The 115,343-nt window shown below is 55.5% G+C and carries 101 protein-coding genes and 4 pseudogenes (2 of these 105 only partly in view); 61 read left to right on the top strand and 44 right to left on the bottom strand.

The annotated features are described in order from the left end of the window. Nucleotides 1-694 carry the 5' portion of an ABC transporter permease gene (locus NLK58_RS02705; protein WP_117620244.1) on the bottom strand. The gene continues 68 nt to the left of window position 1, outside the view, so only the first 694 of its 762 coding nucleotides appear in the window; the start codon lies at nt 692-694; the stop codon falls past the left edge of the window. A 25-nt stretch (nt 695-719) separates the two neighbouring features. Then, the gene (locus NLK58_RS02700) at nt 720-1,640 is read right to left on the bottom strand and encodes an ABC transporter ATP-binding protein (protein ID WP_117617150.1); all 921 of its coding nucleotides are present in this window, start codon (nt 1,638-1,640) and stop codon (nt 720-722) included. 131 nt (nt 1,641-1,771) lie between these two features. On the opposite strand from NLK58_RS02700, the gene NLK58_RS02695 reads away from it, so the two are divergent. Both NLK58_RS02695 and NLK58_RS02690 read left to right on the top strand, forming a co-directional pair. Then, complete coding sequence (locus NLK58_RS02695) at nt 1,772-2,239, top strand: hypothetical protein (protein ID WP_117620243.1); 468 nt, start codon at nt 1,772-1,774, stop codon at nt 2,237-2,239. A gap of 83 nt (nt 2,240-2,322) precedes the next feature. Beyond that, nucleotides 2,323-2,634, top strand: a complete 312-nt coding sequence (locus tag NLK58_RS02690; RefSeq protein ID WP_117617149.1) for a hypothetical protein — start codon at nt 2,323-2,325, stop codon at nt 2,632-2,634. Here NLK58_RS02690 and NLK58_RS02685 read toward each other — a convergent pair. The 4 genes from NLK58_RS02685 to NLK58_RS02670 all read right to left on the bottom strand — a co-directional run bounded on the left by NLK58_RS02685 (nt 2,627) and on the right by NLK58_RS02670 (nt 6,363). Further along, nucleotides 2,627-3,196 carry a hypothetical protein gene (locus NLK58_RS02685; RefSeq protein WP_117617148.1) on the bottom strand — a complete coding sequence of 190 codons (570 nt, stop codon included), beginning with the start codon at nt 3,194-3,196 and terminating at the stop codon, nt 2,627-2,629. The two genes, NLK58_RS02690 and NLK58_RS02685, sit on opposite strands and share 8 nt — an antisense overlap. Nucleotides 3,197-3,354: 158 nt before the next feature. Continuing rightward, the gene (locus tag NLK58_RS02680) at nt 3,355-4,821 is read right to left on the bottom strand and encodes an ABC transporter permease (RefSeq protein ID WP_117617147.1); all 1,467 of its coding nucleotides are present in this window, start codon (nt 4,819-4,821) and stop codon (nt 3,355-3,357) included. Nucleotides 4,822-4,837: 16 nt separating this feature from the next. Beyond that, the gene (locus NLK58_RS02675; RefSeq protein WP_117617146.1) at nt 4,838-5,488 is read right to left on the bottom strand and encodes a phosphonate ABC transporter ATP-binding protein; all 651 of its coding nucleotides are present in this window, start codon (nt 5,486-5,488) and stop codon (nt 4,838-4,840) included. Then, nucleotides 5,488-6,363, bottom strand: a complete 876-nt coding sequence (locus NLK58_RS02670) for a putative selenate ABC transporter substrate-binding protein (protein WP_205422255.1) — start codon at nt 6,361-6,363, stop codon at nt 5,488-5,490. Before NLK58_RS02670 ends, NLK58_RS02675 begins: the two co-directional genes overlap by 1 nt. Before the next feature lie 191 nt (nt 6,364-6,554). Here NLK58_RS02670 and senB point away from each other — a divergent pair, with 191 nt between their 5' ends. Beyond that, complete coding sequence (gene senB, locus NLK58_RS02665; protein WP_117617144.1) at nt 6,555-7,541, top strand: selenoneine biosynthesis selenosugar synthase SenB; 987 nt, start codon at nt 6,555-6,557, stop codon at nt 7,539-7,541. Here senB and selD read toward each other — a convergent pair. The 4 genes from selD to NLK58_RS02645 all read right to left on the bottom strand — a co-directional run bounded on the left by selD (nt 7,538) and on the right by NLK58_RS02645 (nt 12,583). After that, nucleotides 7,538-9,814, bottom strand: coding sequence for a selenide, water dikinase SelD (gene selD, locus NLK58_RS02660; RefSeq protein WP_117617143.1), 2,277 nt, complete (start codon nt 9,812-9,814; stop codon nt 7,538-7,540). The two genes, senB and selD, sit on opposite strands and share 4 nt — an antisense overlap. Next, a complete protein-coding gene (locus tag NLK58_RS02655) occupies nt 9,814-10,449 on the bottom strand; it encodes a helix-hairpin-helix domain-containing protein (protein ID WP_117617142.1) in 636 nt (211 codons plus the stop codon). The genes selD and NLK58_RS02655 overlap by 1 nt, the downstream gene beginning before the upstream one ends. A gap of 41 nt (nt 10,450-10,490) precedes the next feature. Further along, complete coding sequence (locus NLK58_RS02650) at nt 10,491-10,889, bottom strand: hypothetical protein (RefSeq protein ID WP_117620242.1); 399 nt, start codon at nt 10,887-10,889, stop codon at nt 10,491-10,493. A 173-nt stretch (nt 10,890-11,062) separates the two neighbouring features. Then, nucleotides 11,063-12,583: a bifunctional GNAT family N-acetyltransferase/carbon-nitrogen hydrolase family protein gene (locus NLK58_RS02645; protein WP_117617141.1), complete on the bottom strand. Its 1,521-nt coding sequence runs from the start codon at nt 12,581-12,583 to the stop codon at nt 11,063-11,065. Between the two features lie 191 nt (nt 12,584-12,774). Here NLK58_RS02645 and NLK58_RS02640 point away from each other — a divergent pair, with 191 nt between their 5' ends. Further along, complete coding sequence (locus NLK58_RS02640; RefSeq protein ID WP_341581990.1) at nt 12,775-14,661, top strand: methyl-accepting chemotaxis protein; 1,887 nt, start codon at nt 12,775-12,777, stop codon at nt 14,659-14,661. A gap of 32 nt (nt 14,662-14,693) precedes the next feature. Next, on the top strand, nt 14,694-15,248 hold the full coding sequence (locus tag NLK58_RS02635; protein ID WP_117617140.1) for a PaaI family thioesterase: 555 nt from the start codon (nt 14,694-14,696) through the stop codon (nt 15,246-15,248). 3 nt (nt 15,249-15,251) lie between these two features. On the opposite strand, the gene recQ is transcribed toward NLK58_RS02635, so the two are convergent. Further along, a complete protein-coding gene (gene recQ / locus NLK58_RS02630) occupies nt 15,252-17,120 on the bottom strand; it encodes a DNA helicase RecQ (protein ID WP_117617139.1) in 1,869 nt (622 codons plus the stop codon). A gap of 220 nt (nt 17,121-17,340) precedes the next feature. Between recQ and NLK58_RS02625 the strand changes: the two genes are divergently transcribed. Beyond that, nucleotides 17,341-18,537 carry a 1-acyl-sn-glycerol-3-phosphate acyltransferase gene (locus NLK58_RS02625; protein WP_117617138.1) on the top strand — a complete coding sequence of 399 codons (1,197 nt, stop codon included), beginning with the start codon at nt 17,341-17,343 and terminating at the stop codon, nt 18,535-18,537. Nucleotides 18,538-18,573: 36 nt separating this feature from the next. Beyond that, nucleotides 18,574-19,233, top strand: coding sequence for an alpha/beta hydrolase (locus NLK58_RS02620; RefSeq protein WP_117617137.1), 660 nt, complete (start codon nt 18,574-18,576; stop codon nt 19,231-19,233). An 18-nt stretch (nt 19,234-19,251) separates the two neighbouring features. On the opposite strand, the gene glgP (NLK58_RS02615) is transcribed toward NLK58_RS02620, so the two are convergent. Genes glgP (NLK58_RS02615) through glgB form a run of 3 tightly spaced genes read right to left on the bottom strand, consistent with a single transcriptional unit; the run spans nt 19,252 to nt 25,183 of the window. Next, nucleotides 19,252-21,804, bottom strand: coding sequence for an alpha-glucan family phosphorylase (gene glgP / locus NLK58_RS02615; protein ID WP_205422254.1), 2,553 nt, complete (start codon nt 21,802-21,804; stop codon nt 19,252-19,254). A gap of 32 nt (nt 21,805-21,836) precedes the next feature. Continuing rightward, on the bottom strand, nt 21,837-23,300 hold the full coding sequence (gene glgA / locus NLK58_RS02610) for a glycogen synthase GlgA (RefSeq protein WP_117617135.1): 1,464 nt from the start codon (nt 23,298-23,300) through the stop codon (nt 21,837-21,839). Next, the gene (gene glgB, locus NLK58_RS02605) at nt 23,297-25,183 is read right to left on the bottom strand and encodes a 1,4-alpha-glucan branching protein GlgB (RefSeq protein WP_117617134.1); all 1,887 of its coding nucleotides are present in this window, start codon (nt 25,181-25,183) and stop codon (nt 23,297-23,299) included. The genes glgA and glgB overlap by 4 nt, the downstream gene beginning before the upstream one ends. Nucleotides 25,184-25,374: 191 nt before the next feature. Between glgB and glgC the strand changes: the two genes are divergently transcribed. The 5 genes from glgC (at nt 25,375) to glgP (NLK58_RS02580) (ending at nt 32,510) form a co-directional block, all read left to right on the top strand. After that, the gene (glgC, locus tag NLK58_RS02600; protein ID WP_117617133.1) at nt 25,375-26,640 is read left to right on the top strand and encodes a glucose-1-phosphate adenylyltransferase; all 1,266 of its coding nucleotides are present in this window, start codon (nt 25,375-25,377) and stop codon (nt 26,638-26,640) included. Continuing rightward, entirely contained in the window at nt 26,630-28,357 is a 1,728-nt protein-coding gene (locus NLK58_RS02595; RefSeq protein ID WP_117617132.1) for a glycoside hydrolase family 57 protein, read from the top strand. The genes glgC and NLK58_RS02595 overlap by 11 nt, the downstream gene beginning before the upstream one ends. Then, nucleotides 28,354-29,847 (top strand): 4-alpha-glucanotransferase, encoded by a 1,494-nt coding sequence (gene malQ / locus NLK58_RS02590; RefSeq protein ID WP_117617131.1) that lies wholly within the window; start codon nt 28,354-28,356, stop codon nt 29,845-29,847. The genes NLK58_RS02595 and malQ overlap by 4 nt, the downstream gene beginning before the upstream one ends. 102 nt (nt 29,848-29,949) lie before the next feature. Then, the gene (locus tag NLK58_RS02585) at nt 29,950-30,309 is read left to right on the top strand and encodes a PilZ domain-containing protein (RefSeq protein ID WP_341581989.1); all 360 of its coding nucleotides are present in this window, start codon (nt 29,950-29,952) and stop codon (nt 30,307-30,309) included. A 110-nt stretch (nt 30,310-30,419) separates the two neighbouring features. Then, nucleotides 30,420-32,510, top strand: coding sequence for an alpha-glucan family phosphorylase (gene glgP / locus NLK58_RS02580; RefSeq protein ID WP_341581988.1), 2,091 nt, complete (start codon nt 30,420-30,422; stop codon nt 32,508-32,510). Nucleotides 32,511-32,586: 76 nt separating this feature from the next. Here glgP (NLK58_RS02580) and NLK58_RS02575 read toward each other — a convergent pair whose 3' ends face one another. The 3 genes from NLK58_RS02575 to NLK58_RS02565 are packed head-to-tail and all read right to left on the bottom strand — an operon-like array spanning nt 32,587 to nt 37,367. Next, complete coding sequence (locus NLK58_RS02575) at nt 32,587-35,616, bottom strand: Tn3 family transposase (protein ID WP_341581987.1); 3,030 nt, start codon at nt 35,614-35,616, stop codon at nt 32,587-32,589. A 7-nt stretch (nt 35,617-35,623) separates the two neighbouring features. Continuing rightward, nucleotides 35,624-36,883 (bottom strand): site-specific integrase, encoded by a 1,260-nt coding sequence (locus tag NLK58_RS02570; protein WP_036207245.1) that lies wholly within the window; start codon nt 36,881-36,883, stop codon nt 35,624-35,626. Further along, nucleotides 36,873-37,367 carry a hypothetical protein gene (locus NLK58_RS02565; protein ID WP_036207242.1) on the bottom strand — a complete coding sequence of 165 codons (495 nt, stop codon included), beginning with the start codon at nt 37,365-37,367 and terminating at the stop codon, nt 36,873-36,875. Before NLK58_RS02565 ends, NLK58_RS02570 begins: the two co-directional genes overlap by 11 nt. Nucleotides 37,368-37,572: 205 nt before the next feature. On the opposite strand from NLK58_RS02565, the gene NLK58_RS02560 reads away from it, so the two are divergent. The 19 genes from NLK58_RS02560 (at nt 37,573) to NLK58_RS02475 (ending at nt 59,625) form a co-directional block, all read left to right on the top strand. Next, a complete protein-coding gene (locus tag NLK58_RS02560) occupies nt 37,573-38,562 on the top strand; it encodes a DNA-binding protein (protein ID WP_300497777.1) in 990 nt (329 codons plus the stop codon). Between the two features lie 374 nt (nt 38,563-38,936). After that, a complete protein-coding gene (locus NLK58_RS02555; RefSeq protein WP_341581986.1) occupies nt 38,937-40,262 on the top strand; it encodes an IS1182 family transposase in 1,326 nt (441 codons plus the stop codon). Nucleotides 40,263-40,500: 238 nt separating this feature from the next. Beyond that, nucleotides 40,501-40,809 (top strand): hypothetical protein, encoded by a 309-nt coding sequence (locus tag NLK58_RS02550; RefSeq protein ID WP_341581985.1) that lies wholly within the window; start codon nt 40,501-40,503, stop codon nt 40,807-40,809. 64 nt (nt 40,810-40,873) lie between these two features. Further along, on the top strand, nt 40,874-44,335 hold the full coding sequence (locus tag NLK58_RS02545; protein WP_341581984.1) for a hypothetical protein: 3,462 nt from the start codon (nt 40,874-40,876) through the stop codon (nt 44,333-44,335). Nucleotides 44,336-44,355: 20 nt separating this feature from the next. Further along, the gene (locus tag NLK58_RS02540) at nt 44,356-45,255 is read left to right on the top strand and encodes an RHS repeat-associated core domain-containing protein (RefSeq protein ID WP_341581983.1); all 900 of its coding nucleotides are present in this window, start codon (nt 44,356-44,358) and stop codon (nt 45,253-45,255) included. Nucleotides 45,256-45,627: 372 nt separating this feature from the next. Continuing rightward, nucleotides 45,628-45,759, top strand: a complete 132-nt coding sequence (locus NLK58_RS02535) for a hypothetical protein (protein WP_341581982.1) — start codon at nt 45,628-45,630, stop codon at nt 45,757-45,759. Nucleotides 45,760-45,779: 20 nt separating this feature from the next. After that, nucleotides 45,780-46,682: an RHS repeat-associated core domain-containing protein gene (locus NLK58_RS02530; RefSeq protein WP_341581981.1), complete on the top strand. Its 903-nt coding sequence runs from the start codon at nt 45,780-45,782 to the stop codon at nt 46,680-46,682. A gap of 3 nt (nt 46,683-46,685) precedes the next feature. Continuing rightward, complete coding sequence (locus NLK58_RS02525; protein ID WP_341581980.1) at nt 46,686-47,042, top strand: immunity 8 family protein; 357 nt, start codon at nt 46,686-46,688, stop codon at nt 47,040-47,042. Nucleotides 47,043-47,183: 141 nt separating this feature from the next. Further along, nucleotides 47,184-47,312 carry a hypothetical protein gene (locus tag NLK58_RS02520; RefSeq protein WP_341581979.1) on the top strand — a complete coding sequence of 43 codons (129 nt, stop codon included), beginning with the start codon at nt 47,184-47,186 and terminating at the stop codon, nt 47,310-47,312. Between the two features lie 20 nt (nt 47,313-47,332). Next, nucleotides 47,333-48,208, top strand: a complete 876-nt coding sequence (locus NLK58_RS02515; protein ID WP_341581978.1) for an RHS repeat-associated core domain-containing protein — start codon at nt 47,333-47,335, stop codon at nt 48,206-48,208. Beyond that, the gene (locus NLK58_RS02510) at nt 48,205-48,669 is read left to right on the top strand and encodes a hypothetical protein (RefSeq protein WP_341581977.1); all 465 of its coding nucleotides are present in this window, start codon (nt 48,205-48,207) and stop codon (nt 48,667-48,669) included. The genes NLK58_RS02515 and NLK58_RS02510 overlap by 4 nt, the downstream gene beginning before the upstream one ends. Nucleotides 48,670-49,330: 661 nt before the next feature. Next, nucleotides 49,331-51,022, top strand: a complete 1,692-nt coding sequence (locus NLK58_RS02505) for a copper resistance system multicopper oxidase (RefSeq protein ID WP_341581976.1) — start codon at nt 49,331-49,333, stop codon at nt 51,020-51,022. Beyond that, complete coding sequence (locus tag NLK58_RS02500; RefSeq protein WP_341581975.1) at nt 51,019-51,888, top strand: copper resistance protein B; 870 nt, start codon at nt 51,019-51,021, stop codon at nt 51,886-51,888. Before NLK58_RS02505 ends, NLK58_RS02500 begins: the two co-directional genes overlap by 4 nt. Before the next feature lie 46 nt (nt 51,889-51,934). Continuing rightward, nucleotides 51,935-52,402 carry a DUF2231 domain-containing protein gene (locus NLK58_RS02495; RefSeq protein WP_341581974.1) on the top strand — a complete coding sequence of 156 codons (468 nt, stop codon included), beginning with the start codon at nt 51,935-51,937 and terminating at the stop codon, nt 52,400-52,402. Nucleotides 52,403-53,520: 1,118 nt separating this feature from the next. After that, nucleotides 53,521-55,062 (top strand): IS21 family transposase, encoded by a 1,542-nt coding sequence (istA, locus tag NLK58_RS02490; protein ID WP_092033748.1) that lies wholly within the window; start codon nt 53,521-53,523, stop codon nt 55,060-55,062. Nucleotides 55,063-55,071: 9 nt separating this feature from the next. Continuing rightward, the gene (istB, locus tag NLK58_RS02485) at nt 55,072-55,812 is read left to right on the top strand and encodes an IS21-like element helper ATPase IstB (RefSeq protein ID WP_053113077.1); all 741 of its coding nucleotides are present in this window, start codon (nt 55,072-55,074) and stop codon (nt 55,810-55,812) included. Between the two features lie 104 nt (nt 55,813-55,916). Then, the gene (locus NLK58_RS20570) at nt 55,917-56,084 is read left to right on the top strand and encodes a Tn3 family transposase (RefSeq protein WP_376788062.1); all 168 of its coding nucleotides are present in this window, start codon (nt 55,917-55,919) and stop codon (nt 56,082-56,084) included. A 13-nt stretch (nt 56,085-56,097) separates the two neighbouring features. Then, nucleotides 56,098-59,100, top strand: a complete 3,003-nt coding sequence (locus NLK58_RS02480) for a Tn3 family transposase (protein ID WP_341581973.1) — start codon at nt 56,098-56,100, stop codon at nt 59,098-59,100. Between the two features lie 96 nt (nt 59,101-59,196). Continuing rightward, nucleotides 59,197-59,625, top strand: a complete 429-nt coding sequence (locus NLK58_RS02475) for a hypothetical protein (protein ID WP_341581972.1) — start codon at nt 59,197-59,199, stop codon at nt 59,623-59,625. A 3-nt stretch (nt 59,626-59,628) separates the two neighbouring features. Here the strand turns inward: NLK58_RS02475 and NLK58_RS02470 are convergent, their stop codons facing one another. Then, on the bottom strand, nt 59,629-61,041 hold the full coding sequence (locus tag NLK58_RS02470; protein WP_205422311.1) for a TrkH family potassium uptake protein: 1,413 nt from the start codon (nt 61,039-61,041) through the stop codon (nt 59,629-59,631). Between the two features lie 252 nt (nt 61,042-61,293). Between NLK58_RS02470 and NLK58_RS02465 the strand changes: the two genes are divergently transcribed. Genes NLK58_RS02465 through NLK58_RS02455 form a run of 3 tightly spaced genes read left to right on the top strand, consistent with a single transcriptional unit; the run spans nt 61,294 to nt 63,043 of the window. Continuing rightward, the gene (locus tag NLK58_RS02465) at nt 61,294-61,836 is read left to right on the top strand and encodes a porin family protein (protein ID WP_117617128.1); all 543 of its coding nucleotides are present in this window, start codon (nt 61,294-61,296) and stop codon (nt 61,834-61,836) included. Between the two features lie 23 nt (nt 61,837-61,859). Next, on the top strand, nt 61,860-62,435 hold the full coding sequence (locus tag NLK58_RS02460; protein ID WP_117617127.1) for an ACP phosphodiesterase: 576 nt from the start codon (nt 61,860-61,862) through the stop codon (nt 62,433-62,435). Next, on the top strand, nt 62,432-63,043 hold the full coding sequence (locus NLK58_RS02455) for an ATP-dependent zinc protease (protein WP_117617126.1): 612 nt from the start codon (nt 62,432-62,434) through the stop codon (nt 63,041-63,043). The genes NLK58_RS02460 and NLK58_RS02455 overlap by 4 nt, the downstream gene beginning before the upstream one ends. Before the next feature lie 10 nt (nt 63,044-63,053). On the opposite strand, the gene NLK58_RS02450 is transcribed toward NLK58_RS02455, so the two are convergent. From NLK58_RS02450 to NLK58_RS02430, 5 genes are all read right to left on the bottom strand, one after another. After that, the gene (locus NLK58_RS02450) at nt 63,054-63,893 is read right to left on the bottom strand and encodes an ABC transporter substrate-binding protein (protein ID WP_117617125.1); all 840 of its coding nucleotides are present in this window, start codon (nt 63,891-63,893) and stop codon (nt 63,054-63,056) included. A gap of 214 nt (nt 63,894-64,107) precedes the next feature. After that, nucleotides 64,108-65,415, bottom strand: coding sequence for an acetyl-CoA carboxylase biotin carboxylase subunit family protein (locus NLK58_RS02445; RefSeq protein ID WP_117617124.1), 1,308 nt, complete (start codon nt 65,413-65,415; stop codon nt 64,108-64,110). A gap of 327 nt (nt 65,416-65,742) precedes the next feature. Beyond that, a complete protein-coding gene (locus NLK58_RS02440) occupies nt 65,743-66,558 on the bottom strand; it encodes an anti-sigma factor (protein WP_117617123.1) in 816 nt (271 codons plus the stop codon). Next, entirely contained in the window at nt 66,551-67,135 is a 585-nt protein-coding gene (locus NLK58_RS02435; protein WP_117617122.1) for an RNA polymerase sigma factor, read from the bottom strand. The genes NLK58_RS02440 and NLK58_RS02435 overlap by 8 nt, the downstream gene beginning before the upstream one ends. 74 nt (nt 67,136-67,209) lie before the next feature. Then, nucleotides 67,210-68,196, bottom strand: a complete 987-nt coding sequence (locus tag NLK58_RS02430; RefSeq protein WP_341581971.1) for a cytochrome D1 domain-containing protein — start codon at nt 68,194-68,196, stop codon at nt 67,210-67,212. A 293-nt stretch (nt 68,197-68,489) separates the two neighbouring features. Between NLK58_RS02430 and NLK58_RS02425 the strand changes: the two genes are divergently transcribed. From NLK58_RS02425 to NLK58_RS02400, 6 genes are all read left to right on the top strand, one after another. Then, a complete protein-coding gene (locus tag NLK58_RS02425; RefSeq protein ID WP_205422253.1) occupies nt 68,490-68,996 on the top strand; it encodes an antitoxin Xre/MbcA/ParS toxin-binding domain-containing protein in 507 nt (168 codons plus the stop codon). Continuing rightward, complete coding sequence (locus NLK58_RS02420) at nt 68,993-69,460, top strand: RES family NAD+ phosphorylase (RefSeq protein ID WP_341581970.1); 468 nt, start codon at nt 68,993-68,995, stop codon at nt 69,458-69,460. Before NLK58_RS02425 ends, NLK58_RS02420 begins: the two co-directional genes overlap by 4 nt. Before the next feature lie 280 nt (nt 69,461-69,740). After that, nucleotides 69,741-70,079, top strand: coding sequence for a GNAT family N-acetyltransferase (locus NLK58_RS02415; protein ID WP_341581969.1), 339 nt, complete (start codon nt 69,741-69,743; stop codon nt 70,077-70,079). A 312-nt stretch (nt 70,080-70,391) separates the two neighbouring features. After that, nucleotides 70,392-70,649 carry an AbrB/MazE/SpoVT family DNA-binding domain-containing protein gene (locus NLK58_RS02410; RefSeq protein WP_117617118.1) on the top strand — a complete coding sequence of 86 codons (258 nt, stop codon included), beginning with the start codon at nt 70,392-70,394 and terminating at the stop codon, nt 70,647-70,649. A 26-nt stretch (nt 70,650-70,675) separates the two neighbouring features. Then, complete coding sequence (locus NLK58_RS02405; RefSeq protein WP_341581968.1) at nt 70,676-71,029, top strand: type II toxin-antitoxin system PemK/MazF family toxin; 354 nt, start codon at nt 70,676-70,678, stop codon at nt 71,027-71,029. 224 nt (nt 71,030-71,253) lie between these two features. Continuing rightward, nucleotides 71,254-71,673: a hypothetical protein gene (locus NLK58_RS02400; RefSeq protein ID WP_117617116.1), complete on the top strand. Its 420-nt coding sequence runs from the start codon at nt 71,254-71,256 to the stop codon at nt 71,671-71,673. A gap of 761 nt (nt 71,674-72,434) precedes the next feature. Here NLK58_RS02400 and NLK58_RS02395 read toward each other — a convergent pair. The 4 genes and pseudogenes from NLK58_RS02395 to NLK58_RS02380 form a co-directional block, all read right to left on the bottom strand. Then, nucleotides 72,435-73,713, bottom strand: a pseudogene (locus NLK58_RS02395) (IS1380 family transposase). 328 nt (nt 73,714-74,041) lie between these two features. Continuing rightward, the gene (locus tag NLK58_RS02390; RefSeq protein ID WP_341581967.1) at nt 74,042-74,296 is read right to left on the bottom strand and encodes a hypothetical protein; all 255 of its coding nucleotides are present in this window, start codon (nt 74,294-74,296) and stop codon (nt 74,042-74,044) included. A gap of 16 nt (nt 74,297-74,312) precedes the next feature. After that, nucleotides 74,313-75,566 carry an IS256 family transposase gene (locus NLK58_RS02385; RefSeq protein WP_341581966.1) on the bottom strand — a complete coding sequence of 418 codons (1,254 nt, stop codon included), beginning with the start codon at nt 75,564-75,566 and terminating at the stop codon, nt 74,313-74,315. Between the two features lie 180 nt (nt 75,567-75,746). Next, nucleotides 75,747-75,956 (bottom strand): hypothetical protein, encoded by a 210-nt coding sequence (locus NLK58_RS02380; protein WP_341581965.1) that lies wholly within the window; start codon nt 75,954-75,956, stop codon nt 75,747-75,749. Between the two features lie 257 nt (nt 75,957-76,213). On the opposite strand from NLK58_RS02380, the pseudogene NLK58_RS02375 reads away from it, so the two are divergent. The 3 genes and pseudogenes from NLK58_RS02375 to NLK58_RS02365 all read left to right on the top strand — a co-directional run. Beyond that, nucleotides 76,214-77,161: pseudogene (locus tag NLK58_RS02375) on the top strand (transposase); the annotation flags it as partial. A 102-nt stretch (nt 77,162-77,263) separates the two neighbouring features. Next, a complete protein-coding gene (locus NLK58_RS02370; RefSeq protein WP_341581964.1) occupies nt 77,264-78,517 on the top strand; it encodes an IS256 family transposase in 1,254 nt (417 codons plus the stop codon). Between the two features lie 29 nt (nt 78,518-78,546). Beyond that, a pseudogene (locus tag NLK58_RS02365) lies at nt 78,547-78,798 on the top strand (IS4 family transposase); the annotation flags it as partial. A gap of 249 nt (nt 78,799-79,047) precedes the next feature. On the opposite strand, the pseudogene NLK58_RS02360 reads toward NLK58_RS02365, so the two are convergent. After that, nucleotides 79,048-80,184, bottom strand: a pseudogene (locus NLK58_RS02360) (IS3 family transposase). A gap of 555 nt (nt 80,185-80,739) precedes the next feature. Here NLK58_RS02360 and NLK58_RS02355 point away from each other — a divergent pair. From NLK58_RS02355 to NLK58_RS02330, 6 genes are all read left to right on the top strand, one after another. Next, on the top strand, nt 80,740-81,129 hold the full coding sequence (locus NLK58_RS02355) for a GtrA family protein (RefSeq protein WP_341581963.1): 390 nt from the start codon (nt 80,740-80,742) through the stop codon (nt 81,127-81,129). Continuing rightward, nucleotides 81,113-82,141, top strand: coding sequence for a glycosyltransferase family 2 protein (locus NLK58_RS02350; RefSeq protein WP_341581962.1), 1,029 nt, complete (start codon nt 81,113-81,115; stop codon nt 82,139-82,141). The genes NLK58_RS02355 and NLK58_RS02350 overlap by 17 nt, the downstream gene beginning before the upstream one ends. Then, on the top strand, nt 82,125-83,621 hold the full coding sequence (locus NLK58_RS02345) for a glycosyltransferase family 39 protein (RefSeq protein WP_341581961.1): 1,497 nt from the start codon (nt 82,125-82,127) through the stop codon (nt 83,619-83,621). Before NLK58_RS02350 ends, NLK58_RS02345 begins: the two co-directional genes overlap by 17 nt. A 7-nt stretch (nt 83,622-83,628) precedes the next feature. After that, nucleotides 83,629-84,312: a response regulator transcription factor gene (locus tag NLK58_RS02340; RefSeq protein ID WP_341581960.1), complete on the top strand. Its 684-nt coding sequence runs from the start codon at nt 83,629-83,631 to the stop codon at nt 84,310-84,312. Continuing rightward, the gene (locus tag NLK58_RS02335) at nt 84,302-85,627 is read left to right on the top strand and encodes a HAMP domain-containing sensor histidine kinase (RefSeq protein ID WP_341581959.1); all 1,326 of its coding nucleotides are present in this window, start codon (nt 84,302-84,304) and stop codon (nt 85,625-85,627) included. The genes NLK58_RS02340 and NLK58_RS02335 overlap by 11 nt, the downstream gene beginning before the upstream one ends. 138 nt (nt 85,628-85,765) lie before the next feature. Next, nucleotides 85,766-86,146 (top strand): DUF1232 domain-containing protein, encoded by a 381-nt coding sequence (locus NLK58_RS02330; protein WP_341581958.1) that lies wholly within the window; start codon nt 85,766-85,768, stop codon nt 86,144-86,146. Nucleotides 86,147-86,608: 462 nt separating this feature from the next. On the opposite strand, the gene NLK58_RS02325 is transcribed toward NLK58_RS02330, so the two are convergent. The 4 genes from NLK58_RS02325 to NLK58_RS02310 form a co-directional block, all read right to left on the bottom strand. Continuing rightward, the gene (locus NLK58_RS02325) at nt 86,609-87,652 is read right to left on the bottom strand and encodes an IS110 family transposase (RefSeq protein WP_341581957.1); all 1,044 of its coding nucleotides are present in this window, start codon (nt 87,650-87,652) and stop codon (nt 86,609-86,611) included. 102 nt (nt 87,653-87,754) lie between these two features. Continuing rightward, nucleotides 87,755-89,887, bottom strand: a complete 2,133-nt coding sequence (locus NLK58_RS02320) for a VTT domain-containing protein (protein WP_341581956.1) — start codon at nt 89,885-89,887, stop codon at nt 87,755-87,757. 132 nt (nt 89,888-90,019) lie between these two features. Further along, the gene (locus NLK58_RS02315; protein ID WP_341581955.1) at nt 90,020-90,820 is read right to left on the bottom strand and encodes a hypothetical protein; all 801 of its coding nucleotides are present in this window, start codon (nt 90,818-90,820) and stop codon (nt 90,020-90,022) included. 123 nt (nt 90,821-90,943) lie between these two features. Next, nucleotides 90,944-91,606, bottom strand: coding sequence for a PepSY domain-containing protein (locus tag NLK58_RS02310; RefSeq protein WP_341581954.1), 663 nt, complete (start codon nt 91,604-91,606; stop codon nt 90,944-90,946). Nucleotides 91,607-91,839: 233 nt separating this feature from the next. On the opposite strand from NLK58_RS02310, the gene NLK58_RS02305 reads away from it, so the two are divergent. The 4 genes from NLK58_RS02305 (at nt 91,840) to NLK58_RS02290 (ending at nt 95,219) form a co-directional block, all read left to right on the top strand. Then, complete coding sequence (locus tag NLK58_RS02305; RefSeq protein ID WP_341581953.1) at nt 91,840-92,037, top strand: hypothetical protein; 198 nt, start codon at nt 91,840-91,842, stop codon at nt 92,035-92,037. A gap of 34 nt (nt 92,038-92,071) precedes the next feature. After that, nucleotides 92,072-92,743 (top strand): response regulator transcription factor, encoded by a 672-nt coding sequence (locus tag NLK58_RS02300; protein ID WP_341581952.1) that lies wholly within the window; start codon nt 92,072-92,074, stop codon nt 92,741-92,743. Nucleotides 92,744-92,858: 115 nt separating this feature from the next. Beyond that, complete coding sequence (locus NLK58_RS02295; RefSeq protein ID WP_341581951.1) at nt 92,859-94,136, top strand: ATP-binding protein; 1,278 nt, start codon at nt 92,859-92,861, stop codon at nt 94,134-94,136. A gap of 168 nt (nt 94,137-94,304) precedes the next feature. Further along, entirely contained in the window at nt 94,305-95,219 is a 915-nt protein-coding gene (locus NLK58_RS02290; protein WP_341581950.1) for a cation diffusion facilitator family transporter, read from the top strand. 469 nt (nt 95,220-95,688) lie between these two features. Here NLK58_RS02290 and NLK58_RS02285 read toward each other — a convergent pair whose 3' ends face one another. Further along, on the bottom strand, nt 95,689-96,090 hold the full coding sequence (locus tag NLK58_RS02285) for a type II toxin-antitoxin system VapC family toxin (protein ID WP_341581949.1): 402 nt from the start codon (nt 96,088-96,090) through the stop codon (nt 95,689-95,691). Beyond that, the gene (locus NLK58_RS02280; protein WP_227539401.1) at nt 96,087-96,353 is read right to left on the bottom strand and encodes a type II toxin-antitoxin system Phd/YefM family antitoxin; all 267 of its coding nucleotides are present in this window, start codon (nt 96,351-96,353) and stop codon (nt 96,087-96,089) included. Before NLK58_RS02280 ends, NLK58_RS02285 begins: the two co-directional genes overlap by 4 nt. Before the next feature lie 565 nt (nt 96,354-96,918). On the opposite strand from NLK58_RS02280, the gene NLK58_RS02275 reads away from it, so the two are divergent. From NLK58_RS02275 to NLK58_RS02265, 3 genes are all read left to right on the top strand, one after another. Beyond that, nucleotides 96,919-97,848 carry an alpha/beta fold hydrolase gene (locus tag NLK58_RS02275; protein ID WP_162893659.1) on the top strand — a complete coding sequence of 310 codons (930 nt, stop codon included), beginning with the start codon at nt 96,919-96,921 and terminating at the stop codon, nt 97,846-97,848. A gap of 208 nt (nt 97,849-98,056) precedes the next feature. Continuing rightward, nucleotides 98,057-99,817, top strand: coding sequence for a DUF3141 domain-containing protein (locus NLK58_RS02270; protein ID WP_341581948.1), 1,761 nt, complete (start codon nt 98,057-98,059; stop codon nt 99,815-99,817). After that, entirely contained in the window at nt 99,814-101,001 is a 1,188-nt protein-coding gene (locus tag NLK58_RS02265) for an acetyl-CoA C-acetyltransferase (protein ID WP_341581947.1), read from the top strand. Before NLK58_RS02270 ends, NLK58_RS02265 begins: the two co-directional genes overlap by 4 nt. Before the next feature lie 320 nt (nt 101,002-101,321). On the opposite strand, the gene NLK58_RS02260 is transcribed toward NLK58_RS02265, so the two are convergent. From NLK58_RS02260 to NLK58_RS02240, 5 genes are all read right to left on the bottom strand, one after another. Next, nucleotides 101,322-101,732, bottom strand: a complete 411-nt coding sequence (locus tag NLK58_RS02260; RefSeq protein WP_117617061.1) for an ACT domain-containing protein — start codon at nt 101,730-101,732, stop codon at nt 101,322-101,324. 387 nt (nt 101,733-102,119) lie between these two features. Then, nucleotides 102,120-103,538: an FAD-binding oxidoreductase gene (locus NLK58_RS02255; protein ID WP_319922341.1), complete on the bottom strand. Its 1,419-nt coding sequence runs from the start codon at nt 103,536-103,538 to the stop codon at nt 102,120-102,122. Continuing rightward, nucleotides 103,502-104,896, bottom strand: coding sequence for an FAD-dependent oxidoreductase (locus NLK58_RS02250; protein ID WP_341581946.1), 1,395 nt, complete (start codon nt 104,894-104,896; stop codon nt 103,502-103,504). Before NLK58_RS02250 ends, NLK58_RS02255 begins: the two co-directional genes overlap by 37 nt. Before the next feature lie 10 nt (nt 104,897-104,906). Beyond that, the gene (locus NLK58_RS02245) at nt 104,907-106,349 is read right to left on the bottom strand and encodes an aldehyde dehydrogenase family protein (RefSeq protein ID WP_341581945.1); all 1,443 of its coding nucleotides are present in this window, start codon (nt 106,347-106,349) and stop codon (nt 104,907-104,909) included. A 27-nt stretch (nt 106,350-106,376) separates the two neighbouring features. Then, entirely contained in the window at nt 106,377-107,561 is a 1,185-nt protein-coding gene (locus tag NLK58_RS02240) for an aromatic ring-hydroxylating dioxygenase subunit alpha (RefSeq protein ID WP_117620239.1), read from the bottom strand. 270 nt (nt 107,562-107,831) lie between these two features. Between NLK58_RS02240 and NLK58_RS02235 the strand changes: the two genes are divergently transcribed. Together NLK58_RS02235 and NLK58_RS02230 are read left to right on the top strand one after the other, a co-directional pair. Further along, the gene (locus tag NLK58_RS02235; protein WP_264756459.1) at nt 107,832-108,026 is read left to right on the top strand and encodes a BCCT family transporter; all 195 of its coding nucleotides are present in this window, start codon (nt 107,832-107,834) and stop codon (nt 108,024-108,026) included. Then, nucleotides 108,008-108,646, top strand: a complete 639-nt coding sequence (locus NLK58_RS02230) for a BCCT family transporter (protein ID WP_264756458.1) — start codon at nt 108,008-108,010, stop codon at nt 108,644-108,646. Before NLK58_RS02235 ends, NLK58_RS02230 begins: the two co-directional genes overlap by 19 nt. Before the next feature lie 58 nt (nt 108,647-108,704). Here NLK58_RS02230 and NLK58_RS02225 read toward each other — a convergent pair whose 3' ends face one another. Beyond that, on the bottom strand, nt 108,705-109,631 hold the full coding sequence (locus tag NLK58_RS02225) for a LysR substrate-binding domain-containing protein (RefSeq protein ID WP_117617058.1): 927 nt from the start codon (nt 109,629-109,631) through the stop codon (nt 108,705-108,707). Between the two features lie 370 nt (nt 109,632-110,001). Here NLK58_RS02225 and NLK58_RS02220 point away from each other — a divergent pair, with 370 nt between their 5' ends. Further along, complete coding sequence (locus tag NLK58_RS02220) at nt 110,002-110,904, top strand: hypothetical protein (protein WP_117617057.1); 903 nt, start codon at nt 110,002-110,004, stop codon at nt 110,902-110,904. Between the two features lie 95 nt (nt 110,905-110,999). On the opposite strand, the gene NLK58_RS02215 is transcribed toward NLK58_RS02220, so the two are convergent. After that, nucleotides 111,000-111,428, bottom strand: coding sequence for a MarR family winged helix-turn-helix transcriptional regulator (locus NLK58_RS02215; RefSeq protein WP_117617056.1), 429 nt, complete (start codon nt 111,426-111,428; stop codon nt 111,000-111,002). A gap of 77 nt (nt 111,429-111,505) precedes the next feature. Between NLK58_RS02215 and NLK58_RS02210 the strand changes: the two genes are divergently transcribed. Next, nucleotides 111,506-112,318, top strand: a complete 813-nt coding sequence (locus tag NLK58_RS02210; RefSeq protein WP_117617055.1) for an amidohydrolase family protein — start codon at nt 111,506-111,508, stop codon at nt 112,316-112,318. Nucleotides 112,319-112,787: 469 nt separating this feature from the next. Further along, nucleotides 112,788-113,357 (top strand): NADPH-dependent FMN reductase, encoded by a 570-nt coding sequence (locus NLK58_RS02205; RefSeq protein WP_117617054.1) that lies wholly within the window; start codon nt 112,788-112,790, stop codon nt 113,355-113,357. Here the strand turns inward: NLK58_RS02205 and NLK58_RS02200 are convergent, their stop codons facing one another. The 3 genes from NLK58_RS02200 to lpoB all read right to left on the bottom strand — a co-directional run. Then, nucleotides 113,358-114,221 carry a DUF1989 domain-containing protein gene (locus NLK58_RS02200; protein ID WP_117617053.1) on the bottom strand — a complete coding sequence of 288 codons (864 nt, stop codon included), beginning with the start codon at nt 114,219-114,221 and terminating at the stop codon, nt 113,358-113,360. Between the two features lie 123 nt (nt 114,222-114,344). Then, entirely contained in the window at nt 114,345-115,076 is a 732-nt protein-coding gene (locus tag NLK58_RS02195; RefSeq protein ID WP_117617052.1) for an SDR family NAD(P)-dependent oxidoreductase, read from the bottom strand. 43 nt (nt 115,077-115,119) lie between these two features. Then, on the bottom strand, nt 115,120-115,343 hold the 3' end of the coding sequence (lpoB, locus tag NLK58_RS02190) for a penicillin-binding protein activator LpoB (protein WP_117617051.1). The gene runs 376 nt beyond the window's last position; only the last 224 of its 600 coding nucleotides appear in the window; its start codon lies off the right edge, out of view — the gene reads right to left on this strand; the stop codon is at nt 115,120-115,122.

The following is a 115,343-nucleotide window of genomic DNA, read 5'->3' as shown; positions in this document are numbered from 1 at the left end:
CGAGGGTCATGCCTACGCTGATGCCCACATGGACGTCGGACACGCCATAGAACGCCCAGCGGAAGCCACTGATCAGGTATACCACAGGATTGAACAGGCTGATGGTTTGCCAGGTTTCCGGCAGCATATCGATGGAGTAAAAGGTACCGCCAAGGAACACCAGCGGCGTTACGATCATCATGGGTACAATCTGCAGTTTCTCGAACCCGTCCGCCCAGATGCCGATGATGAATCCAAACAGGCTGAAGGTGATTGAGGTGAGCACCAGGAAGGAGACCATCCAGAAGGGGTGCAGCACGTCGTAATCCACAAAGAATTTCGCCGTTGCCAGAATAATCAGCCCCAGGATGACTGACTTGGTGGCCGCAGCACCCACGTAGCCAAGCACCACTTCCACGTAGGACACCGGCGCCGAGAGCACCTCATAGATGGTGCCGGAGAACTTGGGCATGTAGATGCCGAAGGAGGCGTTGGAAATGCTCTGCATCAGCAGGGACAGCATCACCAGGCCGGGAATGATATAGGCACCGTAGGCGATGTTGTTGATGTCGCCCATGCGTGAGCCAATGGCCGAGCCGAAAACGACAAAGTACAGGGAGGTGGAGATCACCGGTGAAAGCACGCTCTGCATCACCGTGCGCTTCATGCGGGCCATTTCAAAATTGTAGATTGCGCGGATACCGTAAAGGTTCATGCCTTTCTCCAATGGGTCGGCGGGCTTATTCATGCACCAGGCCGACAAAAATCTCTTCGAGGGAACTTTCCCGGGTTTGCAGATCCCGGTACTCGATACCAAGGTCGCCGAGTGTGCGAAGCAGCCGGGCCACGCCGGCTTGTTCCTGCTGGGAATCGAAGGTGTAAACCAGCTCGTAACCGTCGTCCGACAGTTCCACGGGCTCCAGCATGAGTTCGCCGGGCATCTTGTCCAGCTTCTGCTGCAGTTGGAGCCGGAGTTCCTTTTTGCCCAGTTTGGTCATCAGCTGGGCTTTGTCTTCCACCAGGATGATCTCACCACCCCGGATCACACCGATGCGGTCCGCCATTTCCTCGGCCTCTTCGATGTAATGGGTGGTGAGGATGATGGTGACGCCGTTTTCCCGGAGCTTGCGGACCATTTCCCACATGTCCCGGCGCAATTCCACGTCAACGCCGGCGGTGGGCTCATCCAGGAACAGGATCTGCGGCTCGTGGGACAGGGCCTTGGCAATCATCACCCGGCGCTTCATGCCGCCCGAGAGGGACATGATCCGATTGTTGCGTTTGTCCCACAGGGACAGGTCTTTCAGCACCTTCTCGATGTGTGCCGGCTTCGGTGGCTTGCCGAACAGGCCACGGCTGAAAGACACCGCGCTCCAGACGGTCTCGAAGGAATCGGTATTCAGCTCCTGGGGTACCAGGCCAATGGTTTCCCGGGCCTTGCGGTAGTCTTTGACGATGTCGTAACCGGCGGCTTGTACTTGGCCGGAAGAGAGGTTGACGATGCCGCAGATGATACTGATCAGCGTGGTTTTGCCGGCGCCATTGGGGCCGAGCAGGGCGAAGATCTCGCCACGCTTGATGTCCAGGTTGATGTCTTTCAGGGCCTGGAAGCCGTCATCATAAACCTTGCTTAGGTGCTTAACGGAAATATCCGGCTGCACGGGCGTGTCCTGTGGTCAGAATGGGTCAATTGAAGGCGCCGTATTTTCTCATGACTGGCGCCAGTTTAGAAACCTTTGCCTTGGCAGGAGAAACCACCATAATACCGTGCTGGTTAATTCAGGGTGCGGTTATGGTACGCGCAATAGCAGTTGTGGGATTGATCGTGGGTTTGATTGCTGCCGTGGTCTTCGGCCCGCGAATGCTGGGGGATGCCGTTAACCAAAGCGGGAGCGGCCAACCCATGGCCGAGTGCAATCTTCTCGCTGCGCCCTGCCAGTGGACGACGCCCGCTGGCAAGTGGGAGGCGACTCTGGATACATTAACCGGGGAGGGTGAGCCGGGTATTGAATACCAGCTCACAGTAACCACCCCGCAGCGACCTGAGCGGTTTCTGGCGGTTCTGAGAGGCGAATCCATGTACATGGGGGAGTATCCGGTGCCTCTGGGCAACCGCATTGAAAACAAATATTCCGCACGCTTTACCGCGCCTTTCTGCACTATGGACTCCGCCATGACCTGGCGTATTGATCTGCAGCAGGGCCAGGAGCCGATCGGTGATATTCCGCTAAAGCTGGTATTTCAGGCCCAGTCACGCTGAGAGCCGCAAACCGGGAATCGGTTGGCTGACAAGCGGTCGGGATTGTGTAAAATGGCGAAATTGCCAATGTCAGGGGGCACGTGATGGATTACGGAGATAGTGTTCAGAAGGTACTGCTGAGGAAAATCCGCAAGGCCGAGCAGGATCTGATCCAGCTGAAACTCGATTATTGCCGTTTTGTCTTCGGGTTGACCCACCGGGCGAAAGTGCTGGCCGGCGGCGTCACCTACGTGGTGCGGTCGGTGGATGTGGACAGCATGGCCAATACCGATGATGGCGGGTTCACACACCCAGAGATTACCGGTACCCGGGCAGACGAACAGGACCACGCAGAACCGGTTGCCCTGGGCACTGACTGGGTGCTTGAAACCACTCCGAGACAGGCCACTAGATAAACGCGTTGGCGGTAATGGCCTCGTAAAGGCTCGACGCCGGCGGCACGTACTGACTTTCCCGCCAGAATTCCGCGCCTTCCAGCCCTGCCCGGAAGCAGGCCAGCAGTACGGTGCTTCCGGTTAATGTGCTTATTGCCTGGAGGGCTTCCTGTTGCGGGATGCCGGTCTTACGGCTGGCGATCTGGGCGACCACGCGGGCCAGCGCCCCGGAATGGCGGGTGGATTTTTCGCTGAGTGCGCATCCGGCACCGTACAACCACGCCGCGGCATACGCCCGCACCACTTCCGGTGCCGCAGGCAGTTCCAAGCCGTTCACCCTGCAATCCCGCTCCTGCAAGCCGGCAAGGATATGCAACTGGGTGATCAGCCGGGCCCGATCTGAAACAGGTCTGGACGAATGCTGCCCGAAACTTCCCCGGGCAGCGGTGCGGGGCTCACTGACATAGACAGGAGACGTGCAATTAACGGGTTCCGCGCGCACCAGCGCCGACATCCGGAAAGCCAGTAAAAGAAGCAGCGCCAGCAGCCCCACCTGAGTAAGAAGAATCAACCCGTCAACCATGGTCACCAGAACCCGGAATGTTGCAAAAGGTGATTACATTGTAACGGTATGTATCTGACCAATACCGCCAACCTGTCGCCATATCCTGGCTCAGAATTGACTCAAATGACGGAACTGTGACAGGGATCGCAGCGGGCATTCCGTGAAAAGCAGGCCGATCAGCAGGTTGGCATGGTCTGCAGGGCCAGTTTCCTGCGAATGTAACGGCCCAGGGCATCAATGCCGATGTTCAGAAGGGCGGTGATCAGGATCAGGATCATGGCCCGATCAAACCGGATGTTCTGGATGGCACTGTCGACATAGAAGCCCAGCGTGTAGATACCAAGAATGCCGAGAATGGCGGTTTCCCGCATGATGATTTCCCACCGGTAGAAAAGAAACGCAAGGAAGGACCGGTAGACCCGCGGAACCAGTTCCCAGCTGTAACGGTTGAAACCGGTGGGCGCGTCCGGGCGCAGGTGTATGGAGTTGGTCTGCCGGCCAATCAGGTGGCCGATGATGCCGCCGTTATGAAGCGCCAGTGCCACCACCGCTGGCAGCATGGACGGTCCCCAGAGCTGCAGGAGAATATAGGCCAGGATGTATTCCGGCGTGGAACGCGCAATCACCAGGAAAACATGTCCGGAGGTACGCCGGACCGGGCCGCCGAAATGATTGGAGATCAACGGGAAAGCCAGAAGGGTCAGTATTCCGGTAGCCACAAGGGCGATCTGGGTAAGTACCAGGGTATTCCAGATGCCGGGCAGGGCCTCGTTAATCATCAGGTCGCTCAGCCAGGGCAGCAGGCCTGCCAGCCCCTCGCCATCCCGCAGCGGGCTGGGGACGATGTCCTTAGTGAAAAAGCGTTCCATATTGCCCCAGACAATCGGCAGCCCTTCGCCCAGAAAGAATGGAGCACCGAGAACATAAACCGGCAAGAGCTTTGGTTTCACCCACAGGGGCATCGTTGCAATCAACACGTAAAACAGGATCAGCATTGCCCCGGCATCGGAGTAGAGCCCCTGGGAGAAGGAAGATTCCAGGTAGAAGCCGAGCGTGGGCAAGCCAACGAACCCGAGAATGGCGCTGGAACGAAGGCCGCATTCCAGGCGGTAGGCGGTGTAGGTCCGCAACTGCACCCAGCACTCGGGAATACGGGTGTAGAGAAACGCTGCGATAACCCCGGTGCGCGGCGGCAGCAGACGCCCGGGTTCCGGGTCCGCCTCATCCAGGATCTCGGAATAGACCTTGGCGAAAATCCCTGAGTAGGGAATGGCTATCGCCAGCACCCCGGTAAGGGGGTGAAATCCAAAAAACTGAAGAAAAATGAGCGCCCAGAAAAGCTCGTGGATGGCCCGGATAAAGGCACAGAATATCCGGACAGGCAGCAAGTGGTAGGCCAGCGACAGTAAAAATCCGCAAACGCTACCCAACGCCACCCCCACAAAGGCAAAGGCAACGGTTCTCAGCAGCGCGGTCATCAAGCCTTCGCTGCTGAAGAAATTCGGAGTGATCACGCCAAGAAAGAAGTTGCCGAGGTCCCGCCAGGGATTCGATGCCGTAATGGCGATGTCAGCAAACAGCAGTCCGACCAGGGCGATGCCAAGGAAGATCAGGCTGGTGCGAACCGTTGGCGAAGAAAGCATGTAACTGGCCGCTTCCCTAGTAGAGAGACATGATGTCGGCTGCCTTCAGGTGGTCACTGGCTTCATCCAGGGCCACCTGTCCGTCCTGGATTCCGACGATCCGGTTGCAGTATTTCAGGGCCATTTCGACATCGTGGAGGGCTATCACACTTGTGGCGAATCGTTGCCTGAGTAGCTGCATTACCAGATGAGCCATGGGGCCGTCGAGTGCGGAAATTGGCTCGTCAGCAAGCAACACCGGCGCATTACGATAAAGAGCACGGGCAATGGCAACCCGCTGACGTTGGCCTCCGGAGAGCGAAGCGGTCGGCATCCAGAGTTTTTCCGACATGCCCAGCGCTTGTAGAATCTCGCGAACCTTATCGCGGTCCCGGAAAAACGGGCGTATCAGGGTAACCGTACTGTACCAGGCAGAATGTTTGTCGAGCTGGCCCATAAACACGTTATGGAATACCGGCAGTGCATTCACCAGGCCCAGATCCTGGGGTACCAGGGAGGACTCGCGATCAACCCGTTCGTGAATCAAGCGCATGAGTGTGGACTTACCGGCACCGCTCTTGCCAACCAGAGCGACCTTTTCACCCTGTTGAACCCTCAGTGAGAGCGGGCCAATAACCCGCTCACCACCGAAAGAGGCCGTGAGGCCCGTTAGGTCAAAGCCTGACATCAATCGAGGATCCCAATCTCTTCCGCAGTCTTGCGAACAGGCTCGTAATCGTCGTTCGATGCAGGAATAAAACCGGAGCGGGGAAAGCTCTCAAGCAGTTTGTGATCGTCCAGGTTGAGAAGAGCTTCGGTGACGCGCTGCTTGAAACCGTCGCCGAAACGCTCGTCGACGTCACCGCGAATGGTCCACTGATAGTCCGGGTAGGCAGGCGTGGTCCAGATGACCTTAACCGCGTCGGTGTCGATGTTGCCGTCGGCCAGTTCTTTTTCCCAAACCTGAAAGTTCAGGGCGCCCACTTCGTAGGTACCGGCTTCCACAAGACGCAGGGTACGGGTGTGGTTGCCGCTGAAGCCAACGCGGGAGAAGAAGTCTGCCGGCCGGGCGCCAAACACGTCACGGATATAGAATTCAGGCATCAGGCGGCCGGATGTAGAGCCCTTGGAACCAAAGGTGAAGGTTTTACCCCGGAGTTCATCTTCCAGCGCGGAAAGCTCATCCGCAGGCTCTATACCGGTGCTGGTGTTGGCAATGAAGTAGGTTTCAAACGCTTCATCTTCCACGCCCTGGGCAATCGCCTCGGAGCCCGGCACCAGGCGACGCGCCTGAACACCGGACAGCCCGCCAAACCAGGCCAGTTGAACCTGATTATTGCGGAACGCGGAAACTGCGGCGGCGTAAGATTTAACCGGGATGTAGCGGACCTCAACATCCAGTTCACCGGAGAGGTAATCCGCAACACCTTTGAAGCGCTCTACCAGTTTGGTTTCATCCTCATCGGGTATGGCTGTAAACACAAAGGTTTCAGCGGCCGCCGATGCTGCGGTGAAACAGAAAAGGCTGGAAATCATCAATTTCCGTATAAGATTAAGAGCCATTGGGCCCCCTTATTTTGCCAGACAGTGTTTTGCTGGACAGTTTGGATTTGCGGCGAGTGAAATCAACGTTCCCCGGTGTCCGGCAGGATACCTTGATTTACGTTAACTCTGAACAGCTATACGATTTCCGGGTTTAATTGGCTCAGGGGCCGGTGCCTTATTTTTCACTTATTCAATCGCAAGCGTGTGCCATGAAGATAGTCATAATTACTCCAGCAGAACCTGGATCAAAAGCGGGCAACCGGGCCACGGCAGAGCGCTGGAAATCCCTGCTGGGAAATGCCGGGCACAGGGTCTCTGTGGTTACGGAATACCGGGGGGAACCCTGTGATGCCTTCGTGGCTTTGCACGCCTGGCGTAGCGTTCGGGCGATTCGCCAGTTTCGGGAAACCCGCCCGGGAAAGCCCCTGATCGTCGCGCTTACCGGAACCGATATCTACCGGCACCAGCATGAGTTTCCGCAGGACACGCTGTACTCCATAACGGAAGCAGATGCGCTGATCGGGCTGCATGAGCTGGTGGCAAACGACATCCCCGCTGGGTTCGCCACCAAACTGGTCACCCTCTACCAGTCAGCGGAGGGGCCTGAAAGCCTTCCTTCACCGCAGCCAGCCCAGGCGAATGCAGGGTTCGGCGTGTGTGTAATTGGCCACCTGAGAGAGGAAAAGGACTCACTACGGGCTGCGTATGCAGCGAGGTTGCTGCCAGACGATTCATCGATCCGGGTTCTCTGCGCTGGTAAGCCCCACAACGGGGAGTGGCAGAGGATGGCCGAGCGGGAAATGGAGCAGAACCCACGCTTCCGCTGGCTGGGCGAACTGGAGCAGGATGAAATCCGGCAACTGATGGCAAACAGTCAGTTAATGGTGATCAGTTCAGTGATGGAGGGCGGCGCCAATGTTGTCTCAGAAGCCTGCAGGGCCGGCCTGCCGGTGATTGCCTCAAGCATCCCCGGGAATATTGGATTGCTTGGAAAAGATTATCCTGGCTATTTTCCCGTGAAGGATGAGCGGGCCCTGGCAGGCCTGCTTTACCGTGCAGAACAGCATCCGGAATTCCTGGCGGCCCTGAAAGTGCAGGTCAGCCAACTGGCCGGGCATTTTGTACCGGAAAACGAGCAGGCATCTCTGGAGCAGGCGCTGACCCTGGCGGTGCAGCGCTGCTCAGAGAGGGCTTAATCCCGAAGGGAGACAGGCTCTATGGGACCGGTTTCGTCCTGAGCCGTGACGCGGCCAATGATGGCGGCGTGGGGATAGCCCAACGTTTTCAGCTCCCGGACACATTCCTCTGCCTTGTCGGCAGCGACGCCGGCGAGCAGGCCGCCGGCCGTCTGGGGATCGAAAATCAGCGGATAGCGGGGATGATTTACCCACGTCTCCTGATCCCGGATACCGCGCCGCAACCGGATATTGGCCGGCTGCAGCGAACTCAGAATGCCCGCGGCTGCGGTTTCCTCGGCACCCGGCAATACCGGAATGGCGGACAGGTCCAGCTCCGCATCTACTCCGGACGGTCTGGTCATCTCCACCAGATGCCCGAGCAAACCAAATCCGGTCACATCCGTGCAGGCCTTGGAACCGAACTTCCTCAGGCAATCCGCCGCGGCCTTGCTGGACTGAACCATGGAGGCGAGGGCAGAGTCGATCCAGCGGCCTTTGGCAGCCAGCCTGGCGTGGGCGGCAAAGAGCGTTCCGGTGCCGATGGGTTTGGTGAGAATCAGCGCGTCTCCGGCTTTCAAACCCCCTTTGCTCATCACGTCTTCCGGGTCGATCAGGCCGTTTACCGCAAAGCCCAGTGCCAATTCCCTGCCTTCGCCGGTGTGGCCGCCAACCAGGGCACAGCCGGCTTCGTTCAGCACTTCCACCGCACCAGACATCATCTGGTACACCACGTCTTCAACCTTGGATTCAATACCGTAAGGCACGGTGGCCACTGCCGTGGCACTCTGGGCTTCTGCGCCCATGGCAAAGACATCGCCGAGGCTGTGGTTGGCGGCAACCTTGCCAAATACGTAGGGGTCGTCAATAAAGGCGCGGAAGAAGTCCACGGTATGAACCACCGCTTTACCCGGCGGTACCTTCAGAACCGCCGCATCATCCGGGGCGTGAAGGCCGATAAGGATGTCGTCCCGTTCGATGGGCCTGAGTTCGCCCAGGGCCCGGGAAAGAACGGTACTACCTACCTTGGCGCCACAACCGCCACAGCGCATGGCCACGGCAGAAATGGCCTGGGAGGCTTCCTCAGAGTTTTGGGCGGCAGCCGTATCCGGTAGTTTCGATTCATCCTCCATGGGAGGCAAGTCGTTGAATTTCTTCATGAACCGGCGGTCGATCCAGTCTTTCCAGCGCCAAACCCAGCGGCCATCAAACCGCATATCGCCACGGGATGCCACCGCATACTTGTTACCGGTGCTGATCAGTGCCAGCCACTTCTGCTGCGGGTAGAAGTCCCTCGGGTCTTTGCCGGTTGCCAGCCGTTTGAGGTTGTCCGCCAGGGGGGGCCCTTGCCGCACCGCAAACACACCCGCTTTCTCCCGGGGATGGTTGGTTACGTTGGCGATATCGCCAGCGGCAAAAATGCTGTCGTCGTTCTCGACCTGCAGGGTGTCTCGAACCCGGAGGAAAAGGCCGTCGTCCAGGGCCAGGCCCGTTTCCTTCAGCCACTCCGGACCTCCGGCCCGGGTCACCCAGAGTACCTCGTCGGTTTGCAGGGTTTCACCGGATTCCGTTATCAGCAGGCCTTGCTGAACCTTGCTCACCGGCGCTCCGAGATGAACCTTCACGCCACGCTCAGACAGTGACTTCCTGAAAACCTCACAAACCTTTGCGTTGTGGGTGGGAAGTATCTCGTCAGCAGCATCAAAGAGGTGAAAATGCAGTTGCGCTGGGTCCTTGCCCCGCTGTTTCAGCTCGTTCTCGAGGCGGAACTGCATGGCCAGAGTCAGTTCAACACCGCCGGCACCGGCACCAACCACGGCCACGGTAAGCGGCCCTTCGTGGTTTTCAATGCGGCAGAGCAGGGCGAGCCAGCGGTTGTTGAAACCGGTAATCGGCTTCACCGGAACCGCATGGTCTGAAGCACCTTCCACGTCATTGACCCGGGGAGACGAACCGATATTGATGGAGAGAATGTCGTAAGGCACATCCGGGCGGCCGCGGCAGATAACCCGCTTTCGATCACGGTTGATGCCGATGGCCTCGGCCCGGTAGAAACGGGCTCCCGCGTATTCCGCCAGTCGACTCAGGTCGATGTGGACATCGTCATAGCTGTAATGGCCCGCTACGTAACCGGGCAGCATGCCGGAGTAGGGTGTGTGGGTATCCCGGCAGATGAGCGTAAGACGCACGCCGGGGACCGGGTTCATGGCGAACCGCTTCAGTACCCCGACGTGGCTGTGCCCGCCGCCAATCAGGACTATGTCCCGTAAAACAGGCTGGTCAGGCGTTCGCATCAGTTAACTTTTTTGGCTTCAGCGGTCAGCTGGCTGTATCCCTTGATGTTTGAGAAGGCCTTCAGCTTTTCCTGATCTGCCTCCGAAGGATTGGCAATCTGATCGATGGAAGTGATGCCCGCATCCTTCATCTTTTTCGCGGTTGCCGGCCCGATGCCTTTGACCTGGGTGAGATCGCTCCTGTCCACCGGCTTCGCGGCCCTGGCGGCAGGTGCTTTTCTGGCAGCAGGTTTCTTGTCAGCGGGCTTCTTGGCAGGTGCCTTGGTGGCTTTCTTCGGCGCGGCTTTCTTGGCTGCGGTGCTGGCTTCCCTGCTGACTTCATCGGTCAGCTTCTTCACCTCGGCGCCCGCCTCTTTAGAGGCGACACCGAGCCGCTCCAGAATGCTGCTCTGCAGCTCGTGGAATTCGTTCAGGCGACGCTCGAACTCCTCATGGAACCGCTTCATCTCTCGGTCACGCAGCTCGTCGATTTCCTTGAGCAGTTTGCGCACCGGCTCCTGAACCTGATTCTGCAGGCTGTCGAACTGCTTCAACGCATCGTTAACAAGGCCTTCGATCTGGGAAGAAGTTTTTTCGAACTCCTTATTCACTTTCTTGACGATTTTATCAACGTTCTGTTTGGCTTTTTTCGCCATGAAATGTCTCCTTCTGGACGGGTTTCAACAAACAATCTGAATCAGGCCATTTGCCGGAAACCGGGTACGGAGCCTGAGGAACGACGTGATCTGAGCGACTGCTTTTTGGAAAGCACTTCCCGGATCCTGCGAAGTTTCTCAGCCGGGGAAGAGTTTCCGTTGGAGTCGAATTCCACGAAATCGATGGAATAAAAGAAATTGCTGCAATGCTTTCTGCGCTCGGTCACCAGACCAGACATTCCTTCGGCACGGATCTTGTCAAAAGGCATATCCATAACCAGATCCAGCACCAGGGTATCGCCCGGGTTGAATACCCTGTCGGTTTTCATAACACACCCGTAGCCGTCCAGTTCATACAGGGAGGCTTCGACAAGTTCCTTTTTGAAAAGGCCCTGCCTGACTTTGAAACGGGCGACAAGATCCGGCAATGCTTCATTCATGAATTCAGGTTCTCTGGTGATTTCCGTATCCACGGCGACCTGCCTCATTGGGAGGCAGATCGGATATTGATTAAACAATAGACACTGACTTTTGGTTTTGCAACGCCATCAGTGCCATACGATGGCCCCCTAAGGCAGTTTTTCAACAGCCTGGCCTGGCTGCCCGGGCCAAATCACTTGTTTTTCTGTTCGTACATATCAACACGGCGATCTTTCAGGTTGGTGACGGACCCCTCGTTACGCACCAGCATCAGCTTTTCCAGATCCATGTCAGAGAACATGATCATCTCGGTATTCGGCGTTGTCTCCGCCATCACCGCATCGTGGGGGAAGGCAAAGTCAGACGGCGAGAATACGGAGGACTGGGCATACTGGACGTCCAGGTTCTCAACTTTCGGCAAGTTACCGACGCTGCCGGTGATTACGACATAACACTCGTTTTCGATTGCCCGGGCCTGGGCACAGTGACGAACGCGCAGATAACCGTTCTTGGTATCCGTCCAGAAGGGCACGAGGATAATGTCCACATCCTGGGCGGCTGCCATGCGGCCAAGCTCCGGGAACTCGATGTCGTAGCAGATCATGATGGCGACCCGGCCAGCGTCGGTTTCGAACACCTTGAACTCGTTGCCACCCTCGATGACCCAGTCACGGCGCTCGTGGGGCGTGATGTGGATCTTGCGCTGCTCGTCTACCCGGCCATCACGGTGGCACAGGTATGAGACGTTATACACCCGGTCATTTTCAATCAGCGGCATAGAGCCGGTGACGATGTTTATGTTGTAACTCACTGCCATTTCAGACATTTCTTCCCGGAACTGCTGGGTAAACCCGGCCAGGAAACGAATGGCCCGGGTCTGGTCCATCTGGTCAGTCAGGCCCATCAGCGGCGCGTTAAAAAATTCCGGGAACAGGGCGAAGTCGCTCTTGTAATCAGACAGCGCGTCAACGAAGTACTCCACCTGTTTCAGCACTTCCTCCACGGAGGTGAATTCACGCATCTGCCACTGAACGGCGCCCAGGCGAACCTGGGTCTTTTTAACGTTCAGAATCGACGAGGGCGGGGTGTAGAGAATATTCCGCCATTCCAGCAGCGTGGCGTAGCCGAGGGATTTTTCGTCCTCCGGCAGGTATTTGTGCATCAGCCGGGTAACCTGGAAATCGTTCGAGAGCTGAAAGCTCAGGATCGGATCGTAGATTTCCTTGCGGTCCACCCGCTGAATGTATTCTTCCGGTGAGTACTGCTCGGCGTACTTGAAATAGTTCGGTATACGTCCGCCTGCGAGAATCGCCCGCAGGTTCATGGAGCGGCAGAGTTCTTTGCGGGCTTCGTAGAGCCGACGGCCCAGGCGATAACCGCGGTATTCCGGGTGGATGAACACATCCAGCCCGTACAGCGAATCGCCATTAGCGTTATGCCAGATTTTTTCGTTCCGGAGGATCAGGTCGTCGTAGGTGTGGGGGTTACTGAACCGTTCGTACTTCACGAGTACAGTCAGCGCTACCGCCACCAGCTGCCCGCTTTCCTCAATGCAGATCTGCCCATCCGGGAACTGCTCTACCAGTGCCTTGATGGTTTCCTTGGGCCAGGCGCCCCCGATGTCATCGTAGACCCGGTCCATCAGTTGCTGGAGCTGGCCATAGTCCTCAAGCTTCAGATTCCGGAGGTTAAGATGCAGTTCTTCATGGGCCATTCAGTTCGGCTCCCGTTTAATTTGAAAAAAAGGACAAAGGGCTGGAACCCGTCAATACTGTGAAAGTTTATCAGAAGCCGTTAAAGACTTCGCATGGTGGGCCGAAACAAGATTTAACGGATATAAATTTCTGCCGGGTGTAGTATCCGGCGCTTTTCCAAACCCCCACCTTTTTGACCGAGGAAGTGAATGTGCAACTGACTTTCGAACAGAAGCTCCTGACGGCTTTCGGTGTTTTGCTGCTGCTGGTCATGGCAGCGTTCACGCTCTCAGGCGATGTACGACTGCAGAGCACCACGGAAACCTATGTCGACGCATTGATCGACGACACGGTAAAGCAGAGTACGTCGAGTATTGCCGAGTGGCTCAATACCCGCCTGACGATGACCGAAGCCACGGCAAAAGCGCTGGAAAGTGTTCAGGATGATGATCAGGCCCGGCTTGTTCTGCAGATGATCAGGAGCGGTGGCGGGTTCAGGGATGCTTACGTGGGCCGGACAGACGGCTACATGCTTATGCAAACGCCTGAAGCCGACGCGACCCTGCCGGCGGATTTCGATCCAAGGCAGCGGCCCTGGTTTAAGAAAGCCGTGAGTCTTGGCAGAGCTTCTTTTACCAAGCCATACCAGGACGCGGGAACCGGCGACATGATCATTTCAACGCTCGCGCCGGTTAAACGTGGAGAGTATGAAGGCGTGGCCGGTGCGGATATTGGCCTGGGAGCGATCGCCAAAACGCTGTCTACGGTTACCCTGGCAGACACCGGCTACGCTGCGGTGATCAACGAACAGGGCACGGTTCTGTTCCATCCCCGCCAGGAACTGGTCGGCCAAAATATCAGTGGATTGATTGGTGGCAAACCGGACCTGGGCGGCAATGCCGTTGTTTATGAGAATGACGAAGGCACCTGGAACGCCAGCTTCCACCCCATCAGTGAAGCCCGGGGCGTGAACTGGTACCTGGGTACCTTTGTCAATGACGACAAGATCAATGCGCCGGTACAGAGTGCCCGGATGACAGGCCTGGTCATGGCTGCTATTGGCCTGATCGTCTCTCTGGTCGTTCTGCACCTTGGTATCAAGGTTCTTATGGCTCCGGTTCGCCGCCTGAATAATGCCATGGCGGATATCGGCAGCGGCGATGCGGACCTGACCCAGCGTCTGGACGACAGTGCCAAAGACGAGTTTGGCCAGTTAGCGAAAAGCTTTAACCGGTTCGTTGAGAACATCCAGACCGTGGTCCGGGATGTTCAGAAGGGCAGTGCCGAGCTTGGCGGCAATGTCAGGTCTCTGAGAGACACTGCCAGCGCCAGCCGCGCCAGCGTTGACAGCCAACAGGCCGAGATTGATATGGTGGCAACCGCAATCAATGAAATGTCCGCTGCGGCCGGAGAAATTGCCCGGAACGCCCAACAGACCGCAGACGCCGCAAACACCGCCGACAGTGACAGCCGTGCGTCGCTGGAGACAGTCGCGGCCTCCCGGGACGCCGTTCAGAAGCTGTCGAAAGAAATCAACACCGCTGCGGAGGTTATCGATACCCTTGGCAAGGATGTGAGCTCCATCACTACGGTGCTGGACGTGATTCAGGGCATTGCCGCGCAAACCAACCTGCTGGCCCTGAACGCAGCCATTGAGGCGGCCCGGGCCGGTGAGGCCGGGCGCGGTTTTGCGGTGGTTGCCGATGAAGTTCGTAACCTGGCCCAGCGCACCCAGACCAGCACCGAGGAAATCAGTAACATGATCGAGCGCCTGCAGAAGGGTGCCAACGATGCCGTGGAGGTCATGAAGGCATCAACCGCGGTTTCCAACGTCAGTATGGAAAAAGCCCAGGACGCAATGGAGGCACTGAATCGAATTGCCGAGGCCATTACATCCATCAGCCAGATGACGTCCCAGATCGCCACCGCCTCTGAGCAGCAGACCTCGGTGACGGAAGAGCTGAACTCCTCGGTCACCCGTATTGCTGACCAGGGCCAGGAAGCCGCTGCCGCTGCCAGTGAGAACGATGTTTACAGCGGCCAGATTGAGAGCATTGGAACAACGCTGAATAAGAACGTGTCCCGCTTCCGGGTCTGACATCACCTTCAACCCAATAGCGGAGTATGATTATGGCGCTTATCGACAACCTTATTGGTGCGACCGGCCAGTGGGTTTCCCGCACGGACCCAAAAGCCACCCTGGCCAGCCCTCTGGCCTGGCTCAAAAAAACCGGCGGCTATGCGGCGGTTAACAGGATTATCGGGTTTTCCATTCCTTTTGCACCGCGAAACGGTTTCAGCGTAGAGGAGGTACGGCCAGGCTATGTGCGGGCAAGAATTCGACTGAAAGGGAACAAGAACCACTTTGGCAGTCTCTATGCCGGCGCCTATTTCCTGGTCGCGGAGATTCCCGGTGGTGTGCTGACGCTGTTTGATCTGGGGCCCTCCTATACACCGATTCTCAAGGAAATGACCCTGCAGTTCCTGCAACCTGCCAATTCCGATGTAACGGTGGAGTTCTCGCTGGCCCCGGAAACGGTGGCAGCGATTCTCGCCGATGCCGATGAAACCGGCCGGGCGAAATTCACCCTGGAAGGAACGCTGGTGGATCAGGAAGGCAACCACGTAGCCACTTCGATGGCGCACTACCGGGTGAGGAAGAAGGGCTTTAAAGCCGAGGCCTGAAACTCAGGCCTGATCCAGACCTGCGATTGTTTCCAGGAAAATCTCGCCGTATTTCCCGAGCTTTGCGGCACCGACACCACTGACTTCCGCAAGTTCTTCGAGCGTGCGTGGTTTGCGCTCGAGCATGCCGAGCAGGGTGGTGTCGTGGAAGATCACATAGGGAGGCACGCCCTGCCTGTCCGCGAGGGCCTTGCGGCAGGCTCGCAGGGCTTCCCAGCCGGCCTGGTCGGTGATCTGGTCTTTTATCGGTGCACTGGCACGGCTACCTGCGGAGCGGCTTGAGGTCTTTTTAACCACCGGGTCTTTACGCAATTCGATGGCCTGCTTACCCTTCAGCAAGGGCCGGCACTGTTCAGTTAGCTGCAACGCGCCGTAGCCGTCCGGATCTGCCCGCAGGTAACCGTTTGCCACCAACTGCCTGAATACCGATTTCCATTCGTTAACACTGAGCTCGGTTCCGATCCCATAGGTCGATACCTGATGGTGCCCGGATTGCAGGATGCGCTCGTTTTCAGAGCCTCGCAGTACGTCGATGAGATAGGTCACACCAAACCGCTGGCCAGTGCGGAATACGCAGGACAGCGCCTTCTGCACGGCAACGGTTCCGTCCCAGGTTTCCGGGGGATTCAGGCAGGTATCGCAGTTACCGCAAGGTTCATCAAGCTGGTCGCCGAAGTAGCGGAGAAGCACCTGCCGGCGGCAACTGGTGACCTCGCAAAGGCCCAGCATGGCGTCCAGCTTCTGGCGTTCTACCCGCTTGAACTGGTCGTTGCCTTGGGAACCCTCAAGCATCTGCCGCAACTTGATCACATCCTGCAGGCCGTAGACCATCCAGGCGGTGGAGGGCTTGCCGTCGCGTCCGGCCCGGCCGGTTTCCTGGTAATAAGCCTCCAGGCTTTTCGGCAGGTCCAGGTGGGCTACAAAGCGTACGTCGGGTTTGTCAATGCCCATGCCAAAGGCAATGGTGGCGACAATAATGACACCGTCTTCCCGCAGGAACCGTTCCTGGTGATGGGCCCGCTGCTCACCTGAAAGCCCGGCGTGGTAGGGCAGAGCGGTGTAGCCTTTCTGGGCGAGGGTTTTTGCCGTGGCATCCACCTTGTTGCGGGAAAGGCAGTAGACGATGCCGCAGTCCCCTTCGTGTTCTGCTTTAATAAAATCCAGTAACTGTTTGTTGGCGTTCGTCTTTGGTGCGATACGATATTGAATATTCGGGCGATCGAAACCACTGACGAAGTGCTTTGCCGTGGTGAGCGACAGCCGTTCTGCAATCTCCCTGCGGGTGCGCTCATCGGCGGTTGCTGTCAGCGCGATCCGTGGTATGCCGGGAAAAGCCTCCGCCAGCAGGCTCAGCTGCAGGTAATCGGAGCGGAAATCGTGGCCCCACTGGGAAACACAGTGGGCTTCGTCAATGGCAAACAGGGCGATGGAGGCATTGTGCAGCAGCTCGATGGTGCGTGGCTGAATCAGCCGTTCCGGGGCGCAGTAAAGCAGATCCAGTTCGCCGGTCATCAGCGCGTATTCGGTGGCGCGGGCCTGCTCGAAATCCATGGTGGAGTTGAGGAATGCGGCTTTTACGCCCAATTCCTTCAGGGCCGCGACCTGGTCCTGCATCAGTGCGATCAGCGGCGAGATGACGATGGCCGTTCCCGACCGTACCAGGGCCGGCACCTGATAGCACAGGGATTTACCGCCCCCGGTAGGCATCAGTACCAGCGCATCCCGGCCTTCCGAAACTTCCCGGATAATGTCACCCTGCAGCGGCCGGAAGGTTTCATAACCAAAGACTTCGTGCAGAACCTGTTCCGGATCCCGGCCTGAGGAGGTGGGGCGCTCGGTGGAAAGCTGTTCGAAGTTCTGATCAAGATACATAGGGTAACCGGTTAAGCCGGCAAGGAGCCGGTGTTTGGGTGCAGGTAAAATGCCCTGTTCGGCGCGCGGTGGCCAATGATACCAGAATAACCCTGGCGATTGGCCAGCAAACCAGGTGTCCGGATGGAGGCAAAGTAGCGGAAGAAACGCTACAATACCGCGCTTTTGAACCACCGGTTCACGCCATACTGTGACAGACACTGATAATAACAGGGCTTCCATGCAGGAATTTGATGCCATCCGTCCCTATTCGGACGAAGAAACCGGCGCTGCGATTAACCGCCTGGTCAACGATCAGGAATTTCTGGATATGGTCGGTCGCTTCAAGTCACCGACACTTGCCCGCTGGGCGCCTGCCATATTGCGGGTGTTTACCCGTCGCTGGCTGGCCAGCCATTTCGGATATTACAGTCGAATCGACGACTTGCAGGCAGGGCTCTCCAGCTACGTCGGTGAACTGGTGGACAACACCACCACACGGGTGACCACCAGTGGTCTGGAAAATCTCAGCAAACACAGCGCCCACCTGTTCATTTCAAACCACCGGGACATTGTATTTGACCCGATGGTGGTGAACTATCTGTTGTTCCAGAATGGTTTCCGCACCACACGGATCGCCATTGGCGACAACCTGTTGGCAAACCCGGTATTTGCGGAAATGATGCGGCTGAACAAGAGTTTTGTGGTGCGCCGTAATATGACCAGCCCGCGGGAAATGCGGGACGCCTACATCACCCTCTCCAGTTTCATCAACCATAGCATCGATACTAATCACAGCATCTGGATTGCACAACGTGAAGGCCGTGCCAAGGATGGACTTGATTACACCGATCCGGCCATCGTCAAAATGTTCTACATGAGCCGCAAGAAAAGCGGACTCGGTTTTGCGGAGGCCATGAACCGGCTGCACATTGTGCCTGTCTCTATTGCCTACGAATACGACCCCTGCGATGCCGACAAGGCTCAGGAACTGGAAGCCCGGGCCCGCACCGGCGGATACATCAAGCGGGAAGGTGAGGATACCGAACAGATCATGAGGGGCCTGACCGGCTTCAAGGGCCATGTGCACGTGCATTTTGGAGCTCCCATCCATGATTCACCGGAGAATCCAAAGGACCTTGCTGCCCGGATAGACCGGGAAATGCACGCCAATTATCACCTTCATGCCTCAAACCTGGTGGCTTATCAGCAGCGAGGACTCCACCCCGGGGCCCACGCCACACCCGATACCGTGAGCGATGCCGTGGTAACCGCGGAAACTTGGTCACCAGCGGAAATGGAGGCGGCCGAGGCGGAAATGGAGCGACGTCTGGGTGCCTGCGACCCGGCGATTCGACCCTACCTGCTGGATATGTATGCCAATCCGGTGGTGACGGCCCTTGAAGCCAACACCGGGAAGGCCAACGGTTCCGAATGACCCGGCCTTACATTTTTTCTGACAAGAGGTAGCCCAGTGCAAGATCTTCAGTATATTGAACTCGAGACCGGGGAAAACCCGACTGCGGCCGTTATATGGCTCCATGGCCTTGGCGCCAGCGGCCACGATTTTGAACCGGTTGTGCCTGAGCTTGGCCTGCCGGAGGATGCGGCGGTGCGATTTATTTTCCCTCACGCCCCCAACCTGCCGGTCACCATCAACGGCGGGATGACCATGCCGGCCTGGTATGACATCAAGGCGATGGACATCGACCGGGTGGTGGACACCGAACAGCTGATGACGTCGGCCAAGGCTGTCGGCAAGCTGGTGGAACGGGAAAGCGAAAAGGGCATTCCCGCCCGCCGGATTATCATCGCCGGTTTCTCCCAGGGCGGGGCGGTTGCCTATGAGTTGGGCCTTAGCTACCCGGAACGCCTGGGTGGCATTCTGGCGTTATCGACCTATTTCGCCACGGCGGATTCCGTTCAGCGCTCCGAAGCAAACGCCGAGGTTCCCATCAGCGTTTACCACGGCACCTTTGACCCGATTGTCCCGGAATCACTGGGTGTGCGCAGTGTCGAAACCCTGAAAGACATGGGTTACGAGCCCACGTACCAGACCTTCCCCATGGAGCACAGCGTGTGCCTTGAGGAAGTGCTGGATATTGGCCGTTTCATCCGCCGGTACGTTCTGTAAGACCGGCCATGCACGGACTCAGACCCAGAGCATGGCGCCCATTTCCAGCGGATGGGTTAACGCCTCGTGATGTGGATACATCCGCAACCTGAGGGTCTGGAGTCCGGGGTAGGGAGGCTGGACCCGGGAGGCAAATACCGTTCGGCCATCCGCTTCACTTTCTTTTTCTAGAAAGAAACTGTCTGGCCCCGGGCTCTCGTGGGTTCCCGTGCACTCCGGGCTGACCAGGCACTCGACCCGCACATCGTCCGCGCTCAAGCCATTGAGTAATGCCTCCACCCGGAGCTCAACGGTGTCGTTGTGGGGGCAGCGAGCCTCAACACAACCCACCACGTGTAATTCAACACCCGGCCACGCCTCCCGTACCTTCGCTTTCCAGTCCGCCAGCCCGGTGGCCACCTTGCCACCATCGGCCATCAGCAGGGCTCCCTGGCTTGAGGCCGGCTGATAATAGTTGGTGACGTAATCCATCACCATACGCTGGCTGTTGAATCGGGGTGTAATCGTTTTCATGGAGGCTTTCGAGCGTTTTACCCAGCCCCTCGAGAAGCCCTGGGAGACCCGCTCGTAATAGAGCGGAACCACTTCAAACTCCAGTAGATCCAGCAGATCCCGGGCTTCCTCTTCGTTACGGAATTCGGCATCCAGCTCCGTGTCCCTGGGCGGAATCGCCCAGCCGTTCTTGCCGTCGTAGCCTTCACCCCACCAGCCATCAAGCACGCTGAGATTCAGTGCACCGTTGAGAGCGGCCTTTTCACCGGAGGTTCCGCTGGCCTCCTTCGGGTATTCCGGCGTGTTCAGCCAGACATCCACGCCACTGAGCAGGCGTCTCGCCATGGCCTGGTCGTAATCCTCCAGCAGGATCAGATGCCCCATGAGCGAGGGATGCATGGAAAGATCGTGAATTACCTTGATCAGGCGCTGGCCGGGTTTGTCCCGGGGGTGGGCCTTGCCGGCGAAAACCAGAACGACCGGGCGATCCGGATCGGTGAGAATGCGCTCCAGCCGGTCAAGATCGGAGAAGATCAGAGTGGCGCGTTTGTAGGTGGCAAACCGCCGGGCAAAGCCGATCACCAGGGTGTCTTTTTCCGAGGAAATCAACTGCCGGGTCATCCTGTCGGTAACCGAATGGCCGGTTCCGTTGCGTTTGTGCTGGCGGCTCAGGCGCCGAACAATATACTCGCCCATCTGTTGCTTGAGGGCTTTATGCACGCTCCAGTAGTGATAATCCGGAATCTGATCGATAAATTCCCAGAACTGCTGGTTTCTCATCTCACTCTTCCAGGTCGGCGCCTGGATATCGAACAGGCTGGACCATTCCGGCGCCAGAAAGGTGGGAACATGCACGCCGTTGGTGATGTAGCCAAGAGGGTTTTCTTCCGCCGGGACCTGGGGCCAGATATCCCCCTCCATCTGAGAGGCCACGCCACCGTGGATGCGGCTGACACCGTTGTGGAAACGCGAGCCCCGCAGGCCCAGGCTTGTCATGTTAAAGGTGTCACCGCCCGCTTTGGCCCCGAGAGCAAACACTGTTTCGAAGTCCAGCCCGGATTCCTCCAGGTAACGACCGAGAGCGTGGTAAACCAGATCCCTGGGGAAGATGTCGTGGCCGGCTGCGACAGGCGTGTGGGTGGTAAACAGGGTGGCGCCAGCGACGGCTTCCAGTGCGGCTTCAAAATTCAGCCCGGAGGCCATGGTGTGCCGGCAACGTTCGAGGATCTGGAACGCCGCATGGCCCTCGTTGATGTGCCAGACCGTCGGTTTCAGATCCAGGGCCTCCAGTACCCGGGTGCCGCCGATGCCCAGCAGCATCTCCTGGCTGATCCGGGTGGACTCGTCGCCACCATACAGCTGTAAGGTCAGTTCCTGGTCTTCCGCGCTGTTTTCCTCTGTGTGGCTGTCCAGCAGGTACAAGCGGATATGACCGACCCGTGCTTCCCAGACCCGCGCTACCACGTCGCGGCCGGGGAAGGGCACGGAAACCTTGAGCACTTCGCCGTCTTTTTCCACGGGCGTTATCGGCAGTTCATCGCTGGAATGGGACTGGTACCTGGCGATCTGCTGGCCCAGAGCGTCGATACTCTGGATGAAATATCCCTGCTGGTACAGCAGGCCAACGGCGACAAAGGGCAACGCCAGATCACTGGCGGCCTTGCAATGATCGCCCGCGAGAATGCCGAGGCCTCCGGAGTAAATGGGAAAGCTCTCATGGAAGCCAAACTCGGCACAGAAGTAGGCCACCAACGTCTTTTCCGGATCCAGCTTTTCGGTGACTTCCGGCCCGGGACCTGCCTCCAGGTAGGCATCATAACTGCTCAGTACCCGGCGGTATTCGGCCAGGAAAGCCCGGTCTTCCGAAGCCTCATCAAGCCGGTCCTGGGCCACACGGCGCAGAAACAGCTTGGGGTTATGCTCAACTTTCAGCCAAAGCCGAAGGTCGATCCGGGCGAGCAGGCTGCGAACGCCGTGATCCCAGCTGTAAAACAAATCGTTGGCCAGCTCATCAAGACGCTCCAGCGCCTCGGGAATAATGGGATGGGCCTCAAGTCGGAATTCCGTCGCTTTATGCATGTTGATTGTCTCCAGGCGGGTACACGCTCCCACTAATCCTGCGGTTGATGTTGACGTTCTTTCAGAATGTTCCGGTAGAGGTCACCATAATTGAGGGCCCGCCGCTTCCAGGAATAGTCCGTCGCCATGCCGTTTTGCTGAAGCCGGCGCCACTGTTTGCGCTGCCTGAAATATTCCAGTGCACGGTTGACTGCTCCCAGAAGTGCCGGGGCGCTGGCCTCGCCGAACCGGAAGCCGTTGGCCCGGTCGATGCCGACGTCCTGCGGGTCGTTTACGGTGTCTGATAACCCGCCAACCCCGTGCACCACCGGCACCGTGCCGTAGCGCAGGCTGTACATCTGGTTGAGGCCGCAAGGCTCAAACCGGGATGGCATCAGGAACAGATCGCAACCGCCGGTGATTCGGTGAGACAACCCCTCGTCGTAACCGAGGGTCAGGGACATCTGCTCAGGCCATTGCCTCGCCAGCAGTTTCAGGGGTTCCTCGTAGCGGGTCTCACCGGACCCGAGAATCACAAACTGGCAGCCCTTTTCCAGCAATTCGGGCATCACCGCAATCAGCCAGTCCACGCCTTTTTGCTCCACCAGCCGGCCAATGAATCCCAGCAGCGGGCCACCGTTGACCTTAAGGCCCAGTTCCTGCTGAAGCAGGGCCTGGCACTGGGCTTTGTTCTTAAGGTGTTCTCGCCCGTAGTGAAAGGCAAGCTCGGGATCTTCCCCCGGATTCCATACCCGGGTATCAATGCCGTTGAGAATTCCCGTTAACGCCGCCTGCCGATGCCGGAGCAGGCCATCGAGGCCACAGCCAAATTCCGGGGTCTGGATTTCACGGGCATAACCGGGGCTGACGGTGGTAATGCGATCACTGAACACCAGGCCGCCCTTGATGAAGGACAACTGGCCGTAGAATTCCAGTTGGTCCAGCCGCCAGAGTGAATCCGGCAACCCCAGGGCCCGGAAGGTTTCGTGAGAGAAAATACCCTGGTAGGCGAGATTGTGGATCGTGAAAACGGTGCCCGGCCGGTCCTGACAGGATTCCATAAAGACCGGAATAAGCCCGGTCTGCCAGTCATTGCAGTGGACCAGATCCGGTTTCCAGGTTACCCCGGCATCGCCCGTGGCCATCATCGCACCGACTCTGGCAAACAGCGCGAATCGATGGGCGTTATCCCACCAGTCTTTTCCCTCATCGTTTCTGTAAGGGTCTCCGGGCCGGTCAAACAGCGGCGGACAATCCACCAGCCAGAGCGTTACCGCCGTGCCAGGGAGCCGGGTCTGCCAGAGACTGACACTGTATTGCCCGATCTGGAACCGGGACTTTCTCCGGGAACCGGCTTTTCTGGCTGCTTTCAGGGCATCCGGATACCCCGGCAACAGAATCTGGACATCGTATTCGAGCCGGCAGAGTGCCTCTGGCAGGCTGGCTGAGACATCGGCAAGACCGCCGGTTTTCACCAGCGGGTAGACCTCACTGGTGGCGAACAGAACCCGGATCATAAGGCCGGCCTCAGGACAATCGCGCCCAGTGGCGGCAGAGTCAGTTCCAGTGACCAGTTGCGGTTCATCCAGGGTTGTTCGTCCGCAGGCATGGGGTAGGGATTGCCCAGGTTACTGCCACCATAATATTCGGAATCCGAATTGAAGATTTCCCGCCAGATGCCGCCCTGGGGTAGTCCGATGCGGTAGTGGTGCCGGGGCATGGGCGTGAAATTGACCACAATGACTGACGTTTCACCTTTGGCTGTGCGCAAAAAGCTGATCACGGATTGGGGAGAGTCGTGGCAGTCAATCCATTCAAAGCCTTCGGGCCTGAAACACTCACCGTGCAGCGATACTTCCCGGCGATAGAGGCCGTTGAGATCCTGTACCAGACGTTTGAGGCCCTGGTGCTCCGGATAGGCCAGCAGCGACCAGTCCAGCTCCCGTGATTCACTCCACTCCCGGCGCTGGCCGAATTCGCCGCCCATAAACAGCAGCTTGGCACCGGGATAACCGTACATGTAGGTGAGCAGCAATCGCAACGAGGCGCGCTGCTGCCAATCGTCTCCCGTCATCTTGTTGATCAGGCTGCCTTTACCATGGACCACCTCATCGTGGGACAGTGGCAGCAGGAAATTCTCGGTGAACGCGTAGAGCAGGCCGAAGGTCAGTTTGTCGTGGTGGTACTGGCGGTAAACAGGGTCCTGCTGAAGGTAATCCAGGGTGTCGTGCATCCAGCCCATGTTCCATTTCAGGTTGAAGCCGAGGCCGCCGATTTCCGGCGGGCGGGTAACCCGTGGCCAGGAAGTGGATTCCTCGGCACAGACCAGGGTTCCCGGGAAACGGCTCTGGCAAACGCGGTTCAGTTCCCTCAGAAACTCGATGGCTTCCAGGTTCTCATGGCCACCATGGACGTTCGGCAACCATTCGCCTTCCTTGCGGGAATAGTTCAGATACAGCATCGAAGCTACGGCATCCACGCGCAAACCGTCGATATGGAAGGCGTCGAGCCAGAACAGGGCGCTGCCAATCAGGAAGTTCCGGACCTCATGCCGGCCGTAATTGTAGATCAGGGTGCCCCAGTCCTGGTGCTGGCCCTTGCGGGGATCTTCGTGCTCGTAGAGCGCGCTGCCATCAAAACGGGCGAGGGCATGCTCGTCGGTGGGAAAGTGGCCGGGCACCCAGTCCAGAATAACGCCGATGTTGTGACGATGGCACTGGTCCACCAGATAGCGCAGGTCGTCTGGGGTGCCGAACCGGCTGGTCGGAGCGTAGTAGCCGGTGGTCTGGTAGCCCCAGGACTCGTCCAATGGGTGCTCGGTAACCGGCAGCAGCTCAATGTGGGTAAAGCCCAGTTCCAGCACGTAAGGAATCAACTGGTCGGCGAGCTCGCGGTAGGTCAGCCAACGCCCGGAGCCGTGGTGGCGCCAGGAAGCGGCATGTACCTCGTAGATTGAAATCGGTGAGTCCTGCCAGTTCCAGCGAACGCGCCGGGCGATCCAGTCTCCATCTCCCCAGCCAAAGTGGCCGCGCTCAGTCACCACGGCGGCGGTGGCGGGTCTCAGCTCAAAGGCCTGGCCATAGGGGTCGGTTTTCAGCAGCTGACCACCCTTATCGGTGGTTATGGCGAACTTGTAGAGGGTTCCGGTGCCGATACCCGCGATAAAGCACGACCAAACCCCCATGCCTTCATGCAGACTCATGCCGTGGGTGCTGGTATCCCAGTGATTGAAATCTCCGACAACGCTGACCGCTTTGGCCTGGGGAGCCCACACCGCAAACCGGACTCCCTCAACGCCCCGGCTTTTGCAGACGTGAGCGCCCAGTACGTTGTAAATGTGCCAATGCCTGCCTTCGGCAAAGAGATGAAGGTCGAATTCGCTGAGCGTTGGACTATCCATAGACCGTGTTTTTCCTAACCAGGTGGAGCTTCCATTTGACGTTATTGAGCCTGTTTAAAAAAATGACCCCAAACAAGTTTACGTCATAATTCCATGATAGTGTTCTAATATGATTACAGACGTCAAAAACGTAGCAACCCCTTGCGGTTGAACGACCGGTTACAGGGAAATTTTTCTTCAGGGAAGCAACTATGCAAACGGCCAAGCGTTTCGTCAGTCGCCTTACTCGTCAAACTCTCGCGCTGGTTCTTGCCGGAGGTCGGGGCTCCCGCCTCCATGACCTCACCAACTGGCGGGCCAAACCAGCGGTTCCCTTTGGTGGAAAGTTCCGCATCATCGATTTCCCACTGTCGAACTGCATCAACTCAGGCATCGGCCAGGTTGGTGTCATCACGCAGTACAAATCTCACTCCCTGATCCGGCATATCCAGCGGGGCTGGGGGTTCCTTCGAGGTGAACTGGACGAATTCGTTGAGCTGCTGCCTGCCCAGCAGCGCATCGAGACTTCCTGGTATGAAGGCACAGCGGATGCCGTTCTGCAAAACCTCGACATCATTCGCAGCCACACCCCGGAATACGTGCTGATCCTGGCTGGCGACCATGTCTACAAGATGGACTATGGCACCATGCTGGCCGCCCATGTTGAGAATGACGCCGATATCACCGTGGGTTGTATCGAGGTGCCTATTGATGAAGCCTCGGCATTCGGCGTGATGTCGGTAGACGATGGGCTCAGAGTCACTGAATTCGTAGAGAAGCCGGAACAACCCAAATCCATGCCCGGCCAGCCTGGTAAGGCACTGGCGTCCATGGGCATCTATGTGTTCAGAACCCAGGTACTGTTCGATGAGCTGATGCGCGATCACAAGATGAACGGTGAGTCATCCCACGATTTCGGCAAGGATATTATTCCGTCTGTGATCAAGCGCCTGCGGGTGGTGGCTTTTCCGTTCCGGGATCCGGTAAACAACAAGCCCGCTTACTGGCGGGATGTCGGCACCATTGATGCCCTCTGGCAGGCCAACCTGGAACTGATTGGCATCAGTCCTGAACTGAACCTCTACGATTCCCACTGGCCGATATGGACGTACCAGGAGCAATTGCCGCCGGCGAAGTTCATCTTCGATGATGAGGACCGCCGGGGGGCGGCGGTGGATTCCATGGTTGCGGGGGGCTGTATTGTCTCAGGCGCGATGGTGAGACATTCGCTGCTATTTTCGCAGGTTAGGGTGCATTCTTACAGTGATATCTCAGACTCGGTCATCTATCCGGACGTAGAGATTGGCCGCCACTGCCACATCCGCAATGCCCTGATTGACCGTGGCTGCCGCATTCCGGAAGGCTCACGCATCGGTTTTGATGAAGTAGAGGACCGCAAGCGGTTTCATGTTTCTTCCAAAGGTATTGTGCTGATCACGCCCGAAATGCTCGGGCAGGATTACCCCCATGGCCTCTGACACCAAAACTCCGGTGGTGCTTTGCTGGCACATGCACCAGCCTTCCTATCAGGACATGCGCACAGGCCAGTTCCTGTTTCCCTGGGTGTATCTGCACACCATCAAGGATTACAGTGACATGGCAGCCCACCTGGAGCGCGAGCCTGAGGCAAAAGCCGTGGTCAACTTCGCCCCGGTTCTGCTTGAGCAGATTGAAACCTACCTCATTCAGATTGAGCGATGGCACCATGGCGCCGGGGAGATCGGCGACCCACTGCTCGCGGCGCTGGTAGCGGAGGAACTGCCCGAAACCGGCACACCGGCGTTTCTGGGCCTGATGGAGAAATCCCTGCGGGCCAATCCGGATCGTATTATCAGACGCTACCCAGCGTATGCGCGGCTGGCTGAGCTGGCCGATGTCTATCGCAAGAAGCCGGAACTGCAGCGATATATCTCAGGCCGGTTCCTGTCGGATCTTCTGGTCTGGTATCACCTGGGCTGGATGGGTGAAACCATACGCCGTGAAAACCATTGCATTCGGAGCCTTCAGGAAAAGGGCCAACATTTCTCAATGGATGACCGCCGGGCCCTGCTGAATGTGATATTCGATGTGTTATCTGGTATCGGGCCGAGATACCGGCACCTGGCCCAGAAAGGGCAGGTTGAACTGTCTGTCAGCCCTTATACCCACGCCATGCTGCCGTTGCTGCTGGAACTGGAATCCGCCAGGGAGGCCATGCCGGAGATCACTTTACCCAACCACAGCCACTATCCGGGTGGTGAAGAGCGGGCCGGCTGGCAACTGGAGAAGGCGAAAACCGTTTTCCAGCGCTTTTTTGGCATTGAGCCCGCAGGCTGCTGGGCGTCCGAAGGCGGCCTCAGCCAGACCACACTGGGCCTGCTGGATGACGCGGGATTCCACTGGACCGCCAGCGGCGATTCGGTGGCTCACAACAGCCTCAACCGGGCACGGGAAGAGAATCCGGAGCTGCCGGACTCCGGCATTCACCAGCCGTACACCTTCGGGGACTCCCCGGTAACCGTTTTCTTCCGGGACGATGGCCTGTCCGATCTGATCGGCTTCACCTACGCCGACTGGCACGCCAAGGATGCCGTTGGAGACCTGGTCTATCACATGGAAAACATCGCCGGGCAAGCCCGGGGCAAGTCCCGGCCGGTTATTTCCGTCATCATGGATGGAGAGAATGCATGGGAATACTACCCTGAGAATGGCTTTCATTTTCTGGATGAGCTCTACCGGGTACTTGCGCATCACCCAAAACTGAAACTGACCACCTACAGCGAACTGGTCGCGCACCCGGTCGCTGAACCCATTCGCCTGCCGCACCTTGTGGCCGGAAGCTGGATTTACGGCACCTTTTCCACCTGGATAGGCGACCCGGACAAAAACCGCGCCTGGGATCTGCTCTGTGAGGCGAAAATCCATTACGACCGGGTGATGGATAACGGCAGCCTCAATGCAGAGCAAAAAGAATCCGCGAAAGAACAGTTGGCGATCTGCGAGGGCTCCGACTGGTTCTGGTGGTTCGGAGATTATAACCCGGCCCAGATCGTCAGTGACTTTGAACACCTGTACCGCCGGCACCTGGTGAACCTGTACGAGATGATCGGTTATCCGGCACCACCCTCCGTATTCCAGCAGTTAAGCCAGGGCAGTGGGGAACCGGCACGGGGAGGCACCATGCGGCCAGGGCACGAAGCGGATAAGCCGGTATGACTTCAAGCAACCCCGATGATCTGTTCAGTACCCGGCGGGCCGGTGTTTTGCTTCACCCAACCTGCCTGCCAGGATCCTGGGGTGTTCTTGGCGCGAGCGCCCGCACCTTTGCCGATTTCCTGGCGGACTGCAGCCTGAGCATCTGGCAAACACTGCCCATCGGGCCAACTCATCGGGACCTCTCGCCCTACCAGTCATTGAGTTCCCATGCCGGCAATCCGGACTTCATAGACTTGCATGAACTTGTCGAGGCGGGTCTTCTGTCAGACCGGGAACTGTCGCAGCCCGCGCCCGAAGTGCGCCACCAACTGCTGACCCTGGCTGCGAAACGCTTTTTCATCAGCGATGGTGGCGGCCTGAACGGACTCGACAGGGCAGCCTATCAACGCTTCCGGGCAACCAACGACTACTGGCTGGATGATTTCTGCCTGTTCTGGGCGATTCGGGAGGTTCAGGATTCATCGGACTGGCTGCAATGGCCGGACTCTCTGAGAGACCGGGATAGCGGAGCCTTGCGTGACTTTATTGACCAGAACCGCTCCCGGCTCGCACGGATCCGGTTCGAGCAGTTTCTGTTCCATCACCAATGGCAGGCGTTGCGCGACTATGCCCGGAGCAAGGGGGTTTTACTGTTTGGTGACATCCCCATCTTCGTTGCCCATGACAGTGCCGATGTCTGGGCCAACCGACATCTGTTCAAGCTTGATGAACGGGGTGAATCCACGGTGGTTGCCGGCGTACCGCCGGATTATTTTTCGTCTGAAGGTCAGCACTGGGGCAACCCGCTCTACAACTGGGAGGCCATGGCGGCCGATGGGTACCAATGGTGGCTGAAGCGGCTGGAAAGCCAACGCCACCTGTTTGACCTGATCCGAATTGATCACTTCCGTGGCCTGCACGCCTATTGGGAGATTCCGGCAGCGACACCAGAACCCAGGTATGGCTACTGGGTATCCGGCCCCGGCGACCATTTTCTCGAAGCCTGCTTCACCCGGTTCCCCGACTTGCCCCTTGTGGCCGAAAACCTGGGCATTATCAGCGACGATGTGGAAGAGCTGCGCAAACGGTTCCGATTACCAGGGATGACGGTGATGCAATTCGGCTTTGACGGCAGCCCGGATAATCCGCACCTGCTACACAACCATCATGCACGGGATCTTGTGTACACGGGGACCCACGATAACGACACCACCCTTGGGTGGTACCAAAACCTTGACGACCACACACGGCGGTACGTTAACGAGTACCTGGGAACCACAGGGGAGGGCATGCCGTGGCCCCTTATTGAGGCGGCTTTCCGGTCGGTGTGCTCGCTGGCCATCGTTCCCATGCAGGACTTTTTTGGGCTTGGAACAGAGGCCCGGTTCAACACACCGGGAACCGTGGAGAATAACTGGATATGGCAACTGGACTGGAATCTTTGCCAGAAAGAGCTGTCAGACAGAATCACCGAATCAGTGCGACAACATGGTCGCCTGTCGTGGTGCTGACTGGTTTTTGATCAGCATCAAAGAAGCGTCCTCAAGAGTCCGATATAAGACACAGACAGCTTCAACAATTGGCGTTCTTGATGAGTCACCGGGGGAGGGTACATGGAACACAGACTCAGTAAACGCGTTCACGGAAAGCTTCGCCTGCTGGTGTATAAACGCGGAATGCCCGTAGCAACCGGTCAGATCCGGGACGCCTCAAAGCGGGGCCTCTTCATTGCGACAGATTACACCGATGTGCAGTTAAACCAGACCGTCGAACTCGAATTTCGTTTTCCCGACAAACAGGAAAAGCAGTGCCGAAGGCTGAAAGCCCATGTTGTCCGCAAATCAGACAAAGGGCTTGGCGTGGATTTCGAAGGCGTTGAGAACGACAGCTTTACCGTCTCCTCGTTAATCTGCTGGCTGAAAAAACATCCTATGCCGATGAACTATTTTCCGGTTCGCCGGCAAGCCTACTGAAATCATCAAGGAGGATTTTCATGGCACGACTCGAAGGTAATGAACTGGTGATTATTGATGGCGGTTACACCACTCATTGATGTTATCTCTGATCTGACAGGACGTCAGCCTTGACCCTAGCAGCCTATACACCGCGGTCCTTACCGGAATTCCTGAACGGTTTGTTTCGTCTGGCACTGGACCTGCGGTGGACCTGGCACCACGGCAGTGACGAGTTGTGGCGCGCACTTGATGAAGAAACCTGGGATTCCACCCACAATGCCTGGCTGGTTCTGAACAGTGTGTCTGGTGAAAGGCTCGAAGAACTCGAGCAGGATCCTTTATTCCAGCAACGCTATCTCGAACAGCTGGCGGCCCACCACAAATTCGTTAACGCCAACACCTGGTATTCGGAAGACTGTGCAGGCGATCTGGGGCAAGGCATTGCCTATTTCTGCATGGAATACGGGATCAGTGAATCCCTGCCACTTTATAGCGGCGGGTTGGGGGTTCTTGCTGGCGATTATCTCAAGGCAGCCAGCGATCTGGGCCTGCCCGTAACTGCGGTGGGATTACTTTTCCAGCAGGGTTACTTCCGCCAGGCCATCAGCACCGATGGCGAGCAGATGGAGTTCTATCCCTACAACGACCCTACCATGCTTCCTGTCTCGCCACTCAGGGATGAAGACGATCAGTGGGTGAGGGTGGTTGTACCCTTTCCCGGCCGGAATGTGCGTTTGCGAGCCTGGAAAGCTCAGGTGGGCCGCTGCGAATTATTGCTGCTTGACAGCAATGACCCCCGCAATGAGCCCGGCGACCGGGGGATTACCAGTGAGCTTTATACCGGTGACCCGGAAAAGCGCTTACAACAGGAAATGGTTTTGGGGATCGGCGGCTGGCGCTTGTTAAGACAACTGGGCCGACAGCCCGGCTTATGTCACCTTAACGAGGGGCACTGTGCCCTGGCCCTGATTGAGCGAGCCTTCGGCTGGCAGGAGGATCACCAGAGCGACTTTCAGACAGCCCGCACAGCCACCAGGGCAACCAACCTGTTCACTACCCACACCTCGGTGGCCGCCGGCTTTGACCACTTTTCCGGATCTCTGCTCCGGCTTTACCTGGCTCCCTGGCTGGAAGGCCGGGATCTGAACGCGGATCAACTTCTGGAACTGGGCAGCGAGCGTGCCATGACCGGGGCGGACTCCGCCGACCAGCGCCTGAATATGGCTTTGCTTGCGTTAAATATGAGCGGCCGGATAAACGGGGTCAGCCGCATCCATCAGAAGGTTTCGCAGACTCTCTTCCAGCCGTTTTTCCGACGCTGGCCGATTGAGGATATTCCGGCAGACTTTGTGACCAATGGCGTACACACGCCCAGCTGGGATTCACCGGAATCCGATGCCATCTGGACACGGGCCTGTGGCCAGGACCGATGGTGCCGCCCGCTGCCGATGTCCTGCCCGATGACAGCAATCACGGATGAAGAGTTATGGGAGATGAGGCGGCTTCAGCGCAACCGGCTGATTGGTTACCTCCGTCGACGGCTTTCAAGCCAGCATTGCGAGCAGAACCCGGCCAACAACCACGCTGCCGCGTGCGGGCTGTTGCTGGATCATGAAACCCTTACGCTTGGCTTCGCCCGACGCTTCACCGAATACAAACGGCCCGATCTGCTTCTGAAGGACCAGGAACGTTTGCTCAGGCTACTGGCAAGCCGGGACCGGCCGTTACAGATTGTGCTTGCAGGTAAAGCCCACCCCTATGACCACCGGGGTAAGGAGATCATCCGGCGATGGAAGGCCTTTTCAAGACGACCAGATGTGGAAGGCAAAGTGGTTTTCATCGAAGACTACGATCTGGGCGTTGCCAACCAGTTGATCCAGGGCGTGGATGTATGGCTTAACTGCCCCCGGCATCCCTGGGAAGCCTGCGGCACCAGCGGCATGAAGGTACTGGTCAATGGTGGCCTGAACCTGTCCCAGTATGATGGCTGGTGGGCAGAAGCCTGGAACGCCGATGTGGGCTGGGCTATCCGCCCCGGTGCCACCTTCGAGGAGCTGCGCAGTACGAGCGAGCATGACCTTTCGGACGCCCGGGAACTCTTCGATTTGCTGGAACACGAGGTGATTCCCGGTTTCTACGATGTGGACGAGCAGGGCCTGCCCAGAAAATGGCTGCAACAGATTCGGGCCAGCATGGACCAGCTCACTGCCGCTTATTGAGGGTTGGCAGACAAACGTGAAAAATTCCCCAGAAACACCCCCAACCCATTGAATTGCCTAATTTTAGGGTAGATTTTTATTCAGCTTCATCCTCAACACTCGTCCGAGCTTTGGACGCTCCCTGAGAGGCAAGTTCAGCCAGTTTCAAATCAAATAGCTGCTGCCCCACCGGTCGCTTCAGATCCAGTGTGTAGTCCCCGAAACGATTGATATGGCGAGTTCGGTACGGCGATAACGCTTTCAAAACATCCTCTGTGATGGCAATTCCTTCTGCGGCCATGTCGCGCAATACCCGACTGAGGGCTTCGACGTTGTGCAGAATGAGCATATTCGCCACCAGGTGGTTGTACTTCACCACTTTTTGCTGCTCATGCCGGAGGTTGGCGGCAATGATGCCCGAGCCACCAAAGAAGCTCCATTTTGCAAACCCGTTAAACTGCTCGTTCTTGTTGGTTGCGGCGTGAATGGTCTGGCGCAGCTCCACATCGTCGATGTAATTGAGCAGGAAGCCGGTGCGCACGACCTTGCCCAGCTCCCGGAAGGCGAAATACAGTTTGTTCTTGCGACTGTAGGTTCCCAACCGTCTCAGTATGGTTGATGCCGTGATTTTACCCAACTTGATGGACACGGCCACTCGCAACATATCCGGCAGATGCCGCTCAATCCGTGCCCAGTCGATATGGCCGTTGAACAGTTCTTCGATATGCGCGTAGCGGAATCGCCGGTCAGGCCGGTAAAAGTTCAGATCCTTGAGGTTCCGGATACGCGGCATCAGCTTGATCCCTAGTAGATAGGACAGCCCAAAAACGGGATAGCTTTGCGCCTGCGTATCACCGTGCAAGGTATCCGGCTGGATATCGCTCCGGTTCTCAAGTAGCCCGTCGAGGATGTATACCGCCTCGTGAACGCCACAGGGGATGAAATGACTGAACAGCGTGATGTAGGTGTCCGAGACGTGGTAGTAACCGATGCCGCCGTAGCCGCCATAGCGGATGTGGTACTCGCTGAGCAGGTTTTGCTCGTAAAGATTCCATTTGGTGCCATCGGCGGCGGCTCGCCGCCCTGTCCCCCAGTATCCGGGCAATTCGTATTTCTTGTACGCGTTGATGACCTTGACGATAGCGCGGTCCAGCCTGTCTTCGGTCACGTGGTTAAGGTTGAGCCAGGCTATCTGGCGGCGGTTCAGCTGTTTGATAGAGTCGGCGGTCTGGGAGGGCCCCAGATTGCAGCCGTAGCAGAAAAGCGTCGCGATGAAGCGTAACCGGGGGTCTTCAACGCGCCCCTCATAGCCTGACAGTGGCCCGAATTCCCGGTGCAGCCCAAGCCAACGCTCCGCATCCACCAGAACGTCGACGATGCTGCGGGTGCCAAGCCGACGTGTGATGTCGTCATCAAGGGCCTGCCAGTTCGTCGGCAGCCCCTGCCTCTGATTCCGCTTGATGACAATGCGACCGTCTTCGATTGTGGCGTGTGTATTGTCCGGAAAGGCGGCGTCCACCGAGCGACTCACTTGGGTTAATTGTTCCTTGAGATGGCCGACCAGCGCCTTCGGTTCCATGGGAAGCTCTACTTCCAGCCCGTACTGGTCAATTTCCTGTTCGTAACCCGACCAGCTCACCAGCTGATCCCGATGGTCGTCGAACCGATCTCCGTGAACAACCGCCAGGTCCGCTGACTTCAGTTCCTGTTTCACCAGATTCAAAACGGCCAACTCAAAATATTTACGGTGAACCGTCAGGCTGTCCGGACGGATGAAAATCAGACGTCGCCACTTATCGAGCGTCCACTTGGTCTGCTGAACGTTTTCGATCAGATCCGGCGCATGGATTCGCAAATCCAGGGTCTCGGCTTTCAGCGAACGGTTTTTTCGGAGCAGCTCAATCAGTTGAATCGACAAGGTGTCGCTGGAGGTGCTTTGAAATGTCAGTATGTCCAGACAGTTGTACAGCAGGCTGCGTTTGGCGCGAAACGGTCGCAACATGAAAGGCAGGTAGTTGTTGCCCGCATAGGCCAGATGTTCCTCGCATTCATCCAGCCACTCCTGGCGCTTGTCGCCGACCACGGCCTGAAGTGATTGCCAGGGGTTGGGCCCGGCTTCCATGGCGGTCAGCACGTCTTTAAAGCAGGACACGAGTCGATCCGTGCGCTGGGTCTGCTCCATTTGATAGGTCAGCAGATTTTGCTGGGCGGTGGTTTCCAGCTGCCTCATCAGCTTGATCAGAAGCTCGGCGGTATCGTCCAGTGCCTGGGCATACTGTTGCCGGATTAGGACGACCGCCAGGGCATAGCGTTTGCGTGCAGGGATTCGGGCCATCTTGGCCACATCTAGTGCTCTTGCTTCATTGGCGAACTGCCTCCGTTTGGTCACGGGAATGGCATGGACACTCGGTAATCGCTCGACGATATCCCTGAGCCACTTGAGGTGTTGCAGGTAGGACCGGATCTCTTTATTGGTCGGCTTGCGAATTTCTCGCTTCAGACGCTGCCAACCGCTGATCTCGATCCCCGGTGGCGACACCAGCAAGTCATTGATCAGTGCCTTTGTATCGTCGGTCAGTTCGCTGACGATGGACCGGTAACAGCGGTCATTCACGGTGGCTCGGGCATCCTTGGCAAGCCGCAAAAGCACCGTGAAGCCGGGAATCTCAAAGCGGTGATGCACCAATTCTTCAAGGAGAATGTTGATAATATCAGCCAGCACCTCGCGGGACTCGGCAGCGTTTATGGCTTGGTTTTCGAGCCACAGGCGATCTTTATCGCCCAGAATTCGGCTGCCGACGTAGGCCCGAATCCAATTGATGTGGCGATTACGGGCACTGGATTGGTCATACTGCCTCTGCTGGATCTTGGTCGGCCGTTTTTGAAGGCCAAGACATCTCGCTATGTAGCCACTCAAGTCGGGCGGCAAATCAACCGTCGCGCAGAAAAAACCCTGTTTCTGATAAGCCTTCAGGTGCACCAGCAAAAAGAAGCGTTGTTGAAGTTGTTTAGCACATCGACGCGCCCAGCGTTGCTCGTTCGGGGTGGGCGTGTAAACGGCATCGAGTTCGTGTTGTGGGATATCCGACCGAAACCGTGGATAGGCTGTATCCTGGATCGCACTCATGATCGACTCAATCCCATGTCTGCCCGGTGGCCGGGTCCGTGATCAGTGTCTCCACCCAGCAGGCTTTGTCGGACGCTATACGGTGTATCTCATCGATCAAGTCGTCCATCGTTTCGTCCAGATGCTCATCCGACGTTGCAGGCACCTCGATGCGGTAGTGTCCATCGGTCTGGTGTTCCACCTCGAACGGTTTCAGGCAATGGGCTTCGATCACCGTGCGGGCCTGGTAGTGTTTGCGGCTTCGCGGACGCTGCGGCTCCAGGGTAAGCTGGACGGTCAAGGCCCGTAAGCGCAGTTGGGATGCGCCCGCCAGGCGCGGCTGGCCGACCGAAGACGCCACTTCGGTTGGAATCTGCACCAGGGCCTGCTCGAACGGTGATTTGGCTTCAATGTAACGCAAGGCCGTTTGGGTATCCCGCCAACCGACGTATTCCATCAGCGCTTTGATTTCCCAGCCCGACGCGCTGGCCCAGGTGGCAAAACCGCGCCGTAGTGAATGGCTGCTAAACGCTTCCACGGCGTCAATACCCGCGTCAGACAGTAGCTGGCGTAGCAACGGCACGATGCTGTTCGGGTGCAATGACACGTCCGACAGGTTCCCCCAGCGATCAATCGCCCTGAACAGGGCGCCGCTGGGTTGATCCAGGAAGTCCAGCCAATCCTGACAGGCCTCGACCGGACAGCACTGCCTCAGAGCGGGCACTTTATACAGACGCCCTTCGGCCTGACGATCCCCCTTACTTCTTCGCAGGTACAGGGACATACCGGCACCGGGGGCCAGCGTGATGTCTTCAATGGTTAACCGACAGAGTTCATCGCTGCGAAAGGCGCGCCAGAACCCGAGCAGGACCATCGCCCGGTTACGCAACCAGACCCCGAGACGCCGTGCGTCGTGCTGACGGGCCTGCGCGATCTGCCCGGCCAGCCACTGATCCAATAGCTGGAGCTGGGTGATGGCCAGGGGCTTGGCCTGTTTTTGCCGGTACGGATGTTCTTCGCGAATGCCCTTCAGGACCGTGCGTACCAGCGGGGCTTTGGTCGGGTCTGGGAACCCCTGGTCCCGATGCCAGCGTGCCAGCGCCGCCAGGCGCTGCTTCAGGGTGGCGGCCGACAGCCGCTCGGCATGATCGGCCAGATAGCGAGCGATGCTATCGGCGGTTGCCGGTAAAAACCCGCCCCAGGTCACCTCAAAATGCTCGACTGCGGATCGGTAGCTGCGTCGGGTGTTGTCGCGGGTCGCCGCCCGAACGTACCGATCAATCGTCATTGGGCCCACCCGTCTCGTTCGATGTCGGCAATGCCGCTATTGCTTCTGTTAACCAGCGCTCGACCGACTCGCACACAGCATCGTTGTCCGCGTTTGAAACCATCTTTGTGAACGTCTTGGCCATGGCATCGCGCACCTGTTGATCGAATGGATCGTCGGGATTGGTGATCAGTGAGCCAGACAGCCTGTCCAGCGCAGACCCCGTGGCTGCTCTATCCTGACGGCCTTGAACCCAGCTTTGCGCCTCAGCCAATGAACCGAACTGCTTGTGCTCCACCCAGAAGAAACTGTTTGGAATCGCGATTGAGCGCCCGTCTTTGAGGTAGGCCCTGATCTCCGCGTCAACGTCCGGTAAATAGGCGTCTTCACTTTGCAGACATTCAAGGGCCGCACGAAAGCTTGGTAATGGGGCGGGAAACCGGTTGCGAAAATCAAACGCCCGGAAGGCAAACACCTGATCCAGTGGATCGGCTTGTGTGTGCATGTGTGATCTCCTGCTGCGTGGCCGTCGTCCGAGGCCATATCGTACCGGTCGTGAGTCAGTATAGCCGCTGAAACGGGTATCACAATGGATAACTCTGGATTATCACATGTTTGTTTTGTTGTTCTTTTCAACTATATTTCTAACGTATATAGTATGTAATAACGTATTACGTAATACGGTATGAAATAAGCATGAGGACACCACCATGGCCCGAGGCGGCATCACCCAACCCCTGGTCGAAGACGCCCGAAAACGTCTTCTGGCACGCAATGTTCACCCCTCCATCGACGCCATACGCGCCGCGTTGGGCAACACTGGCTCAAAGACCACCATCAGCAACCATCTGAAAGCGATTGAGGCACGAGAAAGCACCCGTCTGGATGATGAAGCGCTTCTGAGCAACCAGGTCACCGAGTTGGTTGGCCAACTCGCCCGGCAATTACGCCAGGACGCGCAGGAGACCATCGAACAGGCTGAACAGCGCCACCAGGCCGAGGTCGCCAGCTTGCAGGAAACCCTGAAGGCACAGACCGCTGAGACCCGGCAACACCAGGCGCAGAACGAATCGCTGGCTAAGGAGCGGGATGAGTTACAGTCCGAAGTCCGCAGGCTTCAGAAGGCGCTCTCGACACTCGAAGGCGATAACCGCGCACAGGCCCAACGCATTGAAAGTCTGACTGAGCAGGTTCAGGACAAGCAGCGCCAGGTGGACTCGCTGGAAGAAAAGCACGGACATGCCCGCGAGGCACTAGAGCACTATCGCGGCTCTGTGCAAGAGCAGCGCGAGCAGGATCAGCGGCGGCATGAGCAGCAGATCCAGCAAGTCCAGGAAGAGCAACGCCACCTGCAACAAGCCCTGGCCGTGAAACGCGACGAGCAGACCCAGGCCACCCGTGAGATTACCCGGCTGTTCACGGAGGTGACTGAAGTTCGAAAGCAGTCGGATCAGTTGACGCAGCAACTTGGCGAGCGGGAGCGCGAAAATCGTCGTCTGGTCGACAAAACGGTGCGGTTAGAGCAGCAAGCCTTAGCGTTACGTCAACCAAAGGCTGCCTTTGAAAAGCAGCAGCGCGTGAACGACCAACTGAAAGCGAGGGTTCAGCAGCTTGAAACCGAGCTGAGCGTGAAGAATGAGCTGTTGGATCGTTTGAGCGCTGGCAACGATTCCGACGAGACGATCAGAAGGGCCCCTTAATGCATTCGTAAAGACACGGTCTGTTGACGAAAGGAGCAGATCGCTCGTGACCGCGACATAAAATTGAGATATCCCGTTTCTTGAGATGCCTCCAGACTGTGTTTTAAAGCCTACTGCAAGGCTGTTGTGGCTCAAGTCACAGGTGTTTTTCATTGGGGGAGTCCGAGTGGTTTGGATGACGGATTTAGGACGGCGTGGTGCCCTGCCTTTTCATCGTCTAGGGACAGGTTTTTGCCAAAACGTGTCCGTTTATTGAAACATGTGTCGTTTTGTAAATTCGCTTGGACAAATGATCAGCCTTGGCCTAGGAGTCTGCGCGGCAGGAGACACCTTCTGGCATAATGCGTAAAAATTCTTCAGCACCGGAGAATCTGATGGGAACCACTTTCCGCCCGTATTCGCCTGGCCAGGAACTGCTTCTTCCCCCGAGCCTGAACGAGTGGCTGCCTGAGGGGCATCTGGCCTATTTTGTCAGTGATGTCGTCGAGGAGTTGGATTTAAGTGCGTTTTATGCCCGCTACGAAGGCAACGGCCGACGCAACTCGCCCTTCGATCCACGAATGATGCTGAAGATTTTGATCTACGCCTACGCCACCGGCGTTTTCTCTTCACGCAAGATCGCCCGGAAGCTGGAAGAAGACGTGGCCTTCCGGGTTCTGGCGGCAGGCAACTTCCCCAGGCATCGCACGATCTGTGATTTCCGCAAACACCATTTGGTTGCCTTCAAGGCCGTGTTTATTCAGGTGGTCCGGATTGCCCGGGAAGCGGAGCTGATCACGCTGGGAACACTGGCGATTGATGGCACCAAGGTTCGGGCTAATGCCAGCAAGCATAAGGCCATGAGCTATGGCCGCATGGGCGAGGAAGGCGATCGTTTATCGAAAGAGATCGATGCACTTTGTCGTCAGGCACGTCAGACAGACCAGTCGGAAGACCGACAGTTCGGCCCGGATAACCGGGGTGATGAACTGCCTGAAGAGCTTCAGTACCGGCAGGCGCGGCTGGAAAAGATTCGTGCTGCCAAAGAGAAATTGGAAGCAGACCAGAAAGAGCGGGACAAGGCCCGGGGTCGGTCCCCGGACGATGATCGGCGCTCACCTCGCGGGGGCCCGAACTTCAAGCGGGATTACGGGGTGCCGGATGACAAGGAGCAGAGCAATTTTACCGATCCGCAAAGCCGGATTATGAAAACGGCGGACGGGTTCCAGCAATGCTACAACGGCCAGTTGGCCGTGGATGGTGAATTCCAGCTGATTGTCGCCAACCACCTGGGCAATAATCCCAGTGACAATGGCTGTCTGATACCACTGCTGGATCAGGCAAAAGACACTCTGGAAACCTATCCGGATCAGTGCCTGGCTGACGCGGGTTACCGTAAAGAAGAAGATCTACAGACCCTGGAAGACAAAAGCATCGACGGCTATGTCTCGCTGCGTCGGGAGGGCAAGAAGAGTTCAGAGATAGACGCGAGCCGTTATCCGGCCAGCGCCCGGATGGCCGGGAAGCTGGCCACGGCAACCGGGCGATCGGTTTACGCTCAGCGCAAACATCTGGTTGAGGCGGTCAACGGCTGGATCAAGCATGTTCTGGGCTTCCGACAGTTCAGTCTGCGGGGCCTTCACGCCGTGCAGGGTGAATGGGATCTGGTCTGTCTGTCGCTTAATCTCAGGCGGATGAGTTCACTGATGAGGCTGACATAGAGGGTCCGAGGGATCCTTGGGCGTACTGAGTGATCGGACTACGATAACGCATTCGCTGATAACCGTCTTGACTGACTGAATAGAGAGAATCGAGACTCTATTCGGCTGGATATTGTGGATACGTTCTCGGGCCGAACTGTGATTCGACGCGGCGGGGTCACTTGCTCAAAACACTTCTGCCGCGCAGACTCCTAGCTTGGATTGTACGGAAATTGACCAGCACACAGGGAGTGGATACATGAAATTTACCGCTATCAGTTTTACTTTTTTCTCCGCACTGATGTCTTCAGTTGTGGTCGCAGAGAAACCGCATGCATTCCCGGACGGGGCTTCAGCGATTGAAAACCTGCCATTTACGGTAGGTGCTTCGGACAGAAATTCGGCTTCAACCACACGACAAGCCCCATCATTTGACAAGGCTTCGCAACAGAGACTTCCGTCTTTTGCGCCGGCGTCACTTAAAGCTCCCAAAGCCGCTAGAACCATGGAGAAGCACGAAGCCCAAAAAATCAAGGCTCGCTCAATTATTGCTGATCCGAACTCCTGATTATCACTTGGCATCATGAGTGATGCCTAGCCCCGAACACGCCCAAACCACATGGAGGTGACTGATGTCATTCCGCATTCGAGTTGTGTCTTGCCTAATCGCATGCACCGCGCTTGCCTCAACTGCCCAGGCCAACATTCGCGATTACTACGAAGAACCAGGGTTGAACCCGTTCAAGGAAACTATCAACCAGAATTTCGGAGAAGAGATCGACCCATTTTCTGGTCAACTGCAACTGAGCTATACGGATCTCGTCGTGCCCGGTAACGGTGGCTTCGATATCCGCATCAATCGGATCTACAACAACCCCCAAGACGCCTTTTTGCCATACAGCCCTTATGGCTACGGCTGGAGCATGCATTTTGGCCGCATTGCCGTTTCAGACAGCAACGCTGATAAGGTTTGCAGTCAGAACCTGTTTTCAGTGGATGTGCTCGACAACCCCTCTCTGGAGCTGGCCGACGGTAGCCGCCAGTTGCTGGTACTCGCGGATCAACACAGCCCTGAGCTAATTACCAAACAGTGGTGGAGTGCTAACTGCAACGGCAACAACGATGTGATTGTGAAATCGCCGGATGGCACCACCTACACCATGGATTACCGGGCCAACGACTCTGAGGGCCTGAAGATCTACGCGACCCGCATCGAGGATGCCAACGGCAACTGGATGACCATTGACTACAATACCAATGCGTTTAGCATCACCTACATCGAGTCGATTTCCACCAGTGATGGGCGCTCGGTCAATTACAGCTATGCCAACACGGGTAGCGACAACACTCGACTGACATCCATTACCGCCAATGGGCAGACCTGGAGTTACAGCCACACCTACACCAATAACACCACGCCGGATTTTGCGCAGTTGACCACAGTGACCCGTCCAGACGGTGAGAGCTGGAACTACACCTATTACCCAATCACCACCAACGGTGATGCCGGCAGTCTCGCGATCGATACCGTGACCTATCCCTCCGGCGGCATAATCGACTACGACTATGACTATGTTTACTTCAACTTCGGTGCCCAGAAGGCAACAACGGTTGTGACTGGCAAGCAAAACAGCGGCCGCGACATAACGCCGGGCACCTGGTCCTACACCTACACACCAGCCTACAACGGGCAGTATGGTTATGACGAAACCCACATGGTGGCACCGGACCATCAGCGCACCTTCTACCACATCGGCTACACCACCAGCGCCAATGTCTGGGAAATTGGCACCAAGCGTTACGAGGAAGTGTACGACCTTCAAGGAACGATGTTGGAACAGTACTCCTACCAGTACAGCAGCACGCTGCTATCCAATGAAAACTTCTGGCATGGGCGGGATACCAGCAGAATTGATAATGATACGCAGGTTCCGCTGCTGACCAATATGACGCATTGGCGACAAGGCACCTCCGTACAAACCCAATATTCCAATTTCGATACGTACGCCAAGCCGCAAACCATCATTGAAACCACCAATACCACCGCCACTTCCGATCGGACTCGCACCCGCACCTACAGTCATTCAGCCAACGACTGGGTCCTTGGTCTGGTGACTCAGGAAACGATTGATTATCCAAACAGTGCGCCGGTCACCCAGTGGGTCACCGACAGAACTTACGACTCAGCCGGGAATATGTTGACAGAAGACAAGTCGGGCGTTCTGACCACCTACACGTACACCCCTGAGGGCGACATTGCCTCGATCACCGATGCCAACAATCATGTAACTACCTTTTCAAACTATTACCGGGGCACACCTCAGGTTATCAATCGGCCCGAAGCCATTTCAGAGACGCGGATTGTCAATGCGGACGGTACCTTGGCCTCGTCCACAAATGGTGAAGGACACATTGCCTCCTACACCTGGGACGACCTGAACCGCCTGACCGGTATCGACTTCCCCATACACGCAGATGTATTGATCAGCTACGATGACAAGTCGGCCGTATTGATCCGGGGGAGCTACAAGGAAACCCGTTCCTTCGACGGCTTCTGGCGCGAGCTTGGCATCAAGCGTGAAGACACCAGCACCAATACGACTACCGAAGTCACCAAGGCCTGGGACGCGGTGGGTAATATGACCTTTGAGAGCTACCCCAACAGCGCTCAGGGCAGAACTATCTCCTACGATGCTCTGCAGCGAGTAACGAGCATCGACTTTCCCGATCAGACCTCGAAAACCTATTCGTACCCAAGTGGGTATGAAATTCGAGAGGTGGATGAAAACGGCCATGTAACCATAAAGACCATCGCCAGCCATGGCACTATGGACGGCAGTTGGCTGATCTTCATCTCGTCGCCCGAAAGCATCGGTACTAGCATCTCGAGGAACGGCCTGGGGCAGGTCTACCGCGTTTTTCAGGGGGAAATTCAAACGGATGGAAGCCTTTTTGGCTACGCCCGCCAGTATATTCATGATGCACGCGGTTTCCTGATGCAGGAAATCCATCAGGAGACAGGAACCACGGTCTATGGCCGCGACAACGTCGGTAATATGACGAGCAAGGAAATCGGTACCAGCGGTATCATTGAAACGCGGACCTACGACGATCTCAACCGCCTGACCACCGTTTCTTACTCAGATAGCACCCCAACGGCCACTTTTACCTATGATGACAACAGCAACCTGACATCGTTAACCAACTCGGCAGCCAATCGCAGCTACACCTACGATCAGAATGACAACCTCGAAAGCGAATCATTGACTGTTGGAAGCGCCACCTACAACGTGACTTACGGCATTGATAATCTGGATCATCTGGCTTCAGTGACGTACCCCAGTGGGCGCACAGTGAACTTTGGCACCAACGCCCTGGGCTGGCAGAGCCAGGCAACACCTTATGTGGCGTCTGTGGATCGTCACCCCTCCGGAGCAGTCGATACCATGACCTTCGGCAACGGCGTGGTGACCACCCAAACCCTGGATAGCCGATTGCGGCCTGATACGCTGGTGTCCAATAACGGCCAGGTGGACTTTGTCGATCTGGGTATGGGCTACGACAACGTTGGCAACGTCACCAGCATTGTCGACAACGCCGGATCACTCCATAACCGCACGATTGGTTACGACGATGTGAACCGAATGACGTCGGCAGCCGGGCAATGGGGGACTGAGACGATCACTTACGACGGCCGGGGCAATATTCTCACACGGGATCGTAATGGCAGTCTGCAGGAGTATTACTACAACTCTGACAAAATGACTTACCGGGTTTTTCCAACCTTTTTCTACACCATCACCCACGACACTCGGGGCAACATGACGAGTGATGGCCCGAACATCATGGTGTACGACGGCGCAAAAAATCTCGCCTCCATTGATAACGGTACCGATGTGATTGATTACGCATACGATGGGGCCAATACCCGGGTCAGCCGGAGTTCGCCTACCGAAGACACCCACGTTCTATACACGATGATGGGCGATCTGCTGGGTGAATACACCCCAACGGGCGGTTTCAAGGAATACATCTACGTTGATTCGAATACCGCCGCGAAGGCGGTGGATGACACCACTGTGGTTGGCCAGTAACGGTTAAGGAGGACATGACTATGACACGCACTATCTGGAACACACTGGCCCCGCTGGCCATGCTCATCTTGACCACCTTGCCCCTTAGCGCCGCTGAGGTGGTGACCTATTACCACAACGATCACCTGGGCTCGCCCATTGCGGCGACCGACAGTACCGGAGCCGTGGTATGGCAGCAGGCCTATGACCCCTGGGGATTCAAGCTCACGGTCAATACCGACGAGCGTGGCTACACCGGCAACTGGCTGGATGAAGAGACCGGCCTGGCTGACCACAAGGCACGTTGGTACGGGTCCTCAATCGGGCGGTTTACCGGGATAGACCCTGTGAAGTGGCAGGAATCGAATATTCACAGCTTCAATCGGTATGCCTACGCCAGCAATAACCCTTATGCCTACGTTGACCGAGATGGGCGCAATGCTGTTGCAGCGTTCGGTGGATTGATTGTTGAGTCTGCCAACGCTATCAGGGGTAAAGGTTTCAACGGATCCAGAGTTCTTGGTGCCTTGGCCGATGGGTATAACGGGGAAGGCGAGGGTTTTGTAAAGGCTGCAACACAAGATGCCTTATCCTTCATTCCCGCAGGTGCTGTAGCGGGAGGATTGTTCAAGGGCGCCAGACTTACAAAGCTCGCTGCCATAGGCGGCAAAGCTCGCTCTCTTGATGACCTTTCAAGTCTCCGGGGCGCAAAACTTAAAGATATTGAGAAGATGGCTGATGCGAAGTACCTCCAATCTGGTTGGACTAAAAGGCCTTTAAAAGACGGCAACGGTATCCGCTATTTTGATGGAAAAGGTAATAGTTTTCAGCTCAATAATGGATATTCCGGGGGTAAAAATTTACATGGTGGACCATATATAAAAACTACCCGGGGCAATGAAACTGTTCGAATTCCTCTTAAGGGGAATCCCGATTTATGAATGAAGCACAAGAAGCTATTTACATTGGATCTAAAGAACAGAGTGGCATTTGGGAAGTTATAAATGATATCGCCAACTCACAGAAAATTAGCAGAGAGGAAGCATTTTTTTTAATCCAGAAAGAAGTGAACTTTCTTCAAGGGACAAAGGACATTTTTTTTATAAAATCACAGAAACTATATGATTCGAGTAATTGCATAGTGCTTGATCCCTGTCAGCTAAAATCTATGAAGCTTTGTGACGTCGAGTTTTCGGAAGAGGGACCATTTTACTATTTCTCTAATCTACCCAGTATTTAAAAATTAATGATATAGAGTCGTGATTTCTGATGTGTATCGTCAATCACTGACTCGCATCAGCCGGAGTACATCTATGGATGTCAGCCACGTGCTCTACGGCCTGCTGGGTGAGCACGATCAGTCAGGCGGGTTCAAGGAGTACATCTACGTGGATTCGAAAACCGCCGCCAAGGCGGTGGATGACACCACTGTGGTTGGCCAGTAACGGTTAGGGAGGACATGACTATGACACGCACTATCTGGAACACACTGGCCCCGCTGGCCATGCTCATCTTGACCACCTTGCCCCTTAGCGCCGCTGAGGTGGTGACCTATTACCACAACGATCATCTGGGCTCGCCCATTGCGGCGACTGACAGTACCGGGGCCGTGGTGTGGCAGCAGGCCTATGACCCCTGGGGATTCAAGCTCACGGCGAATGCCGATGAACGCGGCTACACCGGCAACTGGCTGGATGAAGAGACCGGCCTGGCTGACCACAAGGCACGTTGGTACGGGTCCTCAATCGGGCGGTTTACCGGGATAGACCCTGTGAAGTGGCAGGAATCGAATATTCACAGCTTCAATCGGTACGCCTATGCCAATAACAACCCCTACGGCAATGTGGATAGGGATGGGCGTAATGCGGTTACTTTCGTTGGTGGCGTGATTGTTGAGTCCTACAATGCACTGCAGGGGAACGGATTCAACGGAGACAAAGTCCTCGGCGCCTTGGCCGATGGGTATAACGGTGAGGGGGCTGGTTTCGCCCGTTCTCTGTATCAGGATGCCGAAACATTTGTTCCAATTGGCGCGGTTGCAGGAGCCTTGATTAAAAGCGGGAGATTGGCCAAGTCTCTTGGCAAAGAGGTTGGGATATTACGCGATGCAGCTAGAGGAAAAGGTAATTTTGGTCTTGGTTCGGCAACTAAAACCGAGGCCAACAAACTTGGTAAAGCTTGGGTTGGAGACGGCTATAAAGTGGCCAGTGATGGCAAAACCTTGGTTAGTAAAGATGGTCTGAGGCAGTACAGGCCGCCCAGCTACAAGCCGAGACTGGATAGAACCCAGGCAAACTTTGAGCAGAGAGTTCCAGGTCAGCAGTCAACTCGTTGGCAGTCGAATGGCCATCTTGATATTACGGATTAATCGATGAACGCAGAATTAAAGCGGCTTCACAGCCCTGATATTCACGATCTCAAGCTCTACCAGCCGGAAGTTCCAGAAAAATTTGGGTTTCTCTTACAGGTTATGGTGGGGCCAGAAGGAGTGGACGGAGAGGAGTCCTTCAATGTCGAGGTATGTACGCCAAAATGGTTAGAGGAGACCTATGGGATGAATGAGGTAGTAATCGGTCGCCATCATCTAATCGTTCGAGAATACAACTATCAAAAGATTGTTGACACTATCCAAAATTTTTTACGGGAATGTACTGGTGAAAACTGGATTGAGGTTGCGGAAAAAGTATCGCGAATAGGGAAATGGGAGTTTGAAGATTACATCGATTAAGACGGAGCTCGCCCTGCTGGGGTCCATGAAGATCTCAACCAAGCATGCGCTCTATGGTGGTCGACAATAGAAAGATCACAGACTGATAGGCGCGACAATACAAAACAACAAAACAACAAAACAGGACTAGACACTACCCACTTGCTGAAGTACGTGATGGGTGATCTGCTGGGAGAATACGATCCATCGGGCGGCTTCAAGGAATACATCTACGTGGATTCGAAAACCGCCGCCAAGGCGGTGGATGACACCACTGTGGTTGGCCAGTAACGGTTAGGGAGGACAACGCTATGACACGCACTATCTGGAACACGCTGGCCACCCTGGCCGTGCTCATATTCACCGCCTTGCCCCTCAGCGCCGCTGAGGTGGTGACCTACTATCACAACGATCACCTGGGCTCGCCCATTGCGGCGACTGACAGTGCCGGAGCCGTGGTATGGCAACAGGCCTACGACCCCTGGGGATTGAAACTCACGGTTAATACCGACGAGCGCGGCTACACCGGTAACTGGCTGGATGAAGAAACGGGCCTGGCCGACCACAAAGCCCGTTGGTACACCTCATCTATCGGTCGGTTCACGGGCATTGACCCAGTGAAATGGCACGAAACAAATATCCACTCCTTTAACCGCTATGCGTACGGGAATAATAATCCGTATAGCTATGCCGACCCGGACGGTGAACTGGCGTTTCCGATTGTGCCGGTACTCGGGGTTATGGCGTTGGAGGCTCTGGGTATAGGCCTTGAAGTCGCGACTATGGAGGAAACCTCCGATTCGATCAATCGTTCTGGTGCTGGAACCTTTGGAGTGACGGGCGTAAAGGCTGTCGGCTCCGCTATGCGAATGGGGCTGAGGGGTGCGAATGTTACGAAGGGCCTGAAGGTTTCTCCAAATAGGGCTCCAGGATTGAAAAATGTCCAGGATCGACTCAATTTCCGTGGCGATCCTAATTCGATCGTTAGGGGGGCCGATGTCGCCAGGAAAGGAGGTGGGAAACGCGCGTTTATAACAGATGAGAATGGAAGGATTATTCGAGAAATTACTCCTCAGAGGGTGAAAGAGAGGGTAACCAACCCCTTGCCGGATGGCACAACACGGGAAACTTTCAGAAAAATTGGCTCGCCATCCGCTGACGAACTGAAAATACTTAATAAACTATGATGGACATTACTGAAATAATTCTGAACTTCCAAAAGCTTTTGGCTTCTATCGCAAATAGCTTAGCCGTTATTGGACTGTACAAGGGCAGCGATGAGTGGGATGAGTTAACTGAGGACGCCTTCAGGGCTTTAGTTGTTAATCATTTGGCAGAGAGGTTTGATCTTTCGATATCTCATCAATACGAAATGTGGGCGCAGACAAATAGGGAGATAGTTGTTCGCGTGAGTGCTGGTGAGTCTTTACTTGTTGGATTGAAAGATGGCTTTTCTGAATGCCAGTATCGTTACAATAAGATTCCGAAAAGCGATACTGACATTGAGTTTTCATTTGTTGAGTTTTGGAATCCAATCTTCGATGAGGCAGATCTCGAAGGGTTGGAGTATGTGACGGGTCTTGATGAAGAGGGGCGTATAATTTGCGCAAGAAATAGAGGTTGTAAATTTTTCACAAAGACTTTGTAATCCCAGTGGGTGTAGGCAAGGACACTTAACTACTGCGCGATGCTGTCAGAGAAATTGTCAAATCTGGTGGATAGCCAATCTGACGCGAGCGATGGGGACTGGTTCGTGCGGAATGGTGCAGGCAAATACACAAATTTATTTACAGGCTCTATTTCAGCGCTTTGTGGCTATTTTCGGACTTTTTTTCACGTTTGTCTGCCAACCCTCTATTTGATTTGAAACTGGCCGAGCTTGCCCCTTAAGGAGAGTTCAAAGCTCAGACGAGCCGCGGGTGTTGAAGATGAAGTTAAATAAAAACCTACCTTAAAATTAGGCAATTCAATGGGTTGGGCGTGTTTCTGGGGAATTTTTCACGTTTGTCTGCCAACCCTCAGAATGGTTCGTCTTGGCATGCGATACTGTCCCAGTTAAACTAAAGGCTAAACAGGATACCAAGCAGGAAACAATGCGCGACGTATTCACATGCTGAACGATCGCGTGGTTGGTGTCGCGCCATGAGACCGACATGGCCGGAAGGAAGCGTCCGCTCTCCGATCTCGGCTTGGATCTCGTAGAGCTGGCCGATGGTTTCCAACATCAGACTCAGGCGATGGCCGCTTGAATCAAATTAAACGGCCTCTGGCGATTCACCTGCAGGCAATGAGAAACGGAGAAAACATAAATGTCACAAATTTATCGACCAGATGTAACGAGGCGACGTTTCGTAAAGGGCGTTGTCGGCGTTTCGGCGCTGGCGTTACTGAGTCCTTATAGCAAAATGGCGTGGGCCACCCCATCGACTTCCGAATTGAGCGGGACCGAGTTTGACCTTGAGGTAGCTCCCCTGCCGGTCAATTTCACCGGAACTGACAGCACCGCGACAGCAGTCAATGGCCTCGTGCCGGGCCCGATATTAAGGGTAAGGGAAGGCGATACAGTCGCCATCCGGGTCACTAATCGACTGCACGAAATGACCACAATCCATTGGCACGGAATTATTCTGGATGCAGGGATGGACGGTGTGCCCGGAATTAGTTTTCCTGGCATTGAGCCAGGGGAAACGTTTGTCCACCGCTTCAAGCTCGTACAGAGTGGCACGTACTGGTATCACGCTCATACGCTGCACGAGCAAACGGGAAGCTACGGGGCGCTGATCGTCGAACCTGCAGATGCATCGAACGAACCCCGAGTTGATCGTGACTATCCGGTAATGCTCAGTGACTGGACGGATGAAAATCCGGTGAATGTCTATCTGAATCTAAAGAAGATGGGTGGCTATTACAATTATCAACGCTTAACAGCGGGCGATTTCCTTGACGACATGAAGTTGCTCGGCATGGGAACTGCCATTTCGAAACGCCGCATTTGGAATCGGACAAGAATGAGCCAGACCGATTTCAGTGACGTATCGGCAGCAACCTATACCTACTTAATGAACGGTACGTCGCCGGCAGGTAACTGGACGGGTCTTGCGAAAAAAGGCGAGCGCGTACGCTTGCGATTCATTGGTGCAGGCACCGCAACGTATTTCGATGTGCGTATTCCCGGTTTGAAGCTGACCGTTATTTCGACGGATGGCCAGCGCGTCGAGCCTGTCGTGGTCGATGAGTTTCGAATCGGTCCAGGTGAAACCTACGATGTACTCGTCGATATTCCGGACGATGACGCCTATACAATATTCGCGCAATCGATGGATCGATCCGGATACGCGCGCGGAACGCTTTCGCCGAAAGTTGGCGTAGAAGCCGCTTTGCCTGCACTCGATTCCCCTGCGCTTCTGGAGCCGGTCGACATGATGGGGGCCATGGCACAAGGCGGTGCTATGGGTGGCATGACTCGGACGATGAGTCGTAAGAGGCCCAACCATGCTCGGACAGAATATGGGCCGGGTGTCGATATGCGTGTGGATAATCCGCGCGTCAATCTTGATGACCCGGGTCCCGGTTTGCGAGACAACGGCCGGCGCGTTCTCACGTATGCAGACTTGAAGAGCGTCGAGGGAGTGACCGATCCAAGAGCACCGAGCCGAGACATTGAGCTTCACCTGACCGGCAATATGGAGCGATTCATCTGGTCCATTGATGGCCTCAAGCTCAACGAGGCCAAACCCCTGCACTTTCCCAAAGGAGAGCGCGTAAGAGTTATTCTCCACAATGACAGCACCATGGCGCATCCCATGCATTTGCACGGCATGTGGTCTGAGCTGGAATCACCGGACGGTCAGTTTCAAGTCCGCAAACACACCGTTTCCGTTCAACCAGCACAGAGCGTCAGCATGTTGGTGACTGCGGACGCTGAAGGAAGATGGGCCTTTCACTGTCATCTCCTCTACCACATGGCTGCGGGAATGTTTCGGGAGGTGGTAGTCGCATGATGTATTTAGGCAGAAAAATACCATCGGTCATGTCTTTCAACTTATTTGGTGTGTTTTGCCTCGTCGTCCTGGCATTGCCTCTTGCGCCGGTGCTGGCTCAGGAGGCGGCTACCGAAAACGGTTCAATGCAGGGAGGAGATGCACCAGCGGATGCGCGAGACCCCGATGCGCAGTCCGGCGGCTACGAATATCGCGGAATGGCTGGTTGGGAAGAAACAGACGAAATCGTATTTAACAAAGTCATTTTCGATCAACTGGAATTTCGCAATAACGACGGAGCCGATACGCTGCGCTGGGATATGCAGGGCTGGCGGGGTACCGATTACAAGAAGTTATGGTTCAAGTTTGAGGGTGACGACGAGGTTTCCGCGAACGCAGGTGAACTTGAATTGCAGGCGCTTTACAGTCGTTCGGTTACGTCTTTTTGGGACTTTCAGATCGGTGGCCGTTTCGACCGAGCCTACAATTCTGATGTGTCGAGCAATCGATTTTTGGGGGTTATCGGATTTCAGGGGCTGGCACCCTATTGGTTCGAATTGGAACCTGCGCTGTTTCTAAGTGAGGACGGTGATGTATCGGCGCGTATTACCGCCACGTACGATTTGTTGTTTTCTCAAAGACTCATACTGCAGCCTCGATTCGAGGCAAATGTTGCAGGGAGTGAAGTGAGAGAGTTCGGTGTCGGCAGTGGTCTGAACGACATTCAGTTGGGGTTTCGCCTGCGTTACGAATTTCGGCGAGAGGTCGCGCCCTACATCGGCGTAAGCTGGCAGCGTCAATTCGGTAACACAGCGGATCTAACGCGTGCAGACGGCGGAGACGTTGACAATCTGGCATTGGTTGCCGGCTTTAGAGTGTGGTTCTAACTCGTGCACACCAAATATTCCATTTATTTCATAGGAGCTATACCCAATGTTACCGATTGAACAAATCCACCCATTGATTGTGCATTTCCCAATCGTCTTTGCGTTATCGCTGGCGGCGTTCGATTTCGTCGTTGTTTCTCGGGGTGTGTCCCTCGATGGTCGCGGTGCTATTGCTAATATCTCGGCTGGACTCGCGCTGGGCGCAGGGCTGGCCGCCGCAGTCGCTTTTGTTTTTGGTGACCTTGCGCTCGATGTCGCGCTGGCCAACGGTACGTCCCTTGCAATATTAGAAAGGCATGAGGAGTTGGGAAGTATTACAGCAGGTGTCTTAGTGGCTTGGGGGCTGCTACGCGCAGTTATTTGGTGGCGAGGCACCGTTCTATCGAGGCGCCTCTGCTGGGGTGCAGTGGTATTCGAGCTGGCGATTGCAGGACTGATCGTCACAACTGCTTATTTTGGTGGTCAACTCGTCTATGAATTCGGCGTCGGTGTTTCGTTGCCGTCGGGACTTTAGACTGTTTTGGTTGGGGCATGATTCTAAATGGTTGGACTTTATTGTCCGCGTTCACTGATATGCGGAACCTGTTAGTCACCTAAGAGGGCGAGTCCTTTCTCACAGACAATACTTGTGAGCTGTGTTGACCATTGAGAGAGGGGGCTGAATATCAATTTGGCTTACATTTATGTCCTATGGCCGATTCCATTTGGATGTCTAAAAAAGATAACTACTGAGGGCATCTTTTTTAATTGAATTTCTGCAATAGACGCTACCCTTCGGGTGTCATTTCGCCCTCTCCCGCAAACGACCCCTGGAGCAGCCCACGGGCCGCCAACCTTACGCACAATCAGACCCCCTGTGGAAAACCCTGTTAATTCAGCAAGTTATCCACGCATAATCAGACCCCCCCAGCCACGCATAATCAGACCCCCCCTAGCTGGAAATCCACGCATAATCAGACCCCCCCAGCCACGCATAATCAGACCCCCCCTAAACCTATAGGTGTCTTCCTATAGTTTTTTTCCTATAGAAATACCTATAGTTAGCGGCCCGCTCACGGTGGACAATCGCCTAACGGCGAACGGGCCTAGCGGCCCTTTGACCACCTTACGAGCGACCGCAGCGCAACAAGACAACCCTATTATTTTTTTTGGTGTTTTAAGGCGCTACGCGCCCAACCCCTACCCAACCCCCTACCCAGAGCCAGAAAACGGCGCTACGGCCATTCTGGAGGCTCCAGGGTGCCATCCGAACCATTAGCAGCCAATCCCTGGCCACCGCGCAGCCTGTTAGATCAGTGGAATGGTTTTAACGCCAAAAGGAAGGGGCTGGGTGCATCCTTCCCGCTCAGTGGCTGCCCTGGTATTCAGAAGTAGGTAATTTTTTCCTATTTTTCGAGGTTGAAGGCTTGTGCATATTCCGGCCCATCATGAACACCCATTCCGGACGAACGTGAACACCTATTCTGGTTCAACGTGAACAGTCATTCTGGTCGAAGATGAACACTTTTTGGAAATTTCCGGAATCGGTGTTCACCATGCCGGAATCGGTGTTCACGTTCAACCAGAATCCTTCTTAACGCATTGTTTATTCAACCGCTTGCTACTCTGGTTCTTTTTTTGGGAATCAGGGTCATGGCAGCAAAGAGAATTCCAATGCGCAAAATAAGAGAAGTGCTTCGCCTGAGGCTGGAAGCCGGGCTTTCGATCCGGCAAATCAGCGCCAGCACCAAGACCAGTGTCGGGGCTATCCAGAAGCTCCTGACCCGAGCCCAGGCTTTAGAGATCACCTGGCCCTTACCCGAGGATCTGGACGATGGCCGCCTGGCGGCCATGCTCTATCCCGGTGCTGACCCCACCAGCTCCAGCCGCTATCAGGTACCGGACTGGTTGACCGTCCATCAGAGCCTCAAACACAAGGGCGTTACCAAGCAACTGCTATGGGAGGAATACACCGCCCAATACCCCAATCGCTGTTACAGCTATTCTCAATACTGTGACCGCTTCCGGCACTGGCAAAAGCAGCAAAGGCGCTCTATGCGCCAGATCCACAAGGCCGGTGAAAAGTGCTTCATTGACTACTGTGGCCCCACCGTTCCGATCATTAACCCGCAAACCGGCGAAATCCGCACGGCCCAGGTGTTTGTCGCCGTGCTGGGGGCTTCGAATTACACCTATGCGGAGGCCACCTGGAGCCAGGGCTTGCAGGACTGGTTGATGAGTCACGTGCGCACCTTTGAGTTTTTTGCGGGTGTTCCGGAGATGATTATCCCCGATAATCTGCGTAGCGGTGTCAACAAAGCCTGTCGGTACGATCCGGACCTGAATCCCAGCTACCAGCAACTGGCGGCGCACTACCAGGTCGCGGTGCTGCCTGCGCGGCCCTACAAGCCCAAGGATAAATCCAAGGCGGAGGTGGGTGTACAGGTTGTTGAACGCTGGATACTGGCGCGGTTGCGCCACCACACCTTCTTCACCCTGGCCGACCTGAATCAGTGCATCCGGTCCCTGCTGGACGACCTGAACAGCCGACCATTCCGAGCGCTGCCAGGCAACCGGAAGGAGGCCTTCAAGACGCTCGACCAGCCAGCCCTGAAGGCGCTACCCAAACACCCCTATGAGTACGTCGAGATCCGGCGTTGCCGGGTCAACATCGATTACCACATCGAGTTCAGCCAGCACCACTACTCGGTGCCGCACCAGTATGTGGGCGAGCAGGTGGACCTCCACGCCAGTGAGCGACTGGTACAGATCTACTTCCGGCAACGACAGATCGCCAGCCACCCACGCAGTCATCAGTACGGCATCACGACCGAGTCAGGGCACATGCCCACCCGCCATCAAAAACAACAACAGTGGTCCCCCGGCCGGCTTAAGAACTGGGCCCGGGACATCGGGCCGGACACCCTGATCTGGGTCAGTGACCGACTGGATGAGCGGGAGCATCCGGAGCAGGCCTACCGGGTCTGTCTTGGGCTACTCAATCTGAGCAAGGAATATCCCAGCGAGCGCCTTAACGCCGGTTGCCGCATTGCCAACCGCGAAGGCCTGGACCGGCTGAAACACATCAAGGCCATTCTCCGGAGCAACCGGGACAAGTTGCCCGAACAACTGCCCTTGCACACAGAACTGCCCCAGCACCACGAGAACATCCGTGGCCCGAAGAGCTTCCACTAGGATACCCGCATGAACACCTTGCAAACCCTGACACGATTGAGAGATCTGAAGCTCGGCGGCATGGCTGCCGCCCTGGAACATCAACAAAACCAGCCGGGAACTTATGACGAGCTGTCGTTCACCGAACGCCTGGAGCTGTTGCTCGACCGGGAGTTCCAGACCCGGGATCACCGCAAGCAGGATCGCCTGGTGCGTCAGGCCCGCTTCAAACTCCGGGCCTCGGTTCAGGACATCGACTACCAGCACCCACGCAATCTGAAGAAAACACAGGTAGCCCAACTGGCCCAGACAGACTGGCTCGAACGGGGTCAGAACCTGTTGATTACCGGCCCTTGCGGCAGCGGCAAAACCTATCTGGGTTGCGCCGTGGGGCATCAGGCCTGCCTCAACGGCCTCAGCACCCGGTATTACCGGATCTCCCGATTACTGCTGGAACTGACCCAGGCCAAGGCCGATGGCACCTACCAGAAAACCCTCAGCCAACTAGCCAAAGTAAAGCTGCTGATCCTGGACGACTGGGGGCTGGAAGCTCTGAAACCTGCACACCGGAACGACCTGATGGAGATCATGGATGACCGTCACGGCACTCACTCGACCATGATCATCAGCCAGCTACCCACCGATCAGTGGTACGCCGCCATCGGCGATAACACTCTGGCGGACGCCATTCTGGATCGGTTGATGCACAACGCTCACCGCTGGGCTCTGAAAGGGGAATCGATGAGAAAGCGACTTCAGGAAATTGACTGAACGTGAACACCCAGGGTACAAACTCCGGTGGGTGATGCGTTAAGAAAAAAGGTGTTCACGTTCAGCCAGAATGGGCGTTCACGTTCGCCGGAATATGCAAGTCGATGACGTTGACTCTTAAAGCTCTCAAGGATCAAGGTCATCATATAGATCACGATATTCTCAAAGGGTTGGCCCCATACCGCACGGACCATATCAATCGATTCGGCGATTATACGCTTGATTTTGATCGGCAGGTTTCACCCATGAGCTACAATACAAAAATAATTTAAATCCAATAGGTTAGTGCACTTTCTGGAGGATTTCGTCAGAATCGTTGCCGACCCTCTTTACACGCCCGCACCTAACGAGCAACGCTGGGCTCGTCGACGTGCTAAACAACTTCAACAACGCTTCTTTTTGCTGTTGCACCTGAAAGCTTATCAGAAACAGGGCTTTTTCTGCGCGACGGTTGATTTGCCTTCCGACTTGAGTGGCTACATCGCTAAACGCCTCGGCCTTCAAAAACGACCGACCAAGATCCAGCAGAGGCAGTATGATCAATCCAGTGCCCGTGATCGCCACATCAATTGGATTCGGGCCTATGTCGGCAGCCGAGTCTTGAACGATGAAGACCGCCTCTGGCTCGCAAATCAAGCCATATATGCCGCCGAGTCCCGCGAGGTGCTGGCTGATGTTATCAACATCCTCCTCGAAGAGCTGGTGCGTCACCGTTTTGAGATTCCCGGCTTCACAGTGCTTTTGCGGCTTGCCAAGGATGCCCGGGCCACCGTGAACGACCGCTGTTACCGATCCATCGTCAGCGAACTGACCGACGACACAAAGGCACTGGTCAACGACTTGCTGGTCTCACCACCGGGGATTGAGATCAGCGGTTGGCAGCGTCTGAAGCGAGAAATTCGCAAGCCGACCAACAAAGAGATCCGGTCCTACCTGCAACACCTCAAGTGGCTCAGGGATATCGTCGAGCGATTACCGAGTGTCCAATCCATTCCCGTGACCAAACGGCGGCAGTTCGCCAATGAAGCAAGAGCGCTGGACGTGGCGAGAATGGCCCGCATCCCCGCACGCAAACGCTATGCCCTGGCGGTCGTCCTGATCCGGCAACAGTATGCCCAGGCACTGGACGATACGGCCGAGCTTCTGATCAAGCTGATGAGGCAACTGGAAACCACCGCCCAGCAAAACCTGCTGACCTATCAAATGGAGCAGACCCAGCGCACGGATCGACTCGTGTCCTGCTTTAAAGACGTGCTGACCGCCATGGAAGCCGAGCCAAACCCGTGGCAGTCACTTCAGGCCGTGGTCGGAGACAAGCGCCAGGAGTGGCTGGACGAATGCGAGGAACATCTGGCCTACGCGGGCAATAACTACCTGCCTTTCATGTTGCGACCGTTTCGAGCCAAACGCAGCCTGCTGTACAACTGCCTGGACATACTGACGTTTCAAAGCACCTCCAGCGACACCTTGTCGATTCAACTGATTGAGCTGCTCCGAAAAACCCGTTCGCTGAAAGCCGAGACGCTGGATTTGCGCGTCCATGCGCCGGATCTGGTCGAAAACATTCAGCAGACAAAGTGGACGCTCGATAAGTGGCGACGTCTGATTTTCATCCGTCCGGACAGCCTGACGGTTCACCGTAAATATTTTGAATTGGCCGTTTTGAATCTGGTGAAACAGGAACTGAAGTCAGCGGACCTGGCGGTTGTTCACGGAGATCGGTTCGACGACCATCGGGATCAACTGGTGAGCTGGTCGGGTTACGAACAGGAAATTGACCAGTACGGGTTGGAAGTGGAGCTCCCCATGGAACCGAAGGCGCTGATTAGCCACCTCAAGGATCAGCTGACTCAGGTGAGCCGCTCGGTGGACGCCGCCTTCCCGGACAACACACACGCCACCATTGAAGACGGCCGCATTGTCATCAAGCGGAATCAGAAGCAGGGACTGCCGACGAATTGGCAGGCCCTTGATGACGACATCACACGTCGGCTTGGCACCCGCAGCATCGTCGACGTTCTGGTGGATGCAGAGCGTTGGCTTGGGCTACACCGGGAATTCGGGCCACTGTCAGGCTATGAGGGGCGCGTTGAAGACCCCCGGTTACGCTTCATCGCGACGCTTTTCTGCTACGGCTGCAATCTGGGGCCCTCCCAGACCGCCGACTCTATTAAACAGCTGAACCGCCGCCAGATAGCCTGGCTCAACCTTAACCACGTGACCGAAGACAGGCTGGACCGCGCTATCGTCAAGGTCATCAACGCGTATAAGAAATACGAACTGCCCGGATACTGGGGGACAGGGCGGCGGGCCGCCGCCGATGGCACCAAATGGAATCTTTACGAGCAAAACCTGCTCAGCGAGTACCACATACGCTATGGCGGCTACGGCGGCATCGGTTACTACCACGTCTCGGACACCTACATCGCGCTGTTCAGTCATTTCATCCCCTGTGGCGTTCACGAAGCGGTGTACATCCTCGACGGACTGCTGAAAAACCAGAGCGATATTCAGCCGGATTCCTTACACGGTGATACGCAGGCCCAGAGCTATCCTGTGTTCGGACTGTCGTACCTACTGGGCATCAAGCTGATGCCGCGTATCCGGAACCTCAAGGATCTGAACTTTTACCGGCCTGACCGGCGATTTCGCTACGCCCATATCGAAGAACTGTTCAACGGCCATATCGACTGGGCACGGATTGAACGGCATCTGCCGGATATGTTGCGCGTGGCCGTGTCCATCAAGTTGGGTAAAATCACGGCATCAACCATTCTGAGACGGTTGGGAACCTACAGTCGCAAGAACAAGCTGTATTTCGCCTTCCGGGAGCTGGGAAAGGTCGTGCGCACCGGCTTCCTGCTCAATTACATCGACGACGTGGAGCTGCGCCAGACCATTCACGCCGCAACCAACAAGAACGAGCAGTTTAACGGGTTTGCAAAATGGAGCTTCTTTGGTGGCTCGGGCATCATTGCCGCCAACCTCCGGCATGAGCAGCAAAAAGTGGTGAAGTACAACCACCTGGTGGCGAATATGCTGATCCTGCACAACGTCGAAGCCCTCAGCCGGGTATTGCGCGACATGGCCGCAGAAGGGATTGCCATCACAGAGGATGTTCTGAAAGCGTTATCGCCGTACCGAACCCGTCATATCAATCGCTTCGGGGACTACACGCTGGATCTGAAGCGACCGGTGGGGCAGCAGCTATTTGATTTGAAACTGGCTGAACTTGCCTCTCAGGGAGCGTCCAAAGCTCGGCCGAGCGTTGAGGATGGAACTGAATAAATAATTTGACCTAAAGATTTCTTATTTCAATGGCTTGGGCGTGTTTCTGGGGAATTTTTCACGTTTGTCTGCCAACCCTCTTATTCGGCCAACCGTATGGTTCGCGAATACGTGGAACGATTCTATTTGCCAATGACGGAACAAGGGAAGCTGCGGAGCCCGGAGACGGCGGCCGAAATTCTGGATGAGCAACGGCAAATCAGGAAGCACTGGCCACGGCTGCGCTTCAGCGCATTCAATGTTGCCGAATCGGGTGCCAGCCAGACTTACACGGTAGAAGTATACCTTGATGGTATCGATGAACAGAGAATTGCTGTTGAGCTGGTGGCAGAGGCCTCTGAATACGGGCCAAGAACGGTTACCGCGATGGCGATGCAGCACCCGTTGAGCGGATCCGCTCATAGCTACCGGTACGAATGTATGGTGCCGTCACGCCCCGAGGGGCACTACACCCCGCGTTTGCGGGTGCATGACGAACGCCTGAACCTGCCCCTTGAGAACCCGGCAATACTCTGGCTGAAATAACCCTCAGGTGCGCCAGAACGCCGGCGCAAGCATAATCACAACACTCAGGATTTCCAGGCGGCCCATCAGCATACCGGCCGATAGCACCCATTTTGCGGCATCTGGCAGCGGCCCGAAATTCCCTGCCGGACCAATAATATCTCCGAGACCTGGCCCCACATTGGTCAATGCTGTGAGGGCGCCAGACAGGGCTGTGACGAAGTCCAGTTGCATGGCTGCCAGGGCAACCGTTATCAGCAGCAGGCAAAGCAGGAAAATAAAGGTGTAAGCGATCATCGAAGAGATGATTTCATCACTCACCGAGCGGCCATTGTACTTCCGGGTAAGCACCGCGCGGGGGTGCAGCAGGCGCATCAGCTGCTCACGGAGAATGATCAGCGACAGCTGGAACCGGAAGATCTTCATGCCACCGGCCGTGGAACCGGAGCAGCCGCCCACGAACATCAGGAAGAAAAACAGCACAAACGTCAGTGGACCCCAGGCCGAATAATCCTCAGAGGCGTAGCCGGTGGTTGTTACGACCGAAGTTACGTTAAACAGAGTGGCTGCATAGTTGTGGACCGGATGGAACGGCACAGGAGAGACCATCCAGCGGTACAGGGTCAGCAGTAAAGGAACGACGAAGAGAATCGTCAGAAACAGACGAACCTGCTGATCCCGGAAAAGCACACCGTGCTGCCCGTGCATCTCCCGCACAAACAGGAAGAAAGGCAGACTGCCAATGATCATGAAAAAGGTGGCCTCCATCAGGATCAGATCACTGAACTTGCCCATGGACATGTCGGAGGTAGAGAAACCGCCCGTTGCAATGCTGGTAAGCCCATGGTTGAAGGCATCGAACAGTGTCATGCCGGAAAACCGGTAAGTCACCACAGCAATAATCGAGAACGCCACATACACGAAAAGAAGGCCCCGGCTCAGTGTCTTCATTCTAGGCAAGGCCTTATCCGTCCACTCCGAAGACTCCGTGGCAAACAGACGCATACCGCCTACACGGAGAAACGGCAGGACCGCAACGAACATGCCGATGATCCCGATTCCGCCTATCCACTGCAGGATCGAACGCCAGATCAGCAGATCCTTATCCATTGTATCCAGATCACTGAGCACGGTTGCACCCGTAGTGGTAATACCTGACGTGCCCTCAAAAAATGCATCGGCGGCGGAAATTTTCAGGTCACTCAGGTAAAAAGGCAGAGAGGAAAGCAGCGCAATAATGAACCAGGACGAAACCGTAAGCACGAACATGTACCTCGGCTTCAGCTCCCGTGGTTTCCGGTAGGTGAGGCCCATACCCAGAATCCCCACGCCACAGGCAATAGCCGCCGATTCCGCAAACGCCATGGCGTTTGGCGTTTCGGAGCCCGCAAGCAAAATGACAGGCAATGTCATGAAAATGCTGAGAAGCACAAACATGACGCTGACTATAAAAATAACGGGGTAAAGATTTCTCAATGGATGCTCGAGCCAGCTGATACCGGGAGACGGCGTCAGAATACCTGTGGGTACAGCCTTCCGCAAGGTAACAAAGGGCCGAACCCGGAATTACCGGCGAATTAAATCACTGTAAATATCGGGTAAATGCGGATCTTTCTGATGGCAAATGTCGTGAGTCTGATGCAAGTTCAGTGTTGCTACACCGAATTTTTCGGTTAAGGAGAAACCATAATGAAACACACACGTTCACTCGCCGTATTTTTTGCGACTGGTCTGGCGGCTGCCGGCACTGTAAGCGCCCAGGATATGTACAAATCCGGCGTTGGCGGCCTCTATACCGGCCTGAATTACACCTTTATCAACCTTGAAAGCGGTAGCGCCGATGCCGATGTGGGCACGCTTTCAGCCAAGGTCGGCGTGATGGCCACGCCATTTCTGGGTATCGAAGCCCGGGGTGGTTTCGGTGTGGATGATGACCGGATTGGCGGAGCAGATTTTTCGCTGGACAACTTCTTCGGCGGCTATGCCACGTTCAACCTGGTCAACGAGTCTCCGATTACGCCTTATGCCGTTCTCGGCTTCACCCGGGTCGAAATCGAAGCGGATTCTTTCCTTGGCACTGCAACCGAGGATGAAACCGACGTTTCCTACGGCATCGGGATGAATATGGAGTTCGCACCGAATCTGTCCGGAAACCTCGAATATATGCGTTACTATGAAGACAACGATACCGAAATCGATGGCCTGGGCGTCGGCATTCAGTTCAACTTCTGAGACCAGACCACCGGGGAGACCGCTTGAACCATCTGGCTCACGTATTTCTTGCGCCTGATTCACCCGAAGCCCGGGTGGGCAGCATCCTCGGCGATTTTTCCCGGGGTGTCGATCTCTCGGCACTCCCGGACGCGGTGAGGCAGGGCGTTCGCCACCACCGGGCTGTCGACCGTTTTACCGATCAGCATCCGGACGTACTTGCCAGCAAACGGGTTTTCTCCCGGCAGCGCAGGCGCTTCGCCGGTGTTGCCCTTGATATCCTTTATGATCATTTCCTACTTAAACACTGGAACCGATTCAGCGATGTTGAACGTGAGTTCTTTATTCACCGGATATACCAGGAGTTGCAGGAATACGAGCATCTGATGCCTTCACCCATGGCCCGGGTAACTCGCAGAATGGTCTGGCATGACTGGTTTGGGGCCTATAGAGATCTGCAGAATGTGGGCTATGCCCTGGACCGGGTTGCGGGACGAATCCGGTTCCCGAACAACTTCACTGGCATCATCATAGAGATCCGGGAAAACGAAGCTGAACTGGAGCAGAAGTTCCTTTCATTTTTTCCCGATTTACAGGAATTTGCAGGAGATATTGAATGAAGTTTGTGAGTAAGGCGGGAGCGGCTGCCGCACTGTTTTTCCTCTCGACGATTGTTGTTTCAGCTGAGTCAGATTCAAACAGTGAAAAACGCTCACCGGAAACCCTTGGCTTTGTGGAATGGGTGGTGATGCAGGATACCAGCCTTCGCCTTAAAGCCCGCCTGGATACCGGTGCCAAAACCTCGTCTCTCCATGCTGTTAACGTCGAACCGTTCGATAAAGACGGCAAGGAATGGGTGAGTTTTCAGATTCCACTGGGCGATCACGAAGACCAGCCAACCGAAGGCGAACTGGACCATGAGAATGTCACTCTGGAGCTTGAACGGCCGGTAGAGCGAACGGTCCTCATCAAACGCAAAGGCGCGCCTTCACAGAGGCGATACGTGGTACGTATGGAATTCTGCATCGCAGGCACCACCCATGAAACACAGTTTTCACTGACGGACCGGGGCAAGTTCTCCTACCCGGTACTCCTGGGCCGGCGCTTCATGCGCGATGACAACATTCTGGTGGACTCCGCCGACGCATTTCTTGCCAAACGGGAGTGCGAGTACATGACGCTGAAAGAACTGGCCGAAAAGCATCAGGCAAAAGTGCTTGAGAAATAATTCTGTGTTATCAAGAGCAGGGACCGGGTTCCTCTTCCCAGTTCGCGAGCCTTTCCCGAAGGATAGCTTCTGCCTTGGGCGAACGGTATGCCTCCAGAGCCTCATCAATGATGGCTTTGTATCGGCCACTCTCTCGTAGTGACGCCAAGCCCTTGTTGAACGCCTGAATCAGACGGGCGGATTTTTCGTCGTTCCTTGAGAATGGCAAGCGAAAGAACGACGTTCTGACGGGCTTCGGGTGAAAAGTGAGCCGGGATGCCGCAACAGGCCCCAACTGCTGAACTATCATGACTTCGCCTACCACAGGGTCCATCGGGAACAGATCGATTCTTCCCAGGAGTAGTTTCTTTAAATTGGCAAGGTCGGAGGTTGTCACATCACCGTAAACGAGCCCGCTTTTGATGACGTCGGCCAATGTCTCCCCATAGCTGTAATCCTGAGTAAGTCCGACGGTCATACCTTGAAGGTCCGTCAAGGTTTCCCAGTCGAAAGGCTGCCCGGCCCGGTAATAAAAATACCATCCGTAAGGAATCAGGGCAGCGGAGAACACGAACTCCCGGCTTCTATCTTCAGTGCAAGACCACACAGCAGATGCTTCATAATCTGGTGAGTGAACCAAGGCCAGCGCTCTGGACCAGGGGAAGTAAGAAAACCTGACTTCAATTCCTTCAAGCGCAAAAGACTCCCGAATGATCCGCGCAAGAAATCCGCCGCCCGGAAGATCTTTATCCAGGTATGGGGGCCAGTGTCCGGTCGTAATACGAACAGTTTCCGTGCTTCGGGTTATCGGAATGTGCAGCACCGTGGAAAAAAGCACAATCAGAAATACGAAGAACCATCCGCGCCTCATAATCGGCAGTGCCTCAAGCTGTGATTAAGCTTAAGTTTAGACTACGGCGCCAACAGAGACTGAAGTGGCCCCCGAAATTTGTATGCCGCCATGACCTTTGCCAGCCCGACCTCATCCCTTACAGAATGCGGGGCACGTCTATCAGGATCTGGAGTTTGGGTATTTCTGATCCTGACAGATGCGCCCATAGTGAACTGGACTCTTCAGCGGGCCTCTAGACGTAGAAGTCCAGATCCTCCTGAGCTTTCAGCAGATCCCGCATCCTGATGGGGTCATCACCAAAGAAGAAGATGAGACCCCAATGAGTACCGAAGGCCGACCGGTCGGGAACGGTCTCTTCTGTCGGTTCATGCAATTCGTGTGACTCGAAGTAGGGATGCTCAATCGTTTCTTTGGGCATTTCCAGCTTGCTGACCACTCGGCGCCTTGGATACACACCGAAGCAACCTGCGTAGCCCTTCGCATCGACCACTTCGCGGGGGAAGAAGTTATCCACTTCCTCTTTGGTGCTTTTTGGATCGAATACCAGCATTGAAGCCTGGTAGGCATTGAACCCGTACGCCCGCTCGATAAGCTCGAAAGCCTTGAACCCGGGCGGACGATAGGCAACTTCCCCAAAGTACATTTCGCCGTCGGCAGTGACGAAGTACTCCGGATGAATCAGGCCAAACTGTATGTCGAACGTTTTGATCAGTAACTCGATCTGTTTGGTGATCGCGTTACGCCAGCTCTCGAGTTGCTCGGTAGCGGGTACAAATACCGAGTAGCCCAGCGTTACGTACTCCGAAATGTTGAGAAACTTGATCTTGCCACCGTGGATCCAGGCCTCAACGGCAAATTCCCAGCCATCCAGGTGACTTTCCATCAGCAGGGGATATTCTTCCGCCGGAATGGTGTCAATTTCCTCTATCTTGCGGATCATTCTATGACCGAGACAACCGGCCTTGTCGAAGGCCTTGACGTGAATCGGGTCATCCGGGTCACCATCAAGTTTGAGCAGGGTCTGGTTGACACGCTTCATGAAGCGGACGATGTCTTCTTTCTCGTGCGCCTCTTCGAAAATCCCGACGCGAATACCGCCAAGCTGGGCACGGCGCTTCATCAGAGCCTTGTCACGAAACAGAATGGACTGCCCGTACATGCGAGGGTTGTTAAGGAGGACAGAGTTAATCGCCCCTGACCACTCGACGGTTTCCTCGAATAACGGTATGGCGACATCGACGCCTTCCGCCTTCAGCTTTTCGGCAATCTCCAGGGACCGATCATTCAACCGGATAAAATCCCACGGGATGAAAGGTATCTTGTTTGCGGTACAGAAATCCGCAGCCCACTCCGGAGCAACGACTATGTAGCGACGGTCAAACTTTTGCGCCGCCTTGATCGCATTGACGCTCCAGCCAAGCAGGGCGATGTAGCCTTTGTTCGGATCCTTGGGGGTTTCAGTTCCTTTAACCGAATCCATGCCCGGATCGAGCCAGGCTTCTATCGCTTCGGGTAATTGCTTTTCTGATGTTATCGACATTCGATGTTCTCCTTGCTGGTTAACCCAGACAAACTGCGCAGATATTGGAGCGCACCAGGTAAACGGAGCCTTCAGGCAGTGTCGTTTATAGGGGATTGAGTGACTCCGGGGCGAGGTGAGACACTTAAGTTCGTGAATTTTTCACCCGGCGGGATATAGCGGGTCACGTGCATCCCACCTATCAACATAGTCGGTCTGGTTACAAATAGAAACGAAAGCCCCGGAATCATTTGCTTGTTGGGCTGCATCCGCGCACCCCTTGGTTTGAGGCAAACCCGGTGTCGGTCTAGTGTAGACGGTGGTCAAATAATCACCACCAACCCCGGATCAGGAAGCCTCCGTTGTGAACTCGCCAATCGCCGGTAGATTCCCTGCGGGCGCGACAACCAATAACCCGGACTCCTCCATCGGTATCCCGAGCACTTCCAGTTGATCGTCACGGGTACGAAAGTCTCCAGCACGAGCGACTGCTTGCCGGACGTCCGGATTCCGGAAGAACACGCGCTCCGAGATGCGGTATTGAATGATCAGACTGTTGCCCCGGCGCATGGCGTAGGCCTGGGCGGGGTCACCTCCCACACTGGTCATCCAGGTTGCCAGGACCCGACTGTTTGCCCACTGCATCGGCGGAGGCACGCCTGAGCCACCGGACTGCGAGGGCAGGTCTTCCCGAGCGACACGCTGATAATCAATCAGCACATCACTGACCATGGGAATCTGGTTAATGTTGCCCGGCGTCAGGTTAGGCATCAGGAGCACCGCCGCAAGTACCAGGGCAACAGCCCAACCCCCACCGCCAACAAGAACCAACGGGTGTAGACGGCTCAGCCAGTGCTTTATGTTCACTACCCGCTGATGACCTGATTTGTGCCTGCCAGTCACCGGGGCTTCTGCTAGCGCGTCATCAAGCCGTTTATCAAAACTTGCAGCAAATCGGGGAGTGGGTATGAGCTGTAGCCGGGCGGACAGGGCCTGTTGGCGAACGACATCGTTACGGCAGGCCTCACACCCAGCGAGATGGGCTTCGACAAGGTCGGTATGATGCTCATCCAACTGACCATCGGCGTAGCCGGCCAACCAGTCCTGTATTCGGACATGCAGGTCAGAAAATCCATGGGTTTCTGTTTTGTTGCTGTCACTCATGTGGCTTCACCGATGCGTGCTTTGCATTACTGGCAACAGGGGCTTCGGGTGCCGCCTTGATCAGTCGTTCGGCGAGCAGGCGGCGCCCCCTTGATAAACGGCTCATCACCGTTCCTGGTGCCAGGTCCAGAATCTGTCCAATGTCCTGATAGCTGAAATCCTCAAAGTCCCTCAACAGAATGACCTGCCGGAAGGTATCCGGTAAGGCCTGAATGGCCGCCATCACGTGCGCATCAGTCTGACTTTTCAGGGCCTGATCGAACGGGCCCGGTGCGGCGCAGGGATGCTCATTTAACACAGGATCCTCGGTTGTGAGCACCGGAGCCAGTTGGTGGCGACGTCCGTCTCGGCGATAGCAATCGGCTACCACACGATTGAGAATTTTAAGCAGCCAGGCATAAACAGCCACATGATCGCCCAGTTGGTCAAAATCCCGCCAGGCCCTTAGCAGGGTCTCCTGAGTCCAGTCCTCCGCCATCTCAGGCGACGGGGCCTGCCGCAGCGCAATACCGTACAGCCGGTAACGCCAGGGGCGTACCAGGGTATCGAATTGCTGCCTGCTTCCAGCGCTGCGCATTGGCTGCCCGTTACGAGTTGATGTTCACTGAATTTGAGATCATCACTTGTTACTCCCCATCCCGTTGATTTTTGTCATGGATTACCGGGTACCGCGATCCAGAAGGGAAATTTGCCCTCGACAGGCTCCCGGCGGACTACCTGCAGGGATTGGGCATCAATGACGGCAATGTGATTGTCCGCGGTGACCGACGCATAAATAAACCTTCCGTCGCGGCTTGCCCGCACTCCGTGAGGACCGGTTCCGACCTCAACGGTTTTCACAATGGTGAGGCTATCGGGGTCGATCACGGTAACGACGGATGCAGAGATAGCACCGGTTGCTACGTAGCGCCCGCCAGGCACCACGTCGATACCGCCATGTCCACTGGCCACTTTCAAGGTCTTGATGATTTTCTCGCTCGCCAGGTCCAGAACGCCAACATTGCCCGTGAAATCACGCAACCACAACCGCTGTCCATCGGCACTGATGTCGATATTGTGGGGCGTTTCCAGCCCTGGCGTCGGGATCTCGTGCTGTTTTTCCAGGGTCTGCATATCAACCACGGCAACGGCGCCTGCCCCCTGAAGCGTGACGTAAGCACGTTTGCCGTCGGCACTGAAAATGAGATTGTGAGGTACTTTCCCAACCGGAATTTTTTTAACCAACTCGAGAGTGTTAAGGTCAATAACAGCGACATCGCCCTGGGAGGGGGCGACGGCGAGACCATAACGACCATCTGGTGAAATTTTAACGCCCTGGGCCACCTCACCAATCGGTATGCTGGCCAACACCTTCCCGTTGGCGGTATTCAATACGTAAACCTTACCGGTTTTAAAGCCCGACACCATGAGCCGGGTTGCGTCCGTGTTGAGAGCATCGTAGTGAGCGCCTGCCACGCCAGGCCAGGCCTGTTTCGACGGTAATACCTTCACCATGCCGCTGTTCTGGACCGCGATATACAGGGGATCGCTGATCGCCTTTTCCAGACTAAGCCCGGGGGCTGAGCGAGATGTTTCAGTTGCTGTCGCTGGCAAACTGACACTGAGCGCGATTCCGGCGACTGCGCCGAACGATTTCATGAAACGCCTTATTTTTTGTTGCATGTTAAAAGCCCCAAACGATGAATGAATCCCGACTGGACACCTGTGCTGGCAACGGCGCGGCAACGGCGCGGCAACGACAGATCCGTCGGAAACTATCTCTACCGCTTAGGGCGTCTTCGGGGAGTAATTTATTCCCGGACGGTTTTTGTTGGAGCAACGAAAGGGAAGCTGCTTATTCGTCGCGATGGGGTCACAGAGAGTCGAATAAGCCTGCAAGAAATTCCGGCGCCATTGTGGTAAACTATTTTTGCCAAATGGCGGGAGGTTTTATGTCAGCGATCACCGAGAAAAAGCAAAGCCCTAAAGCGCATTTTGGACCTGGTAAGGCAAACGTTAGAGCCGTGTACGAGGGGCGTGGTGCTGTGAAAGCTCATCGCAGAACCACCACAGGAAAGTACGTGTTTGCCGGTGTCCAGGGCGTGAAAAAGATCCGCCGCGGCGGAAAGGCCAGGGAACTGGATGCCCTGAAGGCCCTATACGACATCGACGACGCTATTTTGTGCACACTGTTGGACATTTCCCCGCGCACCCTGGTACGCCGGCGTGAAGACGGCACCGTGAACAAGGCAGAGCTGGATCGGGTAGCCACTTTGCACCTGGTGATGCGTGACGCCGTGGAATTGTTTGAAGGTGACCGAGAAAAGGCACGGCGGTGGCTTAAGCGTCCGGCGCGAGCCTTGGAGCACCAGTGCCCTATTGATCTGCTGGATACCGAGGCTGGCATTCGCATGGTACGGGACCTGATCGGGCAGCTTGAGCACGGCGTGTACGCATGAAGGCGTACCGAATCACAAAACGAAAACACAGGGACACTGCGTTTTCTGGGTTTGGTGCGCGCCAATATGGGGGTCGCTGGAATCTGCCTAATCACCCGGCAGTGTATCTATCCGAGAGTATTGCCCTTGCTCAGTTAGAAATTCTGGTGAATCTGGGTGAGGAAGACAGTCTACAGAATTATCTGCTTTTCCAAATCGAGGTGCCCGACAGTCAGGTTATGATCCTGGCCGACGACGCTTACCTAAGAGACTGGAACGGAACAAGAGTGTCAGCAGGCACTCAAGAGCTCGGAACCGACTTCCTCATCGACGGCGAAGCGCTCGCATTGGCGGTCCGTTCGTGTGTTGTGCCACAAGAATATAACCTCATCCTTAATCCGGAACACCCCGACGCAGAAGCGGTTATCGAAGAGGCCGTTGAGGTAACCTTCCAATTTGATGATCGACTGCGCTCTGATTCCTGAAACGTTGTTTGCGCATCGCAATGTCGTCACCCCGACCAGATTGATCGGGTACAGATCAGCAGGCCAGCGATTAGCGACGGGCACTCGCCACGATGCCCCTGGACTAGCCGAATAGCACTGATAATTTAACTTATGCGCGGTGCAGTAGTTCATGGATCTTAGACTTTGGTGTAAGACGTTGTTTTTGAATGCTTGAAAGGCCTTGAGTTTCATGAAATGGTTCATTACGTGACGTTTTACGAAAACTCATGAACCTACTACGGGGCTGCGGAATCACATCATGAAAGCGCTTCAGACGCCGGACGAATTTAGATCGCCGCTAATTGATAAAAGCGGTCCTTTTCCCGTCAAAAATGGTCTTTCCTCGACAAAATCGGAGAACGGTGACACGGTGTATATGCTTCGAGATCCTCAAGTTATGAGATTTGTGGGACCTCGTCGCGCCCTGACAGAAGACGAAGCAGATTCGTGGTTCGAGGACACTCTGGCCAACCCATCCCGCTTCGATGTTGCCGAGGCTGAAGCTGATGAGTTCATCGGGTTCTGCGGTGTTAAAGAGTTAGGTGGCGTTGCGGATTTCGGCTATTTCATAAGATCAGAGTTTTGGGAAATGGAATAGCTGCAAGGGCATGTGAACTTGCAGTTGACAGGCTAGCCTCAATGATTGATTTCCAGAGTCGGTTTAGGTTTTCATCGCAATAAAACTTGAGGTCGAAAGCGTCCGAGATATGGAGGGCGTCAGTCCTGCAACGCGGAATGAGCGAATAGCGAACCCGGAGAAGCCCGGCCCAAAGGGCGCGCAATAATGACCAAGAAAAGTTAGAACAATGTTAGCACTCAGGTTATAACATTGTTGACACACAACCACACTGCCTGTATAGTACATGCCGCTCAAGTGAAAATTATTGTTTATTGAATGAGCACCAAAATCATGAAAACGAGCATCAGAAAAATCGGAAACAGCGCCGGCGCGATACTGCCTGCACAGCTTCTGAAGAAACTGCATCTCCGGTTGGGCGATGACGTCTCCATCAAAGAGGATGGAATGCGCATAGTCATCGAGCCTGCAAAGACTCGCCGGAAGTACAAACTTCAGGACTTGGTCGCACAGTGCAACCCGAACGCACCAGTTGCAGACGACCTTCAAGCCTGGGACAACGCACCCACAGCTGGGGAGGAACTGCTATGACCTAAACACAACAGAAGGATGAATTTATGCCACCGAAACGCACGTTCGATCAGGGTGACATTATTTGGGTAACCCTGGACCCAACCGAAGGATCAGAAATTAGAGGCAATCCCCGTCCATGCCTTGTCCTGTCTCGCAAAGAATTCAACCAACTCGGAAGAGCTCTCGTCGCCCCAATTACGCAAGGCGGTGGCTACGAAAGAGATAAAGGATTTGCGGTACACCTCTCCGAGACCAAAATCCAAGGCGTAGCCGTTGTCAGCCAAGTGCGAACTTTGGATCTGAAAGCCCGTAACGCCAAGTTTGCAGAATCGGCCCCACCCCAAGTCGTTGCAGAGGCGCTAGCCCGCTTCGAGACCATAACGGACCCAGACGAATAGCCAGACTAAAACCTCGCCGAACCGGGTTCTAGCCCGGCTCAGTTTGTTCTGAATTTGGTGACTACCTATTGCGCCTATTATAGTCCTCTCTCGTCGCGCTCAGTTCCTCGTCCGTCAGCGTAAATTTGACGGACCCTTCGGGCACCATTGTGCCGCAAAGCTTGCCATCTTCAAGTGCACCGGAGAAGAGCCCACACGCAAGAAGCCGGAGCCCATCGTATTGCATGCCGCCAGGTCTGGCTTCAGGCTTGCCGTTGCCGCTGCTGCAACAGCGTCAGTCGCATCCGCTGCTCCACCGAGGGCAGGCAGTGACGACTGAGTATATTGACTACGGAGAGCCGCTGGGAAAGTCGGTAACGTCGAATTTGCCGGCACCATTGCGTGACGTGGCCGAAGCGTGCAACGAGCACTCCGCTTTTGACGTTGTTGAATTCCGGCGGATTTCGCCGAATTCACATGCACTTATTGTCGATGTTGGCGATGGGACTTTTGATGCCAAGAATCGGGTCGGAATACGCCGCTTTGAGCGCCTGGCGCTGGTTTATAGTTCCAACCTTGGCTTCCCTTGGGAGGTGAGGGCGCTTCGCTCGGATTTCCCAGTCACCATGCATCAAAACCATGTAGAGCCCAACTCACCACGTTGAGGGTTGGCAGAGCGGATGTTGTCGTGGGTGCGAGACATGGACGATGAGACCTGGAAGCAGAAGGAAGACGACATGATGGCCAGGGTACTGAGCCTGTCCACGCCGCACCGGCCCAATCTGATGCGGCGGTATGTTCGGTATGCCCACTAGCCAAGCGGTGGAGCCCTCACGATACTGAATAACACGCGGCCTTACGCCGATGTTTGAAGGCTTTCATCAGAATCACGGCCGCCGCAAGAACCCACTGGATTTGGTGAGCTCGAAGAAAACATTCTTTGGCTCGGTCTCCTTGCTAGCCTCGAAAGAGTAGGTGTTATCAACTCCATTCGCGGCTCCTCTCACTTGTGCAACGTTTGTTCAGCACTTTGTGCAATCGTCCACTAAAAAACTCGTGAGCAAAAAGATACACCGCACCTTATTTAACATAATATACATTATGCGCAGTACGGTATGGGGTTTTGGGGCGATTCGGCCAACAAGTTGGACGACCACAGAAAGTGCTAAAGAATAGCCAGAGAAAGTACTAAATTTTCACAGGAAGTACTAACCCGGATGTTTCATAAACGCTCCAAATTGCCACCCAATCCTGCAGCCGAAACGTCCATCTAACCCGAACATGAGATCTGTTCTTATTAACTGGCCGGAGTTCGCCTCCGAGCAGACAAATCACCCGCTCCAATCGATTACTATTTGAACATTTCCGGCGCCCAGGCGCGCGAAAGCCTCCTGAGACCGGGATAGCGGTGAGCGCCGACATCGGCTCAGCTGGTGTTTAACTTGGGCCGAGGCAGGCGATATAACCGTTCGGTGACCGTGTGCAGGAGGGCCTTGACCGGGCAGCTACTTGGCAGGTGGAGCTTGATGCGGTCTTTGTACTGCACGACCCGCACAGCCAGTTTGAACAGTTTGATGATGACCGTCGAGGGCTGGGCCCGGGACAGTTCAGTGCCTTGCAACAGTTCGGCGCGCAAGGCGTGATGCAGCACATAGGCGGCGCAGGAGAAAAACAGGCGCATGTGGTTAGCCGTAAAGCGGCAATCCGAGGTGCGGTCGCTGGCCAGATCGTTTTTCATCATCTTGATGAAATTCTCGTCCTGGCCCCGGGCGCAATACAGCTCGGCGTACAGCATCTCCGGGGCCGGCTCCTCCAGGGAGGTGACAACAAAGCGGGGGTTATCGCCGAGTCCCATGACTTCGGCTTTCAGGACGGTGCGAAAGGCCTGCGGCCAGGAGCGGGCCTGATAGTCGATCTCGTGGAAGGTGCGCGAGCGTTGCGGCGGCTCCTGTTCGGCGAGGCGGGCGTTGTGGCAGCAGGTATCGTGCAACCGCCGGGTGGATTGCAGATGTGGCTCGGCCAGTTTTTTCAGGCTGCTGGCGCAGCCGCTTGAGCACCCGCTTGAGGATCATCGCGTTCTCTGCCCCCTTCGGGCGTTTGCCGGGGCGCAGGGCGGCGGTGATGAACTTGCCCGACAGGCCCTCGAACAGAAACAGCGGCAGGTAGCAGTGACTCTGGTAATGATGATTGTAAAACGCCAGCTCCTGTTGTCCATGGGTCTGGTCTTCGGAATGATCCATGTCGAGCACGATCATCTTTGGAGGTTTGGCGTAGCTGGCGACAAACTGTTCCACAAAGGCCTGGGCCAGGCGGTAAAGGTCGCGATTGTTAGCGGCATTTTCCAGGCGCGAGAAGGTCGGAGCGCTGGCCAGATCCTGCTCAGTCTCAAGCGGCTTGCGCTCGGCGCCGAGCTTGAACATCGGGTCACGGCGCAGGGTGTTGGCGTCGTTGGCATCGGCGTAGCCACAGGCGATCTGGAAGATCCGCTGAGTCAATAGATCACAAAGCGAGTGGTCGATATAGGAGGCATGGCGGCGGTCGTTGATGGCCTGGCTCAACCGATGGATCAGGCCAATCTGTTGGTCGACACCTCGCAGCAGCAGGGGCCCAAAGTCGGATGACAATGCCCCGCCCTCAAAATCAGCTCGTACGGTAAAGCCGGCAAAGGGAGGAAAGCGCAGTTGAGTTGGGATAGAATCAGACATGGGCGAACCTTGTTTAGCTTCTTCCGAAGCGTTATTGGCGTAACTCCCATTATATCAATGGGTTGAGCAAGGTTCGCCTTTTTTTATGAATAATTCGGGTTAGATATTAATTGGTAACACGTAACCCTGGCTCCGTGTTAGGTCCGTCCAGCGTGAAACAAGTTCGGTTCCTGTGATGGACGATGAATTTAGCACTTTGTGTGGAGACTGAAATCAGGTTGATATCTTAGAATTTACTTTAAGTTTGTTTAGCACTTTGTGTGGAAATCGTACTGTAACCGATTGATTCGTGGTTACCGGGGTTTAGCGCTTTCTGTGGTCGTCCATTTTATTTTTGCCCTCTCCTTGCATCCGAGCAACTACACCAGGAGCCTCCCTGATGAGCAAAACCGGACAGGCGCGCGTTCTCACGCCAGAACAGTTCGCTCACCTCCTGCAAGTGATTCAGGAGCACCGCTACCCGGAAAAGAATACAGCGCTGGTTCAGATCAGCTTCAAGCTCGGACTGCGAGTCCAGGAAATCGCGCTTCTCCAGATCAAGGATGTCGCCGAGCTTGGCCCTGAAAGTTCGAGTTATTGTCAAATCTGGTGTATGACCATCAGGCAGCGTTCCTGTCAGATTGATCTTCCACCTCTATACCATCCCGAAACTGCACGTTATTCACGACCAGCTTCAGTTGGTCAAACCCCTTGATCCGCTTCCAGCGTTTCTGGGCGGACTGGAGCAGTTTGAACACCATCGATAACGTGGTGTCGCGGGAGCCGCAGGATCGGCTCCGTTTGGTTCTCAGCCGTACTGTGGCGAAGGTGGATTCAATCGGATTGGTGGTCCGCAAATGAATCCAGTGAATCGCCGGGAAATCATAGAAAGCCAGCAGCTCATCCCGGTCTTTCTCCAGGTTTTCCATGGCCTTCGGGTACTTGTCCCGGAACCGCCGCAAGGTGCTATCGAACGCTTTGTGGGCGCTATCACGGGTCTCTGCCAGATAGATCTCATGCAGTGCCGACTTGACCTTGGGTTGTACCGATTTGGGCAGCTTGTCCAGCACGTTGGCGGTCTTATGCACCCAGCACCGCTGATGCCGGGTGTCCGGAAATACCTTGCTCAGGGCTTTCCAGAAGCCCAGTGCGCCGTCGCCAACAGCCAGCTTGGGCGAAGGCTCCAGGCCACGTTCCCGCAAGTCCGTGAGCAGCTCTCGCCAACTGGCTTCGGACTCCCGGTGGCCATCCTCGACAGCCACCAGTTCCTTGTGGCCATGCTCAGTCACGCCGATGATCACCAGCAGACAGAGCCGGTCATCCAGGCGAACATTGCTGTACACGCCGTCTGCCCACCAGTACACATAGCGTGTCTGGCTCAGATCCCGGCGCTGCCAGTTCTTGTGCTCGTCCAGCCACTTCACCTTTAGCCGGGACACGGTGTTGGCCGACAAGCCATCAGCCTGTTCGCCGACCAGGGCACTCAGGGCTTCCTGGAAGTCGCCTGAGGAGACGCCGCGCAGATAGAGCCAGGGGATAAGCTCCTCAAGACTCCGGGCGCGCTTCAGGTACGGCGGCAGCAACTGGCTATTGAAGCGAATGCCGGAGCCACTGCGATCCCGGATCTTGGGCACCTGGACTTCAACGTCGCCAACGCCGGTCTGGATGGTGCGCTTGGGCAAATGCCCGTTGCGCACCACCGCCTGGCGTCCATCGGGTGTCGTGACATCCGCATACTGGTTCAGCAGGCCTTCCAGTTCCGTTTCAACGGCTCTGGCAATCAGGTCACGGGCACCTTGACGAATCAGCTCGTGCAGTGGGTCATTGGTCGCTGTCTCTGGTTGTGAAAGAGCATGCAGGTTAGACTTGGACATGGCGTATCATTCCTCTGTTGGTTGTGATCGTCGCGGTGATCAACCAACAGGATACGCCACCTCTTCAGCCTGCTTCCATACACCAGAAATCACCATAACTCTGAAAGTTCTGGGCAGCGCTCCTTCAAACTTAAAGAAATCCTGGCGCTGCCTGCGGCTTACACTAAAGGTGCCGATGCGTTAAAGCGATCCAAATCCACGTACCAGCGTCGCAGGATCAGTTTTAGTGTTCACGATTTCCACCAGCTTGTTCAGCGAATTGAAACCATGGCCAAGGCCGGCGCCGAGATCAAACCGCAGGATTTTTATCCTGAGGTCAAGAAACATCGTGGTAAATCGCGCGATCTTCCAATGAATGACGTTGCGCTGAGAACGGCTATAGAAAATCACCTTGCGATCCGTCTGGCAGCGCATCCCTCGGTAAAAAAGACAGATCCTCTATTCCTGACTCAGAAAGGAGGCCCCTATTCTCCCAATACTCTCCAGGAACACTACGCTCTCATGCAGAGGCATTGGGCAGGTATTGAGCGAGCTAGCTCCCACAGCAATGCCATCAACTTAAGACATTTCACTAAAAATATCATATAATTAGGGTCCACAAACCAACTCAGGAGTCACTGAATTGAGCCATAAATCCAACCCAACGGTTGACCCCACCAGCGAGATCCTGCTTAAAAATTGTACATAAATTAACCAGTTTGCTGGATAGCCCGGAATTCATTGCTACTCATCGCCAAAATGCGTGCGATTTCACCCGAAAACACTATCTCACCTTCCGTAATCTGATCCTTTTTCTGCTTAACCAGCCTGGCAGTGCGCTTCAGACCGAGCTGGATCAATTTTTCCGTGTGCTCAACAACACGCCTTTCGAAAAACAGGTCGTCACCGCGCAGGCTTTCAGCAAAGCCCGCCGCAAGCTCAAGCCCTCCGCTCTGGTGGCGCTGAACGATGTGCTTCAAAACCAGCTGGATGAACTGGGCCTGCGCAGCACATGGTGCGGGCTGCGGCTGCTGGGCGTGGACGGCTCCGGTGTACACCTGCCGCTGGAGCAGCCCCTGGAAAACTTCTTCGGCAGTCACAGTGAGCTGCCCGTGGCGCGGCTGTCCATGCTCTATGATCTGTGCGACCAACAGACCCTGCATGGTCTGCTGATTACTCCGGATGTGGATGAGCGGGGCTGTGCCGCCATGCGCCTGACTCTCAAGCACAACCCGGCCGTGAGGGACTTCGTGGCTTCCGGCAACAGCGAACAGACCCTCTGTTTCGCCTGCAAGGGCTGGCTGTCCCGAAAAGTCTGCGAGCAGGCCGGCGTCGATCCGGATACCGAGGTCACCCTGCGCCTGATCCGGGTGCTCCTGCCAGGCGGTGAGGTGGAAGTGCTGGCCACGTCACTGCTGGATACCCAGGCCTTCCCGGCCACCGAATTTGCGGGGCTCTACCACCGCCGTTGGGGGATCGAAACCGATTACCGGCGGCTCAAGCAGACCCTGACCCTGGACAACTTCAGCGGTCGCACCGCGACCGCGGTGCTTCAGGACTTCCACGCCAAGCTGCTGTTGAAAAACCTGGCCATGCTGATGCAGGTGCTGCAGCAGCGAGTTATGGTGATTTCTGGTGTATGGAAGCAGGCTGAAGAGGTGGCGTATCCTGTTGGTTGATCACCGCCAAGATCACAACCAACAGAGGAACGATACGCCATGACCAAGTCTAACCTGCATGCTCTTTCACAACCAGAAGTAGCCACCAACGATCCTTTACACGATCTGATCCGACAAGGTGCTCGTGACCTGATTGCCAAGGCAGTCGAGTCGGAGCTCCAGGGTTTACTGGATCAGTATGGCGATGTGTCGACACCCGATGGTCGCCAGGCTGTGGTGCGCAATGGACACCTGCCTAAGCGCACGATCCAGACAGGCGTTGGGGATGTTGACGTTCAGGTGCCAAAGGTCCGGGACCGCAGTGGTTCCGGCATTCGCTTCAACAGCCAGCTCCTGCCGCCGTATCTGAAGCGGGCTCAGAGTCTGGATGAACTCATCCCCTGGCTCTACCTGCGCGGTGTCTCTTCTGGCGATTTCCAGGAGGCCCTTAGTGCCTTGGTTGGCGAACAGGCAAAGGGGCTCTCGGCCAACACTGTGTCCCGGCTCAAGGCGCGGTGGCTGAAGGAGCACGAGGATTGGCGTCGCCGCGACCTGGGCCAGAAGCGCTACGTCTACTGGTGGGCGGACGGTGTCTACAGCAATGTTCGTCTGGATGATCGGCTCTGCCTCCTGGTGATCATCGGGGTAACCGAGCACGGCCACAAGGAGCTGGTCGCTGTTGAAGATGGTCACCGGGAGTCCGAAGCCAGTTGGCGGGAACTGCTCACCGGCTTGCGAGAACGGGGTCTGGACCGCGCGCCCAAACTGGCCGTGGGCGACGGCGCTCTGGGCTTCTGGAAAGCGCTGAGCAAGGTGTTTCCGGAAACCCGGCACCAACGGTGCTGGGTGCACAAGACCGCCAATGTGCTGGATAAGCTGCCCAAATCCGTACAACCGAAGGTGAAGTCAGACCTGCATGAAATCTATCTGGCGGAGACCCGGGATGGCGCTCACAAAGCCTTTGACAGCACATTGAAGCGATTCCGGGACAAGTACCCGAAGGCCATGGAAAACCTTGAGAAAGACCGGGATGAATTGCTGGCCTTCTACGACTTCCCGGCGGTTCACTGGATTCACTTGCGGACCACCAATCCGATTGAATCCACCTTCGCCACAGTGCGGTTGAGAACCAAACGGAGCCGGTCCTGTGGCAACCGCGACACCACGTTATCGATGGTGTTCAAATTACTCCAATCCGCCCAGAAACGATGGAAGCGGATCAAGGGGTTTGACCAACTGAAGCTGGTCGTGAATAACGTTCAGTTTCGGGATGGAGAACAGGTGGATGATCAATCTGACAGAGACGCTGCCTGATGGTCATACACCAGATTTGACAATAACTCCTGCAGCAGCCCCGGATTGAGCAACAAACCCGACACCGCAAAAGGGGTTGGAAGGCGAACTTCACTCAGGGCGTGTCGCGCCTGAAAAACACCCTGGTGACGCTCCTGGTCGACCCTTGCGCCCACGCCATGGAGTGCCTATTGACCCTGATCCGTAACAGCCTGACCGCCATCCGGCCCGGGCGAAGTTTTCCGCGCCAGCGCCGACGAAAAGCAACCCGCGGGTGCGAAGGCTACAAGCGCACTCGCTGAACCCGAAGGCTCCGGTCACGAGCGTATTGAATCCGACTCAAAGACTGCGTTTGGCGCTGGTCGGCTTTCGCTCGCCTCAAAGGCCGCCTTGACCTGCAATTCTTCTCCAATCCGCACCTCCGTGTCCTCTCAACACGGCAATAAAGGGGTGTTTCTGTCAGTTGGCCAACTTCATGCTGGCTCGATGTGGCAGGAACCTGGCTTGCCGGCGCTGTGGTTTTTCCTTAAGTTGATACCATTCCCCCAGCCTCAAATGGAGGCCATTTCAAAGGCCTCTGGACTGACGCCACCCAGGTGGCGTATGACATCGGACCCGGTTATAAAATACTTCAATGTAGTCGAACATATCCGCCTTAGCCAAGTCACGGGTTTTGTAGATCCGTTTGCGGATGCGTTCCTTTTTCAGACTGCTGAAGAAGGATTCCGCGACCGCGTATCCCAGCAATTACCCCGACGGCTCATGCTGGGGTCCAGATTGTGGGCACAGCAGAACCGGTGCCAGTCGTCACTGCCGTATTGCGAGCCTTGGTCGGAATGCACCAGCACCGTATCCTTCCGGGCGTCGACGCCAGACGGCCATCAAGAGCGCATCCACCACCAAGCTGCGATGCAGGGTGGGTTTCATGGACCAACCCACCACACGCCGCGAGAACAGATCGACGATCATCGCCAGATACAGCCAGCCTTGCCAGGTGCAAATGTAGGTGATGTCGGTTACCCAGGCTTTGTCCGGGTGACTCACCGTAAATTCGCGCTGAAGCTTGTTCGGGGTGAGGATCGACGGTCTTCCGGCGATCACTCGCGGTGCTTTGTAGCCTCGCAGTGCCTTGATTTTATGTTCTTTCATCAACCGGGCGACCCGGTTCTTACCGTAGGTTTCGCCAGCCTCCCGAAGGTCCAGAAACACTCGTGGCGCACCGTACACGCCAGAGCTGCCTTGGTAAGACGCCAGGATCTGCGCTAGCAGCCGCTGGTTATCGATCGCTCGGTCAGACAAGGGCTTATGCAGCCACTTATGAAAACCGCTACGGGCCACCTGAAGCACGCGACACATGGTCATGGTGTTGAATTGGCGTCGGTGATCGTTGATGAACCGGTACTTTACTCAGGCTCTCTGGCAAAGTACCGAGCGGCCTTTTTTAGGATATCGCGCTCTTCTTCAATCCGGCGCATCTGGGTCCGCAGCCTGAGAATCTCGCTCTTGGCTTCGGCCAATTCGGCAGCCTGTTCATCAGACTTATCCGGTTTCACGGCCTTAACCCATTTGCAGAGGCTGTGAGCCGAGACTCCCAGTGGTTGCGATACTTCGGCGACGGTATAGCCCCGCTCCAGTACTTGCCGGACCGCTTCATCCTTGAATTCCGGGGGATAACGTTGGCTGCTCATGGCAATTCCTCCTATGCTCTAATCATAGGCCAGGAGTGTCTACTGCACCGGGGTAAGTCCAAGGCGCAGACAGTAATGCACAGAGAATTAAAGCAATTCTTTCAAGCGGAGCTTCAAGAAGCACGTCAGGCGGAAACGTTTGGTGATCTCAAGAAAGCCTTCAACCATCTTGAGCGCGCGTAAATGTGAGCGCATTGCAAGCGTCCGACTATCTCACCTCGACTACCCCTTCCAGCATTGTTTTGCGCTATTTCAGACGAATTCCAAATACAGATTTTCGCTCAAAACCAAAAAACTGACATCCGGATGCGTGTAGCACTATCTGCACTCGGGCTTTTAGCGCCGAGCGATCGTCTATGACGGATTGGCCTGTGGAGCGCTGAGAAATCGATACTCGTTGGCCATGCGATTCAGCGATGTTTATTTACCCCACTACGAAGCCCAGGATTAGAATTTGACATTTTCTTGATAAATCCTTCAACAAACTCTGACTGCCCCCCAGTACCCTGTGTGGAAATCTCCAAAAGTGTCAGTTGCGTGGGTGTGTCGGCCAGGATGAAGAAGGTTTCCTTTAAACAAATAAGTGGATTTGTTGCCGCTGGAGGAATGGCAACCCTTTTCCATTGGGCGGCCATGTCTGGCTTGGTTTTGCTTGGCATGGATCCCGTAGCGGCCACCTTTTCTGGAAGTGTCGTCGGAGCTGTTACCAATTACTGGTTGCAGCGGACTCTGGCCTTTCCAACAGCGCGGCCACACATTGAAGCCGTCTGGCGATATGTCCTTTCTTGTTCATTCGCTTCTCTTCTAAACGTTCTGATCTTTTTCGTCCTGAATCGACTGTTTGAAATACCTGTTGCTCCCGCACAGCTCCTAACCACTGTAGCTGTCGCTGCATTTAATTATGTTGTCTACCAAAGGCTGGTGTTCCGTGAACAAACCTCTTAAGACATCCCGCTCACCGAACGAATCAGAGCTGCTTTCCCTCGTGGTTCCGGTTTTCAATGAACGGCCAATGCTCCCCATATTCTTGGAGCATGTCTTGCCGATCCTTGCGAGCTTGGATATTCCTTCGGAAATCGTGGTCGTCGACGATGGCAGTGAAGATGGCAGTGCCGAATTTGTAAAGACGGTTATTGAAAGGGGATCAATCATCCGCCTGGTCAAGTTAAGCCGCAACTTTGGCAAAGAAGCAGCTGTAACGGCAGGGCTTCAGCATGCCAGGGGGGATGCGGTGATCGTTCTGGATGCGGACCTACAGGACCCACCTGAATATATTCCCGAGATGGTCAGGAGCTGGAAGTCGGGCTTTGATGTCGTCCTGATGCAACGCCGATCACGCGTAGGGGAGAGTTTTTTCAAGCGCTGGAGTGCGCACCTTTTCTATCGTTTGCTGAATAGGACCAGCCGGACTGAAATACCGGTCGATACGGGTGATTTTCGATTGATGAGTAGGCGGGCGGTCGAAGCCGTTCTTCAGCTGGGAGAACGCAATCGGTACATGAAGGGACTATTTGCCTGGGTTGGTATGCCGACGACGATCATCGAATACGACCGGGCGTTGAGGGCTTCTGGAGAGAGCAAGTGGGATTACCCTGGCTTGGTTGGCCTGGCCCTTGAAGGGTTGACCTCCTTTTCAGTGTCGCCTCTGAGATGGGCAACCCTTGTTGGCCTGCTGGCTGCGTCTATTGGCGGATTGTTCGGTGTCTGGATTGTAGTCAAGGCGATCATACTTGGCGATCCGACTGACGGTTATCCGTCCTTGATTGCCCTCATCAGTTTTCTGGGCGGCATACAGTTGGTGAGCGTTGGTATCGTCGGTGAGTATGTGGGCAAAACCTACATCGAAACGAAACAGAGGCCACTCTATCTGACCGAAGAAGTGGTCGAAAACCGAGAGGTGTCGAACCGAGAACAAATTAGCAACTTCAGAGGCGTCAAGAATGCTAAAGCGAATTGAACCCTGGTTCTGGGTACTGGCTGCCGTATTGTTGAGTCGCTTTATCGGAATGACGCTGTTTCCCTTCGCGGATACAACGGAGCCCCGATACGCTGAGATCGCCCGTTTAATGGCGGAATCCGGGGACTGGATAACACCCTGGTTTGAACCCGGCGTTCCCTTCTGGGGAAAACCCCCCCTGTCATTCTGGGCTCAGGCTGCCTCTCTAAAGATATTTGGATTGTCTGAATTTGCTCTGCGATTACCGGCATGGTTCGCGACTGTCGGAATCGTCTGGCTAACGTGGTGCCTTGCGAAGTATGCGCGCGGCGCCCTGATCGCCCGATGGTCCGCTCTAGTGCTCTCTACCATGGCACTCACTTATATCAGTGCCGGCGCAGTCATGACTGATACATTCCTGGTTTTTGGAACGACCCTCTCCCTGGTGAGCATGTGGTTTGTGCTTTCGGGCCGGTCGGGCTACTGGCGCTGGTGGTTTTTCGTGGGTCTGGCTATCGGCTTGTTGGCCAAGGGACCGTTGGCCGTTGTATTGACCGTTACCCCCCTTGTGCTCTGGGCTGCTATTTTCAGGCAGCGGCTGCAGCCGTTGAAAAGACTGCCCTGGTTTCTTGGATCACTTCTGACACTGGTGATTGCTGTGCCATGGTACGTGCTCGCCGAACTGAAAACGCCAGGATTCCTCAACTATTTCATCATTGGCGAACACTTTAGCCGGTTTCTGGATCCGGGATGGGCTGGCGATTTGTACGGTAGCGCCCATAACCGGCCCAAGGGCATGATCTGGGTATTCTGGCTTTGGGCTTCATTTCCCTGGGGAATCATTGGTTTGGTTGGCTTTGGGTGGTCTGTAGCGCGAGGCAAAACAAAGGAACTCTTCACTGGCATTGTGGAAGATACCTCGACGCCGTATCTGTTGCTTTGTGCAATTGCGCCTATGCTGTTCTTCACCCTGGCTGGCAACACACTTTGGACATACATACTTCCTTCTCTGCCGTTCTCGGCAATTCTGATCGCCGGGTGGGTGTCGAAGCTTGATCTAGGTGCCTGGTCCAGAGTCAGGTCGGGGGCTGTATTGCTTGCGCCCGTCCTCATTACCCTTTTTGTATTCATTGGTATAAGTGGCGTAGTGCCACTAAAAACCGAAAAGCAATTGATAGGCCGGTATGAGAGCGTTCACCAAACGGGGGATAGTCCTATCCTCTACATTGGCGAATTGCCATTTTCAGCACGTTTTTATTCGTTGGGGGACGCTGTGGAAGTGACCTCATCAGAGCTCAAAAGTGTGCTGGAAAACGACGAGTACACCAGAGTCTTTGCCGCAATTCCAAACGGTGCGGTCGATGAGGTCATTGGTCCAAAAGCCGCTGACGCTCAGAAGGTCGGGGAGAACAAACGATATCAACTATTCTCTATCGATCTTCCGCCAGACAACAGCCAGAATGGCCCCGTTGGTCCCGAACTAAACTCGAAAAGTGGTTAACCTCGATATGCTCAAACTATTGATCGTGGAAGATCAAGTCGATCTGGCGGAGAATATCTTTGAATATCTGGGGGAGGATCGTTTCTCGCTGGATTATGCAGCCGATGGGTTAACGGCTCTGCACCTGTTGGCGACCCAGACGTATGACATCGTCATACTTGACCTGATGCTTCCCGGAGTCGATGGTTTCGAGATTGCCAGAAAAATCCGCCAGGACCTGCAATGCCCAACCCCTATTATTATGATGACTGCTCTAGGGGATATAAACGATAAAGAAAAAGGATTTGATTCCGGAGCAGACGATTACCTCGTCAAGCCCTTTGAATTAAAGGAATTAAAACTAAGAATAGAGGCGCTTCATCGGAGATACGCCCCTCAGAAGCCAGTATTAAGAGGGGGTGATATTTTGTTCAACCCCGGAACTCTGGAAGTCGAGTTTCATGGCTTGAAGACAGAGATTTCAGGAACACCCGCCAGGCTGTTCGAACTGCTCATTCGAGCCTACCCAAACTTTTTAAGTCACCAGGCATTGTGCGATGCCCTCTGGGGTTCGGATGACGACTTTGAAGGTAAGAGTTTAAGAACGCATATTTACACCCTCCGAAAATCGCTAAAGGAAAAACTGGGTCATGGGATGATTAAGACCGTTCACGGTCGTGGATACAGACTGGATCCCCCCGATGCAGAATGAGAACAAGACATCGAAGAAGTCGGTGGCTGCGCGTCTCGCTCGAACAATTTTTATTCTTGTTTCGGCGACGACCGCGATTGCTATGTTTGCTGTTGATTTTTTTATAGATGATGCAGATGACACCATATTGAATTTTGAATTAAGGGCGGATACGGAGTTTTTCGAAGAACAGCTCAAGGCAGGAACCTTTCGTTCGTTGAAAACACCTAGGCTGGAGGTGTTATTTGTTCCAACAGGTAAATCAGACTCCGAGCTTCCTTCCTACTTTCAGGGGCTAAACTTGCCCCATGCCGATGAGTTTGAGGAAAACGGCGTTACCAAACAGGTCTTTGCCAAAGAGATAGAGAATCCCGCAGGCCAGCTCTATCTGGCACAGGACACTACGATTCTGGAAAGCAGGCAGGGACTTATTCAGTGGATTCTGCTTGGCATCACTGGTGTTATGTTTTTCGCAGCGTTTTTCTTCTCCAGAGTCTCTGCAAATTACATTGTTCGGCCCTTGAAACGCCTAACCCATGAAATTCAGAGTATTGAACCCTCCAAAAACATGCGGCGATGCAACAGCGATTACGACGATCGGGAGATTGCCGATATCGCGGATTCATTTAATCGTTTTCTCTCCGAGCTTGAAAGCCATATCGAGAGGGAACGCTCCTTTGTGAAACTTGCCAGCCATGAGCTTCGTACGCCCTTGGCCGTCATTTCCGGAGCCCTTGAGGTTCTCGACCAACGAGGAGACCTCTCTGGAGCCAATCAGAAAACGATCAACCGGATCCGCACCACGACCCACGCAATGAAGGATGACATCGAAGTTCTTCTTGCACTTGCCCGGAGTGAGGATCGAGAAGAGACTAATCGCCGATTCTCAGTCTACCGTCTTGCCAGCGACTTGGTTGCCGACCTGGAGCAAGGAACTCCCCAATATCAAGGTCGAGTTAAGCTCAAAGGTGATGATAAGGAGGCCATCGTTGCGCCTCCCTCTTTAGTCCGGATGCTTCTGCGCAACCTGATCCAGAATGCGCTTCGCCACACACGTTCTGACGTTGAGATAACCATAAAGACCGGAGAAATCATTGTGCGGGATTTTGGCACGGGATTGCCCATTGAAAAACTGGAACAATTCTCCGAAGCCGACAAACGCCTTTTCGGTGTCAAGCAAACGGGCAATTTCAAGAATTCAACGTTTGGATTATTGATTGTTCGAATGGTGGCAGAACGGCTCGGATGGACTCTCGAACTCTTGCAATCAAATCACGAAGGGACGGAATTTCGCTTTGTGACTGGGAAATCCACTCTTGCTCGAATAGATCAATGATTGAACATTCTATATGCAACGGGCAACCAGCCAAAGGTTGGTTAAATCGCCTCTCCAAATCAACTCACTGCAAAAATCCGGTACGCAGTGCCTGGACATTGTGTTTTGAGTCCGGTTATTTGTACGAGACCTCGAAGCTTGATCAAAAAACTGAAAGCTGCCGCCTTGCGTGTCAAAAATGATGCTCTGACAACATATTTTGTAGCGCGAGACCCGAATACTCCGATAGTCGTTCGGCTGCTTGCGCTCGCGATTGCAGCATACGCCATGAGTCCTGTCGATCTCATACCGGACTTTATACCGATTGTTGGCTACCTTGATGATATTATTCTCCTCCCGTTGGGGATCATGCTTGTCATCAGGCTGACGCCAACGAATGTGATAGAAGCGAGTCGCGCGAAAGCTGCTGAGGTGATTGCCAGACCGGTTAGTCACACTGCGGCCGCAGTCGTTATTACGGCATGGCTTTTGTGTGCTGCGGCTTTTGGCTTTCTGGTATTGGAACACAGCGCCAGGTAACACATATGAGCCTTCTCGGAATCAATAGGCAATAGTGTTTTTTTGGCCGCGCCAGCGGCCAATCTAAATCCATGAGCGAGAACGCCTGCTTCGTCAGTCTCGTATGGCTGTCAGGCACTCACAGCAAACACATATAGGGGCTCTCTTACGTGGCTTTAGACCACCGCCTGGCCAGTCGTTCCTTCGGTCGATCAGGGGCACCAGACATTCATCGGTTAACCGGTCACTGGCACTATTCAAGGATCTGGCTGCGTAGCTCCAGTTAGTTTCAGGCTCAGGACCGGTGTAAGCGCACTGGCTCATGGTATTAAGGCACGCCCACGGGGTGGCTAATCAAAGCGACTGGCTTCAACGGCGGTGATAGAAGGCCGGTTTGGTATCGAGTACCAGTCAGCGGACACCGGGCTTTCAGCCATCATCCTGTTTGATCCAGTTAGACGTCATGCTCACCCCGTGGCGTGACTAACCCTTCAGGAATCGTTGTTCATCGAACACCCTCTGATGCTTGAGCATGAAGTAGGCAGCCCGGCCCAGCTTGTGGGCCAGCGCGGACAGCGCCTTGGGTTTGTTCATGCGTTTCTGGAGTTTCTGTAAATAGCGTTGGGCCTTGTCATTACCCCGCAGGTACAGCACGGCGGCCTCCGAGAAAGCCCACTTCAGATGGGCATTACCGATCTTGTTGCCCTGGGTGCCGTAGACTTTGCCAGCAGACTCGGCTTTGCACTTGATGAGCCGGGCGTAAGAAGCAAACTTCTGCACCGTCTCAAATCGCTGGATGTCGCCGATTTCGTAGAGCATCGTCAGGGCCAGGATACGACCCACACCAGGAATGGTCCGCAATACACTCAGAGAGGCAGGATCGTGTTGTTTGGCTTGCCGTTCCAGATGTTCTTCCAGCTTGCTGAGTTCCCGGTGATAGCACTCAATGATGGCCAGGTCGAGATCGATGTTGTGTTGGACATCCCGGTCGGCAAACGTCGCCCGGACTTGTTCCCGGGCGCCGATATTCTTCAGGTTGGCCTTGTTGGGCGGCAGGTTGTATTGGCTCGTGGTATTCACCACATGGGCTTTGAGCATGGCCCCGTGTTGGACGATGCGGGTGCGTCTGCGAAGTAAATCCCGGGTTGCCCGCATCTCCTTGGGATAAACGTAGGCCAGGGGGAAATTGCCGCCCTTCATGAGCATGGCGATCTTGAAGGAATCGATGCGGTCGTTCTTGGTTTTACCGCCATGAATGGCCTTCATATACAAGGCATGGCCCAGGATAAAGTGAATGCCGTGTTCTTCACACAGATCCGAGATCCAGTACCAGCAGTGCATGCATTCGACACCGATCACCAGATCATCACGAAACAGTTCAAGCACAGCCAGTAGCAGTTCCGGGCGAGCTTTGATTTCTTTGTGCAGAAGTACCTCGCCCTGTTGGTCGATGATGCAGACATACAGGCTGCGGGCATGCAGATCGATTCCACAATAATGGCGGTGGGTGCTATGGTAAAAGTTCATGAGTCTTCTCCCTTGTAGTGCTTCGTCGCCTTCCAGCTTAGCGGGTAACCGCGAGGCTGGGGAGAAGGCTCAATCAGTATCAAAACCACCCGGCGGACAGACTCACCGGCACCCGGTTGCAAAAGTAATCACACTAAGACTTCCATCGTAGGATAAACTGGCCCCCTCCGTGGCATTGCTGGGAGAGTCTGGATAGTAGACCTCGGAAACACCGGTCGCCCACTGCCCTGCCTGTAGCTTCCGGACGAGTAGATTGCGGGCCCGGTTGAAATGCGGCAGGGGGCGCGGCACGAGATGCCAGCGTTTCCTTGTTTCCTGGCCAACCGTTGCCACATAGACCCACTCACCATTATTCAAGGCATGGTTCGTGTCCCAGACCCGCAGAAAACGTCGGTCAAAAACCTGGCCGTGCTGTCCGGGCTGGACCAAACCCAGAGTTTGCGGGTTGGCGCCCCAAAACCAGGGTGACAACGGTGCTTTCGGGTAATCCTTGCCTTGAAACGCCCTCAGGTAAGCATTCGGCACGCTGCGCCAATGAATGGCGTCCGCCTCTAGCCAGCCAGCTGCTGTCAGACAAGCTCGAACCTGGTCGAGATTGCGCGCCACGAAAATCAGGTTGATCGGTGCCTCGGGTGCGCCAAGGAGTGAGTTAGCCTGGTTACCCTTGCGCAGCAACACCGATTGCGGTGCCTGCAACTGAATGACGGCCGCACTTGCCTGTGCGGGCTTTACTGCAAATACCGGCGCCTTGGCGACGTTGAACATCAGTGAAAAAACCATAAAGGATGCAATCCCGAGAACAATACCGGCCAACCTGAACGACGGAGCGAGTGCGAGCTGCTGCTCTAACCATCGCCCGTGAGCCGGGCTCAGGTAGGTGGCCGCGATGCCGAGCATCAAACCCATGGCTCCGACCAGATATCCGGCGACCACATCACTGAGGTAATGGACTCCGAGATAAAGGCGACTGAATCCGATCAAGAGCGCCACCAACACGCCCAGCATCAGCAAATTGAGGCGTGTACGCCAAAGCCTGACAGTTCGCATCGCCAGATAAATCACAAAACCGTAAAACGCGACGCTGATGCTGGCATGCCCACTGGGAAAGGAAAAGCCCCCCGCTTCAATCAAACCGCCATCCGGCCGCGGGCGATGGAACATCAACTTGCCAAGCACGGTCAGAAGCTCACAGCTTGCGACAGAAACGGCCAGCGGCAGGATAAGCTCAGCCGCCCGGCGATACCAGAGCCAGCAAATGGTGGCTAATAGACCACTGACGACCAACGGCCAGAAACCAAGTGAAGTTATGGCATAGAACAAATGGTTGAAAAATGGTGTTCGAACGCTGGCTAATAGCGCTTCAACGCGCGCATCTATCGCTGTTACGGCATCGCCGGTCACTACGTCTTCCGCCAACCCGCTAAACACGAAAAGAAGATAAAGCCCACTGATGCTGGTCAGAGTCATAGGTAGGCCACGCCAGCAGGTCCGGTCTAAGCGCTGCCGGATAAAATGAGCCATGGTAGGGAAACGTCGCGTCAGCTCGACAACCTCCGGGTTCCGACTAATCGCGGCGCTGATCGACTGAAGAATCGATCTGAGAAACTGAAAACCGCTGGGTCCATAGCGCAACAGCGACCAGCGCAGTCCATAGATGAGGAGCAGCACGATGACGAGAATGACCGCCATGAAGCCAAGGCGGGAGAGCCAGGTCTGGGCGAGGGAAAGAGACTGTGAAAACAGGTAGCCAGGCAGGATCCATTGCAGGCTCCAACCGGCGGCCCCGGCAAGGTTCCAGATCATGAATGAACGCCGTTCCATGTCGGCCATCCCGGCAACGAAAGGCATGATCTCTTTCACCGATGGCACGAACCGACCCAGGAACACACTTTTGCCGCCGTGATTATGAAAAAAACCCTCCGCTTTTGCCATGTGCTCCGCTTTCAGGAACCAACGGTCTTGACGCAACCATTGCCGACCATAACGGCGTCCAAGAAAATAGTTGAGATTATCGCCGAGCGTGGCCCCGACAATTGCAAAAAATAGCAGGTCGCCAATATCGAAAACGCCCTGGCCGGCCAGCATCCCCATCAGTAACAGCAGTGCTGAACCCGGCACAAGAAGGCCGAGCAGAAAGGCGGTCTCTATCAGGGCCGCGAACAAGGCAAACCAATAGCCCCAGACACCGGCACTCTGGGCCAGAGACAAGGTTGCCTGGGTGATCGAATCCATCATTGCAGGAGCCCGACTGAGAAAGCGAGAAGGTTACCAGGAAGTGTCGCTGAATATTGTGCACTTCCTGGCAACCGTTCTACCAATTACCGCTGACGTTTTCGGTGGGGTTGCCAAAGATAAGACTGAATTTATTCAGTTTTGTCCCGCTTCGACCGGCACTCCCGAAAGTGCCTGCCTGACGCGGACAAACTCGTAGCCCACCAAAGAAACGATCGCGGTCAGGAACGCCACGTTGACCATCATTGTGTTGAACCCAAGACCTCCATCGGCCGGAGTCTGGATCATGAAGTCACCCAACGAGGCGCCTAGCGGACGCGTCAGTACGTAGGCCAACCAGAAAGCCGCGATCGCATTCATCCTGAGTGCGTAATAGGCCACCGCCACGGTCGCGATCAAACCACTGAACAGCATCAGCGCCTTGTCGTAGCCCAAGGCATAGTGTTCGGAGATTAGGTCGCCAACGCCAGTACCCAGGGCAAAGGCCATAAGGATAACTACCCAATACCAGGCCTCGCGCTTGCCTGAATCAATAGAGTGGATCGAAAGCGTTCCCTCCTCCCGATACCATAGATAGAAACCGGTCAGCATCAGTGCGGTGAACACAACGCTCAGCGTAACCAGGCTGACGCCTGCCAGATCGACCAATATATCGGTGATAAGAGTGCCGAGGACACTAGTCAAGACCACCAGAGACCAGTAATTGGCGGGTACGTAGCGCTGGAATTTAGCAAATTGCAGATAGAGCAATACAACCATGATGCCCGCCATCAATAGGCTGGTCACGGGCATACCCCAGCCCAGATTAAAGGCCAGAAAGTCGGCTCCGGTTTCGCCGACGGTGGTTGACAGTGTCTTGATGATCCAGAAAACGAGAGTGACTTCAGGGACGCGCAGTAGCGCCCGCTTCACATTGGCGGAAGTGAGTGTAGTCATGATTGGAGTCCTTCAGATTGAGTGTCCGTGAAACGAATTATCCGTGTACTGAACCGGTTTCCGGGAGGATTTTGACAAGTACGTTGCCGCCCATTGGTGCGGCAACATGCCTTTCAGTGAGTATCATTCATCCATCTCATCTCTCTGTTCATTCTCGTGACTCTCTTCACTTCCTCCATGCTCCTCGTCGTCTTTGTCCTGGCTGTGATCCTGATCACCTTTGATGGCGGTTCCGGTATCAGCAGTAAACATTCGCTCCGACACAGCCCCGGCAGCATCAGCAACCTCAAGTTGGATGGCGAGTGCACCGTCCTCCTTCTCGAATTCAGCACCCAGGACCTTGCCACCCTTGGCTTCGGCTTGCGAAACCGCTTGCAGAATGGAGAACTTGGCAGTCTGTATCTCCGAACTCTCCTTTGCCTCGTCGGCATCACTGTCGCCGTCACTTTCCTCGGCATCGGATGAGCTATCGATGATCGCGCCGGTCATCGGGTTTACACGGTAGTCAACTTCGGAAGAACCCTTCTGCATCGTTACCTCATACCAAGTGCTGTCTTTGTTCATATCAAATTCAGCGCCGGTCACGACCCCCTGGCCAGCGCTCTCGACCGTGCGAATTGCATCGGACAGTGTCAATTTGGTGGAGGAAAGTGCCTGAATTTGCGTTTCGTCCTTTCGTTCACTGGCAGCATTGGCAAACATTGCGCCTAGTCCGGAAAAAGCCACAGTGCCTGCAAGCGTCACAGCCATTAGACGAGAAAAACGTGATTTCGATTGAGTTTTCATGTGTTTTACCCTTTGATTATCGGGCAGCGACCGTCGCTACCTTGATACCCAATCTAGAGGCCGGCCCTACCAATCTGCTGTCCTGAAAGTTACGAGTTTGTTATTTTGATCAATCACGCCTTAAGGCCAGCCAATCCAAGTTAAATTACGCGGAGTTAATACAGGTCTCAGAACACTGAATACAACGAGCTTCAGACTGCCGTTGTCGTAACGATAATCTGAGGAGATACATCATGATCTATAAATTGAAAACTTTTGGCGCTCGCACTGCTTTTTTTCTCGTCATCCTGGCCGGAATTGGATTTGGTTTCATCGCAGCAGCAATGAGCACTCTTATTGGGGCACTGCTTGTCATCGGTGTCCGGCTGGCAAAGACACCGGACGAGCTCGGCGAGAAACATGATGCCAGAGCTGTTCATAACGTAAGTTGACCTCAAATACCACTGAGACCGAGAGCCCCGATTAATGAAAATTCTAGTGATTGAGGATGACTGTACAACCGCAAACTACATTGTGAACGGTCTCCGGCAGGAGGGGCACGTGGTAGACCATCTCGCCAATGGGCGTGATGGTCTTGGGCAAGCCATGCGTGCTGACCATGATATGCTGGTTGTTGATCGGATGCTGCCGGGCCTTGACGGACTATCTTTGGTCAAGACGCTGCGAGCAGCAAAATTCACAACACCGGCAATCTTTCTGACCACCATTGGCGGTGTAGACGACCGGATTGAGGGATTAAAGGCAGGTGGCGACGACTACCTTGTCAAGCCTTTTGTGTTTGGTGAACTTCTAGCCCGCATTCAGGCGTTGGCCCGGCGGCCTGCAACAACAATCCGGGAAAGCCTCCTGTCTGTCGACGATTTGACCATGGATGTGAGTCGCCGCAAAGTAACGCGGTCAGATCGAGAAATTGACCTGCTGCCGCGAGAATTCGCGCTTCTCGAACATCTCATGCGGCGAAAAGGACGTGTCCAGACCCGCACCATGCTTTTGGAAGCACTTTGGGATATCAGTTTCGACCCACAAACGAATGTGGTCGAAACTCACATCAGTCGCCTGCGGGCCAAGATCGACCAACCCTCCGAGAGGAAACTGATAGAAACCGTTCGTGGCGCGGGATACCGAATCATTGACTGATACCTCAAACCTTACTGGAATTCGGAAGTTATTAGGGTCCTCTCAGGTTCGACTGGCGCTCGGGCTTGTTGCAGTGTTTACGACCGTAAATCTGGCCAGCCTAGGGTTTGCCTGGATGCAACTGGTTGAAAACGCGGAAGACCAGATTAATGCTAATCTCAAGCAACAGATAGCTGAATTTCATTCGACGCGCAGCCCTGACACACTTGCCGCCCTTGTCGCGTCCGAAGCAGCGACTACCGATCCCCGGAACCGCATCGTGGTGTTCGTCACATCAAGCGGACAAAGCTTTGGAAACGCTCAGGTCGAACTGCATGATCGCCAGATCGATCTAAAACAACGCGATGGCAGCCAAAAGCTTAGTGATGAAGGTTACGTACTGCGCAAAAAAGACGTGGCCCAGGGTGTGCTCATCGTCGGCGAAAGCCGCGCCCCAATAAACGAGATAAAGGAAACCCTCGCCGGGGTGCTCTTCCTGAGCATCCTGCCAACCCTGGTCCTCTCGCTGGGCGCCGGGGTCTGGATGGCGCTGGTCTCTGCACAGCGCGTCCGGCATATTGAATCTACGCTCGCACAAATGACGCGGGGCGATCTATCGTCACGGGTTCCACACGCTGATCAGAACGATGATTTGTCCCGAATCGGAGTCGGAATTAACCGAATGGCATCAGCGCAAGACGCATCCATGTCTGCCCTGCGCCAGGTATCCACGGATATTGCCCATGACCTGAAGACTCCCATACAACGGATTTTCGTACTTCTGACAAGACTTCGAGAGCATCTGGCGACGGGTACCCCCGAAACTGACCTTGTCGACAATGCGCTCACCGAAGCCGAACGCGCGGCCTCAGTATTCCACTCGCTTCTTTCGATTGCCCAGATTGAGGGAGGAAGTGCAAAAGCCCGTTTCGATACGGTAGATCTCGCAGAGGTTCTGTCAACGTTCCTTGAAATCTATGCACCGGTGGCTGAAGACAGTGGTCACAGACTTACCATGGCACGTTTGCCGGACGCCCCCGCTATTGTGCGCGGGGATAGAACGCTTCTTGGTCAACTCACCGCCAACTTGATTGAGAACGCCCTGCGGCACACCACAGCTGGCTCGACAATTTCGCTTTCGGTCGAGTCTGACCAGCAGGAAATCCTGCTCGTCGTTTCGGATGACGGCCCCGGCATTCCCGAGGAGGAGCGCCGTAACGTACTGCGACGCCTCTATCGCCTGGATCGCTCGCGCACCACCCCTGGCAACGGACTCGGTCTCTCTCTTTGCGTTGCGATTTCAGAGCTGCATGAAGCCTCCCTGACATTACTCGACAACAATCCTGGCTTGCGCATTGAGGTTGTCTTTAGCAAGCCCGGCGGAGGTCGGGTAAACGTATCTCTCCCAGAGTGATAACGGACTCCCTCCGCTGAACCTTGCCTGGGAACCTTTATCCTGGTTGGGCCATACTCTCAATGACTAATAGCCTGCTGATTCATGAGTCTTGCCTTCAGATATTTGACCCTGTAGCTACTACGGGGCTCAAAATTGTGTACAAAATCTTCGTTGATAGAGGCAAACATGCACGACCACAGTCACGATCACAGCCATCATTTCGACACTCACAACCGTTCGTTTGCCATTGCAGTAATTCTTAACACGGTGTTTGTCCTCGTCGAGGCGGTATATGGGGCTCTTTCCGGCTCTCTCGCGTTGCTAGCCGATGCAGGCCACAACCTAAGTGACGTGATGGGTCTGATTCTGGCCTGGGCGGCCAGTTGGCTCGCAAGTAAGGCCGCTACTTACGGCAAAACCTATGGTCTGAAGAAAACCACAATCCTTGCGGCGCTTTTCAACGCTCTGATTCTCATTGCCGCTGTCGGTGGGATTACCTGGGAAGCCATTCAGCGCCTGACAAATCCGGCTGACATTGCTGGCCTGACCATAGTCGTGGTTGCGGGTATCGGGGTGCTGATCAACGGCGCAACCATGATGCTTTTCCTCAAAGGGCAAAAAGGTGACATCAATATCCGTGGCGCCTTTTTGCACATGGCCGCCGATACGGCGGTTTCGGTGGGCGTTGTGATTTCCGGAACGATACTGATGTTTACCAACTTGACCTGGATTGATCCGATCGTCAGTCTCGTCATTGCCGCTGTTATTTTCTTCGGCACTTGGCAGTTGCTCAAGGACTCCGTTAATTTGGCAGTCGATGCCGTTCCAAAAGGCATTGATCCTTCAGCGGTCCATGAGCAGCTTGAGAATCTACCCGGAGTACAGTCTGCCCATCACCTCCATATCTGGGCATTGAGCACCACTGAAAATGCGCTAACCGTTCACTTGGTAAAATCGGACCCCGAGAGTGACGACCAGATCATCAGTGAGGCTGCCGCAATGTTGAAAGAGCACTTCGGCATCCAGCACACGACTATTCAATGGGAGCGCAGTGATGGTCACTGCCCGAACACGGGCCACTGTGCAGCACAGCATCAATGAAAAGAAATGGAATATCCGCCTGAAGGCATAAACAACCTTTCCCGCCTCCGTTGATAAAACGTTGGCGTTGGTTAAGTGAAGCAGTTCGCTGTTATTTAATTTCAAATGGCATTTTGGGTTTTGGGGCGCCGACCATTTTCCAGCGAAATAACGAGACGCATAGTAGAGAATAATCCGTCGATTGCCAGGTCAGTCAAGCGGACATTTTCCAAAAATCACAGCCGGAAGCTTGTCATTCTATTCGTTGGTGAATGTTCGCTTGTGTTTATAAGCGTCTTAATCGCTCAGCATCGAAATAGTCAAAGGTTAAGTTTTGCCTTCTTCAAGGGTGAAAAAAGGACAACTCAACCGTCGTTGTTTGTTGGCCCTACTTCGGTGAGGGCAACTGATACACAACCACACAACTCCGACACTGGCGCAGCTTCAAAATAGAGGCGTTCTTCACTCACGATTTTCTCCTGGATTCCTATCACCAAATTGACCGAACGTGCTTGTACGCCCGGATGTTTTCGTCTGCTGTTACCAGCGGCACATTGAAGTGTCTGGCGAGGGCGGTAATCATCCGGTCGGCTGGGTCTTTGTGAAAGTCACCCGGCAAACGTGTTGATTCAACGCCCACCACCTCATCAACAGGTACAAACTTCACCCCCTCAATTTCACGGACGGTTTCAAGCCAGTCATCGAGGTTCATCCCCAGAGTCAAACGGTCACGTCCGACAAGCAGGGCGATCTCCCACGCCGATATTGCCGAGACCAGGATGATTCCGTCCTCATCCTGCTGCTCGTGATCTATTGCCGCCTTGGCGTTCGGGGAAAGCTGGCTGTCACCATTTACCCACCAAATCAGGGCGTGAGTGTCGAGAACGATCAATCCAGAGCCTCCCAATCGTCTTCAGCAACCGGTTCTGTCGGGCTCTTGAACTCCAGAACGCTCCCGCGCAACCGCTCAAGCGGCGACCGCTTATCGCTCCGGTAGCGTCGAATCTCTACAGTTGGTTGACCGCGATCCGTAACCACTACCGACTCTCCAGAGGTCTCAACCTTGCGGAAATACTCAAGTGCCCTTGCCTTGAATTGTGATTTCGTTACCTGTTCCTGGTTCATGGACACACCATAGTCATTGGGTATAGTCACCACTATAAATCAGCGTGGTGACTACCACAAGTGGTCATTTGCAATTTGGGACTTTTAGGCCCGACCAAATAGACTGAAATCCCTTTCGATCCAGCCAAGTCGCTAACGTGCGTCTGCCTGAATGACTGGACCCATAGTTCAGGCCCGCACCTTATAAGGAGTTCACGAACCAGGTTTTCAAGACTGCCACACACCTTGGTTGTCACCGTCTCACCAGATGCGTTTTTATACTTTTTGTCGTTGAAGGCCAGTGCAAGCTGATCAACATGAGTAATCAGGTAGCACTTTGTGCGGACCTCAGCGCCCAACTTATTGATTTGTTGCTCGGGAAATTTAGTGCTCTCTGTGGTCGTCCAGACTCGGCACCCATGGGAGTGATACTTCCCTGTTGAAACACTAAAATCCGTTAAAATGGCATTACTAAGGAATTTACTGCGTAGCCGCCCACCTGAGTCAAGAGGGCTGGTGCATGGGGTGTGAGCTGGACCGGCGTCTACGAGCCCTTTATTGGCAAACTGTGACGAGCCATCGCGCTCGATAAACTTGGGCTATTTGGGAGCCACCAGTGCGAAAACGCGTGTTCTACCTGACTATTGCTTTTGTGATCCTCGCTTTCATCGGAACCGGTGTTCAAACCTATCTCCGCGGCGCGCTTGCAACGCCATACGACCCGCAATCGATGACGCTTAACTATGAGCGGATAGGTGATGGTCCTACGAAGATAGTACTTCTGCACGGTCTGACGGGCTCGTTGAGGTACTGGAAGAAGGGTTTGGCGTATGCGCCGGACTCTTACTCATTATTGTTGATCGACCTTCTGGGTTTTGGCGACTCACCCAAACCCAATGGCAAATACGATCTGGAAGAACACATAACAGCCATTGAAAAAGTGATGAAAAAAGAGGGCTTTGATTCCGGCAATTCGTTCGCGGTTGGGCATTCGCTTGGTGCCATCCTGGCGATGGGGCTGGTCGGAGAACATCCCGAGTGGTTTGACGGGTTGGTGACCATCGGCCTTCCGAGTTTTGCCGATAAAGAGGAGATCAAGGAGACTTTCGCGAGAATTTCTTTGTGGGATGAATTATCCGTCGATTCGACCTACCAGTTCGTTTGCTATTTCCACCCGATTTACATGACCGAGTGGTTTCGGCCAAAAAACATTCCGAAGGAGATTTTTGACGAGGCAAAAAAGCATACCTGGGTCAGCTATTATCGCACGCTTGATGAAATTTTGGCGAACGCGGATTTGCAGAGGCTGGCGTCGAAAATACAGGACAAAAAAATACTGCTCATTCATGGAGAAAATGACCTCGCGGCACCGGTGGAGAACGCAGTCGCATTGCTGCCGTTTTTTTCAAACGCAATATTTGAGCGGCTCATGGGAGAAGACCATCAAGTCTATCTGTCAGACCCGGCAAAAATATGGGCTTTGATTGATAATTTTGCAGCGCCAGAGAGCCGCAACGTGGATAATATGGCCGGAAGCCTTCCTTGACCGAAATTTAAAACCGACTCTGCTCTTTCAAGATAGTCACCTTCGGTGTCGTGCCTGTGTTCGCATTCTTCAACGCAGGAATCGCGGTGAGAGATGGCATTGAGGGTTCGCTGGTGGCACCTCTACGGGGTGGCCGTGCTGGCGGCAACGCTGCCCAGCAGAGCCGACTTGACCAAACTTCATCCTGACACCGAGAGGTAAAACCACTATGAATGCCAAGCCAACGACAGACAAGGCGCCCGACCCGTCGGTCAGGCCCGACAAACACGCCACCATCCCGAGCAACCCGGCGACGGAACTGTTCGCCTACCAGACCGACCTGTGGCGGCGCGGCGTGCGCTACCTGGACACCCTGCGCGAGCGTGCCAATAACATGCTTGAGCATGAGCAGGCCGGCAAGCCACCGCTACTCGACTTCGACTATGAAATGATCCTGGACGGTCGCCGGCTGGAGCGCCCCGCCAACTATGCCCTGCTACGCATCACCCGGGTCGGCGAGGACTGTCTGGAAGACTGCCTCGACGAGACCAAACCGCCGGTGATGATCGTCGATCCGCGCGCCGGTCATGGTCCCGGTATCGGCGGTTTCAAACAAGACTCCGAAGTGGGCATGGCACTCCACGAGGGGCACCCGGTCTATTTCGCGATCTTCTTCCCCGAGCCCATGCCCGGGCAGACGCTGGAGGACGTGTTACACGTACTACGGCGCTTCGTCGAGACGCTGGCCGAGCGCCACCCCGACATGCCGCCGGTGCTCTACGGCAACTGCCAGGCGGGATGGGCCATCGCACTGCTCTCGGCTGATTGTGAGGGCCTGGTCGGGCCGGCGGTGCTTAACGGCTCACCGCTGTCCTACTGGTCCGGCGAATCCGGCGTTAATCCCATGCGCCTCGCCGGCGGGCTGCTGGGCGGCGCCTGGGTGACGCACCTGCTGGCGGATCTGGGGGGCGGGCGCTTTGATGGCGCCCATCTGGCGGCCAACTTCGAATCCCTCAAGCCGGCAAATACCTTGTGGCAGAAGGACTACCAGTTGTTTGCCGACATCGACGGCCAGCGCGAGCGATTTCTGGACTTCGAGCGTTGGTGGACCGGCTTCTATAGCCTGAGCAAGGAAGAGATTGTTGCTATCGTCGAGAATCTCTTCATCGGTAACAAGCTGGAGCGTGGCGAGTTTGAAGTCCATCCCGGTTGCACCGTTGACCTCAAGCGCATCCGCAACCCGCTGGTGATCTTCGCCTCCAGTGGAGACAACATCACCCCACCGCACCAGGCGCTCAACTGGATCCCCGCGGTGTACCCAGACACCAAGGCACTCAAGGCCGCTGGCCAGCGAATCGTCTACCTGATCAACCCACACGTTGGCCATCTGGGAATCTTCGTTTCCGCCAAGGTCGCACGGCTGGAGCACCGGGCGATCCTCGAGAGCGTCGGCGATCTCAATGACCTTGCCCCCGGGCTCTACGAGATGAAGATAGACAATCCCACCGGCGACCCGGACTGTCACAAGCCCCAGTTCCAGGTGCGTTTCGAGGAACGTCATGTGGAAGATCTGGAGTACCCCGACCAGGCACCGGAGTTCGAGCGCGTAAAAGCCCTCTCCAAGCGCAATGTGACTCTCTACGAGACCTTTGTCGGGCCCTGGGTGCGGCGGGTCACCACCCCCTGGTCGGCCGAGATGCTGCGCCAACTGCATCCGGCAAGAACCAGCCGCCTGATGTTCTCGGAGCGCTTCGCGCCCTGGATGGGCGGGGTCAAGTGGCTGGCCGAGAGGATGGAGGCCACGCCAACGCCGGTCAATAGTAGTAGCCCCTATCGGCAATGGGAGACGTCAGTGAGCGACTCAATCACCTCGGCACTGAAGCTTGTGGGCACGACTCGCGACAGCATCTTCGAGACGGTGTTCAAGAGGCTCTATGGCGGGTTATGGCCCGGCAAGGACAAAACAGATACGCGAGGTAATCAATCATGAAAGAATCCAACGTCGTTCTCTGCGCTCCGGTACGCACGGCCATCGGCACCTACGGTGGCACACTCAAGGACACGCCGGCACCCGAGCTCGGCGCTACTGCTATCGCCGAGAGCCTGCGCCGCTCGGGCCTGCCCCCCGAGGATGTGCAGAGTGTGGTGCTGGGTCAGGTGGTTCAGGCCGGCGCCAGGATGAACCCGGCGCGCCAGGCTGCGATCCACGCCGGATTGCCGGTGTCGGTGCCGGCCATGACGGTCAACCGGGTCTGCGGCTCCGGCGCCCAGGCGGTGATTAACGCCGCGCAGGAGATAATGCTCGGGCATCGTGACTGTGCTATCGCCGGCGGAATGGAGAACATGGATCTTGCGCCCTACCTGGATCTGCACGGGCGCTGGGGCCACCGCATGGGCAATGCCGAGATTTACGACAGCATGCTGCGCGACGGGCTCAATGATGCCTTCTCTGATCAGCACTCTGGGTGGCACACGGAGGATCTGGTCAGCCGCTTTAACATCAGCCGCGAGGATCAGGACCGCTGGGCGGCGCGCAGCCAGCAACGCTTCAGCGAGGCTCAGGTGGCAGGACGCTTCGACGCCGAGATCGTGCCGGTCGAAGTCACATCCCACAAGGGCACGGCGGCCTTCGGGCGCGATGAGCACAATCGCCCCGACGCCACCGCCGAGGGCCTCGGCAAACTCAGGCCGGCCTTCCGCAAGGACGGCACCATTACCGCCGGTAACGCCCCTGGGCTGAACACGGGTGCGGCAGCAATGATCGTCGCTGATCGCGCCTGGGCGGAACACCATGGCCTGGAACCCATGGCGCGGTTGGTGAGCTACGGTATCGGCGCGGTGGAACCCGGCTACTTTGGCCTGGGCCCGGTGCCGGCGGTGCAACAGGCACTGGCACGTGCCGGCTGGAGCGTAGGTGATATCGAACGCATCGAGATCAACGAAGCCTTTGCTGCCATCGTCCTTGCCCTGACCCAGGAGCTCGGTCTGGCCGAGGATATCGTTAACGTGGAAGGCGGCGCGATTGCGCACGGCCATCCAATCGGAGCCACCGGCGCGGTGCTGACCACCCGGCTATTACACGCCATGGCCCGAGATGACGTGCGCCGTGGCGTGGTTACCCTGTGCATCGGTGGCGGCCAGGGGGTGGCGCTGGCGTTGGAACGCCTGGCGTAACCGCGAATTAACCTGAACGCGCTGCTCGGGTTCGTGCGCGAGGGCATCGCGCTCGTCAAGCAGCGCGGGGGCCTACCGGGGCTGCAATGAACCGCTGCTGAATCTTGGCTTCTGCACCTGGGATATTAGAGAATTCTGTAACTTGTCTATTGTCATCAATTGCCACCACAGTGATGAAGTCATCCCTGAGAGTGTCGTTGTGGTAGGGCACCAAGGCTTTGTCTCGGCGCCCGCCGGCGTGGGGCAGATACTGAATATAACCCTGGATCAGTGACTCAGGGAGTTTTGAGGTGGCGTCAGCTGCTTACCGTTGCCCGGCTTTAGTCGCCGGGTTGGCTGGCGAGCACTTTCAGTGCTTCCATGGCCTCATCAATTCGATCACTGGGCACGAACATGTGGTCGTGATAAAACCCTGCGATGACATTGGTGGTAATGCCCCGGTCGGCAAGCAGGCTCGTTACCACGGATGTGAGGCCCAGAGCTTCAAGACTGGAGTGGCCTTCGAGCGTGATGCGGCGGAAGACTCTGTAGTAGTCCAGGTCCTCGGATTTGGCCTGTGCCAGAGGAATGACCAGAGTAAGACCTTCCAGTTCGGCAATGCTGACAATGGGTTTGAGCTTTTCCAGCTCACCATACTTTGCACGAGCCACTGTGCAGTAGACATAGGACGTTGAGTCCAGTTTTGGCGAGAGCTGCTTGATTAAATCCTGGAGAAACTGTGTTTGCTTCATCTTTAACTATCCTCTGGCCGAATGTCGTGGACATGCCGAAAATTTAGCACTTTCTGTGGTCGTCCAGAGCAAAATATCATTATCCGTGCATGGAGGCTTAAGTACCCCAGCGTATACCTATACTCTAAACGCACTTCCCCGATAATCCAGGAAACAAAGGCACGGACTTTGTCCATCCGGAATTTCGCCTCGGGTGCACCTCATCAACGCAATTCCTCTACCGGTCAGAACTGCTCTCTGTCTACCGCAGATTCCTACTAAAGCATAGGCCAATTTTAGCCGTTTGTTACCGGGACCGTCGGTTGATTGAGCTCGGTTTCGCGATGATCAAGGTGAACGGCTCGAATGTGTGCTGGTTATGAAAACTCCCGAGGGTTGGCCTGCACGCTAGAGTTCACTGCGGCTGGCCCAGGCAGCGTGAGACATTCGAGCCCTGACCCCAACACCCAGGAAAGGCTGCGGTGGGTTGATAGCGGGTTTTCCAGACACTGCCAGCATATCCGCCAACTGGCTGGAATTCTGGCCTGTGGCGAGCTCCGCAATGAGCCTGCCGGAAATGGTGCCGCGGGCCACACCGACACTCTGGTGAACACCTGACATCCATGCCTGTTCCCCGACTTCGCCGAAAAACGGGGTGAAATTGCGGGACAAGCCACAGGCGCCACCCCAGGTGGAATCGAAAGGCACATGATCCAGTGATGGGTAACGGGCCAGGAAGGAATTCCGATGGCCCTGACGAATGGCCATACGGCCGGCCAGGTTGTCGTGGTATTTGGGTACGAAGCGGTACTGATTGCGAATGATCAGTCGCCGATCCGGTGTCAACCGAACGGTGGTGCCAGCGTGGTCGGCGGGTGTAAGACCAAAATGATGCGGCGCCTGGGTGAATAGCCCCATCTCCTGATCGGTAAGTTGCCGGGTCATGCTGGCGAACGTCATTACCGGCAGAATCCGGTTTTTCAGAAAGCCGAATTCCTGCGAATAGATATTGGATCCCAGGATCAGTCCCTTCGCCTGCACCTCACCCTCTGGCGTCAATGCATGCCAGTAGCCGTTTCTGCGGGACAGTCCAACAACTGCCGAGTTTTCAAAGAGCTGTACGTTCTCCGGCAACGTTGCGGCCAATCCTCTCACCAGTGCCGCCGGATGCATCAGGGCGGTATCTGGAGTATAGATTGCGGCGGCGTAGTGAGAGGTGCCGAGAATGGGGGTCAATGCCTCGCGTTCCAAGCGCTGGTAAGGATAGTCAAACGCCTTGAGCAACGCCTCATACCCGCTCAGGTACTTGAGCCCGCGCTCGCCCACTGCACCCTGGTACTTCCCCGCCAAAGACCAGTCGCAGTCTATGCTATGCCGTTTGATCAGGGTGTCCAGATCACTGATCGCCGCCCGGTTGAGGGTCAGCAGCTTTTGCTTGCGCTCAATGTTGTTGTCTTCCAGGTCACGTTTGTGGGGGAGGTCAATCACGAATCCGGTATTGCGTCCGGAAGCGCCCTGCCCGACTCGTAACGCATCAAGCAGCACCACCTGGTGATGCGGACGTAACTCGCCGAGGCGCCTTGCCGCCGCCAGGCCAGTGAATCCCGCGCCAATGACCAGCCAGTCAGCGACGACCCGGTTGGCAAGCCGCCGCGCCTGGGGCGGCTCGTCAAGCAGGTGATACCAGCCGTTGCATTTATCATCCTGAGGAATAATTGCCTGGGTCATCTTGGGTCCCTCGTCGCTGCGCGACGTCCAACTGGGTTTCTGGTTGATTGATACGACGTCCCTCATGCCGCCGAGGCCATGCCACACGCCTTGATCCATTCGCTGCGCCTGGCCATTGCTTCCTCACCTACCAGGGCAAAACCGGTCATCACACCATCTGTGTTGTAAAAGGCGGCCCGAATACCATCACCACTCTGATCCGTTTGCCACCGGCCGTTGCTTCCTTCAGGGGGAACCACAACACAGACCGGCGCCGCCGGTGTTTTCACCAGCACGGGCATGGTCGGGTAGCTCACCGCAGTAGGGCTGCCATCCAGGGTTGCGGCCAGGGCCCGAATCCCGGCATTGATCGGCGCCAGATAAGGCAACAACTGCCCTTTTATTTCAACGGCATCACCGATCGCGTACACGTCAGGCGCGGACGTGGCAAGGTAATCGTTCACCCGCACACCTCGCCCGCAATCGATCCCGGCTTGTCGGGCCAGATCCGCGTTCGGGACCAGACCAACCGCGCTGATCACCAGATCGGCGTCCAGCTCTGTGCCATCGGTCAGGGTCAGCCGGACATCGCCGGCCGGCAGTCTCTGGACATCCGCCAGAGAACAAGACAGGTACCACTGGACACCCACGGAACTCAGCGCCTTGCGCAGGACGGCACTGCCGGCTTCCGGCAACAGCCTTGGCAAGGGACGGTCGGCAAGGCCAACCACCGTCACCCGATGGCCTGCCTGGGCAAGATCATTGGCAAACTCACAGCCAATCAGCCCGTCACCAACGATGGTGACGCGCGCTGGCTCGTCCAGAATGTCCAGTTTGGCCCGAAGCCGCTGATAGTCCTGACGGTCGTTGACCGGAAGCACGGAATTCTGGTCGCCGGTAAAACCGATCCGGATCGGCCTTGCACCGGTTGCGAGAACCAACTGGCCATAGTCGATCTCACCCAGCCGGGTAACCAGTACACGTTGCTCATGATCAAGGGAAAGCACTGGGCAGAATGCGTGTACACGAATGTTGAGTCGTTGCTCAATAGACAGGGCAGACTCCTCAAGCAATCCCCCGGCATCTTTCCCCAGAGCCAGCGCATTGGAAAGCGCTGGTTTCGAGTAAAGGCCGCCGTCATCGGCTGTGAAGACATGAATCTCACGCCCCGGGTTGCGGGCGCGCAAGGCTGCGGCAACGCCATAGCCTGCGTGACCGCTGCCAATAATCACAACCGGCCCGGTTGGCGATACACTGGCAGCGACCTGTTCCGGGAACTCAACCGGGACCTCGGCCTCCGACGGGCTGTCTTCACTGATATCCAGCATTTCAAAATCGGACTTACCGACACCACATTCCGGGCATACCCAGTCCTCAGGCACATCCTCCCAGCGGGTACCAGGTGCGATTCCGTCGTCAGGCCAGCCCTTGGCCTCGTCATAGATCAGGCCACAGATAACGCAAAGCCAGGTTTTCATGATGTCGCCCTCACTCGCCGGAAATCCGGATGGCAATATTTCGAGTCTGCACGTAGCTGTAAAGTGCTTCCTGGCCCTTCTCCCGACCGAAGCCGGAAAGCCCGACGCCGCCAAACGGTGTCTCAATGCCACCGGCAAACCATTCGTTGATGAACACCTGACCACCTCGCAGTCTGCGGGCTGTCCGAAGGGCGCGATCCAGTTGTCGATCAAAAACCCCTGCCACCAGACCGAATGCGGTGCCATTGGCAAGCTCAACGGCTTCGTCTTCGGAATCGAAGGGGTGAATCACCAGAACCGGGCCGAACACCTCCTGCTGGAATATCTCACTGTTGACCGCCACATCGACGAACACAGTCGGTTGCATGAGGTAACCGGCGGTTCCGGAAACCCGTTCGCCACCAGTGAGACATCTGGCACCGTCGGCCATGGCACGCTGGCACATGCCCTCGACCTGAGCCAACTGAGCCTTGGACACCAAAGGCGTGATGTACCGATTTTCAAAACCGCTACCGATGGACAGACTCTCTGCCAGTTCGGTCACCCGCCTGGTCACTTCGGCCAGGCGGGAACGGTGCACCAGCAGCCGTGACATCGCCGAGCAGACCTGGCCGGAGTTGAAGAAAATGCCACTCCGCACGCTGGCAAGTACCTGCTCAATGTCGGCGTCGGGGTGTACGATAGCAGCCGATTTGCCGCCCATTTCCATCACGCAGGGCGTTGCATGCTCGGCGGCCGCCCTGAGAATGCTCTGGCCGGTGGCGACCGAACCGGTGAAAACGATCTGGTTGGTGAGTGCACGTCCCACCAGGTGGGCGCCTACCAAAGAGCCATCTCCGCACAGCAGGTTTACCGCACCTTTGGGCAGCCCGGCCCGTTCACAGGCTGTCATCAGGAAAGTCATCGCCAGCGGCGAGACTTCCGGCGACTTCACCACCACGGCGTTGCCAGCTGCCAGAGCCGGCGCCAGAGAGCGTGCGCAGATCGACGGCGGGAAATTCCACGGCACAATCTGCACAGAAACGCCCATAGGCTCATAGCTGGTGAAGTCCACGTAACCATCGCCCAACGGAATCGACACACCCTCGATCTTATCCGCCATGCCCGCGTAGTATTCGAAATACCGCGCCGCTTCTGTGAACTCGCCCCGGGCAACGTCAAGGGATTTGCCGTTTTCCCTGCTCAGAACCGCTGCGGCTTCTTCGGTCAGTGCTCTGATTTCGTCGGCGATTGCCAACAGCCAGGTGACTCGCTGGGCCGGGCGCACGGAACTCAGGGCACACGAATCGACGCAGCGACGCGCTGCTTGCAGAGCCGCATCGGCGTCGCTTGTGCTGGCGTCGGCAATTTCAGCGTACGGTTCGCCAGTTGCCGGATCGTCGATCAGTCGATAAGTTTCGGCACCTACCCAGGTACCGTCAATGTAGTTGTAGTAACGCTCAAGCCTGGTCACGGCGCGCTCCTTTTTTAGTGTCTGAGGTCAGGCGGCGGCTGATTGATTGCCGACACGGCGAGCCACCCACTGATGGAAAAAGTGTGTGGGATGATCAAGCACCGGCGAAAAAACGCCGCCCTGGAAGCCCGGAGACTGACGACCACGCTGCATGCCTTCAACAACGCCGATATCCTCGCCAAATACCACTCGCCAGGATTCCAGAGTGGAGGTTCGGCAAGCCGCATAGGAGTCCTTCGCAGCCTCTTCACCAACGTAATAGACCCGCAAATGTTCTTTGGTCTGGCCCGCGGAAAGTGGCTCAAGCATCATCGCAAAGGCATGGTCCGCCTGGATGCCCAGCAGCACATTGGGGAACAGCGACACGTATTCGGCATGTTCCAGCTTGTCTTCTGGCCATGACGGGAACTTCGGCAGGTGGGTGCCGGCGACATTGGACAGACGATAGGCAAAGCTGCCCTGGCCCGAGCAATGCTCGCCTTCCTGGATGTTGTAATGGTCTTCAAGCCTTGAGTAGCTGTTCAGGCTTGGGTGAACCCAGGGTAAATGATAGCTTTCGCAATAATTCTCTACGGCCAGCTTCCAGTTGCAGTTGACAGTCATTTCCAGGCTGCCGCCCATGTTGACCCTTCGCATCAAGTCAAAACCATCAGCGCCAATGAAGTCGCGCCAGCGGTTCTCCAGCGGCGCAATGTGCTCTGCAAAGTCAGGACCCTGTCCATCTGCATTAACAAAGACCAGGTCCATCCACACCACACTGCGCAGAGGCTTGAGGCCATGCTTTTCACACTTGAAGCCCTCTACCTTGTGCTGGCCAACCCCACCGATGTGGGGCGTGCCCTTGAGGTTGCCATTCAGATCGTACGTCCATGAATGGTAGGGGCAACGGATCACCCCCTGCACTTCTCCTTCCTCTGCCACCAGTTGCATGCCGCGATGGCTGCAGACGTTGTGAAACACCTGTACCAGGCCGTCTTTGTTCCGCATCAACAGCAGCGGTAAGCCCATGAAGTCAACAGGCTTGACGTAGCCGCTCTTGACCAGGTCACTGGCAAAACCGACGCAGACCCAGGTTCCGGCCATGAGCGTGTCTCGCTCATGATTGAAGAACGCCTCACTGACATAGGCGGCGTTGGGCATACCAGTGGAATCAGAGATGGGTGCGAGTACGCTGTCCAGTTGGCGAGCGGAGATCAGGTTCGGATTTGTCATGATGGTCTCACTTTCGAAATTGCCTGTTGGATTGTTGTTGTTCTCTCTCTGGCCTACTTCACATATGGCCCCGGATTGAGTTGATTCTGTAGTGGGGGCCCTGACCTGGACAATCGACGATTTTTCATCGATGGATGAGTAAAAATAATCCATAGCGCAACGTCGTTTGACGGCTCATGAGGTTCGGTCGAAAGGTGGCGATTTCATGACAAAATCTCATCTGCGAATCCCTTCTCGGAAGGGTTAAGCGCAGAATCAGCCAGTGCGGCGATGCGTCTGACCTTTTTCCATTGGGGCCTTCATCCCTGGGCCACCTTTATTATAGTGGCACTATCGCTGGCCTATCTCGCGTACCGCAAGGGATTGCCCCTTACGCTCCGCTCCATACTTTACCCATTCATCGGCAACCGGATTTACGGTCCCTCCGGCTGCTTTCTGAATGGAATATGGTGCTGTCCGTTGTGATCGTGATCACCATCCTCGCGATCGGACCAACCCGCTACATACTCAATACACTACTGGAAACCACCGGCGACTATGCCAGCAGCCTGCTGAGTATGAGCTTGTGGAGCGATACCTATGCCGACACTGGCTGGCAGAACTACTGGACAGCGTTTTACTGGCCCTGGTGGATGACCTGGGCACCTTTCGTCGGCATGTTCATCGCCCGAATTTCCCGGGGCCGTACGATCAGGGAAATGATTGGTGGAGCACTGATTGTTCCGACTCTGGTGACTTGCGTGTGGATGTCCGTCTTTGGCGGCGCTGCCCTGTACCAGGAGTTGCAGGCTCAAACCGCCTACAACGAGGCGGTATCCGAAGACGCTGGGATTGCGGCAACAGCCTTCACCGGCGGTGATGTTCTACAGGCCACTCAGGCAGACACCACATCGGCTCTGTTTACCATGTTCGCTGGCCTGGATGCTGGTGCGCTGGGCAGCATACTCTCGATTCTTGCAGTGCTGCTGCTGGCAACCTATTTCATCACCTCGGCCGACTCGGGAACACTGGTGCTCTGCATACTCGACAGCGGCGGACATGCAGGCGCAGAGACTACCACAAGCGCGAGGCCCGTCCCGGCCTGAACGTCCGACAGCAGGCAAAAAATCCCACTGCCGCGAGGCAGCGGGGTTTGTTTTCCGATCAGGTTAAACCAAGGTCGCCTACTTCCTTCGGGATCGTTCCCAGCAACCACTGCTGGAAAGCTCGAACACTGGCGTGCCGTGATGGAGCCTGGGTCGGCTCCAGCATGCAGAATCGCGCGTTTGTCTTCAGCACGGTATCCATAGGCCTGACCAACTGGCCGCTCAGAAGGTAGTCGTCAACCAACTGCCCCCAGCCAAGCGCCACTCCCTGCCCCATCAACGCAGCCTGCACAAGCATTGAGTAACTGTTTATATGGAGGCTTCGTTTGGACGACCGGGTCTCTGCGCCCACTTCCGCAAACCATCGCTTCCAACTGACCCAGTCAATGTCGGAATCCTCCAGGGACAGCAAGGTGCAGTACTGCAACGCATCGGGTGTGTCGATTGGGCCATGGTTCTCCAGATAGTCTGGGCTGCACACAGGAAACACTTCTTCATAAAAGAGTGTTGTCCCCTTCATTCCCGGCGGCGGCGTCTGGCAGTAGAAAAGTGCGATATCAAACTTTATCCGATCAAGATCTCGGACCTGTTCAAGGGCCGTGATACGCAGATCAATATCGTCGTGTTGCTGTTGAAGGGCCGTAATTTTGGGCAGTAGCCAAAGCGAGGCCATGGCGCTCGAGGTGGCCACAGTAACCTGTTGCATGCTCCGCCATGAGCGCACCTCGGACGTGAGAGAGGAAATCTCAGCAAGTGAACTGCGAATGGTCTGGGCGTACTGCAAGCCCACCATCGTAAGATTCACTTTGCGCGTCGCCCGCGTGAACAACGGTTTGCCCAGATAATCCTCAAGCACACGAACCTGCCGGCTGATTGCACCCTGGGTAACATTTAATTCGTCGGCGGCGCGGGTGAAGCTGAGGTGACGCGCCGCAGCTTCAAAGGCCACCAGACTGTTGAGGGGCGGTAAGGGTGAAATTTTCATTATTGTTGAGCTACCCTTGTACGCATAAAAAAGATCACCTTGAATCGGGCGTCAATACGCACTCCTTGCTACTTATTTTGCTCTTACTCAACACAAAATAAAACCTGCATCTCTTATGACTGATTGGGTTTTTAATCTGCACCGATAGACGTCCACACAAAGTACTCACCGTTCTAATTCAAATTTGCCGTTCACATAATGATGGGCGTGCCACTCATTTCGAAGATGACATTTCCGCCGTTGCATCTTGCGAGACTGATTTCGCCTGAGCCCGACATCACTTTCTCCTCAGTAATGCTAGAGCTCGTTTTTAGTCCGATTTCTATTTACCATGGTGGCCTCACTTTTTTGTCAGGGACGACATTGAACGATGGTAAAGCATCGCTTTCGTTACTCTTCCAGCATCCTCAAAACAAACCACTTGCTTGCCGGAATCGGAGCATTGCTGGCATTCCTGTTTGGCAGCCTGTTTTTGGTATTGCCAAATGTTGGTGAGCTGGATGTAAGCCAGCTTGTTCTGAACGAACAAGGTAATGTGCCTTTCGAGCTGCACTTGCTCGCGGTTCTTCTGCTGGTGGGCTGTGTTGTGGTCTTTGCCAATCGCCAGGTCTGGTTGGAGCTGGACAGCGAGAATCTCACGATTCACATTCCGCGTTTGACGGGCCTTGGGCTTTTTGGGTTGACCACGGTGTCTGGCGTCACAGGCAATGCCGATTTTACCTCGACCCCCGTTAACCGAACCGGGCCGCTGGCAAACCACTTTAACTTGCTGCAACACAAGGGCATGGTCATCCAGCTGATTCTGCTGGCCGGGCTCGCCACCTATGCGCTCGTTGATTATACCCTGCTCACCAACTACCTTGTTTCCGGTGACTTGCCACTCTGGCCCTTTGTGTCGGCGGGACTGCTGGCAGGTGCCCTCGGTTTTCAACTTGGGAAAGGTGCTCCGGGAGCAGAGCGCCTGGGCCTCGCCGCCCTGCTCGGTGTCATTGCGATGGTGGCCGCCTACCCTGGCCTTCAACGGTACACACTGATGAATTCTCCCGAACCAGTGGCCGTAGCTTTCAAGATGACTCAACCCGGCTACTTTGAGCACTCTGACTATCCGGCTATCAACCAACAGGAAAGCAGCATCCCGGAATACTGGCAGAGTCTGCCTTCAGGAGAGCCTTACACATTCTTTTTACATGAATCGGGGCTGGGTTTTGGTCTGATCGACATGTCACCGTTTTACGAGAAGAGCCGTGCGTTTTATCGAGACAGTGAGCGTTAATACGCCAATTTAACGTCGGATCATGCAATCGGATAGCCTTGCTCTAGAGGCTAGTGCCGAGCGCCTTGGTGTCCGAGGTAAACGCCCGGTTTCTATTAAACGTCCAGCGCCTTCAGCAACTTTTTCAGGCCAGCGGCCAATCGATCAACCTCATCCGCTCCCAGCCGGCTATCGATCAAGCCATTGATCGCAGAAAACGGCTCCTGCATTTTGTCCAAAGCTTTCAATCCGCGGTCAGTGACTGACAGCTCCCACACCCTCGCATCCGTTTCTGACCTGCTTTTGGTTATGTAGTCCGCCCTAAGCAGGCGATTGGTCATTGTCATAACAGCACTTTCTCTTTGCGCGAGTTGGTCCGCCACAAAGCGTTGGGAAACAGGTCCCCTATTGGCAATGATCGAAAGGGCAGCGGCTTGGGCCGTTGACAGGTCCGCCGCGTCGGCGAGTGCGGCGTCTGCACGTTTTTTTAGGCGGTGTGCGGCGAGTTGCAGCAGGAAATAGAGTCTTTGATCGGATGCGGCCATGGATTTCCTTGTTGATTGTAGGAATTCTGTTCTAAGATACTCCTACATATGTGTAGTAATATCAAGAGGAGGTTCCGATGAGTGCAATTGATGTGTGGTCACAAGTAATGACCGAGCGCATGGCAAGAGAGCCCTGGTTAGAGCCTCTGTTGAAGTGGACCAAGCAGACCGGTGCGCCAGTGGTTCCCACAGTGGAATCGACCATTCAGGTAATGGATGAGGCGAGTGTTGAGATATCAATTCTGTCGGCGTGGCATGGTCCGACGGGATCACTGATAAGCAATCAGGAGGTCTCAGACCAGATCGATCAGGCGCCAGACAGGTTTCGTGGCCTGGTGTCAGTTAACCTCAATGAGCCGATGCAGGCCGTAAGAGACATCCGCAGGTGGGTTGATAAGGAGAGGTTTGTTGGCGTCAGAGTCGTGCCCTGGCTCTGGGATTTGCCACCCAATGATCGCCGGTATTACCCGATATACGCGGCCTGCGTTGATCTTGGCGTTCCATTCTGTACCCAGGTTGGCCACACAGGACCACTTTTGCGTTCGGAAACCGGAAGGCCAATCCCCTACCTCGAGGATGTCTTGCTGGATTTTCCAGAGTTGGTTGTGGTTGGAGGCCATGTGGGGTTTCCCTGGATCGACGAACTTATATCTCTAACGATCAAGTTCCCCAACTTCCACGTTGACACTTCTGCCTATGCGGTTCACCGACTACCGCCAAATTTCATCGAGTACATGAAAACGATTGGCTCGAAACGTGTCATGTTCGGAACCAACTGGCCAATGCTCTCGCCAGCGCAGTGTCTGAAGCATCTGGAAAGCCTGGCGTTATCGGAGGAACAAAAAAACGCCTTTTTGTCTGGAAATGCTCGACGGGTCTTCAGTCTATGACCGATGTTCCGTGACCTCCCTCATTTTTCGTCAGCCTTCCTTTCCCCGCAACCTTGAGCTAGTTTTAAGTCTTAAGCTGCATTTCCCGCATTGTTCACCGCTTCATACCGGTTAACGGAGATCAATGGTGAGTAATCCAACCAGGTCCATCGAACTTGACTGCCACATTGCCCAGAACTGTGGTGCCATAGAGCTAATCATTCAGCTAAGAAAGAGAGATCTTGGTGGGTTTTTTCCTCCTTGAAAGGACAGTCGCTCGAACTCCCCTATGCTGTTGAGCGCGCAATCTATGTCGCTCAGGGAGCGCTCAAAGCAGCGGATACCGACATCCGCAAATTCGCGATGGCCGTATCTGGCGACCCGCTTAAACTTCAGCAATTTACGATGAACTGTGAAGGCTTTATCTTAATTGGACTCACTTCTGGGCTCTTCTTGGCGCCAGCAAAAAAACAATGGTTAAGGATCTACAATGGCACTCAAACTTCATACAATCATCTGCAGTACCCGCCCCGGAAGGGTTGGACCATCTATCGCCAAATGGTTCAATGAGTTCGCCAATGCCGACGGGCGCTTTGAGTCCAAACTGATCGACCTGGCGGACTTCCAACTACCGATCTACAACGAACCCAATCATCCGCGCCTACAAAAATACGAGCACGATCATACCAAGGCTTGGTCAAAAAGCGTCGATGAAGCGGACGCCTACGTTTACGTTATCCCTGAGTACAACTATTGCCCACCCTCCTCGTTCACAAACGCACTGGATTACGTTTACAACGAGTGGAATTACAAACCGTGCGGATTCGTGAGTTACGGTGGCGTATCAGGAGGCCTGCGTTCTGCACAACTTGCAAAACAGCTGGTAACAACCTTGAAGATGATGCCGATGATGGAGGGAGTGATGGTACAGATGCCCTGGAATTTGCTGGATGAGAATAAAGTGTTCCAGGCAAATGAGCACCATGAGACTTCTGGGAAAGCGATGCTTGAGGAACTGGAAAAATGGGCCCAGGCCTTACAGGCGATCCGTCAGGGGTGACTAACCCTGTTTCTTGATGGCCGCCCAATCCACGCTGGGGTTCTGGCGCCCATGCTTCCCTTTGTAAGGAGCATAGTCCGGGGACGCCCAGTTCCTCAGAAGCTCCGGCTTGACCCGATAAACCTCCACCCCCAGCGGATGACAGGTTTGTAGGGGATCCTTGGCGTTTTCGCCCCAGAGATCCACCGAGAGATCTCCGCCCGGACAACAGGACATCGCACACAGCAAGTCAATCTCGGCGAAAAACTCAAGATAGTCCCCTTTTCGCGCCGGGCAGGCTTTCATGAAGTACTGATCATCCTTGTTAAGACCGGTGCACTGGAAGATGTTCAGAACATCGTGGACATCAAATTCCGTCAGCCCGAACGGCTCCACGGCTCGCACCAGATTTGAATGACAGTGGAAGTCAAAATCCTCGCCAGTCAGCAGGCGATTCACATACGGGTCGCACCGCGTCCCCAACAGATCATGAACCCGACCACCTTCACTATCTACCCCGTAATTCGCGAGCGTATCGTCAATAATGGTCGCCATCGGTCGCAGGTACGGCAGGGTAGACCATAGCCGGTCATAGTTGCTGACATGAGCCCGCTGCAACTGCCGGGTACGGGACGCCCACATCCGCTCCCGTGGGTTATGCAGGCTCCACATATTGAAGTCGCCAACCTGCGACCCATCGATAATCTTTACCCGAAACACATGGCCCGCGGGCACCTTCCATGCAAGACCATCTCTCACGGGAACCGTGTACGTGGCCACCAGTTCACGTTTCGTGCTGGCATCAGTCAAGGTGTCGTAGAACGCTTTATCGACATCCAGTACGGAGCCTTTGTTTGCCCGGTACGCTGCAGCAACGTCAGACATTTCAGTTTCTCCTTCTAATAGGGGGCACCTGCGCCATCGCCACCATTCCCTCACCCGCATCGAAACCCGCCTTGCTGAGCGCATCCACCAGAACCTCGCGGGATGAAATGTGTGGGTAATGAGCTACCAGGATTCCGAGAAAGGACGGGCATCCTGCTCGAAGGTCCAGGCGGAGCGAGGCTGCCTATGGAGCTGCCAGTAGATTTCCGCGAGGTCGTCCGGCTCAACGATGCCCCCATCTCCCTTGCTGGCATAAAGGTCAGGCAGAAATTCAGCGGTTGCCTCGTTGCGGATGAGCCCGTCAACAACCACGTGGGCGACATGGATACCCTGTGGCCCCAGCTCCCTGGCCATACTTTGGGCCAGGGCCCTCAAGGCATGTTTGCCACCGGCAAAGGCCGCAAAGCCACGGCCACCTCTGAGGCTGGCCGATGCACCGGTGAACAGGATAGTGCCTTCGTTGCGAGCCAGCATCTTTTTCGCCACTTCCCGCCCGACCAGAAACCCTGCCAGCGCACACATTTCCCAGACTTTCCGGTAAACCCGGGTGGTGGTCTCGCAGATGTCGAACCGGACGTTTCCACCCACATTGAACACGGCAACCCGAATGGGACCCAGCTCGGCTTCCACCTGATCGATCAGTTCGCTGACCTGTGCCTCGTCACGGGCATCGGAGTGAATCGCCGTCGCACTGGAGCCCAGCGCAGTGATTTCGGCCCTCAGTCCATCCAGATCGCCCCGGCGACGGGTGATTACAAGATGAAAGCCTTCCCGCGCAAAACGCCGGGCTATGGCCGACCCGAGATGGTCGCCGGCCCCGATCACCACTGCGATTGGCTTGTCTGTGGTAGCCATTTTATTCTCCTGATCCATGCACGTTGCGGAATTCCCTTCCCGGTCACCAGGCCACGCCCTTATCCGACCCCCTCTTGATAATCGGCGTTTCATTTTCCCAGATGGCCAGGCCATTCTGGAGGTCGGTGAGGCTGAGCTGGAAGTAGTATTCCACCTGTTGTTCGTCTTTCACTTTATGATTGCGCTGGATGATCTTGCCGGACAGGCTCAGGTCCGGCGCTTTTAACGTGCCCTTTTTCTGCACGCCGGACTGGTCGAATTCCTCGG

The organism is Marinobacter metalliresistant (assembly GCF_038098645.1).
In the GTDB taxonomy this organism is placed as follows: Bacteria; Pseudomonadota; Gammaproteobacteria; order Pseudomonadales; family Oleiphilaceae; genus Marinobacter; species Marinobacter metalliresistant.
Note: the sequence above shows the minus strand (reverse complement) of the source record. Positions and strands in the feature narration are given on the sequence as shown.

What these genes read in the sequence shown, in the direction of transcription:
- NLK58_RS02515 (WP_341581978.1), top strand. Translation starts at nt 47,333, where the DNA reads ATGACACGCACTATCTGGAACACGCTGGCCACCCTGGCCGTGCTCATA.
- NLK58_RS02650 (WP_117620242.1), bottom strand. Translation starts at nt 10,889, where the DNA reads ATGAATGAAGCATTGCCGGATCTTGTCGCCCGTTTCAAAGTCAGGCAG.
- NLK58_RS02675 (WP_117617146.1), bottom strand. Translation starts at nt 5,488, where the DNA reads ATGTCAGGCTTTGACCTAACGGGCCTCACGGCCTCTTTCGGTGGTGAG.
- NLK58_RS02200 (WP_117617053.1), bottom strand. Translation starts at nt 114,221, where the DNA reads ATGTCTGACGTTGCTGCAGCGTACCGGGCAAACAAAGGCTCCGTACTG.
- NLK58_RS02550 (WP_341581985.1), top strand. Translation starts at nt 40,501, where the DNA reads ATGAAATTTACCGCTATCAGTTTTACTTTTTTCTCCGCACTGATGTCT.
- NLK58_RS02435 (WP_117617122.1), bottom strand. Translation starts at nt 67,135, where the DNA reads ATGCGCAGCGCTGGAAGCAGGCAGCAATTCGATACCCTGGTACGCCCC.
- NLK58_RS02470 (WP_205422311.1), bottom strand. Translation starts at nt 61,041, where the DNA reads ATGTTTGTGCTTCTCAGCATTTTCATGACATTGCCTGTCATTTTGCTT.
- NLK58_RS02255 (WP_319922341.1), bottom strand. Translation starts at nt 103,538, where the DNA reads ATGGATCAAGGCGTGTGGCATGGCCTCGGCGGCATGAGGGACGTCGTA.
- recQ (WP_117617139.1), bottom strand. Translation starts at nt 17,120, where the DNA reads ATGTATCTTGATCAGAACTTCGAACAGCTTTCCACCGAGCGCCCCACC.
- NLK58_RS02425 (WP_205422253.1), top strand. Translation starts at nt 68,490, where the DNA reads ATGTCAGCGATCACCGAGAAAAAGCAAAGCCCTAAAGCGCATTTTGGA.
- NLK58_RS02270 (WP_341581948.1), top strand. Translation starts at nt 98,057, where the DNA reads ATGAATGCCAAGCCAACGACAGACAAGGCGCCCGACCCGTCGGTCAGG.
- NLK58_RS02300 (WP_341581952.1), top strand. Translation starts at nt 92,072, where the DNA reads ATGAAAATTCTAGTGATTGAGGATGACTGTACAACCGCAAACTACATT.
- NLK58_RS02235 (WP_264756459.1), top strand. Translation starts at nt 107,832, where the DNA reads ATGCGTCTGACCTTTTTCCATTGGGGCCTTCATCCCTGGGCCACCTTT.
- NLK58_RS02230 (WP_264756458.1), top strand. Translation starts at nt 108,008, where the DNA reads ATGGTGCTGTCCGTTGTGATCGTGATCACCATCCTCGCGATCGGACCA.
- NLK58_RS02240 (WP_117620239.1), bottom strand. Translation starts at nt 107,561, where the DNA reads ATGACAAATCCGAACCTGATCTCCGCTCGCCAACTGGACAGCGTACTC.
- glgB (WP_117617134.1), bottom strand. Translation starts at nt 25,183, where the DNA reads ATGGATAGTCCAACGCTCAGCGAATTCGACCTTCATCTCTTTGCCGAA.
- NLK58_RS02205 (WP_117617054.1), top strand. Translation starts at nt 112,788, where the DNA reads ATGGCACTCAAACTTCATACAATCATCTGCAGTACCCGCCCCGGAAGG.
- NLK58_RS02475 (WP_341581972.1), top strand. Translation starts at nt 59,197, where the DNA reads ATGGTTCGCGAATACGTGGAACGATTCTATTTGCCAATGACGGAACAA.
- NLK58_RS02310 (WP_341581954.1), bottom strand. Translation starts at nt 91,606, where the DNA reads ATGAAAACTCAATCGAAATCACGTTTTTCTCGTCTAATGGCTGTGACG.
- NLK58_RS02450 (WP_117617125.1), bottom strand. Translation starts at nt 63,893, where the DNA reads ATGAGGCGCGGATGGTTCTTCGTATTTCTGATTGTGCTTTTTTCCACG.
- NLK58_RS02410 (WP_117617118.1), top strand. Translation starts at nt 70,392, where the DNA reads ATGAAAACGAGCATCAGAAAAATCGGAAACAGCGCCGGCGCGATACTG.
- NLK58_RS02415 (WP_341581969.1), top strand. Translation starts at nt 69,741, where the DNA reads ATGAAAGCGCTTCAGACGCCGGACGAATTTAGATCGCCGCTAATTGAT.
- NLK58_RS02655 (WP_117617142.1), bottom strand. Translation starts at nt 10,449, where the DNA reads ATGGCGAAAAAAGCCAAACAGAACGTTGATAAAATCGTCAAGAAAGTG.
- NLK58_RS02265 (WP_341581947.1), top strand. Translation starts at nt 99,814, where the DNA reads ATGAAAGAATCCAACGTCGTTCTCTGCGCTCCGGTACGCACGGCCATC.
- NLK58_RS02555 (WP_341581986.1), top strand. Translation starts at nt 38,937, where the DNA reads ATGGGAACCACTTTCCGCCCGTATTCGCCTGGCCAGGAACTGCTTCTT.
- NLK58_RS02315 (WP_341581955.1), bottom strand. Translation starts at nt 90,820, where the DNA reads ATGACTACACTCACTTCCGCCAATGTGAAGCGGGCGCTACTGCGCGTC.
- NLK58_RS02430 (WP_341581971.1), bottom strand. Translation starts at nt 68,196, where the DNA reads ATGAAATCGTTCGGCGCAGTCGCCGGAATCGCGCTCAGTGTCAGTTTG.
- NLK58_RS02340 (WP_341581960.1), top strand. Translation starts at nt 83,629, where the DNA reads ATGCTCAAACTATTGATCGTGGAAGATCAAGTCGATCTGGCGGAGAAT.
- NLK58_RS02685 (WP_117617148.1), bottom strand. Translation starts at nt 3,196, where the DNA reads ATGGTTGACGGGTTGATTCTTCTTACTCAGGTGGGGCTGCTGGCGCTG.
- NLK58_RS02295 (WP_341581951.1), top strand. Translation starts at nt 92,859, where the DNA reads ATGCAACTGGTTGAAAACGCGGAAGACCAGATTAATGCTAATCTCAAG.
- NLK58_RS02595 (WP_117617132.1), top strand. Translation starts at nt 26,630, where the DNA reads ATGGCCTCTGACACCAAAACTCCGGTGGTGCTTTGCTGGCACATGCAC.
- NLK58_RS02670 (WP_205422255.1), bottom strand. Translation starts at nt 6,363, where the DNA reads ATGGCTCTTAATCTTATACGGAAATTGATGATTTCCAGCCTTTTCTGT.
- NLK58_RS02570 (WP_036207245.1), bottom strand. Translation starts at nt 36,883, where the DNA reads ATGACGATTGATCGGTACGTTCGGGCGGCGACCCGCGACAACACCCGA.
- NLK58_RS02220 (WP_117617057.1), top strand. Translation starts at nt 110,002, where the DNA reads ATGGTAAAGCATCGCTTTCGTTACTCTTCCAGCATCCTCAAAACAAAC.
- NLK58_RS02695 (WP_117620243.1), top strand. Translation starts at nt 1,772, where the DNA reads ATGGTACGCGCAATAGCAGTTGTGGGATTGATCGTGGGTTTGATTGCT.
- NLK58_RS02465 (WP_117617128.1), top strand. Translation starts at nt 61,294, where the DNA reads ATGAAACACACACGTTCACTCGCCGTATTTTTTGCGACTGGTCTGGCG.
- NLK58_RS02505 (WP_341581976.1), top strand. Translation starts at nt 49,331, where the DNA reads ATGTCACAAATTTATCGACCAGATGTAACGAGGCGACGTTTCGTAAAG.
- NLK58_RS02250 (WP_341581946.1), bottom strand. Translation starts at nt 104,896, where the DNA reads ATGAAAACCTGGCTTTGCGTTATCTGTGGCCTGATCTATGACGAGGCC.
- NLK58_RS02405 (WP_341581968.1), top strand. Translation starts at nt 70,676, where the DNA reads ATGCCACCGAAACGCACGTTCGATCAGGGTGACATTATTTGGGTAACC.
- NLK58_RS02195 (WP_117617052.1), bottom strand. Translation starts at nt 115,076, where the DNA reads ATGGCTACCACAGACAAGCCAATCGCAGTGGTGATCGGGGCCGGCGAC.
- istB (WP_053113077.1), top strand. Translation starts at nt 55,072, where the DNA reads ATGAACACCTTGCAAACCCTGACACGATTGAGAGATCTGAAGCTCGGC.
- NLK58_RS02510 (WP_341581977.1), top strand. Translation starts at nt 48,205, where the DNA reads ATGATGGACATTACTGAAATAATTCTGAACTTCCAAAAGCTTTTGGCT.
- NLK58_RS02625 (WP_117617138.1), top strand. Translation starts at nt 17,341, where the DNA reads ATGCAGGAATTTGATGCCATCCGTCCCTATTCGGACGAAGAAACCGGC.
- selD (WP_117617143.1), bottom strand. Translation starts at nt 9,814, where the DNA reads ATGCGAACGCCTGACCAGCCTGTTTTACGGGACATAGTCCTGATTGGC.
- NLK58_RS02385 (WP_341581966.1), bottom strand. Translation starts at nt 75,566, where the DNA reads ATGTCCAAGTCTAACCTGCATGCTCTTTCACAACCAGAGACAGCGACC.
- NLK58_RS02540 (WP_341581983.1), top strand. Translation starts at nt 44,356, where the DNA reads ATGACACGCACTATCTGGAACACACTGGCCCCGCTGGCCATGCTCATC.
- glgA (WP_117617135.1), bottom strand. Translation starts at nt 23,300, where the DNA reads ATGATCCGGGTTCTGTTCGCCACCAGTGAGGTCTACCCGCTGGTGAAA.
- NLK58_RS02500 (WP_341581975.1), top strand. Translation starts at nt 51,019, where the DNA reads ATGATGTATTTAGGCAGAAAAATACCATCGGTCATGTCTTTCAACTTA.
- NLK58_RS02320 (WP_341581956.1), bottom strand. Translation starts at nt 89,887, where the DNA reads ATGATGGATTCGATCACCCAGGCAACCTTGTCTCTGGCCCAGAGTGCC.
- NLK58_RS02535 (WP_341581982.1), top strand. Translation starts at nt 45,628, where the DNA reads ATGGATGTCAGCCACGTGCTCTACGGCCTGCTGGGTGAGCACGATCAG.
- NLK58_RS02440 (WP_117617123.1), bottom strand. Translation starts at nt 66,558, where the DNA reads ATGAGTGACAGCAACAAAACAGAAACCCATGGATTTTCTGACCTGCAT.
- NLK58_RS02345 (WP_341581961.1), top strand. Translation starts at nt 82,125, where the DNA reads ATGCTAAAGCGAATTGAACCCTGGTTCTGGGTACTGGCTGCCGTATTG.
- NLK58_RS02225 (WP_117617058.1), bottom strand. Translation starts at nt 109,631, where the DNA reads ATGAAAATTTCACCCTTACCGCCCCTCAACAGTCTGGTGGCCTTTGAA.
- NLK58_RS02260 (WP_117617061.1), bottom strand. Translation starts at nt 101,732, where the DNA reads ATGAAGCAAACACAGTTTCTCCAGGATTTAATCAAGCAGCTCTCGCCA.
- NLK58_RS02305 (WP_341581953.1), top strand. Translation starts at nt 91,840, where the DNA reads ATGATCTATAAATTGAAAACTTTTGGCGCTCGCACTGCTTTTTTTCTC.
- NLK58_RS02495 (WP_341581974.1), top strand. Translation starts at nt 51,935, where the DNA reads ATGTTACCGATTGAACAAATCCACCCATTGATTGTGCATTTCCCAATC.
- NLK58_RS02545 (WP_341581984.1), top strand. Translation starts at nt 40,874, where the DNA reads ATGTCATTCCGCATTCGAGTTGTGTCTTGCCTAATCGCATGCACCGCG.
- glgP (WP_205422254.1), bottom strand. Translation starts at nt 21,804, where the DNA reads ATGCATAAAGCGACGGAATTCCGACTTGAGGCCCATCCCATTATTCCC.
- NLK58_RS02290 (WP_341581950.1), top strand. Translation starts at nt 94,305, where the DNA reads ATGCACGACCACAGTCACGATCACAGCCATCATTTCGACACTCACAAC.
- NLK58_RS02645 (WP_117617141.1), bottom strand. Translation starts at nt 12,583, where the DNA reads ATGGCCCATGAAGAACTGCATCTTAACCTCCGGAATCTGAAGCTTGAG.
- glgC (WP_117617133.1), top strand. Translation starts at nt 25,375, where the DNA reads ATGCAAACGGCCAAGCGTTTCGTCAGTCGCCTTACTCGTCAAACTCTC.
- NLK58_RS02335 (WP_341581959.1), top strand. Translation starts at nt 84,302, where the DNA reads ATGCAGAATGAGAACAAGACATCGAAGAAGTCGGTGGCTGCGCGTCTC.
- NLK58_RS02325 (WP_341581957.1), bottom strand. Translation starts at nt 87,652, where the DNA reads ATGAACTTTTACCATAGCACCCACCGCCATTATTGTGGAATCGATCTG.
- NLK58_RS02455 (WP_117617126.1), top strand. Translation starts at nt 62,432, where the DNA reads ATGAAGTTTGTGAGTAAGGCGGGAGCGGCTGCCGCACTGTTTTTCCTC.
- NLK58_RS02565 (WP_036207242.1), bottom strand. Translation starts at nt 37,367, where the DNA reads ATGCACACACAAGCCGATCCACTGGATCAGGTGTTTGCCTTCCGGGCG.
- NLK58_RS02560 (WP_300497777.1), top strand. Translation starts at nt 37,573, where the DNA reads ATGGCCCGAGGCGGCATCACCCAACCCCTGGTCGAAGACGCCCGAAAA.
- malQ (WP_117617131.1), top strand. Translation starts at nt 28,354, where the DNA reads ATGACTTCAAGCAACCCCGATGATCTGTTCAGTACCCGGCGGGCCGGT.
- NLK58_RS02525 (WP_341581980.1), top strand. Translation starts at nt 46,686, where the DNA reads ATGAACGCAGAATTAAAGCGGCTTCACAGCCCTGATATTCACGATCTC.
- NLK58_RS02575 (WP_341581987.1), bottom strand. Translation starts at nt 35,616, where the DNA reads ATGAGTGCGATCCAGGATACAGCCTATCCACGGTTTCGGTCGGATATC.
- NLK58_RS02585 (WP_341581989.1), top strand. Translation starts at nt 29,950, where the DNA reads ATGGAACACAGACTCAGTAAACGCGTTCACGGAAAGCTTCGCCTGCTG.
- NLK58_RS02445 (WP_117617124.1), bottom strand. Translation starts at nt 65,415, where the DNA reads ATGTCGATAACATCAGAAAAGCAATTACCCGAAGCGATAGAAGCCTGG.
- NLK58_RS02355 (WP_341581963.1), top strand. Translation starts at nt 80,740, where the DNA reads ATGAAGAAGGTTTCCTTTAAACAAATAAGTGGATTTGTTGCCGCTGGA.
- NLK58_RS02530 (WP_341581981.1), top strand. Translation starts at nt 45,780, where the DNA reads ATGACACGCACTATCTGGAACACACTGGCCCCGCTGGCCATGCTCATC.
- NLK58_RS02690 (WP_117617149.1), top strand. Translation starts at nt 2,323, where the DNA reads ATGGATTACGGAGATAGTGTTCAGAAGGTACTGCTGAGGAAAATCCGC.
- istA (WP_092033748.1), top strand. Translation starts at nt 53,521, where the DNA reads ATGGCAGCAAAGAGAATTCCAATGCGCAAAATAAGAGAAGTGCTTCGC.
- NLK58_RS20570 (WP_376788062.1), top strand. Translation starts at nt 55,917, where the DNA reads ATGACGTTGACTCTTAAAGCTCTCAAGGATCAAGGTCATCATATAGAT.
- NLK58_RS02215 (WP_117617056.1), bottom strand. Translation starts at nt 111,428, where the DNA reads ATGGCCGCATCCGATCAAAGACTCTATTTCCTGCTGCAACTCGCCGCA.
- NLK58_RS02635 (WP_117617140.1), top strand. Translation starts at nt 14,694, where the DNA reads ATGGCGCTTATCGACAACCTTATTGGTGCGACCGGCCAGTGGGTTTCC.
- NLK58_RS02420 (WP_341581970.1), top strand. Translation starts at nt 68,993, where the DNA reads ATGAAGGCGTACCGAATCACAAAACGAAAACACAGGGACACTGCGTTT.
- NLK58_RS02370 (WP_341581964.1), top strand. Translation starts at nt 77,264, where the DNA reads ATGACCAAGTCTAACCTGCATGCTCTTTCACAACCAGAAGTAGCCACC.
- NLK58_RS02680 (WP_117617147.1), bottom strand. Translation starts at nt 4,821, where the DNA reads ATGCTTTCTTCGCCAACGGTTCGCACCAGCCTGATCTTCCTTGGCATC.
- senB (WP_117617144.1), top strand. Translation starts at nt 6,555, where the DNA reads ATGAAGATAGTCATAATTACTCCAGCAGAACCTGGATCAAAAGCGGGC.
- NLK58_RS02210 (WP_117617055.1), top strand. Translation starts at nt 111,506, where the DNA reads ATGAGTGCAATTGATGTGTGGTCACAAGTAATGACCGAGCGCATGGCA.
- NLK58_RS02400 (WP_117617116.1), top strand. Translation starts at nt 71,254, where the DNA reads ATGCCGCCAGGTCTGGCTTCAGGCTTGCCGTTGCCGCTGCTGCAACAG.